The following is a 110472-nucleotide window of genomic DNA, read 5'->3' on the forward strand; positions in this document are numbered from 1 at the left end:
TGACATCGCCCTTGTGCACCCGGTCCCCGGGACTCACGAGCCACTCCTGCAGCAGCCCCTCGTCCATGTCCGCGCCGAGCGAGGGCATGGTGAACGCGGTCATCTCAGCCCGACCTTCCGGTCCCCGGTTGCCGTTCCGCCCCGTTGGCTCCGGTCGGCACCGGTTCGCCCACGGCGCGGTGCGCGGCTGCGACGATTCCGCCGACCTGAGGCAGCGCGGCCTGCTCCAGCCTGCGTGCGTAGGGCATGGGCACTTCGGCGCTGCACACCCGCTCGACGGGGGCGTCGAGGTCGTAGAAGTGCTGTTCCGTGAGGCGTGCCGAGATCTCCGCGGCGAGGCTGCCGGTGCGCCAGCCCTCGTCGACGACGACGGCACGGTGCGTGCGCGCGACCGAGTCGCCGACGGTGGCGTCGTCCAGGGGGCGCAGCGTGCGCAGATCGATGACCTCGGCGCTGATGCCGCCGCTCGCGAGGTCGTCGGCGGCGGCCAATGCCTTGGGCAGGGAGCCGCCGTACGTGATCAGCGAGACGTCCGTGCCGGGCCGACGGACGGCCGCGTGGTCGATGTCGACCGGACCGGCGTGGGCGGGCAGGTCGCCCGAGACGTTGTACAGGCTGCCGTGCTCGAAGATCAGCACCGGGTCGGGGTCGGCGAGCGCGGGAGCCAGCATGTACCGGGCGTCGGTGAGAGTCGCCGGGGCGAGGACCCGCAGGCCGGGGATGTGCGCGTACCAGCCCTCCAGGCTGTGCGAGTGCTGGGCCGCGAGCTGTCGTCCCGCGCCCGTGGTCATCCGGATCACGATCGGTACGGGCAGTTGGCCGCCCGACATGTGCAGCAGGGTCGCCGCGTTGTTGAGGATCTGATCCAGGGCCAGCAGGCTGAAGTTGACCGTCATGATCTCGACGATCGGCCGCATGCCCGCGAGGGCGGCACCGATGCCCGCACCGACGAACGCCGACTCGGACAGCGGGGCGTCGCGGATCCGTTCGGGGCCGAACTCCTCCAGCAGGCCGAGGCTGACGCCGAAACAGCCGCCGTACCGGCCGACGTCCTCGCCCATCAAGAACACCCGCTCGTCGCTGCGCAACGCCTCGCGCATGGCCTCGCGCATGGCCTCCCGATACGTCGTCTTCCGGTCGGAAGGCGCGGCGGCTTCGGCGACACGCGTGTGCGTCGTGGTCATGGCCGGGTCACCTCCACCGGGCTGGTGACGTACTTCAGCAGATCCTCGACGGGCTCTTCCGGAGCCTGTTCGGCCGCTTCCACGGCCGCGTCGATCTCGGCGGCCAGACGGTCCTCCAAGATGGTGCGGGCCTCGTCGGAAAGCTCCTTCGCATCCCACAGCCGCCGGGCGAGCCCCTCTACCGGGTCGCGTTCCTTCCAGTGCTCGATCTCGGCCTTGTCGCGGTAGCGGTCGGAGTCGTACATGGAGTGGGCGCGGAAGCGGTACGTGCGCATCTCCAGGAAGTGCGGTCCGGTTCCGGCACGCACCCCTTCGGCGGCCCGCCGGGCGGCGTCCTCGACGGCGAAGACGTCCATGCCGTCGACGGCCCAGGAGACCATGCCGTACGCGGCCGCGCGCAGCGCGAGGTCGGTCTGGGCCTGGTGGCGGGCCAGCGCGGTGCCCATGGCGTACAGATTGTTCTCGCAGACCAGCAGCAGGGGCAGTTGCCAGAGCGCGGCGAGGTTGGCGGTCTCGTGGAACTCACCCTCGGCGAAGGCGCCGTCGCCGAAGAAGCAGCAGGTGACGCGGCCCTGTCCGGTCATGCGGTCGGCGAGGGCGAGGCCGGCCGCGAGGGGGAGCCCGCCGCCGACGATCGCGTTGCCGCCGTAGAAGCGGCGGCCGGCGTCGAAGAGGTGCATCGAGCCGCCACGGCCGCGGCTGCATCCGGTGACCTTGCCGAACATCTCGGCCATGATCGCCTCGGCCGGGACGCCGCGGGCGAGTGCGTGCCCGTGTTCGCGGTACGTCGACACGACCGCGTCGTCGTCCGTGAGCGCCTCGTTGACGCCGACGGCCACGGCTTCCTCACCGATGTAGAGGTGCATGAATCCCCGGATGCGCGCCGCGCTGTACAGCTCCACGCAGCGTTCCTCGAACCGGCGGACGCGCAGCATCGACTCCAGCAGGGCCAGACGATGTGCGGCCTGACGGTTCGGCCGGGCGGCGGGCCGTGGTGCGCGGGGGCTGCGTGTGGTGGTCATGCGGGCTGCTCCGTCCTCGCCGTGGAGGCGGCCTCCGAAGCGGAGTCCTCAAGGGTGGAGATGTCGCCCTCGGGCAGCCCGAGTTCCCGTGCCCGCAGCAGGCGGCGCATGACCTTGCCGCTGCGGGTGTGCGGCAGGTGCTGGTCGAAGGCGATCTCGCGGGGCGCCACGGCCGGGCCCAGCCGGCGCCTGGCGAAGGCCAGCAGATCCCGCCGGGTCGCGCTGCTCGCGTCGAAGCCCGGCCGCAGCGTGACGAACGCCTTCACGATGTTCCCTGCCACGGGGTCCGGCCGCCCGATCACCCCGGACTCGGCGACCGCCGGATGCTCCATCAGAGCGCTCTCGACCTCGAACGGCCCGATGAGGTGTCCTGCCGACTTGATGACGTCGTCGGCGCGCCCGACGAACCAGTACCAGCCGTCGGCGTCGCGCCGTACCAGGTCACCGGTGAGGTACCAGCCGTCCGCGAAGGCCGCCGCACTGCGTGGCTCGTCGTGCAGGTAGCCGCGGAACATGGACGGCCAGCCGGGCCGGAGCGCCAGCTCGCCCTCAACGCCCGGCTCTTCCAGTACGGTGACGTGCCCGTCGGCGACCTCGGCCCGGCCGTCCTCGCCGCGCCGCAGTACCGCCGCCTGCACACCGGGCAGTGGGCGCCCCATCGAGCCGGGGCGGATGTCGCAGGCGGCGAAGTTGGCGATCATGATGGCGCCGGTCTCGGTCTGCCACCAGTTGTCGTGCACCGGCAGGCCGAGCACGTCCCGACCCCACACCACCGCCTCCGGATTGAGCGGTTCGCCGACCGACGCGATGAACCGCAGCGCACTCAGGTCGAAGGAGCGGGGCAGGTCGTACGGCCCCGTCCTCGGCGTCGTGCGCATCAGCATGCGCAGAGCTGTCGGTGCCGTGTACCAGACGCTCACCCGCTGCTCGGCGAGGATCCGGTACCAGCGGCGGGCGTCGTAGTCGCCCTCGTCCACCACGACGGTCACGCCGTGCATGAGAGGGGCGACGATCCCGTAGGACATGCCGGTGACCCAGCCCGGGTCGGCGGTGCACCAGAACACGTCGTCCTCGTGGAGGTCGAGGGCGTACAGCGCGGTCATGTAGTGGGCGACGGCCGCCTCGTGCACGTGCACCGCGCCCTTGGGGATGCCGGTCGTGCCGCTCGTGAAGTGCAGCAGGGCCATGTCGTGGGGGCAGGTCGGCGGGATCGTGAAGGTGTCGGCCGCGTCGGCCATCAGCGCGGTGAGGGACAGGGTGCCGGGCAGGTCGTCCGCCCCGTCGCCGACGATCAGTACGTGGCGCAGGGCGGCGAGCCGGGCGCGCTGCCGGGCGACCTTCCTGCGGTACAGGTCCGCCGTGGTGACCAGCACCTGTGCGTCGCCCAGCGTCATCCGCTGGAACACCGGGTCCGGTCCGAAGGCGGAGAACAGCGGGCACAGGACACTGGTGTTCTTCAGCGTGCCGAGGACCACGGTGTACAGCTCGGGACAGCGCCCCAGCAGCGTCACCACCCGGTCGCCGTACCCGATCCCGAGGCCGCGGAGCACGTTGGCGAACCGTGCCGTCTCGCGGGCCAGCTCCCCGTAGGTCACCGAGGTGACGGAGTCGTCCCGTCCCACGCAGCGCAGCGCGACCGCTGTGGCCCGCTCCGACGCCGCGTGCCGGTCCACGGCCTCGTGCGCGATGTTCAGTCCCCGCCCACCGGGCAGCCCCTGCAGCCCGCCGCGTGCCGCCTGCCACGAGAAGTTCGCGCACTCCTTGTCGTAGTCGCGCAGGTTGGGGGCGGTGCGCGGCGCGGGATCCTTAAGGATGGTCGCCCAGGGCATGCCGACCCTCCTTCCTTCGGCCTGCTTCGACGATCCGCCCCGGACCGCCCCGCACGCACTGGGTCGAAGGGCCCCCGTCCGCGGCCGGACGGCTCAGATCCGCGTCATCCTTCTCGCCCGCCGGCGCGGAACGAGGTGGCTGATGATGCCGTCCTTCAGGGAGCGAGGGAGAAGTAGTTCTCCTCCTCCTGGGTGAAGTGCAGGCGCAGGACCGTGTTCAGGCCGTAGAGACACGAGCGCAGGTCGTCGAGCTGCTCGGGGGAGAGGCCCCCGCTTGCGTGAGCAAGTTGCAGGTGGGTGGCGATGCGGCGGGAGAGACGTTCTATTTCGGTGTGGGCACGGCTCATGGTGGCGGTGGCCTCGGGTCCGCCGAGCGTCGGCGCGAGGGCCGGGTACAGCTCGTGCTCCTCGGCGTACTCGTGCGGGAGGAGCCGTTCCATGAGCAGCCGGTGGGTCTCCTCGACGGCTTCCAGGGCCTGGGGGTCAGGGGAGTCGGAGAGTCGGTCGGCGGTGTCGCGGACGGATTCGAGGACGTCCTGGAGCCCTTCGTGTTCGGCCGCGAAACGGTGGATGAGGGCCTCGGCGGCGGGGGCGAGGGCCGGCCGTGCGGTGCGGTCGGTGCGCAGGGCGCGCAGGGCGTTGAGGATGACGGCGACGTCGATGCCCTCCTGGAGCAGCGCGCCGGCGGCGGGCGGGAGCAGGCCGACAGCGGCCGCGGCCATCGCCGCCAGGGACATCAGCATGCCGCCGAGGGCGCTCTGGACGGCGATGCGCCGCGCGCGTTGGGCGATGGCGACGGCGTCGGCGAGGCGGTCGACGCGATCGGTGGTCAGGATGATGTCGGCCGCTTCGGAGGACGCGGTGGAGCCGCGTGCGCCCATGGCGACGCCGATGTCGGCGGCGGCCAGGGCGGGCGCGTCGTTGACACCGTCGCCCACCATCACCGTGACCGCGTGCTCGCCTTCGGACCGTACGGCGGCGACCTTCTCGGCGGGGGACAGTTCGGCACGTACGTCGTCCAGACCGAGGATGGTGGCGACTTCGCGGGCGGGTGCGGCACGGTCGCCGGTGAGCATCAGCAGCCGCGTGAAGCCCGCCGCCCGCAGGTGGCGCAGGGTGCGCGGTGCGTCGGGGCGCAGCGGGTCGCGCAGCAGGATCGCGCCGGCCAGGTGTCCGTCGAGGGTCAGCCAGGCGACGGCCGCGCCGTCGAGGAGGGCGCGCTTGTCGACCGCACGGGCCCAGGTCGGCCGGTCCTCGCCGGCGGCGATACGGCCGATGGCGAGCCGGTGCCCATCGGCGGTGCCGGTGGCGCCCCGGCCCGGTTCCTCGGTGACGTCGGAGGGGATCGACAGCTCCAGCTTGCGATCCCGGGCGGCGTCGACGATGGCCTGGGCCAGTACGTGGGGCGAGTACTGGTCGAGGGAGGCCGCCAGGCGCAGGACTTCCGTGGGTTTGACGCCGGGGGCGGCGGTGACGTCGACAACGCGTGGCCGGCCTCGGGTGAGGGTGCCGGTCTTGTCGAGCAGGAGGGTGCGGGCGCGGCCCAGGTTCTCCAAGGCGCCGCCGTCGCGGATGACGACGCCGATGCGGGAAGCACGGGAGAGACCGGAGACGATGGCGACCGGTGCCGCCAGCAGCAGCGGGCACGGGGTGGCGACCACCAGTACGGCGACCGCTCGTACGGCCGAGCCGCTGATCAGCCACGCCAGTCCCGCCCCCGCCAGGGACAGCGGCAGGAACCAGGCCGCGTACCGGTCCGCCAGCCGCACGACCGGCGCGGACCCGGCGCCGGCCTGCTGGGCCAGTCGCACGATCCCGGCGTATGTGCTGCCCTGCTCGGTGGCCGTGGCCCGCATCTCGAAGGCGCCTCCGGCGTTGACCACGCCGCTGCGCACGGTTTCCCCGCCTGCCCGCTCGACCTGCAGGGGCTCACCGGTGAGCACCGACTCGTCGAGGACCGCGGCGGCGCTCTCCACACGGCCGTCGACGGGAACCACCTCACCGGGGCCGACGACGAGCAGGTCACCGGCGGCGACCTCCGCCAGCGGCACCGTGGTCACCCCGCGGCGAGTGCGGCGGCGTGCGGAGCGTGGTGCGTGTTCCAGCAAGGTACGCAGGTCGTGCGAGGCGCGTCGCTGGGCTGCGGCCTCCAGTGTGCGGCCAGTTGCCAGCATGAGTGCGATCAGGGCACCGGCCAGGTACTCGTGCACGGCCAGAGTGCCGCCGAGCGCGAGTACGGCGATGAGGTCCACACCTGTGCGGCCCTGCCGCAGCGCGGCCAGCACCCATCCCACCGCGGGAACGAGGGCGAAGAGAGTGCCCAGCTCCCAGAAGAGGCCGGCCAAGTCACCGGCGTCCATGAGCCAGGCGATGCCACCAGCGATCAGGGCCGCTGCGGTCACGGCCAGCAGGACGGGTTCGAGCCGCGGCGAGACACCCGCCACGATCGAGCGACGCAGTCGTGCCGTGAGGGAGGGTCGGTCATTCATGGCATACCTGAGTGTTGGGTGCGATGACTCTCGGGTCGGTCCTTCTTCATGACATCGCCGCACCACGAGTGCACGCCAGGGGACGTTCGTCCCTGTTCCAGGGCCGACCGCTGAACGCATTCGGTCGCACTCGCCGCCTTCGCTGAGAGGCGTGGTCGGAACGGACCGCCGCCGTCACGACTGGTGCGGTGCTGCTGGTCCTGTTCGCCGTCGCTGGGCCGCCGGATGGCCGTGCACGTCCTCGCCTACCTGTGGCGCCTGCCGCGCCTCATCGGCGCCGACCAGCGCCGCCGTCCCGCACGTCACGGGATCGCAGCCCCGCGACGCGCCCGCCGCTGGTCCCTGCTGGCGCTGTCGGTAGGCGCGGGCCTGATCGTCGCGCTCGCAGGAGACCACCTGGTCTCCGGCTGGACCAGGTAGAGCCTGAGCCCGCCCATCTCCGCGAGAGATCGTCGCCGCTCCGGATCACCTGCCCGTAGTTTCTCTCAGCCACCACCACTGTCGGCTCCGGTCAACGGGACCAATGGACCCCGCATACGTGTCCACGTGGCTCTGTCGGAACGGCACCACAGCGGAAATGCTGCGATCGTGGGTCTGAGGGGACGGCGGGGCTCCACGTGCCGTCCGCTGTGCCGAAGGAGGCCGGTCATGAGCACCGACGCCGATGTGCATGCCTCCCAGCTGCCCGCGTCCGACGGACTCGTCATGGGCAAGGACGGTATGGCCGCGCTCGTGGACGTGCTGATCCGCCGCGGCTTCACCGTGGTCGGGCCCACCGCGCGGGACGGCGCCATCGTGCTGGCGGAGCTGCGGTCGGCCGACGAGTTGCCGTACGGATGGGGTGTGGAGCTGGAAGCCGGGCGGTACCGGCTGCGGGAGCGGCCCGACGGCGCGGCCTTCGCGAACGCGGCGGGTCCCCAGTCGTGGAAGTCCTTCCTGCACCCGGCACGGGTGCGGGAATGGAGCGCCGACCAGGTGGATGGCGATCTCATCATCACGGCCGACCAGGCCACGCCGCCTCGGTACGCCTTCCTGGGTGTGCGCCCCTGCGATCTGAGGGCCATCGCCATCCAGGACCGCGTACTGACCGGTGGGGCGTACCGCGATCCCGGCTACGAGGGGCGGCGTTCCGGGGCACTGCTGATCGTGGTCGAGTGCACGGAGCCCGGCGCCACGTGCTTCTGCGTCTCGATGGGCACCGGGCCCGCCGCTGGTCCCGGCTACGACCTGGTGATGACCGAAGTGGTCGACGAGGACGGGCACCGCTTCTGGATGCGCAGCGGCAGCGAGGAAGGCGCGGAGATCCTGGCCGAACTGCCCGCTCGTCCGGCCGACCCGAAAACCCGGGAGACGGCTCGCGCGGGCGTCACGGCCGCCGCGGACCGCATGGGCCGGACCATGCCCGAGGCAGACCTGCGGGAGCTGATGGCCGGAACCCTCGACGCCCCCCGCTGGGACGACGTCGCCGGGCGGTGCCTGACGTGCGGTAACTGCACCATGGTGTGCCCCACCTGCTTCTGCACCACCACCGAGGACGTCACCGACCTCACCGGCGACCACGCGGAGCGGTGGCGGCTGTGGGACTCCTGCTTCGACCTGGACTTCTCCCAGCTGCACGGCGGTCCGGTCCGCGCCTCCTCGCGCAGCCGCTACCGGCAGTGGATGACCCACAAACTCGGCACCTGGTACGACCAGTTCGGGTCGTCCGGCTGTGTGGGCTGCGGACGCTGCATCGTGTGGTGCCCGGTCGGCATCGACATCACCGAGGAAGCGGCCGCCCTCCACGACTGGACACAGTCCCGCGGGCCGACAACGGAGTCGGAGCAGGAATGACCACCGTGCTGCCACCGCTGCCGTACCGGGTCGCCGACACCTGGGCCGAGACCACCGACACCCGGTCGGTCGAGCTGGTCCCGGCCGGACGGAAACTCCCGCCTTTCGCACCAGGGCAGTTCGCGATGATCTATGCGTTCGGGGTCGGTGAGGTGCCCATCTCTGCCAGTGCCCTGCAAGGCAGCCACGGAGGGCTCGTACACACCGTGCGTGCGGTGGGACCGGTCTCCGCCGCCCTCTGCCGACTGCGCCCGGGCGACAGCGTCGGGCTCAGTGGGCCGTACGGCACCGGCTGGGACCTCGAAGCGGCGGTCGGCCACGACGTACTGATCGTCGCCGGCGGCATCGGCCTGGCACCGTTGCGGCCGGTCGTCCACGCCGTCCTGGACCGGCAGGCGGCCTACGGTCCGCTCGCGGTCCTCGTCGGCGCCCGTACCCCTGCCGATCTAGTCTATCACGACGAGATCGAGAGCTGGCGCGGTCGGGCCCGGGTGGAGGTGACCGTCGACCGGCCCGCCCCGGGCTGGCAGGGCGCGGTGGGCGTGGTCACCACGCTCCTGGACAGCCTCGAACTGCGCCCGGAACGGACCTGCGCGTTGGTGTGCGGGCCTGAGGTGATGATGCGTCACACCGCGCGCGACCTCGTGGCCCGGGGCCTGGCCCCGCACCGCATTCAGGTGTCCCTGGAACGCAACATGCACTGCGCCACCGGCCACTGCGGCCACTGCCAGCTCGGTCCGCTCCTGCTGTGCCGCGACGGGCCGGTCGTCGGCTACGACCGCGTGGCGCCCCTGCTCCTTGTGAGGGAGTTGTGACATGGCCACCGAACCTGGGCATGCCCGCGACCCGCGGCCGACGCTCGCCGTGTGGAAGTTCGCCTCCTGCGACGGTTGCCAGCTGACCCTGCTGGACTGCGAGGACGAACTCCTCGGCCTCACCGAGCGCCTACGGATCGACCACTTCCTGGAGATGACACCGGCCGAGGGCGCCGACGGCGACCGGGCGCGGCTGGAGGGCCGGGGGCCGTACGACCTCTCCCTGGTCGAAGGGTCGATCACCACCGCCGAGGACGCCGAGCGGATCCAGCACGTCCGCCGCATCTCCCGGTACCTGGTGACCATCGGGGCCTGCGCCACCGCGGGCGGCATCCAGGCACTGCGCAACTTCGCCGACGTCGACGACTTCCTCGCCGCCGTATACGCCCGGCCGGAGTACATCGCCACCCTGGAGACCTCGACACCGATCTCGGCCCACGTGCCGGTCGACTTCGAGCTGCGCGGATGCCCCATCGACCGACGCCAGCTCCTCGAGGTCATCACCGCCTACCTGGCCGGCCGCAGGCCCCAGATCTCCAACCACAGCGTCTGCTTCGAGTGCAAGAGGCGCGGCACCACCTGCATCACCGTCGCCCACGGCACCCCCTGTCTGGGCCCGGTCACGCATGCGGGGTGCGGTGCCATCTGCCCCGCCTACGGACGCGGCTGCTACGGCTGTTTCGGACCCTCGAGCAAACCCAACCTGCGCTCCATGATCGCCCAGTTGCGCCACGACGGGATGAGCGAGCGGGACGTCCAGCGTGTCTTCCGCACCTTCAACGCCGCGTCGCCGGAATATGCCCCCGTACCCGACCTCGCGGCCGAGGAGCGACAGGGCCCTCCGGCCTGACGGACCCTCGCCCGGAAAGGCTCGCATGAACCATCGCGGAACCCGCGTCCTGCGGCTGGACGCGCTGGCCAGGGTGGAAGGCGAGGCCGCCCTCCACCTGCGCGTCGAGGGTGACACGGTCGCCGAGACGCGGTTGCGCATCTACGAACCCCCACGCTTCTTCGAGGCCTTCCTGACCGGCCGGGGCCACACCGAACCCCCTGACATCACCGCCCGCATCTGCGGCATCTGCCCGGTCGCCTACCAGATGAGCGCCTGCCAGGCGATCGAGAACGCCAGCGGCGTCACGGTCGACGGCCCCCTCGCGCAGCTGCGCCGCCTGCTGTACTGCGGCGAGTGGATCGAAAGCCACACCCTGCACATCTACCTGTTGCACGCCCCGGACTTCCTGGGGCGTGCCGACGTCGTGGAACTCGCCCGCGACCAACGAGCCGCCGTCGAGCGCGGCCTGAGGCTCAAGCAGGCCGGCAACGCGATCGTCGAACAGCTCGGCGGACGCCCCATCCACCCGGTCAACGTCCGGATCGGCGGCTTCTACCGGACGCCGGCACCGGACGAGCTGCGTCCTCTGGCGGAACGGCTGCGGCAAGCCCGGGACGACGCGCTGGAGACCGTCCGGTGGGTGGCGGCGTTCGACTTCCCCGACGCGGTGTGCGACCACGACCTGTTCGCGCTGCGCGACCCCGGCCGGTACGCCATCGACACCGGAACACCGGCGGTCATGGCCGTTGCCGACAACGGCCGGGCGCCGCACCCGATCCCCCTGTCCGACTTCGAACAGCACGTCCGGGAAGGGCAGGTACCCCACTCCACCGCCCTGACGGCCACGCTCGACGGCCGCCGCTACCTCACCGGCCCGCTGGCCCGCTACGCGATCAACGGCCAGTGGCTGCATCCCGTGGCCGCCGAGGCGGCGAGGGAAGCCGGTCTCGGTGATCCCGCGGCCCGCGCCATCTGCGACAACCCCTTCCGCAGCATCGTCGTACGGGCCATCGAAGTGGTGCAGGCCGTGGAGGAGGCCCTGCGGATCATCGACGCATACGAACGACCTCCCCGGCCGGCCGTCGAGGTCCCGCCCCGCCGGGGCGTGGGCGTCGGGGCCACCGAGGCGCCCCGGGGCCTGCTGTACCACCGCTACGCGCTCACAGAGGACGGCACGCTCACCGAGGCCCGCATCGTCCCGCCCACGGCCCAGAACCAGACGGCCATCGAGGAGGACGTGCGCAGAGCTGTCCAGGCTCGCCTCGACGGGCCCGGACCCGCCGCCGACGACGAGGAACTGACTCGTCTCTGCGAACGGGCCATCCGCAACCACGATCCCTGCATCTCCTGCGCCGCCCACTTCCTCGACGTGACCGTGGAACGCGCATGAGCGGGCGGGTCGTGGTGATCGGCGTGGGCAATCTCCTGCGTGGCGACGACGGGGTCGGCCCCGCAGCTGTGGAGGCCTTGCGGGGCCGGGTTCCCGACGGAACCGTCCTGACGGCCAGCGACGGTGAACCTGCCCGCATGCTCGACCTGTGGCGCGGCGCTGACACGGTGGTCGTGGTGGAAGCGCTCCGCGCACGGCCGAGCCGGCCAGGGGAGCTGCACACCCTCACGGCGGCGGACGCCGCCGCCCGAACAGCGGGTACGGCGAGTACGCATGCGCTCGGCCTCGGGGAGTGCCTCGCCCTGGCGGAGGCCCTCGACCAGCTGCCGCCGAGTCTCGTGGTGCACGCCATGGAGGTGGCCGACGTCGAACTCGGCGCCTGCCTGAGCGAAGCGGTGCGGTCGGCGCTCCCGGGGTTGGTCGACCAGGTCGCCGCCTCCGTGCGGCAGGCGTACGAGCGAAACCACGAGCGGTAGCGGGGCCGAAGGTCCCCCGGCACGGGTCGAACCGCCCTCGCGACCTGTGCCACGGGGATGCGACGGTGAAGGTCACCCCCCAGGTGCCGTCCGCCAGGCACCCAGGAAAGGCGGTGGGGACGATGACACTCCCTCTGGTGGTGGGCGTCGACGGATCGGACCCGTGTCTGACGGCGGTCGACTGGGCCGTGGACGAGGCCGTCCGCCACGGTGCTCCAATGAGGCTCGTGTACGCCTCCCTGTGGGAGCGCTATGAGGCGGGCCTTCCTTCGGTGGGCCCGGGGCGCCCTTCCGAGCAGGTGCTGGCCGAGCACATCGTGGCTTCGGCGGCCGATCGTGCCGAACGGCGCAACCCGGATGTCAAGGTCACCACCGACATCATCCCCGAGGACCCGGTGGCCGCTCTCGTTCACGAGGGCGCCCAGGCCTTCACGCTGGTGACTGGTTCGCGTGGCCGGGGCGAGGTCAAGGGACTGCTTCTCGGGTCGGTCGGTCTGGCCGTGTCGGCTCGGGCGCACTGCCCGGTGATCGTCGTCCGAGGCGATCCGGCGGGGCTCGCGGGCACGCATGAGCGGATCCTGCTGGGCATCGGTGACGCCGACGACACCAGCACCGAAGCCGTGCGGTACGCCTTCCGGGAGGCCGAAGTACGCGGCTGTGTCCTGGACGTGGTGCATGCCTGGCGCAGGCCCGCCTTCGACAGGAACGGCAACCGGATAGGTACAGGAGGGCCGGCGGACACGTACGAGGAGCGTGCCTCCGCTGTCGTCGATGCTCGGCTCAAGGCCGCGATCGCCGAGTATCCCCATGTTCGGACGCGCCCGGCGACGCCGGAGGGACCGGCCGCCAAGGTCCTCGTGGACCGGTCGGCCGCCGCCGACCTGGTGATCGTCGGGGCCCGGCGCCGAACGAGCGCCTTCGGATTCCAGCTCGGCCGCGTGAGCCATGCACTCCTGCACCACGCCCAGTGCCCGGTCGCGGTCGTGCCCGAACGGCGGTGAAGGGCCGAGGAATCGGCACACGATGGAGAGCGAGGCACGGACTCAGCCGAAGAGGCTCTGCACCCTGATGGTCTCGATGTGCCTCCACGTGCCGTCGGGCAGCAGCATGCGATCGCCTTCCGCGCTGCGAGCAACCGATCGGACGGGGCCGATGGCCGGGCGATGTGGCTCGCCGCCGAGCGCTCCTGGCAGAACCCGCCGGAGCACCGCAGGAGTCGCCCTGCGGAACGGCTTTGGGTGCGCCGGCTCATCGGCCCCTCCCGGAACGGTCGACACCCAGCATCGATCCCCTGGGCACCGTGACGGATGGGCCGAACGGCACTCACAAGGACCGTGAGGCCCATGTCCGGCCGGTTGGCGAGGCGGGAGGGTCAGAAGGGCGCACAGAACCGACGACTCCAGGGCGGAGGCCGTGCCATGCGGACACCCCGGACTCCCGGTCACCGGCCCGCCTCCGGCTCGCCCGGTGAGTCCTCCCGCAGGACCGGTGTTCGAAGCCCTTTGGAACGCCCGGTGGACCGGCTGGAGCGCGGGCTGCGCGTTGTCCTGACAGTCGTCGCCCTTGTGGTGCTGCCGTTGGCGGCGTGGGGTGCCGGACAAGCGGTGTACGGCCACTACACGCAGGTATGGCAGGTTCGGTCGGCCCGACTGCATCCCGTCGCGGCGCGGCTGCTGACGGACGCGAGGTCGTCCGGTGACCGCCGCGGGGCGCAGCCGGATTTCCATGCGCTGGTGCGCTGGAGCGACCGGGAAGGCAGCCGAACGGGCATAGCGCCGGTCAGGGCATGGCTTCACCGGGGAGCCACCGCGACGGTATGGCTCGACGCCCGCGGGGTCATCGCCGATCCCCCCGAGAACCGGGACTTCGCGGTGACCGCCGGTGTGGCGGTGGGCTTCGCGACGGCGTTCGGCGGTGTGGCTGCCGCCTACGGCGTCTGGCGGGCCGTCGACCGCAGCCTCGACCGCCGTCGCCTCGCCCAGTGGAACCGCGAGTGGGAGCGGGTGGAGCCCGGGTGGGTGACGCGCTACGGGCGCTGACGGCACCGTTGCTCCCGTCGCCCGTCATGCCGCCGGATGCTCATCCCTGGCGGTGCGGCGAGGGGCCCGCGGTGTGGAGAACAGAGGTGCACCGGCCCGGCGGGCACAGACACCGAAGGAGAGGTGGGACGCATGGACAAGGATGCCTCCGAGCACCGGGTGGTGGTCGGTGTCGACGGGTCGCAGTCCTCGTACGAGGCCCTGCGCTGGGCCGTGCGCTATGCCGGCCTGGTCGGCGGCACCGTGGACGCGGTCGCGGTGTGGGAGCTGCCGGGCCTGTACGGCTGGTCGGCGCCCGCCGTGGACATGGACGTCGACGAGGACGAGACCCGGCAGAAGATGAACCAGGAACTGACCGATGTGCTCGGCGCGGGAGCTGCCGGCTCGGTGCGGACCCACGTGGTGCACGGCAACCCCGCCGACGTCCTGCTGAGAGCAGCCGAAGGAGCCGAGCTCCTGGTCGTCGGCAGCCGGGGCAGGGGCGGATTCGCGCGTGCCCTGCTCGGTTCCGTCAGCCAGCATGTGTCGCAGCATGCGAGCTGCCCGGTGGTGATCGTGCGCTGCCAGAAGCAGTGACGCGAGGCCGGTCCCGTGCTGGGCCAGCTCACTGGAAGGCCGCGTGGATCTCCTGTTCGGTCGCCTCGTGCGACACGAGCAGCAACTCGTCGCCGGGGAGCAGCCGTGGTGCGGGGCACCATCGCCTGCAAGGACTCCGCGGTGCGCTCGGCGGAGTACTCCTGTGCGAAACCGATGCCGGCGTTCAGCAGCACCACACCGAGGATGGCCAGGGCCAGTTGCAGGGTGGCCGGGTCCCGGGGCTGTCCCAGCCAGTAGGCGAGGAACGTGATCGCCGAGGAGACGAGCAGGACGACCGCGAAAAGGTCGGTGAACTGGGCGAGCAGCCGACGCCAGACCTGGCCGTGGCTCGCTCCGGGCAGCTCGTTGGGGCCGTAGCGGTCCTGGGATGCTCGGCCGGTCCGCGGGTGGTGCCTGTGCCGCGGTCTCGCCGGCCGCCGCCGGACCGTCCTCGTGGAGCGCCGTCCTGTTCTGCCGGGTCTGTTCAGGGCTCATCCGGGGCTCCGGCCTCCTGGGGCGGTCCCGGCGGTTCCTGCAGGACGCTCCAGGCCACCGGCCCCAGCAGGTCGGCGAACCGCCGGAACAGGTCGAGGAACAGGTCGTCGATCGTCAGCACCCCCACCACCCGGCCCGCGTCCAGGACCGGAAGCCGGCGGACCCCCGTGCGACGGAACGCGCGATAGGCAGCCCCCAGATCCTCGACGGCCTCGACCGTGACGACGCGGGCCGACATCACCGCGTCCACCCGGGCCCTCCCGTCCAGGCCGCCGCCCGTGCCACGAACGGCGAGGTCGCGGTCGGTGACGATGCCGTGCAGTGCGCCGCCCTCGACCACCAGCACAGACCCGACGGCGCTCTCGGCCATCAGCCGGGCCACCTCGACCAGGGTGGCGCTCGGTGCCACGCACACCGGAGGAGCCGTCATCACTTCGGAGACCTTCATGCGCTTCTCCTCGCTGTCCCATCGCTCGCAGGGTCCGACTCAGAGAACGTCGAGTACTTCGGCCACCGCCCGCCGTGGGCTCGCGGGGCCTTCCGGGCCGTGACCGAGCCGGATGACCATCTGGACATGAGCCATCGCGGAGACGGGGTCGCGGACGGCCCACCGGATCTCGGGCCACTCCAGGGGCTGGGAAGTGACCGAGGCGACCAGCCCGTCCGTCGTGGCCTGGAGCAGGACCCGTTCCAGAGCCTGACCGGCCGACAACCAGTGCGCGGGCCCGTCGTGAGCCGTACCCAGCAGGGCGATGTTCGGTTCCCTCTCGAAGGGCGCCCAGCCGCGTTCAGGCACCGGACGGCCGACAGCGAAGTCCCGCACAGGGACCGAGGTGTGGCGCTGCCGAGGACCGAAAGCCTCGGCGGCGATGCCGTCAACGGCCCCGGCATCGCCGGAGGAGCCGGTGTGCGTCCAGCGCGCCGTCTCCTCACGCACGTCCGGCGCGAGCGCCTCCCTGCCCTCGGCGTCCCGCACCAGCTCCAGGATCGACTGCACGTGCCATGCGCCGGGGAACAGCAGCTGTGCGCCCTCGGCGAACGCGGCTTCCTGCAACGTCTCCTGCACGGCGACGGGGAGCGTCTCCTCGCGGAAGGGGAAGCGGCTGGAGTGACGGCGATGGATCGCAGGACTCAGCCTGGCGAGCGCCTTGTCGGGGGTTCCCGTGCCGCACAGATGCGCCTCGGCGAGGAACTCCGGGCAGGCCGGGTCCGGTAGCAACCGGACGACCGGCGCGAGCCCGGCTGCCGCGGCGGCCACGCGCAGGTTGAGCAGCGCGGCGCCGCACCCCACGTGCAGGCCGCGGTTCTCGGGGTCGGTCCGCGGGAGTGCCCGCTCCAGGTCCGCGTACAGCCGCAGGACACCGATGTCCCGCAGGTAGCGGAAGGTCCAGGGCTGGGCGTTGTGCAGCGAGGGCGCCGCCGCGGCGTTCGCCACGAGCCCGGTGACGGTGTCCACGTCGGGAGGTTGTGCAGTCACGGCGGCTTCCCTTCGTGCCGGTCTGCCGGTTCACTCGCGGGTCGGTACGGCGATGACAGGGCAGCGGGCGTGGTGCAGCACGCCTTGGCTGACCGAGCCCAGCAGCATGCCGGCGAAGCCTCCACGGCCCCGGGTCCCCACCACCAGGCCCAACGCATGCGCCGACGCGTCGGTGAGCACCTGGACGGGATGCCCGACGAGCACTTCGTGGTGCAGGTCCACCTCGGGACAGCGGGCCTGGCGTCCTGCCACGATCTCGGAGAGGAGCCGTCGGCACTCCTGCTGCGGCTGGTGCTCGTCGAAGACCCTCAGCGGTCCGGGCTCCCAGACGAGCAGGGCCCGCAGCCGGGCGCCGCGCAGGGCCGCCTCCTCGAACGCCACGTCGACCGCGGCGGCGGAGTGCTCGCTGCCGTCCACGCCGACGACGAAGTACGCCGGCTCCTCGGTGACGTGTTCCGGCTCGGGGACGACCACCAGGGGACAGCGCGTACGGGCCATGACCGGCAGGGCGACCGACGCGGAGCCGAGCACCTCCTGCTTCCGGCTCAGGTGCCGCGATCCCAGCACGACGGCGGTGGCGTCGTGGCTCTGCTCGCGCAGCACCCACACCGGGTCGCCCTCCGCGAGCAGCGCGTCGACCTGGAGCTGCGGGTGCCGGGCCGCGACGAAGTCCACGGCCTGCCCCAGCACCTGCTGGCCGGCCTTGTGCAGAGCCTCGTTCCATCCCTCCCAGGACGGCGGGACTTCCTGCCTCCGGTAGCCCCTGGTGGGCACGCCCTCCGCGTGGACGGCGCGCAACGGCAGCCGACGGCGGGCGGCCTCGTCGGCCGCCCAGGCCAGTGCCATCCGGTGCACGGGATCGGGATCGACACCCACCACGATCGGTCGGCCGTCACCGGGCCCGGACATGCCCGCCTCCGCTCACCAAGTGCCGGACGTACGCGTCAGGACCCGGGAAGTACAGGGTCACTCGTCCGTCCTCGGCCCACCGTACGTCGTAGGGCGGGCTGCCGTCCTGATGGTGGAGGCCGACGATCTCGCCGTCTCGCGCGACGACCCCGGCCGTGGTCCCACGTACCACGATCTCGTCGCCCACGCGGGCGCGCATGGAGGTGCCGGTTGCCTCTGGACCGGCCTGCGCGACGGCCTGCGCGTTCTTCGCTGGTGCGGGAGCGGACATCGCCCTCGCCTCCTCCCTGCGGTGGCGCAGAAGGATCGCGCCGCCACTTCCATGGAAGGTGTTGGCAGCGCCTGTCTGCCAGGGGCCGATGGTCCCCACCGGAGGCCCGCCGACCCTCCGTCGTCACGTGGCAGGTCTGTGTCCGGAGACCGAGAGCGTGGCGGAATGCGGGCCGTTCATGTCCGACGGCGCGGTGCGGTGCTCCTGGCACCGGCGGACTTCGATGTCGGCTCGTACCGAGGCCGTCAGGCGGTCGAGCGCCTCGGACCGCACCGGCCGGACCGGCTCGGGGCTCTCGATCCGGCGCGCCGAGTCGGGCAGACCGGCCAGGTCCTCGCGGAACCGCTTGCGCGCGTCCAGCCAGTGGTCCGGCGCCCCCGTCCGCCGCCCACCGCGCATGACCGTGGACAACAGCGGCTGTGCGGAGTCCGGTGGTTCCTCGGCCGCCAGGGCGATGACGTCCGGCCGCCCGGGCCGGCGGAAGACCTGCTTGCGGCCCGGGGCCGTGACCTTGGCCGAGGACAGCTTCATAACGGGCCGGCCGTCGTACTCGACGAGCTTGTAAGCGGCGTCCAGGTAGGGGGCGTCCGCGGCGACGCCCACCTTCGTGCCCACGGCGTACACGTCGATCGGGGCTCCGGCGCGTACCAGCCGGTCCACCCCGTACTCGTCGAGTCCGCCGCTGGCCACGATCCGTACATCGGTCAGCCCGGCGGCGTCGAGCAGGGCGCGCGACCGGCGTGAGAGCGCGTCGAGGTCGCCGCTGTCCAGGCGGATCGCGCAGCCGGGACCACGCCGCAGATCGGCCAGGACCCGGGTCGCGATCCTGACACCTTGTTCCGTGTCGTAGGTGTCGACGAGGAAGGTGACCGGACCGGGGTGGCAGCGCGCGAACACGCGGAACGCCTCCTCCTCACCGGGGAACGCCTCGATGTAGGAGTGGGCCATGGTGCCCGACGCCGGAATGCCCAGGGAGGTGGCGGCGGCGACGTTGCTGGTGCCGGCGAAGCCCACCACGGCGCCCAGCCGGGCGGCCTGCAGCCCCGCCCATGGGCCGTGCGTGCGGCGCAGCGAGAAGTCCACGACCGCGCTGCCGGCCGCGGCCAGGACGCAGCGTGCCGCCTTGGACGCCACCGCCGTCTGGTGGCAGAGCTGGTTCAGCAGGTACGTCTCGACGAGCTGGGCCTGCGGGAGCGGTGCGGTCACCTCCAGCAGGGGCTCACCGGCGAAGACCACACGGCCCTCCGGGATCGCGCGCACTTCGCCCTCGAAAGTGAGCCCGAGGAGTGGTTCGAGGTCCGGGGCGGGCCGGTGCAGGGCGTCCGCGAACCTCTCTACGTCGTCCCTCTCCACGCGGAAGCGGGCCAGAAAGTCCAGGGCGGACTCCAGACCCCCGGCCACGAGAAAGCCCCGGCCCGGCGGAAGATCCCGCACGAAGAGGCTGAAGGTGGCCGGCGCCCACATGTCCTCCCGGAGGTAGGACATGGCCATGGTCACCTCGTAGAGGTCGGTGGTGGTGACGTCGGACATGGTGATCGCCGCCGAGTGTCGAGGTTCCTTGGTCCCAGTCTGGCCGCGCCCGTGCAGGAGGCAAGGGACTTCGGGGCCCCGCGCATGGGCTCTTCGGCCCGGGCGAAGGGGATTCCACCGCGCTGCAATGGATGTGCCCGCAGCGAAGACCGAGCGGAGCCGCAGCGTGTCGCTGCCGGCCGGTGCCGACGAGGACGACCTCACGCCCGAGTACACCGACGGCATGCTCACCGTCAGTGAGGGCCTGGGCGCCAAGAAGACGGAAGCGAAGCACGTGGAGATCGGGCCCGCCGTCGGTGAGCCGTGACGCAGACATCATCGGTCCGTGCGGATGGCGGCCCAGCGGCGTCGTACCGCTTCTTCGTGCTCCGCCTCCTCCAACGCCAGCTCCACAGCGTCCAGTTCGGCCCGCAGCCGCGGAATCCAGTGTCTGCGGAGGGCACGGACTCGCCGGCGTGTCCGTCCGGCCTCGGCGGCCAGCAGGTCGGCGGCTGCCTGATGGGCGGCGAGCTCCGCCGCCGCGCGGACCGCGGCGCGGTATGCCGTCTCGGCGTGAGCGAGCGCCGTGTTGGTTGGGGTCGGTTCCGCCGGGGAGCGTACGGGCGCCGCGCACTCCACTGCCGTCGGGTGGCGTACGCCCATCAGCGCGGCCCACCGGATGTCGACGCGAGCCCGGTCAGCGGGCGCCGCCTCGACCAGCGCGCGTTCGCCTCCGAGCAGCACCCCGCGCAGCAGCCAGGTTTCCGCGTCGGCCAGCCTCTCCTCCCACACCCGGCGCGCGTCCTCGGCAGCCCGGCGTGCCGTGTGCTCGCGGTCCAGCAGGAGCCGGAGTTTGCGTTCGAGCAGGTCCGCTCCGCGCAGCGCCGTGGCGAGACTGCGGCGCAGCCGTAGGCGCCCGGCCCGCCCTGCCGCGACCCGGCGTGCCCGTGGGCTCATCGCCGTTCCTCGTGGCGTGGTGGAGCGTGGGTGTCGAGCAGGTCGGCCGGTAGCATGCCGAGTTGGCTGCGCGGCAGGGTCAGCAGCACCTCCCAGGCCCGATCCAGGGAATCGTCCAACGACCGGTCCTCGTCGGTGCTTTGCGCGAGAAAGCGATCCCGGAAGGCGTCCTGGAGGTCCAGGTGGCGCAGATCGGTCGGACTGAGCGCGGCACGGCCGATCAGGTCGGCGAGTTCCGCAACCTGCCGGGACCGGGCCAGCGCTGCGATCAGCTGTGCGGCGACGGCCGGATGATCAGCGCGGGTGCGTCCCGCCCCGGTTCCCTTGCGCATCAGACGCGACAGCGAGGCCAGCGGATCGACGGGCGGATACGTGCCGGCCGCTTGGACACCGGCGGACAGCACGATCTGACCTTCGGTGATGTAGCCGGTGAGGTCGGGTACGGGGTGGGTGATGTCGCCCGCGGGCATGGTGAGCACCGGCAGGATGGTGACCGATCCCGGGCGGCCCCTGATTCTGCCGCAGCGTTCATAGAGGGAGGCCAGGTCGCTGTAGAGGTAGCCGGGGTAGGCACGCCGTGCCGGTATCTCGCCACGTGCGGCGGACACCTCGCGCAGTGCCTCCGAGTAGGCCGTCATGTCCGTCATCACCACCAGAACGTGGCGGCCCTCCGTGAACGCCAGGTGTTCGGCGACGGTCAGGGCGAGCCGCGGAGTGAGCAGCCGCTCGATCACCGGGTCGTCGGCGGTGTTGAGGAACAGGACGAGTTCCCGTGCCGCGGAACGCGCGGCCAGCCCGTCACGGACGAACGCCGTGTCGGCGTGGGTGAGCCCCATCCCGGCGAACACGACGGCGAAGGGCTCACCCCCACAGGTCGCCTGGGCGGCGATCTGCACGGCCAGTTCCAGGTGCGGCAACCCGGCGGCCGAGAACACCGGCAGCTTCTGTCCCCGCACCAGCGTGGTCAGCACGTCCACCGCGCCCACCCCGGTGAGCACCGGTTCGTTCGGCGGCTCCCGGCGTACCGGGTTGATCGGCGCGCCGCCGACCGCCTCGTACGACCCGCCCAGCACCGGCGGTCCACCGTCGGCCGGTTCTCCGCGCCCGTTGCACACCCGCCCCAGCCACCCGGGACCGACCGGGATCCGCATCGGCGACCCCGAGAAGGCGACACGGGTGCCGGTGCGGTTCATGCCGGTCGTGTCCTCCAGAACCTGGACCACCGCGAGGTCGCGGTCCACCTCCAGGACCAGCCCGTGTCGCCGTTCACCGGAGTCGAGCACGATCGTGGCGAACTCGTCCCAGCCCACCCCGCTCACCCCTTCGACGACCACGAGCGGACCGCGCAGTTCGCGCACGCCCGTGTACTCGACCTCCGCCGGGCCGCTCATGCCGTCTCCTCGAGCCGGGCCAGCACGGTGTCGCGGGCAGCCGTCACCGGAGCTGTCTCCGCGGGGCCCGCCGCCTCGCGTGCCCGCAGCAACGGGCTGAAGTCGACCGCCTCGACGACCTCCGCCTGGGTACCGGCGTCCACCACCTCCAGACAACGGTCGATCACGGCCAGCACGGCATCCACCAGAGCCGCCGTCTTCGCCGGGGCGCTGTAGGCGTCCGCCGGGGACAGCGCGCTCTGCTGGATCGCGGCCTCGCGCAGCAGCCGCCCGGCAAGCACACTGATCCGTTCCCGGGGCGGCAGAGCGGTGATCCCGACCAGCTCGACAAGGTCGGCCAGCCGGTCCGCCTCCGCCAGCTGCCGCGCGACGCGCCCGCGCCGCTCGGCCCACCCGGGGTCACCGGCACGGGCGTGTGCGACCGACAGCGCGGCTGCGTCCCGGGAGAACGACTCCGACCAGGACACGGCCGGATAGTGCCGTGCGTAGGCGAGGTCGCGGTCCAGGCTCCACAGACACCGCACGAACCGTTCGGTGTGCGCGGTGACGGGCTCGGTGCGGTCGCCGCCCGGTGGGGACACGGCACCGATCACCGTGACGGACCCCGTCGTGCCGCCCAGCGTCCGAACGGCCGCCGCCCGCTCGTAGAACGCGGCCAGTTGGGAGGCGAGCGAAGCGGGGTAGCCCTCCTCGGCGGGCAGTTCGCCCATGCGGGAGGCGAACTCGCGCAGCGCCTCCGCCCACCGGGAGGTCGAGTCGGCGATGAGGACGACGTCAAGGCCCATGTCGCGGAAGTACTCCGCCACGGTCGCGCCCGTGTGCACACTCGCTTCCCGCGCCATCATCGGCATGTTCGAGGTGTTCGCGATCGTCACGGTCCGCTCCGCCAGCCGGCCACCGGTCCGTGGATCGGTCAGCTCCCCCAACTCCTCGATGACGTCCGCCATTTCATTTCCGCGCTCGCCGCAGCCGACGTAGACGATCACGTCCGCGTCGCACCACTTGGCGATCTGCTGAAGCAGCATGGTCTTACCGGTGCCGAAACCGCCTGGGACGGCGACCGTGCTGCCGCGCGCCACGGGGAAGAGCAGGTCGACGGCCCGCTGCCCGGTGTTCAGGGGCGTGTCCGCCGGCATGCGCCGTCCGACCGGCCGCGGCTTGCGCACCGGCCACGACTGAACCATGCGCACTTCGTCTCCGCCTACGACGGCGAGCGGGGCGTCCGAGGCGTACGCGCCCGCCGACGCGATCCGCGTCACGTCGCCCGACAGGTCCGGGGGTACCAGAAGCCGCAGTGGGACACGCGCGCCGATGTCCCCGAGCACCCCACCGGGCCCGACCCTTTCCCCTCGTACCACCCGGGGCGTGAACGACCGTGCAGCCGCTTCAGCGGTCGCCGGCCCGCTCGTCGTCAGAAGATCACCGGCGCCCGCCAGGGGGCGCAGGAGGCCGTCGAACACGCCACCGAGCAGATCCGGGCCCAGCCGCACCGTGAGCGGCCGCCCTTGAGGCTCCGCCGGGTGTCCGGGCGCCAACCCGCCGGTGTACTCGTACGCCTGGACGGAGGCGGTGTCCCCGTGGATGGCGACGACCTCGCCCGGCAGCCCGGCGCTGCCCAGCAGGACGAGATCGTGCATGGCGACCGTGGGAGGGCAGGCGATCTCCACGAGGGAGCCGGCCACACGGAGGATGTGGAGGCGATCAGCCCGGCGGGCGGTCGGGGCACCGCCCGCGACGTGTGCAGGCGTGCCCGCGCCGGACCGGTCCGGCCCCGGGTTGTCAGGAGTGATCACGGCGGTCCCCAGAGCGTCTCGGCCCGCACCCCCAACCGGTCCAGGGCGCCGTCGGCAAGGGCGTCCGCCGACAGATCGACTCGGCGGCCAGGCGTTTCGGCCGTCACCCCGCCTTGCGCGGCGGTCGTGACCTCTGCCTCCGCACCCAGTGCGGCCCGTGCCAGGTGAGCAAGGTGTGCCCGGGCAACCGCACCCTCCCGAGCCAGCGCCCGCCGCACGCCCGCGCGGATCTCGGCCCTGAGTACCGCGTAGACCTCGGCGCGGACCGCGAGTTCCGTCTCCCAGGCCTCCTGCGCGGCCCGCACCCGTTCCCGGTCCGCCTCCTTGGCGCCGTCGGCCTCGCCCAGCCGGCGGGCCTGCGCGAGCACTGTTTCAGCCGAGGTGCTGGCAGCGAGCAGGGTGTCGGCCGCGTCGGCGCGTGCCCGGGCCAGGGTGGCGTCGGCAGCGGCTCGTGCCGCGCGCAGCAGCTCGGCGCGGACGGGGTCCAGCTCATCAACCGGAGCGGTCATGAGGGCATCACCACCGTCAACGGCCGGGCCGGGGTCGGCGCCGTCGCCGCGTCCTCCAGCACATCGGCGGCCTCGGCCGTGAGGATCACCAGGCCGACCGTGCCGGGCAACGTCCGCCAGGCCCTGCGAACGGCATCCGGGTCCTCCGCCACGAGGACGTCGACCCCGGCAAGCGCCAGTCCGCACACGCTGGTCCGTGCGCCGATGGCGGCCACCGTACCCATCGTCAGGCCTTTCCGATCAGCAGGATCGCGACGACGAGCCCGTACACGGCAATGCCTTCCGCCAGTCCGACGATCACCATGGCCCGGCCGAACATCTCCGGTCGTTCGCTCAGCGCGGCCAGTGCCGCGGCGCCGGTGTAGGCGACGGCTATCGCGGCTCCTATCGACGCTCCGGCCACCGCGATGGCCGCACCGATCAAGGCGGATCCGTTGACTCCACCGGATGCGGCGGCCCGCGCCGAAGCCTGCGCGGGCCCCGTCAGCGCCGTGGCGAGGACGACCAGGGCGCCGCCCAGCAGAGCGAGGTTCGTGGCCAGGAGCCAGCGGAAGGCGTGTCTCGTCCGGCGCCGCCGCAGCAACCGGACGGCACCGAGCACCGAGACCAGGACCGGCAGGACGATCAGCCAGGTGAGCATGCGATCACCTTCGCAGCGGGGTCGGCAGGTTCCGCCGGGGGAACGTGCCAGGGACGGAACGGGCGGCCCTCGGTCTCGAAGAGCCGGGAGAAGAGTTCGTAGAACTCCAGCCGCAAGGCCTGCACGCCGGCCACCAGTGCCTCCACGCCGAAGGAGACGGTCGTGCCCACGACGAACAACACAGCGGCGCCCGCGACACCGGCGGCGCCACGCCCCGACAGGGCCGTGGTGCCGCGCCACACCAGGTCGGCGAGCGCGGCATGGGTGAGACCGAAGGCCGCGAGCCGGGCGAACGACAGGGTGTTGGTGCCGGTACGCAGCACGACGTCGAACAGCCGCACCACCGTCTCGGCGACTCCCGCGCCGCCGCCCGCCGTCGCCCGGAACAAGCCGAACGCCACCAGCGCCAGCCCGGCCGCGGCGCACGCGGCCCCGGCCACTGCCAAGGCCTGCCAGCGCAGGAGCAGGCCCGCCGCGGCCAGCGCGAGCCCCAGGTAGAACAGCAGCCCGGCACAGCCGGAAGCCGCGTACAGGCCCACGGCCCAGCCCTTCTCACGCACGCGGTTCACCGCGCCCGCGGCATGGGCGAGCACCAGCAGACCGGCCCCGAAGACCACTGCGGCGGCCAGCAGGCGGGCGGGCTCGTCCAGCGGGCTCAGCCACAGCACCGGCAGCAGCCCGGTCGGCCCGAAGAACTCGCCGTAGGCGGCGCCCGCGACCATGGCGGCGACTCCCGCGCCCGCCAGGAACGGCCACAGCCGGGTGAATCGCGTCAAGGGGCGGGGCCACCCCAGGCGCAGAGCGAACGCGCCGAGCACCAGCAGCGCGCCGTGCCCCACGTCACCGAACATGATCCCGAACAACACGAGGTAGGACAGGCCGGCAGGCCACGAGGGGTCGAGATCCGCGTAGGCCGGTGTGCCGTACGTCGACACCAGGGGAGCGAAGGAGGCGGCCCGGCCCGAGCGCAGCAGTGTCGGCGGATCCGTGCCGCGCGGCAGGGGCAACGGCAACAGCGCGCCGCCCGCCGCGGCCAGTCGGCACGCGACGCGCGGTACCTCGGCGGCCGGGCACCATCCGGCCAGCGCGGCCACCTCCCCCTGCCGCACGGCGCCCTGCGCACGCTCCTCCAGCTGGGCCTCACCGGCCAGCAGGGCGACCTGGCGCCGATGGTCGAGCATGTCGAGATCGGGCGCAGTGACGGCCAGTACAGCTGGAGCGGCGCTCTCGGACTCGGATGTCGTTCCCTGTCCGCGCAACCGCTGCAGCCGCACGGCCGCCGCCCCCGGAGCCGCCTCCTCGGCGCGGTCCAGTTCCACGCAGCCCTCCTCGGCGATCCGCACCAGCGCGTCTCGCAGGCCCGTCTGCGGTACGACCACCGCCACGCGGCGCATCCGGACCGGTGTCATCGCCTCAGACCAGGGCATCGAACGCCTCTCCGGGCCGTCCACCCCGTGCCGCGGACTCCAGCGCGGCCCGTACCCGCCAGGCGTCCACGGACAACAACGCGACCGCGCCGACGACGACCACGGGCCCGTACCGGCCCTGGCGCAGCATCGCCGCGCCCTCGGTCTGTACCGTCCGCCACCAGCGGGTCTCGGCCCGCCACAGCTCACCGGGCTCGTCGATCTCCGCCAGGACCCATTGGGCGGCTGAGGGAAGGCTGTCGCGGAACTCCTGGTAGGACGAGGCGGCCGACGCCCGTGTCCCGAGCAGTCGTGCCGCATCGCGACGCACGGACTGCGTGAGAGAGCGGTGGTGCACGAAGAGTTCCCGCGCGGTCAGCAGCACTGCACGCCCCTGAGCCCAGCGGTGTGCGGACGGGACGGACACGGCGGTGCGCCGCGCTGCGGCCATGCGCATGCCTGTGACCAGGGCCCACGGAGTGTCGTCGCCTGGGTCACCCCAGGGCGAGGCGGCGAGCGCCGCCCGCAGTTCCGCGAGCGTCCCGGCACGTTCCAGACTCCGCCAGGCCGTCTCCAGGGCACCGAGCCGGTATGGCTCCGGTGCCTCGGGGCGCCGACCTTCCGGTGCCTGCAGCCGGGACACCACGTTGGCGATCTCGAATCCCGCCGCGAGCGGAACCAGCAGGCGGGCGCCGCCGGGCGGCAGCCATCCGGCCAGCACCCGCAGATGCCACAGGAGGCCGGCGGCCACCGCCCGCTGAGCATCGGGAAGGCCCGCGGTCGTCCGCGTGTACCGTGCGTACGGCGTCGTGGCAAGGCGCTGCCGAGCTTCGTCGAGGGTCGGACCGCGCGCGATCTCACGTGCCCCCTCGGCGCCCGGATACCGTGCGACGAGGGCTTGCGCCCGCACCGCTCCGGCGACCCAGCCGGCACTCACGGCTCTGCCGCCGTCCCGCTCGCCGGTCTCATGGCGTCGGTCACGGCGAGGTCCACCAGGTGCGGCATGCATTCCCTTGCCCGCTCGCGGATCGCCGAGGCCGTACGGTCTCCGGCTGCGCGTAGCGCGTCGGCCTCCTGCCGGGCTTCTCGGAGGAGGGGTTCCGCGGCCTGCCGGCGAACGTCTGGAGCCTGCTCCCGCGCGTCCGCCAGGAGATGTTCCGCTTCCCGTACGGCGTTCTGTCGAAGGGCTTCTGCCGTCTCCTCCGCGGCGGCCCGGATCCGTGCCGCCTGCTGCTGAACATCAGTCAGCCGAGCAAGAGCAGGCTCCAGTTCCGCCGTGCGCTCCGCCATGCGGTTGGCAGGCACGCCGGTTGCGGACGCCCCCGGCGTCCCCGCCGGACGGAACCGCTCCAGGAAGTCCCGCAGGCTCATCGGCAGCCTCCTGCCGGTCGGTGCTCCTCCAGTTTCACCGTTCCTGGCCCACCTCGCACCGGATAGGGCCCTTACGTCGTTCCACCAGGGCCGTTCGGCTCTTGGCACGGGTGGCGAGAACGGGAGACTGGGACGGTAGGCGACTCGACGGAGTCAGGAGGCCGCTGTGAACGCGCACGAGAACTTCCGCGCGGAGGCCGATGCTCGGCAGGGTGTGCCCGCACATGCCTGGAGCCCGGGAGAAGCGGCTCGGCAGGACATGCTGCTCCGCTACCTGGGTGCGGTCGCCTCAGCCGCGGCCAAGCACTCCGGCAGTGCGGCCGAGAACTCGGACACCGAGGAGCGGGCACCGTCGGCCGTGACGCCCACGCGGCGGCCAGGCCTCCCGCAGGAACCCGGTATGCCACTCGTGCGGGACGTGATGGACGTGCCCGCCGCCTCCTTCTGCGAGGACCAGGCGTATCGCGACATCGCCCGGCTGCTGGCCCGCGAGCAGGTGGGCGCGCTCCCGGTCGTGGACACCGAGGACCATGTCGTAGGCGTCGTCTCGGAGTCCGATCTGCTGGCCAAGGTCGCGTTCGAGGCCTCCGGCCACCGGCCCGGACGCATCGGCAGACTGCGCGAACGCCGGATGCACGACAAGGCCCGGGGCGAGACGGCCGCCGACCTGATGACGAGTCCCGCGATCACGGTACTGCCGGGCACGACGGTGGCCGAGGCCGCCTGGCTCGCCGCGTTGTCCCGGGTGAAGCGGATGCCCGTCACCGATCGCAGCGGCCGACTCGTGGGCGTCGTGCGTCGTGACGCGTTGTTGCAGGCGCTGATCAGGGATGATTCCAGTATCCGTGCGGAAGTTCAGGCCACGCTCGAAGCCTGCTGCCCACCGGCTGACCGGCAGGGTGTCGTCGTGACCGTGCACGACGGGATCGTGGAGCTGACCGGGAGGCTGCCGTCGGCGACGATGTCCCGGCTGGTGGCGGAGGTCGAGGGGATCGCCGACGTCGTCGAGGTGAAGAACCTGCTCACGGCCGACTGAGTCCGGCTGCTTTCGGGCCCGTGCGGCTTCCTGGCTGCAAGTGGGACGCTTCCGGCCGCACAGGGTCGGTCGGGCCCTGATGGGGCCGTGTGGCCCCTGATCCCCTCGGCACCGCGACGCCACGCTGGTGTCGGAACCCTCGCCCTGGAGGTGGAGACCATGTCCCGCACCGTCACCGTAGGTGTCGACGACTCGCCCGAGAGCCGGGCCGCAGCCGAGTGGGCGGCGCGAGAAGCGCTGCTGCGCGGCCTGCCCCTCAAGATCATGTGCGTCTCGGAGCCGACTCCCAGGTTCGTGGCCCGGACTCCACTGCTGGATCCCGACGCTTACCGGCACTGGGCAGCGCAGGTGACGAGCGAATCCGCGGACGGCATCCGGCTTCGCCACCCGGGCATCGAGGTGATCACCGAGCAGCTGACCGGGACCCCGGCCGACGTCCTGTGCGAGGCGGCGGGCTTTGCCGAGTTGCTGGTCCTGGGCTCGCGGGCCCTCGGTGGGCTGGAGGGGTTCATGGTGGGCTCGGTGAGCCTGGGCGTGGTCGCCCGCGCCGAGCGGCCGGTTGTGCTGGTGCGGGCGGGAGAGCGGGCCGCCGATGAGCGCGAGAGGGATCCGGCGGGTGTGCCGTCCGCTGCGGCGCCCTTCCGGCCCGTCGTGCTGGGGCTTGACACCGCCCAAGCGGACGACACCCTGATGGCGTTCGCCTTCGACGCCGCCGCCCGGCGGAAAGCCACCCTGCGGGTCGTCCACGCCTGGCCCGAGCCGCCGACCTCCTTCTACCGCTTCGCCGGCGATGCCGAACTCTACGACTCCCTCGAACGCGGACAGGCCACTCTCCTGAGCAAGGTGCTGCATCCATGGCGGCAGAAGTTCCCTGACGTCGAGGTGATCGAGACGAGCCGGTGCGGCAGCGCCGCGCAGGTTCTCGTCGACGACTCCCGTGACGCCTCCCTGGTGGTCGTGGGCCGGCGCATCCGCACCCGGTCGTTCGGTGCCCGCATCGGCCATGTCGCCCACTCCGCCCTGCACCACATCGCCGCTCCCGTCGCGGTCGTCGCCCACAGCTGACCACCGCTCCGGAGAAGGAGAAGCCATGAGTGCATCAGCCGCACATGCCTACGGGGAGCCCCTGGAGCTGCCCGTGGTCGTCGGCGTCGACGGCTCCGAGCCGAGCCTGCGGGCCGTGGACTGGGCGGCCGACGAGGCCGCCCTGCGCGGGGCGTCGCTCAGGCTGGTGTACGCCTCGCTCTGGGAGCGCTACGAGGGCGCTTCCATGGCCACCGACCTCGGCAGGCCGTCCGAAGAGGTGATGGCCGAGGACATCGTCCGGACCGCCGAGCGGCGGGCCCGTCACCGGCAACCAGGCGTGAAGGTCACCACCGATGTGCTGCCGGAGGAACCGGAATACGGCCTGGTACGCGAGAGCCGCAGCGCCCTCGCGATGGTGCTGGGCTGCCGTGGCCGCAGCGGGGTGACGGAGGCCCTCCTCGGCTCGGTCGGTGTCGCCGTAGCGGGACACGCCCACTGCCCGGTGATCGTGCTCCGGGGAAGCCACGACAACCGGGCACGCTCGGTGACACACGGCCGCATCGTGCTCGGGGTGGGAGAGAAACCGGCGGGTTCGGCCGCGGCACGATTCGCGATCGAGGAGGCCCTGCTGCGCGGAGTCCCGCTGGAAACCGTACGCGCTTGGCGCCGACCGCTGCACGAGCCTCCCGCACATCCCCTGATCGTCGGCGGCCCCGCCCACCTGGAGGAGCAGCAGGCCGCGGACCTGGTGGAAGAAGCGCTGCGGGAAGCCCCGGCCGACTTGCGGGTACAGCGGCGCACGGTCGAGGGCTACGCAAGGGACGCCCTGATCGCGGTGTCCCGCGAGGCCGACCTGCTCGTCGTCGGTGCCCGACGACGCCAGGGCCACTTCGGGCTCCAACTCGGCCGAGTCGCCCACGGCGTGCTGCACCATGCGGCCTGCCCGGTGGTGGTCGTACCCGAGCCCGTCTGAGCCCCCGTACAGGCTGCTGTCGGCATCCGCACGCACGGAGGGGGCTCGGCGCGAGCAAGTCAGGCTCGCAGCAGTTGGCCTGATCGCAGCCGGGGCCGGTGACCGGGAGGTGGCCCGGCGATCATTTCAGAGTGAGGATCTGAGCCGCCTCAAACTCCGGCACCGTGCCGGAGCCCAGCCCACGTCCCTCGTCGTTCGCGCCGGAACACTGGTTCCGCAGCAGATCGTCGGCCTCCTCGGCGCGGGACGTCAGGGCCGCGCCTTCCTGGGTGCGGATGACGATGTCCCCACTGTCCAGGGCGTGGTTGACGGGGCGGACCGTGCGCAAGGCCGGCCGGGGTGAAGACGATTCTCCCCAGCGATACGCTGCCCAGCAACCGCAGCGCCTCAGCAGGGTCCAGGTCGATGCGCCGGTTCGCGGGGGACTGGTTACGCCCTCGGAGCTCACCACGGGCAGCCGTTTGACGTGCCGCAGCGCCATGATGCGGGCCGCCTCGGCGAGTGTCGCGTCCGCGTGGACGGTGACGGCCGGCGTGCTCATCAGCTTCTCCGCGCATACCGCCCCGGCCTTGGCGAGGTCGGGCAGCCGGCGCAGCTGGGTCGACCGGTCCGGGTCGCTGTCCGGAACTCCTCCTTGGGCAGCAGATCGGCCTCGGAGACCACCCCGATCACCCGGCCGTCGCCCTCCAGCACAGGAAGGGCGCTGACCTGCCACTGTTCCATGCGCTCGACGACGTCCTTGAACACAGCCTTGCGGCCCACCGCGACGGCGGCACGCGTCATCACGTCGCTCCCCGGTGCGGGCTGCTGTCCATGCTCTCCTCCTCGAATTCCACGGCAGGGCCGGGCGCCCGGGCGGTCACGTCAGGCCTCCGCTGCCGTACGGGGCGTAGAGGTCGAGCAGTCGGACACGCGAGGCGTGCAGCCGCTGAGCGACCACGCGTCCCACCCACACCGCTACGGCCCGCCCGAACTCGGCGTCGGCGGCGCACATCGAGCGCACCGCCTCCGCGTCGAACTCCCAGGCCCGTACCGGGCTCATCGCCTCGGCCCCGAGGTGCCAGATGTGCGGCGGGAGGTGCCAGGACCAGCCCACCAGCTCGCCGTGTCCGAGCGTCTCGATGACGGCGGGGCGCCGACCGGGCACGTGCAGGTCGAGGGCGACGGTGCCGGTGCGCACGATCCAGAAGCGGTCGGCCCGGTGGCCCTCCTCGAACAGGCGGGTCCCGGCCGGGAAGGAGACCTCATGGGCGAGGCCCATCAGCCGTTCGCGGTGCACCGGCTCCAGAGCCGTGGTCATGGTGGTCGCGGAGGTCATCGCATCGGCTCCCTTCGTGGGCTGCTGATCCCAGCCTGCGCGCCCTTGCGTACGCGCGCCACGGGCCGCCCGGACCCGGCTCGGGTACTTCGGCCCATGCGCTGGATCAGCTGCTCCCGCGCTGGCCATGGCAAGGCTGGACGGGAAGGGCCACCGCTTCTCGCGGGTCCGGATCGCGCGGTGCACGGCTGCCGGCCGCTTCTCCGCATCCCAAAGGGTCCTTCCCGCCACTTGCGGCGCTTCTGGGCCGGCTCGGCGCCGACCCTGGCAGGAGGGAGCGTGCTTCCGCGTCGGCCTGCCGGCGACCAGGGGAGGCGTGTCCCCGGTGCGACCGACCGGACCTGGTCGGTGCCGCAGCGCAGACATGGTCGGGATGCGGTGGCGGCGCTGGTAGCAGGTGCGGCAGAGGGTGTCGAGGGGCCGGGCCGTCTTCACGTCCTTCACCTCACCGCAGTCTTCGCATCGGCGGGAAAGCCGTGGAGCCGCTTCCCCGGGCCTCGACGTGGCGACCGCGCCGGCGCTGGCGGCACACTTTCCGAGTGCCCCGCGGTAACAGCGGTCGCAGATGTCGGGCTGCCCGACGTCCGCTGGGTCCACGACATTCCCGGGGGCAAGGATGTCCGCGGTTCCGGCGCAGTCGCAGTCGCTGTCCGGCGGGATCAAGCCCGCTACCCACCGAGGCCGCTCGGCACGAGCATGATGTCGCAGACCATCAACAGTCTGCAGGTGATGAACGCCCGGAGGGACGCCACCTCGGCGGTGGCGTCCCTCTCCGACGGCATGACCGAGGTCGCTCGTGCATGGGGTCCGACGGTCAACTGGTCTTGTGGCCCCACTGCGGCCCGACCAGGGTCCACTCCCTGTCCCACTCCTTGATGCGCCGACGGTCGAGGTACCCACGGCCGACGCTCCCGATCCCGAACACCACGCCGCTCAGGGCGAGGGCGGCGGAGGCTCCGAACAGCCCCGCCTCGACGGCCGCCCTGCCGGGCGTGGGCGGCTGTGTACTCAGCTTCCCATGGGCGTCGATCCAGATCCTGACCGTGGAGCCGGCCTTCTTCCCGGTGGTCACCAGCGTCATGCCGCTGTGCGCGGAGCCGTCCGAGTTCGTCCAGCGGACCCTTGCCGATGCCAGGTCTCTGCCCATCCCCGAGGTCGCGGTGCGCGGGACGTCATCGAGGAGAAGGGCGCGGACGGGGGTCCGATCGGCCCGTTGCTGGGCGAAGACCTGGTCGGCCGCATGGGCCGTCACCACCCCGACCGCCGTGCCACCCACCGCGATGAGCACCCATATGGCCAGCATGAGCCATGCCTCGAGGACGTCGTCGCGACGCCGGATCGGGTTACTCCGCCATCGCCACAGCGGTACCCTCGTTCGCTTGCGCTTCCTGTTCGCGGGCCTGTCCTCGCGCATCTCTCCGCACCTCCTCGTCGTCACACACACGAAGGTGACAGCGGCGGCCTTGCGGTGGCATGGGCCGGTCAGGTGGAAGCGGAGGGCCGATCGGGCCAAGCCCAGGCCGGCGGCGGGCCGTTCGGCCCAGCACCCGTACGGCTCGTTGACCCGCCGTGGTGCTGTGCCCGTGCGCAGTGGTCGGTGTGCCCTGAACGGGCCTGCCAAGGGGACCATCGGCCCCTCACCGTACGGCTGTGGTGCTCTCACCCTCGTAGCGCACCCGTATCTGTCCGACTTCGTACGGGAGGAGGCCCCCTCATGCGAACTGCGCCTGTCGACGTCGCGTCCCTGGAAGCCTGCATCTCGGCCGCCGGGGCCGCGCCCTCGATCTACAACACCCAGCCGTGGCGCTTCCGGCTCGACCCGGACAACGTCGCGCTGGAGGTGCGCGCCGTACCAGAACGTGGCTTGCGCCACGCCGATCCTGTCGGGCGGGCTCTGCATCTGTCGGTGGGGGCCGCCGTCTTCAACCTCCGGGTCGCAATGGCGCACTTCGGCTGGGGAGCCGTCGTACGCCTGCTGCCGGATCCTGAAGACCCGAGCGTGCTGGCCACCCTTCGGCTGTCCGGGACGGGCCAGCGGCACACTGCGGGACACCGCCCCGACCTCTACCCGATGATCTGGCGCAGGCACAGCAGCAGGTTCCCCTTCTCCGGCAGGCCGCTTCCGCCGAACGTTCGTGCCGAACTCGCCGAAGCCGCCCAAACGGAAGGGGCCTCACTGACCCTTTCCGGGTCTGCCGAGACGGCACTGCTGCTGCGCGTGGCCACGGAGGCCGAACACCGCAACCACGCCGACCCGGACCGGGCAGCGGAGAGCCGCCGATGGGTGCACCGAGACCCGGACCACTCCAGCGAAGTCGGCATACCGCAGACGACGCTGGGGCCGCAGGACGCACACGAGCAGCTGCCCCTGCGTGACTTCACCGCACAACGGCACCCTGAGCGGCTCCCCGCCCAGCCCTTCGAGTCCCATCCTGTGGTAGCCCTGCTTTCCACCGAGCACGACCGGCGCAGCGACTGGCTGCGCGCCGGACAGGCGCTGCAGCACCTCCTGTTGGTGGCCACGGCGCACGGTGTGCGTGCCTCCCTGCTGCACCAGCCGATGGAGTGGCCCGACCTGCGCCGCGACCTGAGCCCCGTACCGGACCTCACCGGGCACGCGCAGATGCTGATTCGCCTCGGGTACGGCCCGGAGGGCCCGGCCACTCCGCGGCGTGCACCGGATCAGGTGTGGTGACGCTCAACGACCGGGCCGCCTGAGTGGCCGTGATCCTGGAGCCGTGGCGACTGCGAAGGCCCCGTGTGGTTGCGGGTCGCCCTCGGACGTATCAGTCCGCTGTGGCGGTGAGGACCCCGCCGGGCACAGCAGCCAAGGCTTCGGGCAGGTGGTCGTACATTTCGAACACGCCATCCAGCCCCGCGCCAAAAAGAATTCGAAGGGTGACAAGACGCAGCCGACCGTACACGGCACGGAGGCCCACGACGAGGTCGGGGAGAACGACGGCCGTCAGATCGTCCAGGCGTGCTCCAAGGGGCGGTGCCGTGAGGATGTCGATCTCACCGCGCAGCTCCAGGACGGTCGTCCCGTGGACGGCACGCTCGGTGTGGCGGGGTGCGAACGTGATGAGGGTTTCGGCCATGGTCAGAGGAAATCCGGGCCGATGGGCGTGCCGGAAGGGCCGTCCGGCCCCCCTTCGCCGCCACGTTTCCTCGGGCCGCTCTCCGGCCAAGGCGGGACCCGTGGCCCTCACCTCAGCCCCTGCCGGCGGGCTCAGCATGGAGTGTGATCCCCCACCGGGCGAAGGACGGGCTGACTCATGTACCCGAACGATGGCTTCCGCGAACTCGGTCGTCACGAGTGCCTGCGCCTCCTGGCGACGGCTCCCATCGGCCGCATCGTCTACACGCGCCAGGCGCTGCCCGCGGTCGTGCCGGTCAACTTCGGCCTGGACGCCGACGGAGCGGTGCTGGTGCGCACCTCGGCGGCGTCCGAGCTGGCCCGCGCCGTCGACGGCGCGGTCGTCGCGTTCGAGGCGGACGCGGCCGATGTGGAGACGCACTCCGGCTGGAGCGTCGTCGTCACCGGCCGGGCCGAGATCGTGACGGATCCGGCCGAGGTGGCACGCCTGGAGCGGATCGGCCCGCGCTCCTGGGCTCCCTCGCCCGAGGAGGTCTTCGTGCGCATCGAGCCGGAACTGGTCACCGGCCGTGAACTCGTCGGGGGCCGCACGATGTACGGCCTGCACCTCTCCGCCTGACCACTGGGATCTGCGCCGTGACCTGGCCCGAAGGGCCCAACGGTGCGGGGCCGGACGGCGCGGCGACGGGTTCCCGCCGGCCCTGCCCCGGGCCGGGGCACGCGAGGAGCATCGTCGGCGGAGCCGCTCACGGAACCATCCGTGTGCGGTGTCGCGAACGATGCGGAGGCAGTGATGACCGTGGCAACCCGTCCGGACGTGGACGCACCCGCCGAGGCCTGGCGTGGATTCGCCGGCCGGCGCTGGCGCGTGGGGGTGCCCCCGGCCGAAGGCTGGGGGAGGATCGACGTACGCGACTTCATCCAGGCCAACTACACGCCGTACGAAGGCGGTCCGGAGTTCCTGACCGGTCCGACCGAGCGCACGCTCGCCGTCTGGCGCAAGGTCAGCTCCCTGTTCCCCGAGGAGCGGCGCAAGGGCATCCTCGACGTGGACACCTCCACCCCGTCGACGATCACCTCGCACGCTCCCGGCTACATCGACCGGGAGCGCGAGCTGATCGTCGGACTCCAGACCGACGCCCCGCTGAAGCGCGCGATCATGCCGAACGGCGGCCTCCGGATGGTCGAGAACGGCCTGAGGGCGTACGGATACGAGCCCGACCCCTTCGTCACCAGGGTCTTCGGCACTTACCGCAAGACCCACAACGACGGTGTCTTCGACGCCTACACCCCCGAGATGCGGGCCGCTCGCAAGGCCGGCATCATCACCGGGCTCCCGGACGCCTACGGCCGCGGCCGGATCATCGGTGACTACCGGCGCGTCGCCCTGTACGGCACCGACCGGCTGATCGAGGCCAAGCAGGCCGAGCGCGCCCTGCTGGACAGCCGGCCATCCGCCCCGCACGTCATCCGTGACCGCGAGGAACTCGCGGAGCAGATTCGGGCGTTGGGCGAGCTTGCGCGAATGGCAGCCTCCTACGGCTGTGACGTCACCCGCCCCGCGTCCACCGCCCACGAGGCCGTGCAGTGGCTCTACCTCGGCTTCCTGGCCGCGGTGAAGGAACAGAACGGCGCCGCGATGTCGCTGGGCCGCACCTCGACCTTTCTGGACATCTACGTCCAGCGCGATCTCGACGAGGGCCGTATCGACGAGGCCCGGGCGCAGGAGCTGATCGACGACTTCGTGATCAAGCTGCGGATCGTGCGCTTCCTGCGCACACCCGAGTACGACCAACTGTTCTCCGGCGACCCGACCTGGGTGACGGAGTCCATCGGCGGCATCGGCACCGACGGCCGCACACTCGTCACCCGCAGTTCCTTCCGCTTCCTGCAGACGCTCTACAACCTCGGGCCCGCGCCGGAGCCGAACCTCACGGTGCTGTGGTCGCCGCAGCTGCCCGAGGACTTCAAGCGGTTCTGCGCCCAGGTCTCGATCGACACCAGCTCCATCCAGTACGAGTCCGACGACCTGATGCGCCCGCGCACCGGCGACGACACCGCGATCGCCTGCTGCGTCTCCGCGATGGCGGTGGGCAGGCAGATGCAGTTCTTCGGCGCCCGGGTCAACCTGGCCAAGGCCCTGCTGTACGCGATCAACGGCGGCCGGGACGAGATGACCGGCGAGCAGATCGCACCCGAGATGCCCGCCCTGACAGGGGAGTACCTGGACTACGAGGAACTGTCGGCGGCCTACGACCGGATGCTGGACTGGCTGGCGAGGACGTACGTCAACACGCTCAACGTCATCCACTACATGCACGACAAGTACGCCTACGAGCGCATCGAGATGGCCCTGCACAACCACCCCGTTCACCGCTACATGGCATGCGGCATAGCCGGGCTCTCCGTGGTCGCCGACAGCCTGTCAGCCGTCAAGTACGCCCGTGTGAAGGTGATCCGGGACGAAACCGGGCTGGCCGTGGACTACGAGGTCGAGGGCGAGTACCCGGCGTACGGCAACAACGACGACCGCGCCGACCGCCTCGCCGTCGACCTGGTGGAATCCTTCATGGCCAAGGTGCGCAAGCACCCCACCTACCGGGACGCCGAGCACACCCAGTCGGTCCTGACGATCACCTCGAACGTGGTCTACGGCAAGCACACCGGCAACACCCCCGACGGGCGGCGTGCCGGACAGCCCTTCGCGCCCGGCGCCAACCCGATGAACGGCCGGGACCGGCACGGTGTCGTCGCCTCGGCCCTGTCGGTGGCGAAGCTGCCGTACGAGGAGGCCCGCGACGGAATCTCCCTGACCACGACCATCACGCCCGAGGGACTGGGCCACCATCCCACTGAGCGGGCCGGAAACCTGGTCGGCATCCTCGACGGGTACATGACCTTCGGCGGGTTCCACATGAACGTCAACGTGCTGAACCGGGCGACGCTCGAGGACGCCATGGAACACCCGGAGAAGTACCCCGAGTTGACGATCCGGGTCTCCGGATACGCGGTCAACTTCGTCCGGCTCACGCGTGAGCAGCAGCTCGACGTGATCAGCCGCACCTTCCACGGGTCGCTGTGAACACCGCGGCGACCTCCGCGTCACGGCAGGCGGTCCCGGCAACGGGACCGCTCACGGGGCGGGTGCACTCCTGGGACCTGTCCACCGGCGTGGACGGTCCCGGGACCCGGTTCGTCGTGTTCGTCAGTGGCTGCCCGTTGCGCTGTCTGTACTGCGCCAATCCGGACACCTGGCACATGCGCGACGGCCGGGAGACCTCGGTCGACAAGATCATGGGGGAGATCGAGAAGTACCGGGGCTTCCTGACCACGGCTGGGGGAGGGGTGACCATCACCGGCGGGGAGCCGCTGCTCCAGCCGGCATTCACCGGCTCCCTCCTGCACCGCTGCAAGGAGGCAGGACTTCACACGGCCCTGGACACCTCCGGCTTCCTCGGCACGCGTGCCTCCGACGAACTCCTCGCCGACACAGAGCTGGTGCTACTGGACATCAAGTCGTTCGACGTCACCACCTACCGCAAGCTCACCGGCGGCCGGCTGGCCCCCACGCTCAGCTTCGCCACCCGCCTGGACCGGCTGGCCGTCCCCGTGTACATCCGTTACGTCCTCGTCCCAGGTTGGACAGACGACCCGTCCGCCGTGGACGCTCTCGGCGCCTTCCTAACTGGGCTGAGCAACGTCGACCGGGTGGACGTCCTGCCCTTCCACAAACTCGGCGCCCACAAGTACGACGCCCTGGGTATCGACTTCCCGCTGCGCGACACGCCCGTGCCCGATCCGGAGCTGACGGAACGCGTGCGCGAGCAGTTCCGGGAGCACGGGCTGCGGGCGTTGTGAATTGCGTCGATCGCCGTCGCGGTTCACCCACGTGGGGGCCACTCGGCCTCCGCACAGGGACCTGGGGCCTCTCCTGTTCCAAGTAGCCGGTCATGACACTGAATTCGTGACTTTGAAGGAGGCCGAGATGCCCCGCACCATCACCGCAGGCCTGGACGGATCCCCGGCGAGCCTGGCCGCCGCCGAATGGGCAGCCAGGGAAGCCCTGCTCCGGGACCTCCCGCTGCACTTGGTCCACGCCCTTGGGCGGCAGCTCTACGCACCCCTGGGCGGGGCACCCCAGCCGTCCCCGGGCCCGGACGAGCAGATTCGCTGGGCGGACCACATGCTTCGCGAGGCCGAAGCGACGATCGCGCGGCGCCACCCGGGCCTGCGGATCACCACCGACCGTCTTACCGAAGAACCCGTCACCGCCTTGCTTGGCGCGGCTCGGACAGCCGACCTACTGGTGCTGGGATCTCGAGGCCTGGGCGGTATAGCCGGATTCCTGGTCGGGTCCGTCGCCCAGGCGGTCGTGGCGGGCAGCCGGCGGCCTGTCGTCCTCGTGCGGGGCGGCCTGCGCTCCGAGGACGAACACCAGCCTGGTGCTGTTGGGTCCGGGGCCATAGCGTTCCGGGACGTCGTCCTGGGCCTCAACTCTGCGGCTCCGAACGACACCGTGATCGAATTCGCCTTCGAAGCCGCCTCTCAGCGTGCCGCGAGGCTGCGCGTCGTCCATGGCCGGAGCCCGGAACTGCCCTACTACGACAATGGCGGCGACCTCAACGGCGAACTGCACGACGAACTCACCGGGGCGATGCACCGTGCCCTGTCCGAGGCGCTGGAACCCTGGCGGGACAAGTTCCCCGGCGTCGAGGTGACAGAGCAGGCCGTGATCGGCAAGGCCGGCTCGCACCTCGTGGAGGCCTCGCACGACGCGTCCCTCGTCGTGATCGGCCGCCGCCGGCGCCGGACACCGATCGGCACGGTGATCGGCCCGGTCGCCCAGGCGGTGCTGCACCATGCCACCGCACCGGTCGGGGTGGTCCCCCACGATTGACAGGTTGCCTGGCGAGTCAGAGCCCGTTTCCGACTGAAGGCGGCGTGAGAACTGGAGGGTTCTCACGCCGCCTTCAGTCGGAGACGAGACCGCGATCAGGCGGGGCCGCCCTCCTCGTCCGCAGTGAGCCGGACCCCGGTGATCAGGTCGGGTCGGATGCGTACGGCAAAGTCCATGGTCTGGTTCACCCTGGGGGTGAGCAGTTCCTGGTAGCGAGTCAGCTCATGCGAGTCGGTCACCAGTTGGGCGTAGCCGGTGACCACGGGCATGTACGACGTCCGTTCGAGGCCTGCGCGGCTGCCTGTCCGCGGCGTACCAGGTCGGGCGGCCGCGGGCAGGCTCGATCAGGTCATTGGAACGGCCTCGGGGCTCTTCACGCCAGGGCCGTTCGGCCCTTGTCCGTGTCCGGCCGCCCCGGTTCGTCGCCGTAGTAGGCCATGCGCATGATCTCCTGCATGTCGTCGAGCATCGGCATGCGTGGGTTGGCGGGCGCACACTGGTCTTCGTACGCGTTCAAGGCCTGTCGGGGCAGAGCGGCGAGGAAGGCGCGCTCGTCGACGCCGAGGGCCTGGAACGACGGCTCGATGCCCACGGCGTCGCGTAGCCGCTCCACTGCGCAGGCCAGCGACTCCACGCCCTCCATCGCGGTGGAGGCGGGCAGGCCGAGGGCGCGGGCGATGTCCTGGAAGCGTTCGGGAGCGCGGTAGTTCTCGTACTTGGGCCAGCCCGTGAGCTTCGTCGGAATGGTGCCGTTGTAGCGGATGACGTGCGGCAGCAGGACCGCGTTGGTGCGGCCGTGGGCGATGTGGAAGGTGGCGCCGAGGGTGTGCGACATGGCGTGGACGATGCCGAGGAAGGCGTTGCCGAAGGCCATGCCCGCGATCGTGCCGGCGTTGTGCATCCTCTCCCGCGCGTCGGGTCGGCCCCTGCGGTCGTTCACCGCCGCTTCGATGTTGTCGAAGATCAGGCGGATCGCGTGCAGGGCCGGGCCGTCGGTGAAGTCGTTGGCGTAGACGGACACGTACGCCTCGATGGCGTGGGTGAGGGCGTCGAAGCCGCTGTCGGCCGCCAGCGCCGGGGGCAGGTCCGCGGTGAGCAGTGGGTCGACGATGGCCACGCTCGGGGTGAGTGCGTAGTCGGCGAGCGGGTACTTCTTGCCGCTCGCGGGGTCGGAGATCACCGCGAAGGGGGTGACCTCGGCGCCGGTGCCGGACGTGGTGGGTACGCACACGAGGCGGGCCCGGGTACCGAGGACCGGGAAGCGGAAGGCGCGCTTGCGGATGTCGGAGAACTTCTGCCGCATGTCGGCGAAGTCGACGTCCGGGTGCTCGTACAGCAGCCACATCACCTTGGCCGCGTCCATCGCTGAGCCGCCGCCCAACGCGATGATCGTGTCGGGGCGGAAGTCGCGCATGAGCTGGGCGCCGCGCTGGACGGAGTCGATGCTCGGCTCGGGTTCGACGTTGTCGATGATCTGGAGGGTGACCGGTTCGTGACGGCGTTGCAGGACGCGGCTGACGCGGTCGACGAAGCCGAGGCGGGTCATGGTGGCGTCGGTGACGACCGTGACGCGGTGGACGTCCGGCATGGAGGACAGGTAGCGCAGGGACTGCGGCTCGAAGTAGATCTTCGGCGGGACCTTGAACCACTGCAGGTTGTTGCGGCGCGCGCTGACCCGCTTGATGTTCAGCAGCTGGACTGCGGAGACGTTGTTGGACACCGAGGTGTGACCCCACGAGCCGCAGCCCAGGGTGAGCGACGGCAGCAGGCCGTTGTAGATGCCGCCGATTGCTCCCTGCGACGACGGGGCGTTGACGATGATCCGTACGGTCTTCATGTGTCGGCCGTACGCCTCCGCCAGCGCCTCGTCCTCGGTGTGGATGACCGCGGTGTGGCCCTGACCGTGGAAGGCGACCATGTCGGCGGCGAGGTCGAAGCCCTGCTGTCCGGAGTCGGCGCGCAGGACCGCGAGCACCGGGCAGAGCTTCTCGCGGGTCAGCGGTTCGTCCCGGCCCACCCGTTCGGCCTCGACCAGGATCAGTGAGGTGTCGCCTGGGACGGTGAAGCCTGCCTGCTCGGCGATCCATGCCGGGCTCTGACCGACGGCTCCGGCGTTGACCTTGGGCTCGCAGCCCGCGTTGGTGCGGCCGGTCGGGAACAGGAAGGCTTCCAGCTTCGCCTTCTCCTCGGCGGTCGCCAGGTGGGCGTGCAGAGTGCGGAACTCGGCCAGCGCCGCGTCGTAGATCTCGTCGTCCAGGATGACGGCCTGCTCGGAGGCGCAGATCATGCCGTTGTCGAACGACTTGGAGAGCACCAGGTCGTTGACGGCCCGGCGCAGCTTCGCGCTCTTGTGCACGTATGCCGGGACGTTGCCCGCACCGACTCCCAGGGCGGGCTTGCCCGCCGAGTAGGCGGCCCTGACCATGGCGTTGCCGCCGGTGGCGAGGATCAGCGAGACGCCGGGGTGGCGCATCAGGAGGCCGGTCGCCTCCACCGACGGGGTCTCGATCCACTGCACGCAGTGCTCCGGCGCGCCTGCGGCGACGGCCGCGTCCCGTACGATCCGGGCCGCCGCCGCACTGCACCGCTGGGCTGAGGGGTGGAAGGCGAACACGATCGGGTTGCGCGTCTTCAGCGCCATCAGGGCCTTGAAGACGGTGGTGGAGGTCGGGTTGGTGACGGGGGTGATCGCGCAGACCACGCCGACCGGCTCGGCCACCTCGGTCATGTCCTCGATGTCGTCGCGGGCGATGACGCCGACGGTCTTCATCGGGCCCATGCTGTACGTGACGTGCTCGCACGCGAACATGTTCTTGGCCGCCTTGTCCTCGAAGACCCCACGCCCGGTCTCCTCCACGGCGAGCCGGGCCAGCGCGGTGTGCTGGTCCAGGGCGGCGACCGACGCCTTCTTGACGATGTGGTCGACCTCCTCCTGGGTGAGGGCGTCGTAGTCGGCGAGCGCCTTGAGTCCGTTCGTGACCAGCCGGTCCACGGCGATGGTGATGTCGGACGGCGCGTCGGCAGCTGCTGTTGCCTGGGTTCCGGCCTCATGACGGGTCATTGGGGAGCGCCTCCGTTGACGAGAGCCGTCGGCGGTGGCCGACGGTGTGCGGACGGGAGCGGCACCGCGGGGGATTCGGTGCCGCTCACGCCTCCACTCTCGTCCCGCCTGATCCCGACTCCCAGGTGCCGATGGTCCCTTCCGGGGGCTGACCGGCACTGGCCCGGCCTGGCCGGGCAATTCCCTCGCCGAGGTTCGGGAATCGCACGTACGCGGGAGGAGGTGACCGCCTCGCAGCGGAGGATCGTGAGGGCACTACTCCCTGCCGCTGTCGGCACGGCCGCCGCGCCACGGCGGTGGAGTGGCCGACCTGCGGGCCTCCTCCTTGCGGTGCAGGACACGGTTCACCTGGCTGCGCAGCCGGTCCTGCAGCCGGTCCGCCAGTTCATGTGCCGTGGCCTCCTGGGCATGCACGACCACGAGGGTGTTCCCCACCACGAGTTCGGCCCCGGCGGACCAGGGCCGCTCGGCGTGGTGCGCCACCGCCCTGGCGATCCTCACCGCACCGCTCACGGCCGGAACCCCGGGCCGGCCGAGGACCGCGTCGACCTTCTCCCGGAGGTATGCGACGGCTTCCGCGTCCACATCGCCTTCCACGCGCACCTCCACGGTGGCGGTGCTGGTGACCTGGGTGCTGGTGTCCTTGGCAGTCATGTGCTCCGCTCCTTCTGATCGTTTCGCAGCGGCTCCAGACTTCTGCGAGCACCGGTCCTGGCCCAGGGCTGTCGGGCCCCAGCAGCGGGGCCATTGGACCTTCACAGGGTGGGGTGGCGTGATTCGGGTTTGGGCGGTGCGGCGCCCCGTTCGGCGTATCGGAGTGTCAGGGTCATGACTCCTGACTGGTGAGGGGGCGACGGGCTGATTCAATACGGTGGCGGGGCATTCGTACCCTGGCGGCAGCGGTATCTCACCGCGGCGGGACCCTATGGGTGGACAACAGGGCCGACCGGCCCTGGCCCTTCGGCCCGGATACGGGAAAGGATCTCGGTACCGTACGGGAAAGGGTCTCGGTACGGAGGGCCGATCCGTCCACGAGCGGAATCGGTACGGAACGCGGAACCAGGGAGCAGTTTGATGGCGGACAGCGAGCAGCCCGACGCCGGCAACCCGATCCGGGTCTTCCTGCTGGACGACCACGAGGTGGTACGGCGCGGAGTGCGCGACCTGCTGAACGACGAGCCGGACATAGAGGTGATCGGCGAGGCCGGCACGGTGGAACAGGCGCTGGTGCGCGTCCCCGCGTTGCGCCCGCAGGTGGCGGTGCTGGACGTCCGGCTGCCCGACGGCGACGGCGTGACCGTGTGCCGGGAGCTGCGGTCACGCATGCCCGAGCTGGCCTGCCTCATGCTGACCTCCTTCGACGACGAGGAGGCGCTGCTCGACTCGATCATGGCGGGCGCGTCCGGTTACGTTCTGAAGCAGATCCAGGGCTCGGACCTGGTGTCCGCCGTGCGCACCGTGGCCGGCGGCCAGTCCCTGCTCGATGCCAGTGCCACCACCAGGCTGATGGCCCGGCTGCGCGGTGGCCAGCAGGAGGAGCAGCAGCCCGACGGACTGCAAGGCCTGACCGAGCGGGAGCGGGAGATCCTGGCTCTGATCGGTGAGGGCCTGACCAACCGTCAGATCGGACAGCGGCTGTACCTGGCCGAGAAGACGGTCAAGAACCACATTTCCCGTCTGCTGGCCAAGCTCGGCGTCGAGCGCCGCATCCAGGCCGCCGTCATCGCCACCCAGGTCCAGGACCGACAGCGGCAGGAAGGGATCTGAAACCCCGGAACCGGCGCGGACGAGGACGAATCGCGGGCAACGTACTGAGCGCCCGGCTTGTCGCCTCCTCCACCGCCGGGTGCCACTGCGCGCCTGGCCAGTGAGACTGACCTGATGGGCGCCGGTGGTGGAGGGCTATTACGGCCCGGTCAGGATCCCGCAGTTGCTCTGCAAGGAGTTGCCGGTCAGGCCGGAGACAGGGTTTCGCCGCCCTTCGCGGGAGCGGCGGTCGACTCCGTAGGGCCTTCGGGGCGCGTCAGCTCGAACTCCACGTCGACGACGCCCTCGACGGCCCGGACCAGGCGCGCGGCCACCGGGACCAGGGATGTGTCCCGGGCGTGGCCGATGAGCTTCACGACGCCGTTCCGCACCTCCACCCGCACGGCTGACACCGGCGCAGCAAAGAGATACGCCACGACCTCTCGCCGGACCTCCTGGGCGATCTCCTCATCCGTCCGCAGGAAGACCTTCAGCAGGTCCGCGCGGCTGACGATGCCTTGCAGCATGCCCACGTCGTCGACGACGGGCAGGCGCTTGACCTTGGCGTGCGCCATGGTCCGTGCGGCCTGGGCCAGGGTCGCGTCCGCGCGGACGGTGAGGGCGGGGGAGGTCATCAGGTCCTCGGCGATGAGGCCGCCGGCCTTGGCCAGATCGTCGAGACGGCGCAGCTGTGTGGCCCGGTCGGGGTCGCTGTCGCGGAGCTCTTCCTTGAGCAGCAGGTCGGCCTCGGAGACGACGCCGACCACGCGGCCTCCTCCCTCCAGGACGGGCAGGGCGCTGACCTTCCAGTCCTGCATGAGCTGCACGATCTCCTTGAAGGCGGCCCGTCGGCCGACTGCGGCGACCGTGTGGGACATGACGTCGCTGACGATGCGCGGGGTGCTGGGCATGGTGACTCCTTCGTCGGGACGGCCCGTTCACACGGTGCTTCCGGCGCCGTAGGGGGCGTAGAGGTCCAGCAGCCGGGTCCTGGTGGTGCGGAGACGGTGGGCCAGCACGTCGCCTACCCACTGGGTGACGGCATGGCCGAGTGCCGGGTCGTCCTGGCAGAGGGAGCGGACGGCCGTGGCGTCGAACTCGTAGGCCCGTACCGGTGTCGCCGCTGTGGCGCCCATGTGCCACACGTGCGGCGCGAACAGCCAGGACACTCCGACGAGTTCGTTGTGGCCGAGGGTCTCGATGACGGCCCGGCGCCGGCCGGGTACGTGGGTGTCGAGATCGATGGAGCCGGTGCGGATGATCCAGAACCGGTCCGCACGTCCACCTTCGTTGAAGATGTGCGTCCCCTGCGGGATGGTCACCTCCCGGGCGAGACGCATGAGCCGTTGCCGGTGCTGGGTGGGCAGCGCGCGCAGCATGCTCGGGGTGTTCATGGGCGGCCTCCCGGTCAGGGTGTACGAACTGGTGCCTCCAGCGTCTGGCGCCGACTCCAGTCGGGGGAGGGGCCATCGGGGCCGGAGCAGGGCCATCCGGCCCCAGAGCGGATGGCAGTGAAGACGGCCGCCGCCCCCGTGTCGGTGAGGGCGGCGGCCGCGGCGCGAGGACCGTGCCTCCCCAACACGAGACTCGCGCGGAAGCCCCCGCGGCTCATGGGGTGTGCGGGCCCCATCTCGAACGAGCCGTAAGGACATGGCACCGCCGGTCGGTTGGCATCGCGTCGCGAGCCCGGCCGCAGCTCCTGCCCTCGATTGTCGAGCTCGGCATGGTGCTGACGATGGGGCTGGGCTGGCCATGCCGTGGACCGAACGGCCCATGTCCTGTGACCAGGAGCACCGGGAAGCGGACGAGTTGGGCTGTCCAGGCCTGGGGCGGCGGGACCATCGGGGTCGCGCATGGGCCGTGTGGCCGCTGACCGTGCGCGGCTGAGGGGCAGAAAGATCAGTCGCGGATCGACTCACCCACCCTGGTCTGTAAGGAGCCTCAGCCATGCCCAGAACCACAGGAGGCGGAAAGGGGACAGCGCCCACGGCGGCGCTCGGCCTTCCCGCCGCCTCCGCGCTCGTCATCGGCAGCATCATCGGTACCGGAGTCTTCGCGCTGCCCTCCGCCCTCGCCCCGTACGGGCCCATCTCCCTGGTCGCTTTCATCGCCGTCACCCTCGGCGCGCTCGCGCTGGCCCTGACCTTCGGGGCGCTGTCCAAGCGTGTTCCGGCGAGCGGTGGGCCGTACGTCTACGCTCGCGAGGCCTTCGGGGAGTTCGCCGGGTTCCTCAACGCCTGGTCGTACTGGATCACTGCGTGGGCCGGGAATGCGGCGATCGTCGTCGCCTGGGTCGGCTATGCGGAGGTGTTCGTCAACACGGCCCATCACAAGTGGATTTCGGTGCTTCTCGCGCTGGTCGGGCTGTGGATTCCCGCCGCGATCAACCTCACCGGCATCCGGAACATGGGCGCGTTCCAGGTGATCACGACCGTGCTGAAGTTCGTTCCGCTGATCTTCATGGCCACCGTCGGGCTGCTGTTCATCGACTCCCACAACTTCGGCCCGTTCAACGCCAGCGGCCAGTCGGCGCTGGGCGCGATCTCGGCCGCCGGTGCCATCGCCCTGTTCAGCTACCTGGGCCTGGAAGCGGCCTCCGTCGTCGCCGGCCGGGTCCGCGAGCCGGAGCGCAACGTTCCCCGCGCCACCGTCTACGGGACTCTCATCTGCGCCGTCATCTACATCCTGGGCACCCTCGCCGTCTTCGGCACCGTCGCGCACGGCAAGCTCGGCGGATCCACCGCTCCCTTCACCGACGCGGCGAACAGCATCTTCGGCGGCAGCTGGGCCGGAGACATCGTGGCCGTCGCCGCGATCATCTCGGGCATCGGCGCCCTCAACGGGTGGACCATGCTGTGCGCGGAGATGCCGTACGCGGCCGCTCGCGACGGGCTGTTCCCGCAGGCCTTCGCCCGGCTGCGCGGCGAGAATGGCGTCCTGGTCTTCGGCATCGTCGCCTCGACGGTGCTGGCCTCGCTGATCACCGTGTTCAGCTACACGCGCTTCGACGACGTCTTCACCAAGATCGTGCTGCTGAGCGTGCTGACCGCCGTGATCCCGTACCTCTTCTCCGCCGCCGCGCAGCTGTACTGGCTCCTGGTCCGCGGCCGGGACAGCCTCAGCCCCCGCAGACTCGCCCGTGACATCACCGTCGCCGCGCTCGCCCTCGTCTTCTCGTACTGGTCGATCCAGGGAAGCGGCTACCAGACCGTCTACTACGGCCTGTTCGTCCTGCTGCTCGGCGTCCCCGTCTACGTCTGGCTGAAGCGGGGACAGGACACCTTCGGCGAGGCCACGGCGCCGAGGACCGCGGCGACCGTGGACCGGTCGGAACGCGCACCCGAGACGCCCCCGCCGGCCCAGCGGCTCTCCCGAGCGCTCCGTACCAGCCGTATCAGCGGAGCCCGGAAGCGCAACGACTTCCGCCACCACGACTGATCACCCCAAGCACAGAGGAACCCCCGCGATGAACACCTTCCACGTCGACTCCGAAGTGGGCCCACTGCGCCAGGTCATCCTGCACCGCCCCGGCCTCGAACTCTCCCGCCTCACCCCGCGCAACGTCGACGCCCTGCTCTTCGACGACATCCTGTGGGCCAAGCGCGCCCGCGAGGAGCACGACGCCTTCGCCCAGGTCCTGCGCGACCACGGCGCCCGCGTCCACTACTTCGCCGACCTGCTGGCGCAGACCCTCGACGTCGCAGAGGCCCGCGACTGGCTCCTGGACCGGGTCGTCACTCCCGGCACCGTGGGCCCGGCCCTCATCGACCCGGTGCGCGAACTGTCCGGCGAACTCGACGGGGAGACGCTCGCCGGCTATCTGATCGGCGGCCTCCTCAAGAGCGACTTGCCGCTCGCCACCCCGCACAGCCTGGTGTGGAACACGCTCGGCCCCGACGACTTCGCCCTCACCCCACTGCCCAACCACCTCTTCCCACGCGACAACTCCTGCTGGGTGTACGACCAGGTGTCGGTCAACCCGATGGCCAAGCCCGCCCGGCGACGCGAGAGCCTGCACGCGCAGGCGATCTACCGGTTCCACCCGATGTTCGCCGGCGTCGCGCCCGCACCGCTGCTCGACGGCCCCGTCGGCACCCTCGAAGGCGGGGACGTCCATGTGCTGGGCAACGGCACCGTCATGGTCGGCATGGGCGAGCGCACCACGGCCCAGGCCGTGGAGAACCTGGCCGCCCGGCTCTTCGCGACCGGCACAGCGAGCAGGCTGATCGCCGTCCAACTGCCCGCGGCCCGCGCGTACATGCACCTGGACACCGTGCTGACCATGGTCGACCGCGACGCCTTCGTCATCTACCCCGGCCTCGCCGACTCCCTGCGCTCCTGGACGCTGCGGCCCAGCTCCGAGCGTGAGACCGGGTTCGACGTCACCGTGAACTCCGATCTCGCGACCGCGCTCGCCGAGGCCCTCGACCTGGACAAGGTGCGGATGCTCTCGGCTCCCCAGGACATCCGCAACGCCGAGCGCGAGCAGTGGGACGACGGCAGCAACTTCCTCGCCGTCGCACCCGGTGTGGTCGTCGGCTACGAGCGCAACGTCACCACCAACACATACCTGCGCAAGCAGGGCATCGAGATTGTCACGATCGCCGGTGCCGAACTCGGCCGCGGCCGGGGCGGCCCGCGCTGCATGAGCTGCCCCGTCGAACGCGACCCGATTGCCTGACCCCGTAAGGACACCCACCATGACCGTCGACCTGCGAGGCCGCTCCTACCTGAGCGAACTCGACTTCACCGCCCGCGAGATCCATCGTCTCCTCGATCTCGCCCATGACCTCAAGGCGGCCAAGCGCGCCGGTACCGAACAGCCACAGCTGACCGGCAGGCACATCGCCCTGATCTTCGAGAAGACCTCCACCCGCACCCGCTGCGCCTTCGAGGTGGCCGCCGCCGACCAGGGCGCCCGCACCACCTACCTCGGTCCCGGCGACACCCACGTCGGACACAAGGAGTCCATCGCCGACACCGCCCGCGTCCTCGGCCGCATGTTCGACGGCATCGAATACCGGGGCTCCGCCCAGTCGATCGTCACCGAACTCGCCACCCACGCCGGCGTCCCCGTCTACAACGGCCTGACCGACACCGCACACCCCACCCAGAGCCTGTGCGACATGCTCACCATGCGCGAGCACAGCACCAAGCCGCTCACGGACGTCAGCTACTGCTACCTGGGCGACGCCCGCAACAACATGGGCAACTCGCTGCTGTCGATGGGTGCGCTGCTCGGCATGGACGTGCGCATCGCCGCGCCCCAGGCGCTGTGGCCGGAAGCCGCGCTGGTCGCCACATGCCGTGAAGTGGCCGGCCGAAGCGGGGCGCGCATCACCCTCACCGAGGACGTCGAGACGGCCGTACACGGCGCCGACTTCCTGCACACGGACGTCTGGGTCTCCATGGGCGAACCGGCCGACACCTGGCGCGAGCGGATCGAGCTGCTGCTCCCGTACCAGGTCAACGACAAGACACTCGCCCTCACCGGCAACCCGGACGTGAAGTTCATGCACTGTCTGCCGTCCCTCCACGACCACCGCACCCGGCTCGGCCAGGAGCTCTCCGAGGCGTACGGCCTCAACGGCCTCGAAGTCACCGACGAGGTCTTCTCCTCGCCCGCCTCGATCGTCTTCGACCAGGCGGAGAACCGGCTGCACACCATCAAGGCCGTGCTCGTCGCCACCCTGGAGGACTGAACCATGCGCATCGTCGTCGCCCTCGGCGGCAACGCCCTGCTGCACCGCGGCGAACGCCCCGACGCCGCCGTCCAGCAGGCCAACATCGACCGGGTCGCCACCGCGCTGGCCGCCCTCGCCCACGAGCACGAGCTGGTCATCACCCACGGCAACGGCCCGCAGATCGGCCTCCTCGCCATGGAGAGCGAGGCCGACCCCGCGCTCAGCGCCCCCTACCCGTTGGACCTGCTCGGTGCCCAGACCGAGGGCATGATCGGTTCCCTGCTCACCCGTGCCATGCACCACGCTCTGCCCGGGCACCGGATCGCCGCCCTCGTCACCCACACCCTCGTGCGGACCGACGATCCCGCCTTCGAACGGCCCACGAAGTTCGTCGGCCAGGTGTACTCCGCGCCGCTGGCCAAGGCACTGGCCCGCAAGCGGGGCTGGCACATCGCCCGGGACAGCACCGGCTGGCGGCGCGTCGTCGCGTCACCCGCGCCCGAACACATCCTGGAGACCGACACCATCCACGAACTCCTGAACAGCGGGACCCTTGTGATCTGCGCCGGCGGAGGCGGGGTACCCGTCACCGCCGACCGCGACACCGGCGCACTGACCGGCGTGGAGGCCGTCATCGACAAGGACCTCACCGCAGCCCTGCTTGCCGAGGATCTCAAGGCGGACTTCCTGCTCATCCTCACCGATGTCCCCTACGTCTACGAGGCCTACGGGACGCCCGACCAGCACCCGTTGCCCGACGCCACCCCGCGGGAGCTGCGGCACGGTGGTTTCCCGGCCGGCTCGATGGGCCCCAAGGCCGAGGCGGCTGCCCGGTTCGTCGAGCACACCGGCGGTCTGGCCGCGATCGGGGCCCTGGACGCGGCCTACGAGATCGTCCACGGCAGGTCGGGCACGCTGATCCGGCCGGACCTCACGGTCGGGTGACAGAGGGGTGGCCGGTCCCGCTCCGTGTCGCGTGTCCAGGACCGGTTCCTATCGCTCGCCATTCCACTCGCGGTAGGCGGCCACCGCGGTGGGCAGCGTGGGGAAGATGAGGTCCGTGCCCACGGAGTCCGCCAGGCCGTACGCCTTCAGGTCGTCCAGCAGGTCCTGCTTGACTCGGGCCAGGGCGAACACGATGCCGCGGTGGCCGAGTTCGCGGCGCAGCTCGTCGACCGCGTCGAGCGCCGTGATGTCGACCTCGACGTTCGCCTCCGTGTTCAGCACGAACCAGCGGACGGGAACGGTCTGTTGGTCGACGGCGGCCAGGGCCCGGCGCCGGAAGTTCTCCGCGTTGGCGAAGAACAGCGGGGAGTCGTAGCGGTAGACCAGCAGGCCCGGGATCGTGCGGGCCTGCGGATAGTCATCGATGTCGTGCATGCCCGCCAGTCCGGGCACCAGCCCTTCGACCGCGTCGTGCGGTCGCGCCACCCGCGTCAGCAGTTCGGCCACCGACAGGCCGACCGCCACGATCACCCCGTACAGGATGTCAAGAACGAGTACGCCGGCCAGGCAGCCGAGGGCGAGGAGGAGTTCGCGGCGGCGGAACGACGCCAGTCGGCGGAACCCGGCCAGGTCGATCATGCGGACGGCCGCGTACACGACGAGCGCCCCCAGCACCGCCGCAGGCGTCCGGCTCAGCAGGGGGCTCAAGAACAGCAGGACGGCGAGGACCACCGCTCCGGCCACCAGCGAATAGCCCTGGCTGCGGGCGCCCGTCGAGGCGGCGAGCGCGGTACGGCTGGCGCTGCTGCTGACCGGAAAGCCGTGCAGGGCGCCCGCACCGAGGTTGGCCGCGCCCAGCGCCAGGAACTCCTGGTTGGCGTCGAGGCCGGGCTCGTCGTCGGTGCGTCCGGTGAAGGCGCGCGCGGTGAGGATGAAGTCGGTGTACGCGACGATCAGGACGCCCAGTGCGGGCAGTACGAGGTGCGGCAGCTCGCCCAGGTCCGGCAGCGCGAGCGAGGGCAGCCCCGACGGCACCTCGCCGATCACCTTGACGCCGTGCCGGTGGTCGAGGTCGAAGACGGTGACGGCCACCGTGCCGAGGATCACCGCGAGCAGCGGTCCCGGCAGCGCCGGTACGTACCGCTTCACCGCGAACAGGAACACCAGCGCGACGGCGGAGAAGACGACCGTGGCCGCATCGACGTCCGGCAGGTGACGGACGAAGGACCACAGTTGGGAGAAGAGCTGTGACTCGGTTGTCCGCACGCCGGTGAGCCTCGGTAGTTGGTCCACCATCATGATCAAGGCCACCCCGGCCAGATACCCGAGCAACACCGGGCGGGAGAGCAGGTCCGCAAGGAAGCCCAGCCGCACCACCCGCGCGACCAGGCACAGCAGGCCGACCGTAACCGCGAGGGCCGCGGCCAGCGATGCGTAGCGCCCCACGTCCCCGTCGGCGAGCGGGCCCACCACGGTGGCCGTCATCAAAGCGGTCGTCGACTCGGGCCCCACCGACAACAGCCGGGAGGACCCGAACAACGCATACAACGCGAGGGCAGGCAGGATCGCCCACAGCCCGGCGACCGGTGGCAGCCCGGCCACCCCCGCGTACGCCATCACCTGCGGCACGAGGTACGCCGCCACCGTCACGCCGGCCAGCAGGTCGCCTCTCAGCCACGAGCGCCGGTAACCGAGCACGGCGTCGAGGCCGGGTACCAGCCGACGCCACCACGAAGACCGTCTGCCCGCTTCCTCAGCCATATGCCGCCCCTCTCTGTCTGGGCCCAGCATCCATGGCCCCGCGATCAACCGTGACACTCGCCCGGTGTCCAACCTGCCCGGTCCGCCACCTCCAGCCCAACGGGCCTCGCGCGCAGGGACGTTCAGCCCAACGGATGGAGACCTTCGGCATCCGGCGTGGCGTCAGGCATCGGACGAGAGTGAGACACGTCAAAGAGAAGACGATTCATACATCCCCCGAAGGGATCACCATCATGGCCGTGCACGAGCACCCTCACCGGAGCCCGGGCTTCCACCTGTCGGCCGCCTTCCGCCGGCACCGGACCGGCTCCGAGTCCGCTGTGTCGGCACGTCTCGGCACGCACACCGCGCAGGCTTACGCACTCGCGTCCCTGCGCATCCTGACCGGGTTCGTCTTCCTCTGGGCGTTCCTGGACAAGACCTTCGGCCTGGGTTACGCGACCGCCTCCGGCAAGGGCTGGATCGACGGCGGATCGCCGACGAAGGGCTTCCTCAACTCCGTCGCCGCCGGGCCGATGGAGTCGACGTTCCACTCCTGGGCCGGCCACACATGGGCGGACTGGCTGTTCATGCTGGGCCTGCTCGGCATCGGCCTGGCTGTGATGGCCGGTGTGGCGCTGTGGCCGGCCGCGGTGGCGGGCACGGCGATGATGGCGCTGATGTGGATGGCCGAGTGGCCGCCGGCCAGGCACCTGTCGGACGGCTCGCCGAGCATGTCGACGAATCCGTTCGCCGACTACCACGTGATCTACGCTGTCGCGCTGATCGCCGCGGCGGCAGCGGGCGCGGGCGCCACCTGGGGCCTGGGCCGGCTGTGGGCTCGGCTGCCGATCGTCCGCGACCACACCTGGCTGCGCTGACCCGCACGCGGCGGGACGGACCTCGCCCCGGGCTTGTTCCGCCGACCCGTTCCCGGGGCCCACGGTCCCCGCTGAAGGACCAGCGGCCCCTGTCCCGAGCAACCCCCCAACACGACGCTGGAACCGGGCCCCTTCGGGTCCCGGTTCAGGAGGTGGAGAACATGCCCCGCACCATCATGGTGGGTCTCGACGGCTCGCCCGAGAGCCGCGCCGCCGCGGAATGGGCGGCCCGCGAGGCGGAGCTGCGCGGACTGCCGGTGAAGCTCGTCCACGCCTGGGAGCCGATCCCCGAGCACCTGGCCGAATCCACGCATCGCGGCGCCGAGACTCTCCAGCACTGGACCGAGCGAAGCGAGATGGGGGTACCCCCGGCCGAAGGCTGGGGGAGGATTCCCCGCGAGGCCGCCGAGGGACTGCGGCTGCGCCACCCCGGCGTCGAGGTGACCACGGAGCAGCTCACCGGACTCCCCTCCGAGGCCCTGGCCCGGGCGGCGCAGGACGCCGAACTGCTCGTCCTCGGCTCACGCCGCCTGGGCGGCATCGGCGGCTTCCTGGTCGGCTCGGTCGGCCTCGCGGTCGTGGCGCACACCGAGCGGCCCGTCGTCCTGGTCCACGCCGGCGAGCAGGCCGCGGACGAGCACGAGATGGACCCCGCGGGCATCCCGTCCGCGGCCACAGCGTTCCGTCCCGTCGTCCTCGGGCTCGACGTCGCCGGCCCCGACGAGGCGCTGATCGGGTTCGCCTTCGAGGCCGCGGCGCGACGTTCGGTGCCGCTGCGGGTCGTGCACGTCTGGAACCCGCCGCCCTACTACGCCTATGGCATGGCCCTGGAGCCCGCGGTCGAGCGGGAGATGGCGAAGGGCAACGCCACCCTCCTGAGCGAGGTGCTGCGTCCCTGGCGGCACAAGTACCCCGACGTCGAGGTCGTCGAGCAGTCGCAGTACGGCAGCCCCTCGCTCCTCCTGATCGACGCCTCCCACGAGGCCTCCCTGGTCGTCGTCGGCCGCCGCGTCCGCCGCTCCTCCGCCGGCGCCCACATCGGCACCGTCACCCACGCCGTCCTGCACCACTCCACCGCCCCCGTCGCCGTCGTCGCCCACGACTGATGCGTCCCACTCCCGAGGAGAGCAGATCATGAAGGCAGCCGTCGTACGAGCCTTCGGCGAGCCCCTGGTCATCGAGGAACGCCCCGACCCCGAACCCGGACCCGGCCAGGTCCGCATCCGCGTCGAGGCGTCAGGGCTGTGCCACACCGACATCCACGCCGCCCACGGCGACTGGCCCGTCAAGCCCACCCCACCCTTCGTCCCCGGCCACGAAGGTGTCGGCATCGTCGAGAAGCTCGGCGAGGGCGTCACCCACCTGTCCGTCGGGCAGCGCGTCGCGGTGCCGTGGCTCGGCAGGGCGTGCGGGCGGTGCGAGCACTGCCTGTCCGGATGGGAGACACTGTGCGAGCAGCAGGTCAACACCGGGTACGGCTGCGACGGCGGCTACGCCGAGAAGATGCTGGCCTGGGCCGACTTCGCCCAGCCCGTGCCCGACGGCGTCACCCCGTTCGAAGCGGCCCCGCTGACCTGCGCCGGCGTCACCACGTACAAGGCCCTCAAGGTCGCCGACGTCCGCCCCACCCAGCTCGTCGCGATCTCCGGCGTCGGCGGCCTCGGCCACCTCGCCCTGCAGTACGCCAAGATCGCCGGAGCCACCGTCGCGGCCATCGACGTCACCGACGACAAGCTCGAACTCGCCCGCGAGCTCGGCGCCGACCTCGTCATCGACGCCCGCAAGCAGGACGTCGGCAAGGAGCTGAAGAAGCACGGCGGCGCCCACGCCGCGATCGCCCTCGCGGTGAACCCGGCCGCGTTCGAGGCGGTCAACTCCGGTCTGCGGCGCGGCGGCAAGCTCGTCATGGTGGCCCTGCCCGCGCACGGCACGCTCCAGGTCCCGATCTTCGACACCGTTCTGAACGGCACTTCGGTGATCGGTTCGATCGTGGGCACGCGGCAGGATCTCGCCGAGGTCTTCCAGCTCCACGCCGCCGACCGGACCGAGGTCATCTACGAGACCCGCCCGCTGGCCTCCGTCAACGAGTCCATCGACGCCGTGCTGCGCGGTGACATCAAGGCCCGGATCGTCTTCGACCTGGACGCGGGAAGGTGAGCACGATGGAACTGCCCCTGGTCGTCGGCGTCGACGGTTCCGAGCCGAGCCTGCGCGCCGTCGAATGGGCGGCCGACGAAGCCGCCCTGCGCGGGCTGCCGCTGCGGCTGGTGTACGCCTCGCTCTGGGAACGGTACGAAGGCACCTCACTCGCGGACGATCTCGGCAAGCCCTCGGACCAAGTGATGGCCGAGGACATCGTCGAGACCGCCGCACGCCGGGTCCGCACCCGCCGACCCGACGTGAAGGTCACCATCGACGTGCTGCCCGAGGAACCCGAGTACGCGCTGGTACGCGAAAGCCGCACCGCCGCTGCCATGGCTCTGGGCTCTCGGGGCCGGAGCAGCCTGGCCGAGGCGCTCCTCGGCTCCGTCAGCGTGACGGTGGCCGGCCACGCGCACTGTCCCGTGATCGTGCTGCGCGGCGGCCACGACAACCGGGCCGTACCCGGCAGGCACGGCCGCATCGTCGTGGGCGTGGGCGAGGAGCCGGCGGACGCGGCTGCGATGCGCTTCGCCGCCGAGGAGGCACGGCGCCGAGGTGTGCCGCTGGAGGCCGTGCGGGCCTGGCGCTGCCCCGCGCACGAGACGACCGACCACCCCCTGCTGGCGGGTGAACCGGCCCGACTGCACGAGGAGCGGGCCGCGGAGATGCTGGAAGTGGCGCTGCGGGACGTCCCGGCTGATGTGGAGGTGCATCGGCGTACCGTCGAGGGGCACCCCCGCCAGGTGCTGCTCGGTGCCTCGGCCGACGCCGACCTGCTCGTGGTCGGGGCCCGGCGCCGCGAGGGCCACCATGGCCTCCAACTGGGCCGTGTCGCCCACGCGGTGCTGCACCACGCCGTCTGCCCCGTCGCCGTCGTCCCCCAGCGGGCGTGAGCGAGGTGACCGGCTGTTCAGAGGCGCGCCGCGTGATCGGGCACATAGGTCTGCAGATCACGCGGCGGGCGCTTGTAGCCGGTCGACGGCGGCCGATGCGGAAGCTCCAGCACCGGCGGCGACACCTCGTGATACGCGACCGAGCTCAGCCGATGGGCCATCATGTTCAGCCGCGCCCGGCGCTTGTCGTCGCTGTTCACGACATACCAGGGCGCCTCGCTGATGTCCGTGTTGGCCAGCATCTCGTCCTTGGCCCGCGAGTAGGCCTCCCAGCGGGTGATCGACTCCAGGTCCATCGGCGACAGCTTCCAACGGCGCAGCGGATCCTCCAGACGACGCCGGAACCGCTCCTGCTGCTCGGTGTCGCTCACCGAGAACCAGTACTTGCGCAGCAGGCAGAAGCCCATCACGTGCTCGCCCCCGGCCCAGCTTGTACCAGGACCGGTCGAACAGCGCGATCTCCCCGGCCGCCGGCAGATGCTCCACATACCGCTGGAAGTACCACTGCGTGCGCTGACGCTCGGTCGGCTTCGCAGCGCCGCGATCCGTGCCACCCGCGGGTTCAGGTGCTCGGCGACCCGCTTGATGGTGCCGCCCTTGCCCGCCGCTCGAAGATCACGACCAGCCGGACGCCCTCCGCCCGCACCCCCTCCTGCAGCTTCACCAACTCGGTCTGCAGACACGGCAGTTCCTTTTCATACCCCTCGCGCGGCAGGTTCGCCTCCTTCTTACCGGCCATGCCGCCTCCACCACCGACGACTCACTGAGCCACTTCCGCCCACGGTAGGCCCCCGACTGTAAAGGAGCTCCTCACCATGACCGTACGCGTCGGCATCAACGGCTTCGGCCGCATCGGCCGCACCTATCTCCGCGCGGCCCTCGACCGCGCGGAGGCGGGAACCCAGGACGTCCACGTCGTCGCCATCAACGACATCGCGCCACCCGCCACCCTCGCCCACCTCCTGGAGTACGACTCGACGTTCGGGCACATCGGACGCGAGGTCATTCACGACGACAGCACCCTCACCGTCGACGGTCGGCGTATCGCCGTCACCGCCGAGCGCGACCCCGCCGCCCTGCACTGGTCCGACTGCGGAGCCGACATCGTCATCGAGTCCACCGGCCGCTTCCGCGACCGCGACGCCGCGGCCCTGCACCTGAAGGCAGGCGCCCACACAGTGCTTCTGTCGGCCCCCGGCAAGGGCGTGGACGCCACCCTCGTGATGGGCGTCAACGACGACACCTACGACCGACACCGTGACCGGATCATCTCGGCCGCCTCGTGCACCACCAACTGCCTCGCGCCGATGGTCAAGGTGCTCGACGAGAACTTCGGCATCGACCGCGGCCTGCTGACCACCGTCCACGGCTACACCAACGACCAGTCCCTGCTCGACGGCCCGCACAAGGACCTGCGCCGCGCCCGCTCGGCGGCACTGAGCATCATCCCGACGAGCACCGGTGCCGCCCGCGCCGTCGGCCTCGTACTGCCGGAGCTGGCCGGTGCGCTGGACGGGATCGCCGTCCGGGTGCCCGTGGAGGACGGTTCGCTGACCGACCTCACGGTGGTGCTGAACCGCGAGGCCACGCCCGACGAGATCAACGCCGCCTTCGCGGCGGCGGCCGAGGGCCCGCTGAACGGCATCCTGCGTGTCTCGACGGCGCCCATCGTCTCCCGCGACGTCATCGGCGACCCGGCCTCTTGCATCTTCGACGCCGCGCTCACCCAGGCCAACGGCACCCTCGCCAAGGTCTTCGGCTGGTACGACAACGAGTGGGGCTACACCAACCGGCTGCTGGACCTGACGGAACTGGTCTCCGACGGCTGACGCCAAGGGGAGCCCGCAGGGGCCGGCTCCCGCCGCCTTCTCACAACTTGAGGCTGAACCAAGTCGTCTTCCCCTCGTCCATCGGCCGTACCCCCCAGTCGTCGGCGAGGGCGCGAACCAGCAGCAGGCCGCGCCCGGACTCCTCGTCCTCCGCCGCGAGGCGCGGCTGGGGCAGGTGGGGGCTGCGGTCGCTGATCTCCACGGTGAGATCGGTGTCCGTGCGGACCACGTGCACCCCGATGGGGCCCTGGGCGTGCTGCACGGCGTTGGTGAGGACCTCGGAGAGCAGCAGGAGCGCGTCGTCCGTCGTGCCCGCGCAGTCCCACGTGCTCAGAGCTTTGGCGAGAAACTCGCGGCCCGCCGGCACGGATTCGGGCGCGGCGGGCAGGTCGGTGGTGGCCGTGGCCAGCGGAGCCGCAGGGAGCTGGGTCAGCAGCAACGTGACGTCGTCGTGGCCGTCCGCGTCGGGCAGCAGCGTCGACAGGACGTGGTCGGCGGCGGTCTCCAGGTCGGGCACCGTGGTCGGGAGCTCGTCCAGGGTGGCGACGAGCTGGGTGAGCTTGTCCTCGATGTCGGTTCCGGGGGTTTCTATCAGACCGTCGGTGTAGAGCACGAGGGTGGCGCCGGGCTCGATGGTGCCGCAGCACTGCTCGTAGATCACCCCACCGACGCCGAGGGGGGCGTTCACGGGTGCCGGAAGCGGCCGGGTGCGTGCACCGGGGACGGCTACGAGACCCGGCAGGTGGCCGGCGGAACACACGGTCACCTCCCCTGTGTCGGCGGCTATGACCAGATAGCAGCAGGTGACCAGCTGGTCGGGGACATCGAGATCGGCGACGACGGTGTCCATCGCCTGCATCAGTTGCCGCGGCTGAAGCCCTGTCTTGGCCAACGCGTGTGCCGCCGACCGAAGTTGACCCATGACGGCCGCGGCCTCGAGACCCCGCCCCATCACATCGCCGATCAGCACACCCACTCGGCCGGCGCCCAGCGGGATCAGGTCGAACCAGTCGCCGCCGACACCGGCCCCCTGGGTCGCGGGCCGGTAGCGGCTGGCGGTGGTGAGGCCCGGGATGGCGGGCGGCGTGCCCATCAGGCTGCGCTGCAGGGTCAGGGCGATGTGCCGCTGCTGCTCGTACAGCTCCGTCAGCTCCGCCTCGGCGCGCTTTCGGTCGCTGATGTCCCGGACGATCGCGCACGCCCCGACGACGGTGCCGTCCGCCGCCCGGGTCGGCCACAGGGTGACGTCGACGTCGAGCAGCTCTCCGGAGCGGGTGAGCCGCAACGTCTCGAAGTGCTCGACCTTCTCGCCCTGGCGCAGCCGCTCCAGGAGCGCGGTGATCTCGTGGTTCCTCGCGGAGGGTGCCAGCATGGAGACGTGCCGTCCCAGGACCTCGTCCGCCGTGAACCCGTACAGCCGCTGCGCGGCGGCGTTCCAGTACGTGATGTGGCCGTCCAGGGTCTTCGCGAGGATCGCGTCCTGCGATGACTCGACCAGCGCGGCGAGCTCGTTGATGCGCTCCTCGGCGGCTTTGCGTTCGCTGACGTCGCGTACGGCGGCGGAGACGAGGAGGCCGTCGGTGGTTTCCAGGGGGCTGAGGCTGATTTCGACGGGGAACTCGGTGCCGTCTTTGCGTAGTCCGTAGAGGTCGAGTCCGGCACCCATGGGACGCACCTGCTGGTTGTGGGCGTAGCCGTTGCGGTGTGCGGTGTGGTGGGTGCGGAAGCGGTGGGGGACGAGGAGTTCGACGGGGTGGCCCAGGAGTTCCTCGCGCCGGTAGCCGAAGAGAGCCTCTGTCTGGGCGTTGACGAGGCGGATGGTGCCGGTGTCGTCGACGATGACCATGGCATCCGGCGCCGCCTCGAGCAGCCCCCTGAACCTCTCCTCGGCGGCGCCCGGAACGCCCACGGGGATCCGGGCGCCGCACTGGCAGGCGCCAGGTTCCACCGTGGAGACGGGATCAGATGGTGCTGTTTCGATCAAGTGGTTCAATCTCGTCCTCGCCCCCCAGGCTCACCTTGAGACAGGTGATCCAAACGCAAAACCACGCGGTTCTGCCGTGACAAGTCGTGTAGTGGCCCCCAGTGCCCGAACTTGTGCGCAGACGACGACCGCGGTGACCGTTCCTTGGCGGCGTCCGTCCGGTCACTTCACTACCAGAGCGGCGATCCATGGACGCGCACCCCGGGGAAGAAGGGCCTACCGGCCCTCGAAGGACCTCCACACAGCCCATGGGATCCCGTCGTGATCCGTCTGATGCTCGAACCATCGAGAGGCTTGGAGGAGATCCCTGATGTCGGACGCCGTGCTCAACCGCGCCCCGGTTCACGCCCTGCTCGTGGACGGCACCACTGTGTGCATCCGTCCTGTGACCCAGGCCGACCACGACCAGGTGCAGGGGCTCTACGAGGAGATGTCCCCGGAGAACCTCCGTCTCCGGTTCTTCTCATTGAGCCCGCGGTCCGCCGCCCTGGCCGCCGACCGGGCCTGCGCCCCGGCGCACCCCGGCTACCGGGCCCTGCTGGCCGAGACGCAGGGTCAGGTGATCGGGCTCGCCGAGTACGACACGGCGGGGGAGAAGGACGAGGCCGAGATCTCCATCGCTGTCTGTGACGGCCTGCACCACCGCGGAGTGGGCACCCTGCTCGTCGAGCACCTGGTATCCGCGGCCCGGGCCGAGGGCATCACCACCTTCACCGCCGACGCCCTCAGCGAGAACGGCGAGATACTCCGGCTCTTCGCCGACCTCGGCCTGCGCACCGCCCGCCGCTTCGAGGGCCCCGAGGTCCGCTGCACCATCCGGCTCGACGCGGACGACGCCTATCTGTCGGCCGTGGAGGCCCGGGGCCGGGCCGCCGACGTGGCCAGCCTCGAGCCGCTGCTGTGCCCGAACGTGGTCGCTGTTGTCGGTGCCGGACGCAAACCCGGCTCGGTCGGCCGGGCGATCCTGCACCACCTGAAGGCGGGCGGTTACATCCGCCGCCTGTTCGCCGTGAACCCGAGTGTCAACCACATCCTCGGCGTGCCGTCATACCCGTCCGTGAGCGCGCTGCCGAAGACCCCCGACCTGGTGGTCGTGGCCGTCCCCGCGGCGGCGGTCCCGGACACCGCGGAGGAGTGCGGCAAGGCCGGTGCCCGGGCGCTGCTCGTTGTCACCTCCGGCCTCGACGTCGAGCAGGCGCAGGCGCTGCTGGCCACCTGCCGCACCTACGGCATGCGCCTGGTGGGACCCAACTGCCTCGGCATCTCCAACACCGACCCCGACCTGCGCCTGGACGCCACCTTCGCCGCCGACCACCCCCGCCCCGGCACCGCGGGCGTCGCCGTGCAGTCCGGCGGGGTCGGCATCGCCCTGCTCGACGGGCTGTCCCGGCTCGGCATCGGCGTCTCGTCCTTCGCCTCCCTCGGCGACAAATACGACGTCAGCGGCAACGACATGCTCCAGTGGTGGGAGAGCGACGGCCGCACCGAACTGGCGCTGCTGCACCTGGAGTCCTTCGGCAGCCCGCGCGCGTTCTCCCGCACGGCCCGCCGCGTCACCCGTCGTATGCCGGTCCTGACCGTCGACGCAGGCCGTACCGAGGCGGGCCGCCGGGCCGCCGCCTCCCACACCGCGGCCGCCGCCACCCGCACCATGACCCGGCAGGCGCTGTTCACCCAGGCCGGCATCACCGCCACCCGGTCGGTCGGCGAACTCCTCGAAACCGCCGCCCTGATGCACGCACAGCCGCTCCCCGCGGGCACCCGCGTCGCGGTCGTCACCAACGCGGGCGGTGCAGGCGTCCTCGCCGCCGACGCCTGCACAGAGGCGGGACTGGCCCTGCCGCCGCTGCCCGCAGAAGTCGTCGACGACCTGCTCGCCGTGCTCCCGCGGGGTGCGGCGGTCGGCAACCCCGTCGACGCCACCGCGGCCGTCACGGAGGAACAGCTCGCGGACTGCCTGGACCGGCTGACGCACCACCCGGGCATCGACGCCGTCCTGGTGGCCCTCGTACCCACGGCGGTCGCCGCCGCGACGGGCGACGACCTCATCCGGGCACTCACCGACGCCCCCGCGCACCGGGCCAAGCCGGTTGTGGCCGTACGCCTCGAACAGGACCTGCCGGTCAAGCTTCTGCCCGCCGCCGACGCGGGCACCATCCCCTCATACGCCGAACCCCAGGCGGCGGCACGGGCGCTGGCTCACGCCGTACGCCGTGCGGCCTGGCTCGCCCGGCCCGTAGGCACGGTCCCGGAACTCGACGGCATCGACACCGCCCATGCCCAGGAGATCGCTGACACCTTCCTGGCCGCGCATCCGGACGGAGGCTGGCTCGACCCGCGAACCTGCGCCGACCTGCTGACCTGCTACGGCATCCCCCAGCTGCTCTGGGCGTGGGCGGAGACCGAGGACGAGGCCGTCCTCGCGGCCCAGCGACTGCGCGGCCCGGACGACCGGGTGGTGATGAAGGCCCACTGGCCCGGACTGGTCCACAAGAGCGAGCAGCATGCCGTGCATCTCGACCTCCAGGGCGATGCCCAAGTCCGCGCCGCCTTCCGGGACTTCGAGACCCGGTTCGCGGGACTGCTCACCGGTGTGGTCGTGCAGCCGCTTGCCGCGCGCGGTACCGAACTGTTCGCGGGCGTCGTCCAGGACGAGGTCTTCGGCCCGCTCGTGCTGTTCGGGCTCGGCGGCACCGCGACCGAGGTCCTCGGCGACCACGCCGCCCGCCTCGCCCCGCTCACCGACCACGATGTGCACGCCCTGATCACCGCGCCGCGCTGCGCACCGCTGCTGTTCGGCGCCCGCGGCAACGGACCGGTCGATCTCGAAGGCCTGGAGCAGCTGCTCCTGCGCCTGTCCCGGATGGCGGCCGACCTGCCGCAGCTCGCCGAGGTCGACTTCAACCCCGTGCTCGCGACCACGGCCGATGTCTCCGTGCTCGACGCTCGGGTGCGGCTGGTGCCGCGCAGGCCGCAGGACCCCTATCTACGCCGACTCCGTTGAGTCACCACCGAGGAGGAACCAGAGATGAAGCACGACAAGGTCGGCTCCGTGATGGCCACGGACGTCGTTCGCGCCTCGTACGGCACCCCCTTCAAGGAAGTCGCCCGGCTGCTCGCTCACCACAGGATCAGCGGACTGCCGGTCGTGGACGAGGACCAGAAGGTCATCGGCGTCATCTCCGAGACCGACCTGATGGCCCGCCAGGCCGAAACACCCGACCCGTACGCGCCGAAGCGCCGCTTCCGGGACGTGGCGTTGACACCGGGCGAAAGGCGGAGGGCCGCGAAGGCGGCGGCCCGCACCGCCGGCCAGCTGATGACCGAACCGCCCGTCACCGTGCGCGCCGAGGACACCATCGTCGAGGCCGCGCGGACCATGGCCCAGCGGCGGGTGGAGCGGCTGCCGGTCGTGGACGAGGAGGACCGGCTCGTCGGCATCGTCACCCGTCGGGACCTGCTCCAGGTCTTCCTTCGGCCGGACACCCGGATCCGCGACGAGGTGGTCGAGGAAGTCCTTGTCCGCGCGCTGTGGCTGCCGCCGCAGAGCGTCGACGTCTCCGTGGTGGAGGGTGTGGTCACGCTCGCCGGCCAGATGGAGCGCAAGAGCGAGACGGAGATCGCCGTCTCCATGACCAAGCAGATCGACGGCGTGGTCGCGGTGGTCGACAACCTCACCTACCGCCTGGACGACAGCCACGTCCAGCCCGCCGAACAGGCCCTGCACGGCGTGGCCGAGGACTGGCTGCGCAAACTCTGAGGGGAGACGGACCGCCATGACCGGCAGGGTCCTGGTCGCCTACGGGACGACGAACGGATCGACCGCGCAGATCGCCGAGGCCGTCGCCCAGGTCCTGGGCAAGGAGGGGATGACGGCCGAGGCACGGCCCGCACCATCGGTGGCGAGCATCGAGATGTACGACGCTGTGGTGGTCGGGGGCGCACTGTACGCCGGCCGCTGGCACAAGGACGCGCGCCGCTTCGTCCGCCGCCACCGCCGCGCCCTGGCCGAGCGCCCGCTGTGGTTCTTCAGCAGCGGGCCGCTGGACGCTTCACCCTCGGAGCGGAACATCCCGCCCGTGTCCGGCGTCAGGCGCGCCATGGACCGGCTCGGCGTCAGGGAGCACGTCACCTTCGGCGGCTGCGTGCAGGAGGGTGCGAGCGGAAGAGTCGCACGGATGATCCTCCGCAACGGCAAGGGCGGTGACTTCCGTGACTTCCCCGCGATCGAGGCGTGGGCGCAGCGGGTCGCACAGGAACTGACGACTGCTTAGGCCATCGCTTCCTCGCCCTGGCTCGCCCACGTTTCACGGCACGATGGCCACCGGACACCGGGCTTCGCGCAGCAAGGCTCCCACGAAGCCCGCGTCCCCGCCGGAGCCGCCTCCCACGACCAGCAGTGCGGCGCCCTCGGCATGGTGGAGCAACGCATCGGCGGGGTCGAGCAGTACGACGTCCTCAAGCACCGGAACCCGCGGGTACTTCACCCGCCAAGGCCGCAGCGCGTCGGCCAGCAACTGCACTTCATGGTCTTCCCAAATGGCACGGTCCTCCTCGGGAGTGCCGAAGGGCAACCCGGCGGCGCAGGAGGGAAGTTCCCAGGCGTGTACGGCGCGCAGCCGTACACCCCGGGCCTGGGCGGCGTCGAAGGCGAAGTCGACGGCCCGCTCCGCCGGGTGACGGGCGTCGATCCCGAGGGTGACCTGCGTGACCCGGCGTGCCGGAGCCGCGACGGGGACGATGGCGTCCGGTACGAGTACCACGGGGCACACGGAGGCGGCCGTAACGGCGAGTGCGGCCGGGCCCGTTGCCAGGCCGGTGGTGTCGTCCCCCGCCGCGGACAGGTCGAGTACGAGCATCGCCGTGCTACTCGGATCGTTCGGCGGTGAGCCGTACCGCACCTCGAGCGGCAGGTCGTGCAGAGACGCCTCGTGCGCCGCCCAGTCCACGGCCGTATGACTACGGCCTGTCCCGTTGCCGCAGGCAATGATGACCTGGCTCACGACGATCGCCTCCCTGGCACCCGGGTGACCCGCTCTCACGCCTCCTACCGTGGCGACCGCCCCAGGACCGGCGCAGGGGCCGAATGGACCTGCGAGAGCCCTTGCGGCCCATATCCGACCGGGTCCCCTCAGGAAGACGCTGGCAGTACCAGGCAGAACAAGCGCAGGAGGTGCGCACCATGCTGTCGCCCGTCATCGCCGCAGTAGACGGATCGACCGAGAGCCTCGCCGCCGCCGAGTGGGCCGCCCGCGAGGCCGTGCGTCGTGACCGACCGCTACGACTGGTGCACGCCTGGAACTGGCATCCCCGCCAGACGGAAGGGGAGCCGGCGAACGCCGCGCAGCGGCATCTGGCGCGCCGCGTTCTGCGGCAGGCGGAGGAGCACATCCGCACCGCCGTACCCGGCGTACACGTCACCGACGAGCAGGTCGAGGGCCCGGCGACCGCGGCCTTGCTGAAGGCCGCTGAACAGGCCGAACTGCTGGTCCTGGGCTCGCGCGGCCTGAGCGGCTTCACCGGACTTCTCGTCGGCTCCGTCGCCCAAGGGGTGGTCGCGAAGGCCACCCGTCCCGTGATCCTCGTACGGACAGGGGAGGAGGCCGAGGACGAGCACTTCCCGGCGGACGACGGCAGCCCGTCCACCCGGACCGGCTACCTCGATGTAGTGCTCGGCATCGACCTCGCCGACGCCTGCGACGAAGTGATCGAGTTCGCGTTCGAGGAAGCCCAGTTGCGGCGGGCCCGGCTGCGGGTCGTGTACGCCTGGCAGCCGCCTTCCGCCATCAGCCTCGGCCCCGGAGACATCGCTCTGGTCAACGATCCCGCGCGGGCCGAGGAGTGGCAGGGCTTCCTGTCCGCTGTCCTGAAGGTGTGGCGGGACAAGTACCCCGAGACCGAGGTCCTGGAGACCGTTGTGGAGGGCAAGGCCTCCACCGCGCTGGTGCGGGCCGCCTCCGCGGCGAGCCTCCTCGTCGTCGGCCGCCGCCTGTCCGAGCGGCCGACGGTTCCGCGCATCGGTCCCGTCACCCATGCCGCCGTCCACCACGTCGGCTGCCCGCTGGCCGTCGTGCCCCACGAGTGAGAGACCGGAGAGCGCGATGAGCACACCGACAACGTACGTGTACGCCTTCGCCGAGGGCACCCGGGAGATGGCCGGCCTGCTCGGCGGCAAGGGAGCCGGCCTGGCCGAGATGACCCGGCTCGGACTGCCCGTGCCACCGGGCTTCACCGTCACCACCGAAGCCTGCAAGGTCTACCTCGCCACGGGGGAGGAACCACCCGAACTCGGCATCGAGGAGGCCCGTGCCCTGGCCGGCCTGGAACGGGCCATGGGACGCACGCTCGGTGCGCCCGACGATCCGCTCCTGGTGTCCGTACGCTCCGGCGCCCGCTTCTCGATGCCCGGCATGATGGAGACCATCCTCGACATCGGCCTCAACGACGAGTCCGTCGCCGGCCTCGCCAAGGCGTCCGGACAGGAGCGGTTCGCCTGGGACTCCTATCGGAGGCTCGTGCAGATGTTCGGCCGCACGGTGCTGGGCGTCGACGGTGACCTCTTCGAGCAGGCCATCGCCGCGCACAAGGCGCAGCGCGGGACACGCGACGACCACGACCTCGACGCCGGTGAACTCGCGCTGCTCACTGAGGAGTTCAAGGCGATCGTCCGCCGGGAGACGGGCGAGGACTTCCCCCAGGATCCCGTCGAGCAGCTCCAGCGCGCCATCCGTGCGGTCTTCGATTCCTGGAACGGCGAACGCGCCCGTGTATACCGCCGCCGCGAGCACATCCCCGACGACCTCGGCACCGCCGTCAACGTCCAGGCGATGGTGTTCGGCAACCTCGGTCCCGACTCCGGTACCGGCGTCGCCTTCACCCGGGACCCCGCCACCGGCGCCCGCGGCATGTACGGCGACTACCTGCCCGACGCCCAGGGCGAGGACGTCGTCTCGGGCGTCCGCGACGCCGTGCCCCTGAGCGAGCTGAAGACCCTCGATCCCCGCTCGTACGTCGAGCTCGGAGACCACCTGCGCACGCTGGAGAACCGCTACCGGGATCTGTGCGACGTGGAGTTCACCGTCGAACGCGGCCGGCTGTGGATCCTCCAGACGCGGGTCGGCAAGCGCACCGCCGAGGCCGCCTTCCGTATCGCCCACGACCTGCGCGAGGAGAAGACGATCACGGCCGACGAGGCGCTGGCCCGCGTGGACGGAGCCGAGCTGACCCGGCTGATGTTCCCCCGCTTCGACACCACCCCCGCCGACGTGCCTCTCGCGCACGGCGTACCGGCCTCACCGGGCGCAGCGGTCGGGGTCGTCGTCTTCGACTCCGCCGAGGCACAGCGCCGAGCCGCTGCCGGAGAGAAGACGATCCTCGTGCGCCGTGAGACGACCCCCGACGACCTGCCCGGAATGATCGCCGCTCAGGCCGTCCTGACCAGCCGGGGCGGCAAGACCAGCCACGCCGCCGTCGTCGCGCGCGGCATGGGCAAGGTGTGCGTGTGCGGGGCCGAGTCGCTGACCGTCGACCCGGTCGCCCGCCGGCTCACCACGGACACAGGAGTCGTCGTACACGAGGGCGACATCCTGTCCGTCGACGGAACCGCCGGCACCGTGCACCTCGGTGCGCTGCCGCTCACCGCCTCCGACGTCGGGCGCGCGCTGGAGACCGGTGAGAGGACGGGCCCGCTGACAGAGGCGGTCCTGACGGCACTCGCGCACGCGGACTCCGTCCGCCGCCTTCAGGTACGGGCGAACGCCGACACGCCCGAGGACGCCGCGCGCGCCCGCCGGCTCGGCGCCCGGGGCATCGGCCTGTGCCGCACCGAGCACATGTTCCTCGGTGACCGCAGGACGCTGGTCGAGGCGATGATCCTGGCCCGCGACGACACGGCCCGCGAGGAGGCTCTCGCGACGCTGCTGCCGCTGCAGCGCGAGGACTTCATCGGCATCCTCACCGCCATGGACGGGCTGCCGGTGACCATTCGGCTCATCGACCCGCCGCTGCACGAGTTCCTGCCCGACCGCACCGCGCTGGCCGTCCGCCTGGCGAGCGCCACCCATCCAGACGTCCACGACCGCCAACTGCTCGATGCCATCGAGCGTCTGCATGAGCAGAACCCGATGCTGGGATTGCGCGGCGTACGGCTCGGACTGGCCGTTCCCGGCCTCATGGCCATGCAGGTCCGCGCCATCGCCGAGGCCGTCGTCCACCGACTGCGCGCGGGCGGCCGGCCGCGCGCCGAGATCATGATTCCGCTCGTCGGAACGGTCGAGGAACTGCGCCTGGCCCGAACGGAAGCAGAGCGCGTGCTCGCCGAAGTCACGGCGGAGACAGGGGAGTCCCTGCACCTCCCGATCGGCACAATGATCGAACTGCCCCGCGCGGCCCTCACCGCCGGACGCATCGCCGACGCCGCCGACTTCTTCTCCTTCGGCACCAACGACCTCACCCAGACCACCTGGGGACTGTCCCGCGACGACGCCGAAGCGTCCTTCTTCCCGCTGTACCTGGAGAAGGGCATCTTCAGCGTGTCCCCCTTCGAGACGATCGACCAGGAGGGCGTCGGCAAGCTCGTGGAGCTGGCCGTGGAGGCGGGCCGCGCCGTCAACCCCGGGCTGGAGACCGGGGTGTGCGGCGAACACGGCGGCGACCCGGAGTCCATCCACTTCTTCCACCGGGCGGGCCTCGACTACGTGTCCTGCTCCCCCTTCCGCATCCCGGCCGCCCGGCTGGAGGCGGGACGAGCAGCCCTCACGGAAACCGAGACCAGCGAGAGCCGGTGACGGTCACGTCCGGCTCGGCGACCGGAACCGCATCCAAAGGGGGCGTGGATCCGCAGCTCCGCCCCTTCGGTCCGCCGCCCGAACGGGGGCACGCTCGCGCCGCCGGTGAGGACGGGTGTGGGGACTCTCGCGGAGGGGAAGCGCGTCGTCCTCTCCCCACGACCTCCGCAGTCAGAGCGCCGGCCCGGTGTCCTGGGACGACGGGACCCACGCCCGGAGCCGATCGGCCCTCTTCCCTTCTGCGATCCCGGCCTACGGTGGAGGTGATCACCGATCGACGGGAGGAGAGCAGGTGGAGATCGTCGCCTATGGCGTCCTCGCGGACGAGGAGCCGCTGCTGAGGGACGCGTTCGACAAGGCCTTCTCGGGCCGGCATGAGCTGCGGTGTCTGGGGCTGTTCCTGGACGGGGACACCGTCCCGACGGCCGCGGGCAGCGAGGTCGTCCTCAGCAGCGTCAACGACACCCTGGACGCCGGCGTTCTGCGCTCGCTGGCCAAGGGCGGCACCCGACTGATCGCCCAGCGGTCCACCGGCTACAACAACATCGACCTGACCGCCGCCAAGGAACTGGGGCTCACGGTTGCCCGGGTCTCGTACTACTCGCCGTACTCGGTTGCCGAGTTCGCCTGGACCCTGGCCCTGGCGGTCAACCGTCGGATCGTCCGGGCCGCGCACCGCACCCGGGAGTTCGACTTCCGACTCGACGGGCTGATGGGCCGGGACCTGCGCGGCCGGACGGCCGGAGTGGCGGGCACCGGAAAGATCGGCGCGGCGTTCGCCCGGATCGCCCACGGGTTCGGGATGCGGCTGCTGGGCTGGGATGTCGCCGAGAATCCCGACTGCCTCGCCCTCGGGATGGAGTACGTGCCGCGCGAGCGGCTGTTCGCCGAGGCGGACCTGATCAGCCTGCACGTGCCGCTGCTGCCCGAGACCCATCACCTCGTCGACGCCAAGGCCCTGGGCCTGATGAAGGACGACGCGATCCTGGTCAACTCCAGCCGCGGCGGCCTGGTGGACACCGACGCCCTGCTGGAGACGCTGCGCGCCGGACGGCTGAGCGGTGTCGGCCTCGACGTGTACGAGGAGGAGGCCGGGGTGTTCTTCCTGGACAAGTCGCTGGAGGTGATGACCGACGAACGTCTCGCGCGGCTGATGACCTTCAACAACGTCCTGATCACGTCCCACCAGGCCTACTTCACCCGGGACGCGGTCGGGCAGATCGCCCAGACCACCGTGGCCAACATCGAGGACTACTTCGCCGGCCGCTCCGGCGACAACGTGCTCGTCCACCCCGAGACATCCTGATCCACGTCTGCTTCCGCCGCGCGACGCGAATGGGGGCCGTTGGACCCCATCCGTCGGCCGGCCCGGGGCTGTTCGGCCCTATCCGGCCCGGGTACCCCTCCGACGATCATGGAGTGGCCGCCGGGAAGGCGCCAGGTCCATACCCGCACCAGGGCACTTCCCCAGCCGGCCGAACCCGGCGGGCTCTCTCGGATCCGTGAGCTGTGGCCGCGGGGGCTGGCGGCTGGCGCCGTGCACTGTCACCGTCCCCCGGCCTGTTCTGAGCCCGTAACCGGTCACGCCGCCGGCGTGGCGGACCGCCTTGCTGATCAGCTCGGTCACTACCAGCAGCACCGCGTCCGCCTCATCCCCACCAGAGGGCGCACGAAGGGTGCGCGCCGAGCTCAGCACCGCGGCGGCTGATCTCTGCTGATCCACTGCGTAGAGATCCACAAAGCTGCCGATGCCCCACCGGATACCGGGACCTGGCTCACCGAGCGTGGGACGATGCGACCGACAGCGGTCTCACCACCCCACCGGACGTGTGCATGTGGAGCCTGGGTACTCGCCACGTGAGTCGAGGGCGCGTGGTGTGTTGTGAGGAGGGCACGATGGACACACGGCAACTGGATGCGAAGACCGCCGCCGCGCTGGTCGCCGAGGCCGTGTTCGCCCCTTCCATGCACAATGCCCAGCCATGGCGCTTCCGCTACGTGGCCCATGATCGTGCTCTCCTGCTGCTTGCCGATCTCGACCGGGCCATGACCCGCTCCGACCCGGGGAACCGGGCGTTGCACATCGGCTGCGGAGCGGCGCTGTTCAATCTCCGCGTCGCCGCGGCCCATGCCGGGTTCACCCCGGTGGTCCGGCTGCTGCCGGATCCTGCGGAGCCGCTGTTGCTCGCCGCTGTGCAGCTGGGCGAGGCGCGCCGTCCCACGACGCACGAGGACGACCTGGCGCGCCTGCACCCCGCCATCCGCGAGCGGCACACCAGCCGGCACCCCTTCGACGAAAAGGACATCCCCGAGGACGTCCGGGCCGCATTGCAGAGAGCAGCCAGCCTCGAGGGAGCCGACCTGCTGTTCCCCGGCCCCTGGCACGTGGAAACCGTCCTGGACCTGGTCCACGACGCCGAGAGCCGCGACGCCCTGAACCCCGCGGGCATGGAGGATCTGCACCGCTGGACCCGGCTCGGCCCAGAAGCGGACATCGCCACCGACGGCGTCCCGGAGTACGCGTTCGGGCCCCGGATGCGGGGCGGAAAGGCTCCGCTGCGCGACTTCGCCGGTCGCCGCCCGGTGGCAGACCGCGGCGCCACCGCCTTCGAGAAGAACCCGCACCTGGCGCTGCTCAGCACACCAGGAGATGCCCCCGCCGACTGGCTGCGCGCGGGCCAGGCGCTGGAACGCGTCCTGCTGGAGGCGACCCTGACCGGGCTCGCCACCTCCCTGACCTCCCACGCTCTGGAGAGCCCGGACCTGCGCCTGCTGGCCCGTGAACCGGTGGCCGGCGGAGGCCACGTACAGATGGTGCTGCGCCTGGGCTATGGACCGCAGGGGCCCGCCACGCCACGCCGCCCGGTTCGTGACGTCCTCGAAGTCGTCTAGGAATGGAGCCAGGTAAAGGCTCTGGCCCCTTCGGAGGCTACTTCGGCTGTGATCTCTTGCCTCCGTACCAGGGACCTCGGTCAGCCCAGGAATGATGGACCGCCGCGATGGTCGCTACTGGCGCGATCGTGGATGCGGTGCCTCGGCGGCGGTCGCGTCGTTATGCGCTGAGGAGGCCACGGAATGTGGAAGAGCAGGACGGTGAGAGGATGCGAGGGTGACGGCACGAACCAGTGATATCGAGAAGGCGGCCGGTGTTCTGCGCGCCGGAGGGCTGGTGGCCTTCCCGACCGAAACCGTCTACGGTCTGGGCGCCAACGCCGAGGATCCTGCCGCTGTCTCGCGCATCTTCCAGGTCAAGGGGCGTCCGCCCTCCCACCCGCTGATCGTCCACATTGGCGGCGCGGAGTACCTGGACGACTGGGTCGAGGACGTGCCGGCGACGGCGCGCCTGCTGGCAGAACGCTTCTGGCCGGGGCCACTCACGCTGGTCCTGCGGCGAGGCCGCCGGGTGCCCCTCGAAGCAACCGGGGGACTGGACACCGTGGCCGTGCGTGTGCCCGACCACCCCGTCGCACTCGCGCTGCTCTCGGCCTTCGGCGGCGGTGTCACGGCCCCGTCCGCCAACCGCTTCGGTCAGGTAAGCCCCACAACGGCGCAGCACGTCCGTGCGGAGCTTGGTGATGCCGTCGATTTCGTGCTGGACGGCGGTCCCTGCGCGGTCGGCGTCGAGTCGACCATCGTCGACACCACGGGCGAGATCCCGAGCATCCTGCGGCCCGGCGGGGTGACGCGCGAGGACCTCGAAGCGGTGCTGGCGCGCCCGCTTGCGGTCCACTCGACCAGCCGTGTCCGCGTGCCGGGCCAGCATCCGTCCCACTACGCCCCGCGTGCGCGAGTCGTCCTCGTCGAGCCCGAGAAGATCATCGCCGAAGCCGAGGCCGCGCAGGAGCTGGGCCACCGCGTGGGCGTCCTTCTTCCCGCCTCCTTCGCCGACGCTCCGGTGAAGGCGCACGCTGTGGTGACGGTCCCCGGTTCGCCGGCCGCCTACGCGCGCGGGCTGTACGGGTTCCTGCGCACACTCGACCAGCAGGGGTGCGACCTCATCATCGCCTCCGTGCCCGTGGAGGTGGGGCTGGGGCTGGCGATCGCCAACCGGCTGCGCCGCGCCGCGGGGCCCCGGTCCGCCGAGTGAACAGCACCGATGCCGTCCGATGATCCTGTCGGAACGCTCACCGCGCCCCGGAAACTCGGCGTAGTCGGCGATGGTCGCGGTGCCGCCCCGGCCTGGCACAGTGCCGAGGGGCCCCACCTGTGCGGCGATGCTGGAGGTCAGCCGTGCTCAGGAGACCATCTTCGTCGCCCGCTATCTGCGGCTTCGGGATCTTCAGCGGGAGATCGAGGAGGGCCTGAACGTGATGCACTCCTCCAACGGCGCCAACTCCGTGATCGCCTACGGCAAGGGCGGAGAGATCGCCTCGAACCGGCGCGACGAGTGGGCCTATGCCCGGTCAGTCGAACAGGTCCATGCTGAGGTACCGCTCACCGGTGTCAGGCAGGACGACGACGATCAGCGCGCCGTAGTGCTGCCGGTGTCGCGCGATGGTGGCAGCGGCGTGGCCCGCCGGAGGTGGCGATCTTGCGGGGCTTGGCGTGTGCGGCCGGGCGGCGGGAGGCCACCGCCACCAACGCCCGAAAAAAGTTGAGCCGATAGTTGTCAACTTTTCGGCGCAGTGGTACATCAGAAGTAGAGCGAAAGGACGCGGGACGACGTGAAGGAGGGCCGAACAGATGCTGATGCGTACGGATCCCTTCCGCGAGCTTGACCGGCTCGTCGAGCGGGTCTGGGGGACGGCCGCGCACCCGGCGGGCATGCCGATGGACGCCTGGCGCGAGGGCGAGACGTTCTTCGTGGAGCTGGACCTGCCGGGCGTGGACCCTGAGTCGATCGACCTCGATGTCGAGCGCAACGTCCTGACGGTGAAGGCCGAACGCAAGCCGTCGTACGGCGAGAGCAGTGACACGGTGATCACCGAGCGGCCCGCGGGGACGTTCAGCCGACAGCTGTTCCTCGGCGAGACCCTCGACACCGACAAGATCGAAGCCTCCTACGAGGCCGGTGTGCTGAGGCTGCAGATCCCGGTCGCCGAGCAGGCCAAGCCACGCAAGATCGCCATCAGCGGCGGCAGCGACCGCAAGGAACTGGGCAGCTGACGCCACAGCGACACCACTACTTCAGGGCCTCGGGCATCAGTCCGGGGCCCTGATGCCGGCCCTGGCCTCCGGCGGCGTGCCGGTCGGCTCCTTCCTCTTCCTCGGCCCGGCCGGGGTGGGCAAGACCGAACTCTCCCGCGCGCTGGCCGCCGCCCTGTTCGGCGACGAGGGGACGGATGATCCGCTTTGACATGAGCGAGGTCCAGGAGAAGCACACCGTCTCCCGCCTGGTCGGCGCCCCGCCCGGCTACGTCGGCTACGAGGAAGCCGGGCAGCTCCTGCAGCTGGAACACACCCGCCGGCGTCTGCACGCCCAGGACATCACCCTGGACATCAGCGCCGGCGCGGCCGACCTGCTGGCCAACCTCGGCCACCAGCCCGAGTTCGGCGCCCGCCCGCTGCGCCGGACCATCCAGCGCGAGCTCGACGACCGCCTTGCCGACCTGCTGCTGCGGCGTCCACCCGGACGCGGTCGCCCGGGCAGCGGACGATGCCGTGCGGCGTGTGGGGATCGTGACGTCGGGGGCTGCCGAGCCAGGTGGCCGCCGCCGTGGTGGACCGTGGCCTTGCGGCGCTGCTGGCCGGGCACGTCAGCCCTGAGTTGCGCCGGGAAGTGGACCTGGTGTGCGAGACGCTGCCTCTCAACGAGCGGCGCCGGGTACCGCGGCTGGAATCCGCCGCCCAGCGCAAACCCGAGGGCGGATGGGATGTGCTGGTGTACGCGAACCCGAGGAGCACCAGGACGAAGATCTTCCTCGGCCACCAGGGCAGCAGTCGCTCCAGCATGACGATCGACCCCTCGCCGTGCGGACTCTCCCGGACCACCCGCCGGTAGACCAGCAGCGCACCGAACAGGGCCTTGCCGGCCTCTCGCGTCCGGCGCTGGGAGCGCATCAGGACGGGGCCGGGCCCTGCGGCTTCCCGCCGTCCGCGTCGAACACCTTGGTGAAGGTGGCCCCGCACCGGCAGCGGGAGTGCTCGATCAGTTCTCCCTCGGCCGACACGCTCAGCCCCTGGCTGAGCCGCACGTGCACATGATCACCCATGAGGAGCTGCCTTTCTCGACCTCGTCTGGTCCGGTCATCGTGGAGGCCGACCACGTGAACCGACAATGCCGCAGCTCACACGTGAGTGCCGATCGTGACGCCCCCGAGGGTCCCGCCGCAGCGCCCAGGAAATCGGCGTGCGAGGTCCCTGGCCCACAGTGCGCGCCCGCCTTCAAGGGGCAGGCGCGCACTGTCCGGATCACCCGGACGGCTTCCTGGACGGCTGGGCTGCTCGTTCGCCGGGTCGCGGCTGCGAGTGACCGGCGGCGTGCAGCATCGGCGCGGTGTACCGCTCGGGACGATGGCCGCCCTCGACCGGGACACGGCTGCGCGGCGCCTCGGCGTCACCGGGCAGCGGCACGGGCCGGCGCGCCACCAGGCGTCCGACCCAGCGGCGGCCGCAGTGCTCGCAGGGCGGGGAGCCCTGCGGCGTATACGGGGAGGCAACGGCGGTGTTGTCGCGGTAGAAGACCTCCCACTCGGCGTCGAGAGCGTCTCGGTAGCGCTGGACGTCGTAGTCGACGCTCCAGCTGTGCCAGCACGAGCCGCAGGTGAACTCCACACGTTCGACAGCGAGTTCGGTGATCACTGCACTGCACCTCCCATCCGGTGCGCAGGAACGATCCGGGGTGCTGACAGGGCCGCGTCGAGGGAGGGATACACGGGCAGGTCTGAAGCGTCGCCGCTGCTGTGCAGCAGCCGCTCCGTCCGTCCTTGTGGGCATACCAGGCGTAGCTCTCCCTGGTCCCGGTCCAGCAGCGTCCACACGGACATCAGAGCGGTGAGTCCGTCGGCGTCGGCATGGGTCAGTCCGGACAGGTCCAGAGTCAGATGATGCCGGTGCTGCGCGTGGACGGACGCCGCGAAGTCCGCGGCGAGGAACAGTGCCATGATCCGCACCCCGCTCTCTGCGTCTCAGTGTCTGCGCGAGCCGCCCACGGTCGGCGTCCTTGGATCTCTGCTTCCACTCCGTCGCCCACTGCGCCGCTCTGCCTTCCGCGCAGTCACGGCAGTACCGCGGACACCTCACCTATACCTCGCCCAGACTTGACAAGGCAAGACTCAAGTTTTATTTCAGAAAGGTAGGCAAGTGGGTAGGAAACCGCAGCTCAGGATGGGCGAGGAGGTGGCCGGACGTGCGGGTGCGGGAGCAGGAACCGGAGCTGTACGCGGTGCTGGGGGTGCAGCCCTCGGCGACGGCCGAGGCGATCACCTCGGCCTTCCGCGCCCGGGTGCGGGAACTGCGCCCCGACACCCGAGTGGACGCGGACACCGCCGCACGGTTCGGTGAAGTGCGGTCGGCATACGAGACGCTGCGCGACCCCATCCTGCGGGCGGCCTACGACCAGCGCCTCGAGCACACGCTGCCGGCGCCTGATCGAGGCGCTGTCCCTACCGTTCCGGCGCGGTCCGCGTGGCGGTACGCGGTGGTGCTCGGGGACGTGCGACCCGAGCCGCCGCTGCGTGCGGGTCCGGTCCGGTGGATTCCCGGCCGGTGAGACGAAGAACGAGGGTGAGGACGAGGAGGAGAGCACAGATGGCACGTGCGGTTGGTATCGACCTGGGAACGACGAACTCGGTGGTCTCGGTACTGGAGGGCGGCGAACCCACCGTCATCACCAACACCGAAGGCGCGCGGACGACCCCGTCGGTGGTGGCGTTCTCCAAGAACGGCGAGGTGCTCGTCGGCGAGGTGGCCAAGCGGCAGGCCGTGACGAACGTCGAGCGCACCGCGCGCTCGGTCAAGCGGCACATGGGCGACCACGCCTGGCGCTTTCCCGAGCACGGGGACGTCGACGGCAAGCGGTACACCGCGCAGGAGATCTCCGCGCGCGTGCTGCAGAAGCTGAAGAGGGACGCGGGGGCGTACCTGGGCGAGGACGTCACCGACGCGGTGATCACCGTGCCCGCGTACTTCGACGACGCCCAGCGGCAGGCGACGAAGGAGGCCGGGGAGATCGCGGGCCTGAACGTGCTGCGGATCATCAACGAGCCGACGGCCGCCGCGCTGGCGTACGGGCTGGACAAGGAGAACGACCAGACGGTCCTCGTCTTCGACCTGGGCGGCGGCACCTTCGACGTGTCGCTGCTGGAGATGGGTGAAGGCGTCATCGAGGTCAAGGCCACCAACGGCGACACCCACCTGGGCGGTGACGACTGGGACCAGCGGATCGTCGACCACCTGGTGACGCAGTTCAAGAACCACTACGGCGTCGACCTGTCCAAGGACAAGATGGCCGTGCAGCGCCTCAGGGAGGCGGCGGAGAAGGCGAAGGTCGAGCTGTCGTCGTCCACCGAGACGACCATCAACCTGCCCTACATCACCGCCTCGGCCGAGGGCCCGCTGCACCTGGACGAGAAGCTCACCCGCGCCCAGTTCCAGCAGCTCACTGCCGACCTGCTGGAGCGGTGCAAGGCGCCGTTCCACAACGCGATCAAGGATGCCGGGATCAAGGTCTCCGACATCGACCACGTCGTCCTGGTGGGCGGCTCCACCCGCATGCCCGCGGTGACCGAGCTGGTGAAGGAGCTGACCGGCAAGGACCCGCACAAGGGCGTCAACCCCGACGAGGTCGTCGCCGTCGGCGCCTCGCTCCAGGCCGGTGTCCTCAAGGGCGAGGTCAAGGACGTCCTGCTGCTCGACGTCACCCCGCTGTCCCTCGGCATCGAGACCAAGGGCGGCATCATGACCAAGCTGATCGAGCGCAACACCACCATCCCGACCCGCCGTTCGGAGATCTTCACCACCGCCGAGGACAACCAGCCCTCCGTGACGATCCAGGTCTTCCAGGGCGAACGGGAGATCGCCGCGTACAACAAGAAACTCGGCATGTTCGAGCTGACCGGCATCGCCCCGGCTCCGCGCGGAGTGCCGCAGATCGAGGTGACCTTCGACATCGACGCCAACGGCATCATGCACGTCTCGGCCAAGGACCTGGGCACCGGCAAGGAGCAGAAGATGACGGTGACCGGCGGCTCGGCGCTGCCCAGGGACGACATCGACCGCATGGTCCGCGAGGCCGAGCAGCACGCCGAGGAGGACCGCCGGCGCCGGGAGGCGGCCGAGACCCGCAACCAGGGTGAGCAGCTCGTCTACTCGACCGAGAAGCTCCTGAAGGACAACGCCGAGCACATCCCGGCGGACGCCAAGTCCGAGACGGAGACGGCGCTGGCCGAACTGAAGGAGAAGCTGAAGGGAGAGGACACCGCCGCGATCCGGCAGGCGATCGATCGCACCGCACAGGCCGCGCAGAAGATCGGCACCGCCCTGTTTCAGCAGTCCCAGGCAGAGCAGCCGGCGGGTGCGGCCGGCGCGTCCGCGGGCGGCGGTACGAGCGGTGGTTCGTCCGATGATGACGTGGTGGACGCCGAGATCGTCGACGACGACAAGCCGGAGGCTGGTTGACGATGACCAGGAGCGGTCCGCGGAGCACCGAGCTGGACAAGCTGCGGCGCCTGGTGAAGGAGCGGACCGCCGACCTGCAGCGGGTGAAGGCCGAGTACGACAACTACCGCAAGCGGGTGCGGCGGGACCGCCTGGCCGTGCGCGAGATCGCGGTGGCCAACGTGGTGCGGGCGCTGCTGCCCGTGCTGGACGCCGTCGACCGGGCGTTGGCGCACGAGCCGCTGACGCCCGGTCTGAAGGACATCGCCGACAGCCTGCAGGAGCAGCTCGGCTCGTTGGGCGTCACGTCCTTCGGTGAGGTGGGCGATCTGTTCGATCCCGCGTGCCACGACGCTCTCACCCACCATGTCTGCGCCGCTGCGGACCGCCTGGTGTGCTCGGCGGTTCTGCGTCCCGGCTACCGTCTGGGCGAGAACCTGCTGCGCCCTGCGACTGTGGAGGTCACCGGGCCGGCCCCGCCGGCGAGGGGCGCACCGGGGCGGGAGTGCGGCGTCCGGGGGGTATCCGCCCCGGCAGACAAGCCGCCCCGGCCTGTCGCGCGTAGCTGACAGGCTGGACGTCAGCGCCAGCACCGTCGCCGACGCTGCGGGCCACGACCTCCTGGGCCAGGTCCTGCTCCAGTTCCCCGCAGGCTACGACCTGCTCTTCGGCCGCCCCCCTTCCGCCCGCATCCCGGTCTGACCTCCTCACCCACGTCGACGGACGCCACGGGCGCCGCCGCTTTGATCGCACGGTTCGCCGTTCATCGGTGCCCCCCACGCGGAAACTGCAAGATTGAGATGCCCTGACAAGGCAGGAAGGTCGCGCATCGCCCAGTGATCATTCCGTACCGTCGAGCCTGTCCGACCGTCAGGACGCGGGGCCGTGGCTCCGGACCAGGAAGCGATCAATCGGCGGCCGATCCACTCTTGATCCAGCCGACGTACCTGCGCGAGATCTGTGACGTAATGCCGTCAAGGCGCGGAACTCTCGCAGCACGGCGCTGCCACCCGCCGACATCGAAATGATCCGAACCAGGCAGTAGGAGTCACTGGCGGATACGAAGCGCTTGCGAGCCATGTGCTCATGGCATGTTGACCTCCCTACTTCTTCCCGGGAGGCACGTGTGCCCAACTCTCCTGCATCTGCGGACTCGACGCCGGCCTACCCCAGGTGGTCGGACCGCCTGATACGCCAGCTCGACACCTTCGCGGCCAGGAGGTCCGGGGCCGAGAGAGTACCTGCTCTGGTGCTCGGCAGGCAGGACGGCGGTGATCCCCGATGGGCCGCCTTCGTCATCCGGGAGTACGAACACCGACTGGCACGAGGGCACGGCAACGCACACGGCCAGGCGCCGCACGCGGTCGTCGACGACGCGGAACTGACCGGCGGTTTCCTCGCGGCGGTCGACCGAGTGGCGCTGAAGTTCCAGCTCACCATGTCTTCAGGGCGCCTGCCGCTGCGCGCCTTCCACACGTGCCGCGCCGTGCTGGAGTCGGAGCGCGGCACGGGAGACCTCCAGTCCCAGCAGCAGCCCATCGTCGACAGCCTGTACGCGGAACTCCTGAAGCGACGAAGGGCGCTTCGCGCCGGCGCGTACACGGCGGACTTCTTGGGGCAGCATGTCCTCACCGGCTGGCTCCAGGGGCTCATCGCCGCCATGGTCGTCGGTGTTCCCAAGCTGTGCTATCGGTGGTTCTTACGGCACTGGGGCCTCAGGTGGGTGGCGGACGAGTGCCATGCCGCCAACTTCCTGGACGCAGCTCTCTCCTTCTGCCGGGACGGCGAACTGGATCGTGAGGACGCCCGCGTGCGACGCATCCTGCTGCGCGCCCTCCTGACCGACCTGCGCAGAGCGACCCGGGACAGGACCAGGCTGAGTCACCTGTGGGCCCGACGACGGTGGTCCTTCGTCGTCCTTATCCCGGAGATCGACGGCGCGGACGGACCCGGCCGGGCGTTTCTCGGCACGTTCGCGGAACTGGCCGGCGACCATCCGTCCCGGCCGCTGCTCGTCCTGGCCGGGTGCGCGGGCCCGCCGCCTGACTACGCCGTCCCGCTCGGCGCCGACCTCGACCGGCCGAACGGCATCGCCGACAAGGTGTTCGCCGTCCTCAGCGAGGACAGCCCCGAGCCCGTACGCCTCGTCACACTGCCAGCCGACGACGACACGGAAGGCACGGCGAAGAACAAGATCGAGAAGGGCACGGGCATCACGGTCCGCAAGGACCACCCCCTCGACTGGGTTCGTCCATCGGTGCTGCCGGCCCTGGCCCTGGCGACCGCCGCCTTCTACCTGGCCCCTGTCTCTCTCTGGCCAGGGACCGCGCGTCCCGCACCGCCCTCGTGCGTCACCGTCCCCACCGGTGAGCGGGTGGGTGTCTCTGACGGCGAGCAGTGCGATCTGGCCGTGCCCGGAGGTCCGGGGAAGGAACTGCGAGATCTGGAACGCCAGGTCGCCGAGGAGAACGCCCGGATCCCCGACGGGCGGTACCGCACCCTGGTCTTCCTCGCACCCTTGAGCCTGCAGAAGGGTGTGTACGACGACCCTCCGCTCGGCCTGCAGATCCTGCGCGGCGCGATCGCCCAGCAGCACAAGCTGAACGCCGGCGTCCGCCAGAACAAAATGCCCATCCGCCTGCTCATCGCCAACACCGGCCAGTACTTCCGGTACGGCGCGCACAACGACGCGACACCGAAGGACCCGGACGTCGCACAGATGATCATCAGCCGGCAACGCGAGGACCACATCGCGGCGGTCATCGGCATCACGCAGAGCCGTCCCCAGTCACTGAAGGCGGTCCAGGAACTCGACCAGGCCGGCATCCCGGTCATCGCCAACGGCGTGTCCGGCAGCACCATGGTCGGACCCGACTCCCCACAGCGCTACTTCCAGATCTCGGCTCCCGACACGCGCCTGGGCCCCATCTTCGCCGACTTCGTCCGCCGCTCCCCCGAGATCCACCACCTCACCAGCGGCAGGCCCCACGCCGTCGTCGTCTACGACCCGACCGACACCTCCTTCAGCACGGACCTCAGAAACGTCTTCCTGCGCGCCTACCGGCCCTACGGCGGCATCGACGAGGTCACCTACAGCGAAAAGCCCGGAGCCACCACACCGGACAGCATCGCCACCGACGTGTGCAACAAGGTCTCCGCCACGCACGGCATCGTCGTCTACCTCGCACGGTCGGGCGTGCTGCCGAGCCTCCTCAACGCCATGCAGAGCGCCGGCGGCCAGTGCCAGCCACCCGAGGGCACGACCATTCCCCTGATCGCCGAGAGCGCCCCCATCGACTTCCAGCTCCATCCCGCCCGGACGGCAGGGGCCTACCCGTACATGACGCTCTTCTACGAGACGACGAACGCCCCCACGTCGGACCCTCGGGATCCCTACGCCCAGTTCACGCAGGACTTCGCCGCCGTCTTCGGGCACCTGAGCGCCGACGCCGACGCGGCTGGCGGCTTCGACACCGTCGGCATCGTCTCCAAGGTCATCGAGAACCTGCTGCCGGCGTCCCAGGACGTCCAGCCCAACGACATCTACCTGTGGCTCACCGCCCACGGCGTGTCCCAGTACCCCGGCGCCTCTGGCGTGCTGCAACTGGACGCCAAGAACAAGTACCCACCCGACAAGGCCGTCTACATCCGCGAGATCACCCAGCCGGGCGGCGCCACGTCCACCCTGCTCAGCTGCGGCATCCTGCCCGACCGGCAGAACCGCGCGAAGTGGGGCGCACCGCCTGCCACCTTCCCGTGCCCCCGCGAGGGCGCGGGATCACCGTCCGACTGACCCGGCTCCGGACGTCAGTGGGCGCTGAGCATGCCTTCGCGCAGGCGAGTCAACAGGCGGGAGATCAGCCGGGAGACATGCATCTGGGACACCCCGGGGCGCTCGCCGAGCTGGGCCTTGGTGAGTTCCTCGCCGAACCGCCAGTGGATGATCTCGCAGTCCCGTTCGGCGAGTTCGGCGATCACTGGGGGCGAGGGCGTGGGGAGGTCTCGACGAGTTGGAGGTGGCGTCCTCGTCGCCGATGAAGACCGCCGGCACAACCTCGCCCTCCTCGCGCTGCCGGTCCCATGGCCTGCACCAGCGAGGTGGACCTGCAGCTCGACAACGACTGCTCGAACCACTGGACGACGATGGGGACCGCGCGCCAGTCCAAGTGCGCGCCTCCGCTGCGATCGTCGACCGCAGCGGCAACCGGCGAGCACCACTGCGGTGACCCGACCCATGCCTTCCGGACGACGACGTACGGGACCCTCGTGGGCTCGGGCGGCTCTGCGGGCAGCGGCTCTGCGCAGGGCCCCGTGCTGTACCTGGCCTGCGTGTAGTGGGAAGTTGGAGGCTTGCACCGCTCGGGCGGCAGGCCCTCCAACTGCTGCAGAGAGGATCGATCATGACCTCGGACCACGACGCGCTGTGGCGTCGCTGCGCGTACCTGGGCCGCGTCCTGCTGCCACTGCTGGACCAGGAGCCATGGCGCCAGGATCGCCGCCGAGAGCGGCTGCAGTCCTGGGGCACTGACGTGGCGGTGGGCACGCCTCATTGAGGTCTTCGCGGCCTTGGCCGCCCACGCTGTCGCCGTGGACGCTTCCTTGCCGGCAGCAGAGTTCGAGACCCTGCCCCTCAGCGCCGTGGCCGACGCGGCGACCGGCAAGCAAGACTTCGAACTACTCGCCGGGCTTCCAGACACCTTCGCCGACGACCGCGACGAAATCGCGGTCAAAGTCTTCCGCGGTCAGCGTGGTAGCCGCGTTCTGATCAGACATCTGCGCAAAGGGCTTTCGTGGAGATACCGGGCAAAGGCGGGGCCGGTACCGGGTCATACCGGCCCCGCATCCTTGTAGCGGATCAGCCGGGCCAGGTGCCGGTCAGGCTGCGGGTGGCGGCTGCCCCAGCCCGGTCCACGACCGCCTTCGTCCCGGCGAAGATTGCCCCCTGCAGCACGGCGGCCGTCACCACTTCCCCCCAGCCACGCTCTTCATCGGTGGCATCGGGGGCGTCGTCCTCATGTCCCAGCATCTTCCACGCCCGCTTGAACAGGGCACCGGCGAGCATGCCGCTGACCGCACCGAGGACCAGACCAACTGGCTTGTAGGCGATCTTGGACGCTTTCACGGCCTCATCCTTTCCGGCGTCGGCACACCACCCAGAGGGCGGCGGCCGCGCCCGCGGCGGCCAGCAGCAGACGGTTGTCCCGAGCCACCCTGGCGGCCTCGGACGTCTTGACTCGTACCGGCTCGGGGGCCTTGTCCTGCCACAGCTGCCCGGCCTTGGCTGCCTGCGCGCGGGCCTGCCCGGCGGCCTGGGCGGCCTTGTCCCTGACCGGCCCGGGCACCCTGTCCGCCGCCAGGGACGCGGCCTCGGCAGCCTTCTCCTTCAACTGACCGGCCTTCGAGGCGGCCTGTTCCTTCAGTTCACCGGCCTTGGCGGCGGCCTGGTCCTTGACATCGGCGGCCTTCTGCTGGGCGCGGGCCTTCAGGTCGGTCTCTGCCGCGAGCGCCTCCACCGTTTCCCCGAGCTCGTGGCGGGTCTGCTCGACCTGCTCGCGCAGCTCCTGCGGGGTCTGGGCGGTCGGCTCGTCGTGAGGCGGCTGGGTCATCGGTGCGCACGCTCCTTGATCTCGGCCACGTCGGCCTTCACGCTCTCCATCGACTCCTTAGGGGCGGGCGGCGCTGCCTGGGCGACCTCCTTCTTCCCCGTCAACGCCATCACCGCGGCGACCGCACCGAGGACGGCGGTCACGATGAGGGCTGCGGCCCACACCGGCAGCACCACCGCAAGTGCGGCGATCACGGTAGCCACCAGAGCCTGAAGCATCAGGAACCCGACCAGGCCGGCGCCGCCGAACAGGCCGCCTCCCTTGCCGTAACGCCTGCCCTTCTCCTTCATCTCCGCCTGGGCCAGGCGCATTTCCCCGCGCACCAGTTCTGTCAGCTGCTGCGAGGCACGCTGCACCAGCTCGCCCACCGGTTCCGTCCCCGGCGACTGCCGGGCCGGGCCGTGAGGCTGCTGCGAACCCGACGACATGAACATCACCTCCCGTCACTTGGCTTGCGACGGCGCGAGTACCCCGAGCAGACCATTTCAGGACACCTGCCTGCGCCTGCCGGTGCGTCCGGCATCACTGTGCCCGTCCCGCCAGCCTGCACGACGAGGTCGAGGACCGCCCCGCCACGAGCGTTGTATAGAGCGCGCGGGGGCTGGCCAGGTGGGGAGGTCCGCCGGGTGGGTGTGGTTGCCGTGGTGCATGGGAGCGGAGGCTGGACGAGCCGTACCGGCCGCGCCTGGGCCGAAGCGCCCTCGCGCACCCGGCCGTTCGGCCCCCCTCGCTCCCGACCAGGCCATGCGCACCATCCAGCCCGGTCAGCGCCTGGTCTACCGCTTCCGGGCCGACAGGGCCGGTGCGTGGCTCTACCACTGCAGTGCGGCACCGATGCTGCAGCACATGGGCAACGGCATGTACGGCGCCGTCGTCATCGACCCTCCCGGCCTGAAGAAGGTCGACCACGAGTACGTGCTGGTTTCCTCCGAGCTCTACCTCGGCACCCCCGGCAGCACGGCCCAGGTGGCGAAGATGCGTCAGGACACCCCGGACGCCTGGGCGTTCAACGGCATTGCCGCCCAGTACACCAAGGCGACCGTTGACGCTGAAGGCGGGGGAGCGGGTCCGCTTGTGGGTGGTGGCCGCCGGACCGAGTGATGGCATCTCCTTCCACATCGTGGGCACCGTCTTCGACAACGTGTACAAGGAGGGTGCCTTGCTCAAGCCCGGCCAGGCGGGCGGTTCGCAGGTCCTGGACCTGTCTGTGGCCGAGGGCGGTTTCGTCGAGACGACGTTCCCGGCGGCCGGGCACTACTCCTTCGTCGATCACGACATGCGCCACGCGGAGGCGGGGCGATGGGCATGGTGGCGGCGGGCGCGGCCAGCCGTACGGTGGCCAGCAGGTCGGGCTCGCCGGGATCGGACCTGGATCACCGCCCCCGGCGCGAACGTGCCCTACGGCATCCCGCTCACCGCTCTCGGCCCACAGGACGCGGACGGACGGATACCGATGCGCGACTTCACCGGCCGACTGCCCCTACCGCACCTGCCGGACCAGCACTTCGAGCGCCACGCTCAGGTTGCCTTGCTGTGGACGGCCCACGACCGGCGAGAGGACTGGCTGCGGGCGGGCCAGGGCCTGGAGCACGTGCTGCTGACCGCCACCGCGCACGGGGTGCGCACCTCGATGCTGCATCAGGCGATGGAGTGGCCGGATCTCCGGGCGGCGGCCTGCCTGCCGCAGCGGTGCTGCTGCCCCCAGTTGCTGATCCGGTTCGGCTACGGACCGGACGGCGGCCGCACACCGCGTGCCTCCGCGCAGCCGGTCCGGCATCGCGTGGACTGAGCGGGTCGCCCCTACGGGAGTGGTTCCGCGCAGGTGACCAGAGTCTGCGCGTCGTGTGGAGGGGACTGCCGGCTGCGGTGGACGGGGGAGGAGCCGGGGCGCGGCCGCCCTGTGCTGCGCTGGGTCAGTCCGTGACGGGCGTGCCGACGAGCTCCCGCCCGGTAACCATCTCGGCCTCGATCCGCAGGAAGATCCAGTCCTGGGTAACCACCCAGGAGACCGGGCCGGTCCGGGAGAGGCGTTCGTGTTCGGCGGGATCGGTCACCGCGGTGGCCCGGCCGGTGACGACCACGCTCCAGCCCGAGTGCTCTTCGGCGTTGAAGTCATCCGCTTCGAAGGCGACCACGACTCCCTCCACCGCGCGGACCAGGTGGGACGTAGCCGAAGTGCGCACCAGGACCGAGGAGTCCGTGTCCAGGCCGAAGTTGACCGGGAGGACGGCGGGCAGCGCCCGCCGGGTGTAGACGATGCGGCCGACCGGCACCTTGGCCAGCAGACGCAGGCACTCCTGCCGGTCGAGTGTGCGGAAGCCGTCGTTGTGGGACACCGATCCACACTCTCTCACTCGGCCAAGGCCGTGATAGGGCCGGACGGCCCTCGTGGTCGTCTTCTGCCCGCCCTTGAAGCGAACTCACGGCGCGGGTGTCCGAGGGAGCCGCGTGGCCATGCGTGATGGGGTCAAAGGGCCCGCTCACGTGGGCCGGAGGGCCCCAGAACGACCTTCGCGGCGCGGATTCCCGAGAGGTAGGCGCCGTGGACGGTCTGATAGGAGGCGCGGTGCGTCGCCTCGCCGGCGAAGTGCACATACTTGTCAACGCTCGCGGCGAGATGGTCGCGCATGGCCGGCGTGGAGCCGATCTTGTTGTATGAGTACGAGCCTCGGGCGTAAGGGTCGGACGCCCAGCGGGTGATCTGGTAGTCGAAGGGGGCGGGGATGTCGCTGCCGAAGATGGTTTTCAGCGTTCCCATGGCGCTGTCGACGATCTGGGTGTCGCTCCAGCCTTCGATCGTGCGGCCGAAGTCGGCGGCGTTGAAGCCGAGCAGCACCGGCTTGCCGGTGGGGCGGGTGATGTTGATCCACTGTTCCCACCGACCGTACTCGTCCAGCTCCGGGATGTAGGTCATCCAGTCGGTGTCCGGCCAGAACACGGTGGGGAAGCGCAGGTAGCACTTGTTGAGCACGCCCATGCCGAGCTTGTCGATGGCGGTGCGCTTGTTCGCGGGCAGCCCGGGCCCAAACGTGACCGCGCCGCTCTGCAGCACGCCGAGCGGCAGCGTCACCACCACGTGGTCGGCGTCGAAGGTGTCCTTGTCGGTGGTGACGGTCACGCCGCTGGAGTCCCAGTCGATGTGCTTGACCACGTGCCCGGTGCGGATCGACAGCCCTCGTGCGAGCAGATCGGTGATCCGGTGGTAGCCGCCGGGGAAGAGCACGTCCTTGCCCTTGATGTCCGCGCCGCTGTCGAAGTACAGGGCCGACATCTGGTTCACGCTGCCCGAGTACTCGTGCTCGTAGTCGTTGAGCCCGAAGGAGGCCAGGGTCTTGTCGTTGGCGGACAGTGAGGACCAGTTCAGGGCGCGTTCCACGACGCTGCGTACCGAGGCGTCGTTGTCTGCGTTGTCCTGGTAGGCGGCGAGGGCGTCCTCCATTTTGGTCTGCCATCCCTTGAGCGCCTTCGCCTGGGCGCCGTCGACCTCGGTGCCGTCGGGAAGGTAGTCGGTGGAGCTGTCGGGGTTGGTCACGACCGTCCGTGCCTTGGCCTTCGCGGCCAGTGCGGCGATCGGGTTGTTGTCGATGCCGTGGATCCAGGAGGCACCGAGGTCGAGCGGCATGCCGGCCCATTTCTCGCTGGTCCAGATGCGGCCGCCGATCCGGTCCCGCGCCTCGAGGACCACTACGTCCTGACCGTGGTCGGCGAGGTGGCGGGCCGCGGCCAGACCGCTGATCCCTGCACCGACGACGATCACCTTGTCCCGGTCGGACGAGGACGGCGTGGAACCCGAGCTGAACGGGTTGACCCTGCAGGCGGCCAGAGAGGTGAGCGCGGCGCCAAGGCCCGCGCTCTGCAGGAAGCGTCGACGGTGCATGGTCATGGATACGCCTATCTGTGATCCGGCTGCTACAAGCATCGCGAGCAACACCCAGCCGCGCGCGGCGGGTTCTCCGAGGAAAGAGGCTGACCAGGCCTCGAGCGGCGGCGCCGCTCTTGCGTCAAGGCCGGTATGTGTCTGGTGCCCGGTCCGCACTGCCCGCTGCACGGACGTTGTCGAACCGCGTACGGGCGGTCATGTGCCGCTGACCGAGTTGTTGAAGCGTTGCTGGAACGGGGATGTGTCAGCGGTACCGCGCCTGTGCAGCGTCGCTGGCACACGGGGCGCGGCCGCCTTGGGCGCGGCTGACGCTCTGTCCGCCCTGCTGGAGGCCGTGAAGTCCCGCCTAGCGGGCGCGGCACCGAACTGTGGTGACCGCATGGCTGGTCGAGCCGCGGGACAGCAGAGGCACCCCCCTTCAGTACAATGCCGCTGACGCAACAGAGGATACATTGAGGCATCGATGCTTCAAAAGAGGCAATGAAGGAGGGTGTTACATGCGTACCCCCGCAGCGGAGGTACTGGAGTCGGCAACGGCGGTCCTCGCGAAGGACCGGGGGGCGTCGATGCAGGTCATCGCCGCCCGAGCAGGGATCAGCCGGGCCACCCTGCTTCGGTTGTTCCCCACCCGCCAGGTGCTGGTCCAGGCGATGGCGGAGAAGATCCTGGACGACTGCGACCGGGTTCTGACCCAGGCCGAAGCCGACACCGCGCCCATGGAGCAGGTGCTGGCCGCAGTGGTCACCGAGTACACGCCGTTCGCCCAGCTGTGGAACTTCGTCTACGTCGAACCCGAGGTCCTCGGCGTGCCCGAGGCCAGCGAGCGGGCCTCGACGATCTTCAAGCGGACCACCGCGCTCGTCGAACGCGGCCAGAACTCCGGGCTGCTGCGCACCGACATGCCGGCCACCTGGCTGGCCTCGACGTTCTGCGGCCTGGCCGAGACCGCCTGGGAGCTGACCCTCGAGGGTCACATGGGAGCCCGCCAGGCACCGGACTTCATCACAGCGATCCTGCTGCACGGCGCCACCGCCTGACTCAGCAGGCCTACGGCGAACAGCCACGCCAGTGCCTGCTCTGCGACCCGCCCGGCCGCCACGCCGGCGGTGACCGGCACGTCGACGTCACGCCGTAAGCTGCGCCGGCATCTTGATAACGGGAGGGTGAGTGGGGCAGGTATCAGTACTCGACGGCCGCTACGAACTGGTCGACAAGCTCGGCCACGGCGGCATGGGGACCGTCCACCGAGGAGTGGACCGACGGCTGCGCCGCACGGTCGCGGTGAAACTGCTCTCCCCGGCGCTGGCCCATGACCCGCAGGCGCGAGCCCGCTTCCGGCGCGAAGCCCACGCGGCCGCCGCGCTGAACCACCCGGCCGTGGCCACCATCCACGACGTCGGCGAAGAGCCGCACCCGGACGGGCCGCGCCCCTACCTCGTCATGGAGTACGTCCAGGGTCCCACCCTCGCCGACGTCCTGCGGGAGGGCCCGTTGCCCGTCGCGGACGCCGTCCACGCGGCATGCGCGGTCCTGGAGGCGCTGCGTCACAGCCACGAGTGCGGCATCGTGCACCGGGACATCAAACCCTCGAACATCATGCTCACCGGGCCCGGCACCGTGAAGGTCCTCGACTTCGGCATCGCCAAGGCGTTCACCGAGGGCGCCACACGGATCACCGTCAGCGGGGCGGCGATAGGCACACCCGCCTACCTCTCGCCCGAACAGATCAGCGGCGTGGAGGTCGATCACCGGGCCGACCTCTACGCGATGGGCTGCCTGCTGCACGAACTGCTGACCGGCCGGCCCCCGTTCCTCGGCGAATCGCCGTTCGCCGTCATGCATCACCACCTGTACACCGACCCCGAGCCCGTCACCCGGCTGCGGCCCCAGATACCGCCCGCCGTGGAAATCGCGATCCTGCGCGCACTGCGCAAAGACCCGGCGGAACGATTCGCCGACGCGCGGCAGATGCACGCAGCCCTCACCGACGCCCTGGCACAAGCCGCAATGCCGACAGCCCAGGCCACCACTCCACCGCCCCCAGCCACGCAGCACGGCGGCCAAGCCATCCTCCAGGGCAAGCCCCGTGTCTCACTGCGTCCTTCCACCGACAGGGCGATCGCTCTGCTCGGATGCCTGCTGTCACTCCTGTGCGCACATGGCCAACTGGTCGACACCGCCCACTTCGGCCGGATCGCCATCGCGGCCGGCGTGCTGGGCATGGCGGCGCTGCCCTGGTCGACACGCGTGTCATGCGCGCTGGGATGGGGACCGGTCGCCGAGGCCATGGCTGTCAACTCCGAACTCCGCCGAACCGAACTCGGGTTGCACAGCTCCTCCATAGCCATCGCTGCCCTGCTGGCCCTCACCGCCGCCTGCTGCCTCGTCAGCGCGGTACGCAGCCAGCAGCGCAGCGGCTCACTGGTCGCCTTCTGGCTCAGCGCCACCGCATCGGTCTGGTACTTCCTCGATGACCTGCACAAGCTCTTCGTCTTCTACCTGCTGCTGTCGCTGGTGGCCATGGCCACCGCATCGTGGGAGATGGCCGAACGCGTGCGGCGCCGGGCCAAGGGCAGGCGGGCAGCGCCGGAATAGACGGCGGTCCATCGCTGCCGGGGTCTACAGCGCGGCGAGATGGTCGACCAGGTCATCGAGGCCGAGCGACCCCAGGGAGAGCGCCTTCATGTGCCAGGTTCCCGATCGTCTCGGCGGCAACCATCGTGCCCGTGCTCTACCTGGGCCTGGCCGGGCACTCCTCCCTGGCCGCCCTGCTGGCCGGTGAGTTCTTCCTCGGCATCGGCGGTACCGCGTTCGCCGTCGGTGTCCCCTTCGTCAACGCCTGGTTCCCGCCCGAGCGGCGTGGTCTGGCCATCGGTATCTTCGGTGCCGGTATGGGAGGCACCGCCATCAGCGCGCTGACCACGGTCAAGCTGGTCAAGGCGCACAGCATGTCCACCCCGTTCCTGATCACCGTCGTGGTCCTGGGCGTCTACGCTCTGATCGCCGCGATGCTGCTGCGTGACGCGCCCGGCCGTACCGTGCCCACCGAGCCGCTGGCCCGCCGCGGCTGGGTGCCACTCTGAAGCTCGGGATCACCTGGCAGGCGTCCGCGCTGTACGAGGTCGCGTTCGGCGGCTACGTCGCCTTCTCCGTGTACCTGCCCACCTACCTCAAGACCGGTTACGGCCTGACCCAGGCGGACGCGGCGAACCGCATGGCCGGGTTCGTGCTCCTCGCGGTGGCGATGCGCCCGGTCGGGGGCTGGCTGTCCGACCGGCTGGGCCCGGTCCGGGTGCTGGCCGCGGCGCTGTCCGTGGTCGTGGCGGGGGCGGTCGTGCAGTCGTTCACTCCGGACCCGGCGCCGGTGGGAACCATCGCCTTCCTGGCCATGGCCGCCGCGCTCGGGGCGGGCAGCGGTGCGACCTTCGCCCTGGTGGCCCTGCGGACTCCGGCCGGCAAGGTCGGCTCGGTCACCGGCGTGGTCGGCGCCGCCGGAGGACTTGGTGGCTTCCTGCCGCCGCTGGTGATGGGCTCGCTGTACGGCGAGTACGGGACGTACGCGGCCGGTCTCGCCCTGCTCGCCGTGGTGGCCGCCGCCGCGCTGGTCTACACCCTCACCGGTGTCCGCACTGCAGCCGAAGGCAGCGAGCGCAAGCAGGGCACCGGCCGCCCGCGGGGGCACCGCACCGCACGCACCGCGGCGTAGGTGAGGGGCCACATCGGCGGCCTGGTCATCCCCAAGAGCTGGACAGAGGCGGCAGGGATCAGCGAGCACACGTACCACATGGGCGCGGTCGTCCTGGGCACGATCACGGGCATCGCCACGCTGGGCGGGCTGCCACTCTGATCTACCGGCGCCGCACCGTCGGCCCGGTCTTCTCCGCCACCACCCGCAACGACAAGGCCATGTACGTCTCCCTCACGCTGACGATCGTGCTCGGACTGGCCGCCACGGTTGCGGTCAACCTCCTCGGCGGCGGCTACGACTACCGGGAGACCATCTCCATCTGGTTCCGTTCGGTCTTCTACCTCCAGCCCAAGCCCGACCGGATGACCGGTGCCCCCATCCTCTTCCAGCTCCACGCGATCAGCGCGATGCTGCTCTTCGCGGCCTGGCCCTTCACCCGCCTCGTCCACATGCTCACCGCGCCGATCGGCTACCTCACCCGCCCCTACATCGTCTATCGGAGCCGCGACACCCAGCTCGGTGCTCGCCCTCCCCGCCGCGGCTGAGAGCGTGTGGGCTGACCAATGCGTGCAGGCATTCCGCCGAAGGCTTGTGACCTCAGCGCCTGTCAGGGACCGAGTTCCGCTCCAACACTTCCTTCATCCGCTGGTGGCGCGCGAAGTCACGCCCCAGCGGCGGCCTGTGGACGCGTTGCACGAGTATGGACCAGATACCGGCCCACACCCCGACGACGACCGGTATCAACAGCCAGACCAGTGCTCCCACGGGCGCGCCTCCTTCGGGTCGTGTGTGCGGACGCCTTTCCGGCCTCCCGTGGGGTAAACGGGGTGAGTCCTGGCCTTCTGGCTCAGCGGGGCGTGTTCGTGACGAAGGGCTCCGGACTCCTTTCGACGGATGCTCCGATCGGCCCACTGCGCGGCAGGTGTGGCCCGAACGGCCCTGTCGAGTACCCGGCGTGGCGGCAGAAAGTGGGGCGTACAGGCCGGCATGTACGGCACCCGGAGCCCTGCCCCGACTCGGAAAGGATCCCCGATGCCCGTCGACACGCAGCAGGCGCCCGCCCAGCTGGAGGAGGACGAGCTGAGGTCGCTGGACGCCCACTGGCGCGCCGCGAACTATCTGTCCGTCGGCCAGATCTACCTCATGGCAAACCCACTGCTCACCGAGCCTCTGCGTCCCGAGCACGTCAAACCGCGGCTGCTGGGTCACTGGGGTACGTCGCCCGGCCTGAACCTGGTGCACACCCACCTCAACCGCGTCATCAAGGCCCGCGAGCTGGACGCCCTGTGCATCTGGGGGCCGGGTCACGGTGGTCCGGCCGTGCTGGCCAACTCCTGGCTGGAGGGCTCGTACACCGAGACGTATCCGGACATCACGCGCGACGCGCCCGGCATGGAGCGGCTGTTCAGGCAGTTCTCCTTCCCTGGCGGGGTGCCCAGCCACGTCGCACCGGAGACGCCGGGCTCGATCCACGAGGGCGGCGAGCTCGGCTACTCGCTCTCCCACGCCTACGGCGCCGCCCTCGACAACCCGGGCCTGCTGGTCGCCTGCGTCATCGGCGACGGTGAGGCGGAGACCGGGCCGCTGGCCGCATCCTGGCACTCCAACAAGTTCCTCGACCCGGTCGACGACGGCGCGGTCCTGCCGATCCTGCACCTCAACGGCTACAAGATCGCCAACCCGACCGTGCTGTCCCGCCTGCCCGAGCACGAGCTCGACGACCTGCTGCGCGGCTACGGACACGCCCCCATCCACGTCACCGGCGACGACCCGATGGCCGTCCACCGGGCGATGGCCGCCGCGATGGACGACGCACTGGAGCGCATCGCGGCCATCCAGAGCAGTGCCCGTGAGGATGGGGTCGGGGAGCGGCCGCACTGGCCGGTGATCGTGCTGCGCACCCCCAAGGGCTGGACCGGTCCGGCGGAGGTCGACGGCCTTCCCGTGGAGGGCACTTGGCGCGCCCACCAGGTGCCGCTCGCCGCCGTGCGCGACAACCCCGAGCATCTGCGGCAACTGGAGCAGTGGCTGCGCTCCTACCGGCCGGAGGAGCTGTTCGACGAGCACGGCGCCCCTCACGCCGACGTGCTCACATGCATCCCCGAGGGCAAGCGGCGACTGGGCGCCAACCCCCACGCCAACGGCGGCCTGCTGCTGCGCGAGCTGCCCCTGCCGCCCCTGGAGAGGTACGCCGTCGAGGTCGACAAGCCTGGTGCGACCCTGCACGAACCCACCCGTGTTCTCGGCGACATGCTCCAGGACGTCATGCACGCCACGAGCGGGCGGCGCGACTTCCGCCTCGTCGGCCCCGACGAGACCGCCTCCAACCGCCTCCAGGCGGTCTACGAGGCCAGCGGCAAGGCCTGGCAAGCCCAGGTGCTCCAAGTGGACGAGCACCTCGAACGTCACGGCCGCGTGATGGAGATCCTCTCCGAACACACCTGCCAGGGCTGGCTGGAGGGATATCTCCTCACCGGCCGGCACGGACTGTTCTCCTGCTACGAGGCGTTCGTCCACATCGTCGACTCCATGGCCAACCAGCACATCAAATGGCTCCGCACCACCCGACGCCTCCCCTGGCGCGCCCCCATCGCCTCCCTCAACTACCTGCTCACCTCACACGTGTGGCGCCAGGACCACAACGGCTTCTCCCACCAGGACCCCGGCTTCGTCGACCACATCCTCAACAAGAGCCCCGAGGCCGTGCGGGTCTACTTCCCGCCGGACGCCAACACGCTGCTGTCCGTGGCCGACCACGCCCTGCGCAGCAAGGACTACGTCAACGTGATCGTGGCGGGCAAGCAGCCTTGCTTCGATTGGCTCTCCATGGAGGATGCGAAGGTCCACTGCGGACGCGGCGCCGGCATCTGGGAGTGGGCTGGCACGGAGGACGGCTCGCGTGAACCGGATGTGGTGCTGGCGTGCGCGGGCGACGTGCCGACCCAGGAGGTGCTGGCCGCCGCGCAGTTGCTGCGCCGGCACCTGCCCGAGCTGGCCGTGCGGGTGGTCAACGTCGTCGACATCGCTCGGCTGCTCCCGAGTGAGGAACACCCGCACGGGATGAGCGACTTCGAGTACGACGGACTGTTCACCGCCGACAAGCCGGTCCTCTTCGCCTACCACGGCTACCCGTGGCTGATCCACCGCCTCACCTACCGCCGCACCGGCCACAAGCACCTGCATGTACGCGGCTACAAGGAGATCGGCACCACCACCACGCCGTTCGACATGGTGGTCCGCAACGACCTCGACCGCTACCGCCTGGTCATGGACGTCATCGACCGCGTCCCCGACCTCGCAGTCCGCGCGGCGGCCGTACGCCAGCGCATGGAGGACGCCCGCCAGCGCCACCACCCCTGGATCCGCGAGCACGGCATGGACCTGCCCGAGGTCGCCGACTGGAGGTGGGATGGCTGACCAGCCGTCTTCCGTCTCAGACGCCCCGGCCGCCCGACAGGGCAGCCGGGGCGTGCCGGCGTCCAGCACGCCCTGCAAACGTTCCTGCGCCCGGGCGAGCGCGTTGAGCTGCTCTGTGACGCGCCCCGGCTCGGCGTCCACGCGCAGGTGCAGTCGGGGTGGGAGCGGCTGTTGGTCCGGCTTCATGGCGCGCCCCTTCGTGATGGAGCGGGCAGCCCGGTCGTCACGGTGCTGCAGATTTCACGATTAGGGCTGGTCATCGCCCTTCGCCGGAAGGGCCTGAGCTGCCGGACCGACTCGTTCCGAGCAGGGCTCGGTGGTCCTTGTAGCAGGGCCGTCCGGCCCGTCGCACGCACGCCCGGCGGCGAGTGACGATGGATGCCGAGAGAGCTGCCGCCGCGACCGTCGTGCCGCGGACGACCTGGGAAGGCGAGGCAGAAAATGATGTTCTGGTATGGCCACGGCATGAACGGCTGGGGCTGGTTCATGATGTCGCTCAGCACGCTGCTGTTCTGGGCGTTGTTCCTCACAGTCGGCGTCCTGCTCTTCCGGGCTCTGGCCCGTCCCACCCCTCCCGGCGGAGGCCACAGCTCCTGGCAGAAGACGACTTCGGGCAGCGGCCCTGAACAGATCCTCGCCGAGCGGTACGCGCGCGGCGAGATCGACGACGAGGAATACCACCGCCGTCTGGCCACCCTCCGTGGATCACCCACGGACGCGGCCAAGCCCGCGGCCCCGTAGCCGATCGCCCCACGGCGGTTGGAACTCACAGAAGCGGTAAGCCCTCGCCCCATCTTCGCGGCTGTGGTCCCGAGACCGGCCCATTCGGCCAATCGAGTGCCGGACCACATGCGGCGGCACACCGCTCATGACACGTTGGACTACGAAATCACCCTTGAGGAGACGTGGCGATCATGCGAGCTGAACTCGGCGATCAACTCGTCATCGAGAGTCCGAAGACGGGCACCACCCGGCGTGACGGAGAAATCGTCGGACTGCACCATGCGGACGGAACACCGCCGTACGACGTGCGTTGGTCGGACACACACGAGGTGACGCTGGTGTTCCCCGGGCCCGACGCGCACGTCCGGCATCTTGGGCATGGGCAGGGGAGTACGAACGAGCCTTCCGGGCGGATCGCTGTGGAGAGGGGAGGCCCGTCCGGCAGCACTCCACGGGAGACGGGAGCAAACCCGGGCGACATCGGCCGGCGTGTGGCTGCCGAGCGCGAGCGACAGGGCTTGAGCAGGGAAGAGACTGCCCGCCGTGCTGCGATGGCTCCGGACTACCTCGCGTACCTGGAAGAACGCCAGGCCGATCCGAGCCTGGCGACACTGATCCGGCTCGCCTCGGCTCTTGGTACCAGCGTCGCAGCCCTGCGCGGGGGCGGTGTCGATCTGCCGCCGGGCCAGGGACACGCCCTCCTGCACCCCGAGCTTCGGGATCTCAGCGCCGACGAATGCCGCGCTCTGCTCTCCACGCACGGTGTGGGGCGCGTAGCGGTGTCGACCCCCGACGGTCCGGCGGTCGTCCCGGTGAACTACGAGGTCATCGATGACGCGATCGTCTACCGGACGATGCCCGACTCGGTGCCTGCGGCGGCTGTGGGCGCGGAGGTCGCCTTCGAGGTCGACCATGTGGACGAGGTGATGAGCCAGGGCTGGAGCGTTCTCGTCGTCGGTCCCGCGCGAGTCGTCACGGAGCACGACGTCGTGCGACGGCCGGCCGAGCAGGTCCACACCGAGCCGTGGGCGGGCGGCAAGCGTGAGATGTGGGTGTCGATCCAGCCCAAGCGGCTCACAGGCCGCCGCATCAGGCCGGCCGACCAGTGAGAGGCCGCCCATCCACACACCCGTCACCGCGTGCTCTCTGGTCCAGCAGGTGTGGCGGGGCGGCCGGTCAGTTGCGCCTCGACATCGACCACGCCCTCCACAGCACGGGCGAGACGCGTGGCAACCGAGATGAGCGAGGTGTCGCGGAGCTCTCCGCGGAGGGTGACGACTCCCTCGTGCACGTGCACATGGATCGTGTGACTGAGGGCGGGGAACAGGCAGGACACCACGGTGCGGCGGACCTCTTCCGCGATGTCCTCGTCCGACCGCAGGAACACTTTCAGCAGATCGCCCGGCTGACGACGCCCCGCAGCATGCCCGCGTCATCGACCACAGGCAGCCTCTTGACGTGGCGCACGGCCATGATCCGGGCTGCCTGAGCCAAGGTGGCCCCGGGGTGCACCGTGACCGCAGGGGCGCTCATGAGCTCTGCTGCGGTCACCGCCCTCGCCTTGGCGAGTTCGCACTGGCGCCCGAGTTGGTCACTGAGACCCGAGGCGCTGTCACGGAACTGCTCCTTGGGCAGTAGATCGGCCTCGGAGACCACACCGATGACGCGTCTCTCGCCATCCAGGACCGGCAGTGCACTGACCTTCCATTGCTCCATGGTCCGGACGATCTCCTTGAAGGGTGTGTCGCGACCGACAGCCACGACCGTCAGGGTCATCACATCGCTCACGAGGCGCGGAGTCTCGGCCATCTCAGACCTCCTCCACTCGCCTCATCACAGCACCGGGCCTGCGCTCTGTACAGGACGGCACTTCGCCTTGCTCCCGGCGCCGCAGCCGTACCTGGCCGGAGGTCGGCCCATCCGCGACGCTGCGCACCTCGCCCGGGAGTCCGGCCACCAGCTCCGGCACCGGGCGGCCGCAGACCTCTTCGGCGGCGAATCCCGTCAGGTCCCTGGCCGTTCCGGTCCACCGCAGCGCCGCGCCCCGATCATCGGGCACGGCGGCTGTGACGCCGTCGAACACGTGCGGTGTGCCGACGGGGCCCGTAGGGAAAAGGCGTCCTGTCTTTCGGTGGTTGCCTTCGGAGGCGTCGAAAGCTTCGTGGCTCATCTCTCATTCGCACTTTCCTTGTCGGGGCTGCGGTGACGGGGGGAGGCGCCATGCCCATGTAGCTCTGTTCAGTGGCTCAGTGATCACGGCTTGGTGGGCTCGTAAGGCCGAGCCCCGCTCCTCACCGGGCAACGGCCTTGGGGAGCAGATCCTGTTCGGCCCAGACGACCTTGCCGTCCGTCGCGGAGCGGGAGCCCCACCTGCGGGACAGCCGCGCGACCAGATAGAGGCCGCGGCCGTTCTCGTCGAGGGTGCGGGGTTGGCGGGGACGTGGGTGGCCGGTGTTGGTGTCGAAGACCTCGCAGGTCAGGACCTGGTGCTGGATGAGCCGCAGGCGGCTCGGGCCGTCGCCGTGGTGGATCGCGTTGGTGACCAGTTCACTGATGATCTGCTCCACCGGGCTCACGAGATGCTCCAGTCCCCATTGCCTGAGCTGATGGGTGGCCAGGTGCCGGGCAGTGGAGACGGCGGCCGGTTCGTTCGGCAGTTCCCAGGAGGCGATCTGGGTCGGTTCGAGTGCACGAGTGCGCGCCAGGAGCAAGGTGACGTCGTCGGGCTGTGCCTGGGTCGGCAGGGTCTCGATCACCTGTGAGCAGAGGTCTTGGAGCGATGAACCGGGGTGTGTCAGGGCAGCGCCCAGGCGGTTCATGCCGACGTCGAGGTCGTGGTCCCGGGACTCGACCAGGCCGTCGGAGTAGAGCGCGAGCAGACTTCCCTCGGGCAGTTGGACTTCCACGGCTTCGAAGGGCACGAGCCCGAGGCCGAGGCCGAGGGGGGTTCCGGCGGGCAGGTCGGGTATGGTGACCCGGCCCGTCGGGTCGACGATCAGGGGCGGTGGGTGTCCTGCCCGGGCTATGGTGCACCGCCGGGTGACAGGGTCGTAGACGGCGTAGAGACAGGTGGCGCCCACCACCTCGGGGACCTCGTCGGAGACGTCATCGTCTTCGTCGTTCAGCCGCCGGACCGTGTCGTCGAGGTGCGCCAGCAGTTCGTCGGGGGGCAGGTCCAGGTCCGCGAGTGTGCGCACGGCGGTGCGGAGCCGGCCCATGGTCGCCGCGGCTTTGATGCCGTGTCCGACCACGTCACCGACGACGAGGGCGACCCGCGCACCGGACAGCTCGATCACGTCGAACCAGTCTCCTCCCACGCCATGAGCCATGTCGGCCGGCACGTAGTGCGAGGCGACCTCGACCGCGACCCCGCCTCGCACCCGGTGGGGGAGGAGGTCGCGTTGCAGCGTGAGGGCGGCGGAGCGTTCGCGCGCGTACCGGAGCGCGTTGTCCAGACTGAGCGCGGCCCGGGTGACGAGTTCCTCGGCTAGGAGCAGGTCGTCCTCCTGGAAGGGTGCCTGTTCCCCGGAGCGGCCGAACAGCGCCAGTCCCAGCACGCAGCGTCGCGCGCGGATGGGTACGACCATCAAGGAATGGACGCCGCTGTCACGCACCTTCTGCGCCCGCGCCGGGTCGTGGTGGACCCACGGGCCGAGATGGGCCTCCATGTCCAGCACCGGTACCAGGTGGGACCTTCCCGTGCGCAGCACGTCGGCGAAGGGCGAGGCAGGGTGGACGTGGATCAACTCCTCGCGCACCCAGGGAAGTTCCAGGACACCCAGCTCGACAGAGGCCAGACCGGCACGGCGCAGCGCAGGAGGGCGGCCGTTCCCCGTGCCGATCCGTGCCGAGGGCTCCAGGGCGAACGGAACCGACTCCACAAGGTCGACGAGGGCATGGTCGGCCAGCAGGGGCACGGTAAGGTCGGCCAGTTCCTGCCCGGTCTGCATGACGTCGAGGGTGCTGCCGATGCGCGTGCCGGCTTCGCTGAGGATGGCAAGGCGCTCGCGTGCCCGTCGGTTGCCCGTGACGTCCACGCTGATGGAGCACACCCCCATTGGCTCGCCCTCCGCGTCCTGGAGGCAGAAGAAGGAGGCCGAGAACACGTGCTCCCGGCGCCGAGCGGTCGGCGGCCACGCCCGGTACTCGTGGACCATGGTGGTGCCGCTTTCCAGCACCTGCTGCATCACCACCTCAAGCGCTTCGGCCTCGAAACCGGGCAGCGAATCCTTCAGGCGGGAACCGAACCGTCGGTCATGGGGAACGCCGTCGTAGAGCTCCATGGCGTCGTTCACCCAGGTGCAGCGCAGCTGCGGGTCCCGGACGACGATGCCGATCGGCGTGTGGGCAAGGAGCGATTCCCGCAACGGCCCATGGGCTGTCCCCGAGGACAGGGTGCCGATGTCGGTCACGGACACCAGCCACCGAGTGTCGGCGTCCTGTCCCCGCAGCAGCGAGACACGCAGAGTCATCTTGAGCACGTGACCGTCGCGGTGGCGGACGGCCACGGGCCCGGACCAGCCGCCCCGGGCCCGGCACTGCTCGCCGTGCACCGAAGCGCGCACGCCATCCTCGGCCGACGCCAACACCTGTGCGGCGGACCGGCCCACCACCTCGCGGGCTGAGTACCCCACGAGCTGCTCGGCGGCCTGCGTCCATCCGACCACCGTGCCGATGGCATCGATCATCGCTATGGCAGCGTCGGGTGTCTCCCGGGTCCTCACCTGCTCGGCGAGCGGCGTGTGGTCAATGTTCGTCATGTGGTTCCTCCGTCGGAGACCTCGTTGCCGGCCGAGCGGGCCGGCGACGTGACATGTCCGTTTCGGGCTATTTGCCCACTTGTGATGAAATAATCAGACATAAGGAGTCGCTCGTCAAGGGTTGCTCAGTAGTGATGAGTCGATCAGTTGCGCTAGGTCGAGGGAGTGCGATGATGAATTCATCAGAACTGCCGGAGTTATCGCGCCGCATTCAGATGGCAGCCTCACTCACGAACCGATTCGAACGCCGTCGGGCTGAGACCCGGCAGGCACTCGTCCGCACAGCGCGGGAGATCCTGGCCGAATCCGGCGACACCGTCAGCATTCGGGCCATCGCCGAGCGCGCGGACGTCGGCTTCGGCTCCTTCTACGACCACTTCACGTGCAAGCCGGACCTGTTCGCCGCGGCCGTGGCCGATGCGCTGGAGGAGTACGGCCGGGCCATCGACGCACGCCTGCACGGCGTCGCCGATCCCGCCGAGCGCCTCGCCGGCGGCTTGCGGCTCAGTGCGCGCCTGGCCGACTCGTCCTGTGTCACAGCGAGCTCGGCCGCATAGGCACCGGCCATGGACTGGAGCAGGGTATGACGTCGGGCCGCTTCGCCGTGGTCGATCCGGTCGTCGCGCTGACGGTGCTCAACGGCAACCGCCTGGGGGCGCGGTTGCCCGAGGCCAGTACCAGGATGAGGGAGCGTCGGCGTGCGGGATGCGCTCACGCATGTGGAGCTACTTGCTCCGGGTGGGCGAGGGGCGGGGGGCGGGTTTCGGTGGCGATCAGCAGCCGGTCGTACGGCAGCGACTCGCTGTCTTCCAGCAGCACCCGTTTGGCCAGCAGGTCCACACCGTGGCGCGGTCGCCCAGTCGCCACTCGGCCTCGGGGTCGCGGCGCGTAGGCAGCTCGGTGGTGTCCGCCGTCGCCTGCCCGAGCAGCCTGCTGGGACAGCGGCGGCCGGTCGTAGGCGCTCGGGGTTCGTCCCCGACCACGGTCAGTGAGCCGGTGAGCCTTCGTCGCGCAGTGCCTCCGCGGCCCGCAGCCCGGCCAGTGACGCTCCGACGATGACGATCCTGCACCCCTTCAGGTCATCGGGCACCGCTTGACCTGGTCGTCGGGTACGGCCGTGGCGTACAGCAGGCCTTCCTCGCCGTGCAGCTCGAACACGTCCGGAGTGAGGAACACGCACTGGGCGTAGCCCTGACAGCGAGTGAGACTTGTGCGGTTGGGTGCCGTAGCCGAACCGGGGGGCAACCCGGGCCCGGAACCGGATCCTCCCGCGGACACAGACCACCCGCCGGATCAGCCTGTGGCGGTCGACCTCGGCAGCATCCCCCACCGGCATGAAATCCTGGATCTCCCCCAGCCCGTCCTCGGTGAAGAACCGGGTGATCAGGGCATTCGAGTCGATGGTCCCGTCGGTGCCCACGAGGGCAGCTGTGCGCAGATCGCCGATCAGGCCGTGATCAGCGATCGCGAGATACCGGCGGACGTCTCCTGTGCGGATGCTCCGGACATCGCAGCAGTCTCCCTCCTCCCTCCACTGCGATCCTCCCTTGTCGCAGCGGCATCACCGCGGCCCCCTCACGCCCTTGCCCGCCCCCTCATAGGAGCAAGCCATGACCACGCATTCCGTGAACGATCTACGTCCCATCCGGTCTCCGCGCGGGATCCCGATCCTTGGCAACACGCCGCAGATCCCCGACACCAACCCGGGCGTACATCGCCGACGACCAGGGATTCCATAGGCACCGTGCCTGCTGAACCGTCAGTCGAGGTCGGGCAGTGGGCGCCGGGTGACCTCACGGGCGTCGTCCGCGGGGACGCCGAGCATGCGCAAGACCATCGCGGCCAGGTCTGATGCGGCCTCGTCGCCGTCGACGTCGGGGCGGGCCAGCCGTAGCGCCACGAGGGACATCAGGGTGCCCCCCACGGCGGACAGGGCGGTGGTTGCGTTGGCGCAGTCGAAACGGCCCGAGGCGATGCCGATCTCCAGGTCGCGCAGCGCTCGCGGGGCCAGACCGCGGTCGGAGTGGATGTAGGCCAGACCACGGTCACGCAGGATCCGAGTGAGCTCGGGGTGGGAGTCCGCCATCCTGGCGGTGAGCCTGAATCCGGCGGCGACCAGCTCGGCCGGGTCGTGGATCCCTTCTAGCCGCTCGTCGATGAGCTGACCGAACTCCTCCAGAGCGTCGGTCACCGCGGCGTCGAACAGCTCCGTCTTGGACTCGAAGTGGTTGTAGAAGGAGCCGAAGCCCACATCCGCGCGCTCGGCGATGGCCTGGATGCTGGCGCTGGTGTCCCCGGTCTCAGCGAGGATCTGTCGGGCCGCACGGACGAGCGCCTGACGGGTTTCGGCACGGCGCCGCTCGAAGCGGTTCTTGGGCGGGGCTGACGTCGGCATACGGCGAGTGTAACCACCGTCGCGATGAGTGTGCCATTACTGATGAGATCCTCAATTATTTGGCCGCATCATATTAACGACGAGTGCTGGCAAAGTTGATGATTTCCTCATTACAGCAGTGTTGCTTGGAGGACACCATGTCCCACATCTCCGTTGACAGGGCTGATCCGCTGACGCCCCACCAAGACCTCCACAGCGAGCAGGGGGCCCTTCGCGGCGAACACCCCGGGCGGTCCCACAACCCCGTGATCAAGGTGGCGGACCTGGCCTGGCTGGAGTTCGAGAAGCCGGACCTGGACCGGGCCGAGATCTTCGCGCGTGACTTCGGGTTCACGGTCGCCGCGCGCACCAGGGAGGCGCTGTGGCTGCGCGGCACGTTCGCGGGCCCACCCTGCATGGTCATCCGACGCGGCAGTGCGTCCCGGTTCATCGGGCCGGCGTTCCGTGCGGCCGAGCCGGCCGATCTCGACCGGCTGGCCCACGCCACCGGCAGTACCGTCAGGGACATCAATGTTCCGGGCGGCGGGCAGTCGGTCGCCCTGCTCGATCCCGCGGGCCTCCCGGTCCGGGTCGTGCACTGCGCCGACCAACTGCCCGCGCTGCCCGAGCAGCCCCCGCTGCTCCTCAACACGGGCGGGCGACAGCGCCGTACGAACGCCACCCAGCGTCCGCCCCGCGAACCCTCCCGTATCCAGCGCCTCGGCCATGTGGTGCTGGAGACGCGGGCCTTCATCCGCACCCTGGACTGGTACCTGGACACGCTCGGCCTCATCGTGTCCGATTTCCTGTTCCTGGACGGGCAGCGCGAGCGCGGGCCGACGATGGCGTTCATCCGTTGCGACCAGGGCAGTGTGGCCGTCGATCACCACACGCTGGCCCTTCATCTGGGGCCGGGCACCGGCTATGTCCACTCCGCCTACCAGGTGACCGACCTGGACTCGATCGCCGCCGGCGGCGAGTACCTGGCCGAGCGCGGCTACAAGCGCAGCTGGGGCATCGGCCGGCACATCCAGGGCAGCCAGCTCTTCGACTACTGGCGCGACCCCGACCACTTCATGCTGGAGCACTTCGCCGACGGCGACCTGTTCTCCTGCGACCTCGAGCCCGGCTGGGCGCCGATGTCGGCGAGCGGCCTGGCCCAGTGGGGCCCGCCCGTCACCCGCGACTTCCTGGGCGCCAACCCGTCTCCTGCCAAGCTGCGCGAGGTCATGACGGCCCTGCGCGACGACAACGAACTCGACCCCGCACGCCTGCTGGGCCTGATGAAAGCGATGAGCTCATGAGCACCAACGTGCTGCGCACCACCGACGGCTGGTGGGTCGTCCGGGACGAGCGCGCCATCCGGATCGAGACCAAGGCGGTCACCACCGCCGAACTGCTCGCCGACCGGGCCGCCGTCCGGGAGGCCGCCGCCTCCGGCGAGCGCGGCACGCCCGTCGCCGACCTGGTGGCGCTGCCTCCGGTCACCACCCCCTGCCGGGTGGTCGCCCAGATGGTCAACTACCGCAGTCACGCACGGGACTCGGGCTTCTCCGGCGACATCCCGCCCACCTTCTTCCGCAAGGCGTCCGGCTCGGTCAGCGGCCCCCGTGACACGATCGTCCGCCCGGCCCACGTGAAGTTCCTCGACTACGAGGTGGAACTCGGCCTCGTCATGGGCGCGACCCTGCCCGTCGGCACCGTCGTCGAAGAGCAGGACCTGTTCCGCTACGTCGCCGGGCTGGTCCTGACCAACGACGTCAGCGCCCGTGACGTCCAGCTGACCAAGACCCAGTTCTACGAGAGCAAGTCCTACCCGACCTTCACGCCGGCCGGTCCGTACCTGGCCCTGCTGGAACCCGAGGACTTCGCCCATCTGCTGAACCTGCGGCTGCGGCTGTCCGTGAACGGCGTACCGCGCCAGGACCGCACCCTCGCCGACATGATCGTGCGACCCGCGCAGGCCCTCACCCTGCTCGCCCGCTTCCAGACGCTCGACCCGGGTGACCTGCTGCTGACCGGTACTCCGGGCGGCACGGCCCTGAAGGCCCCGCCGAAGCCGGTCGCGAAGATCAGCGCGCTACTGCCTCCCGCGGTGAGGTGGAAGGCGTTCTTCAAGGGCCAGGCCCAAAACCCCCTGTACCTGCGCGACGGTGACCTCGTCACCGCCACGATCGCCACCCCCGACGGGCGGATCGACCTCGGCGAGCAGCGGACCGCTGTGGCGGACGCGAGGTGAGCGCCGCGGCCCGGAGACCGGTGGTGATCATCGGTGCTGGACCGGTGGGCGTCACGGCCGCCCTCCTACTCGCCCGGCATGGGGTGCGCAGCCTGGTCCTCGAACGCCACCGGGACATCTACCCTTTGCCGCGCGCCGTCGTCGTTGACGACGAGATCCGCCGGATCCTGCAGAGCGTCGGTGTCCACGAGGAGTTCGCCGCCCCTCGCCCGACCGTCGCGCGGGCTCCGGCTGCTCGACACCCGGCGCCGCGTCATCACCGAGTTCCCGCGATCCTTGCACGGGCACCACGGTTACCCGCAGACCAGCATGTTCGACCAGCCCGAGCTGGAACGCCTGCTGCGCGACGCCCTGGCGCGCCGCTCCGAGTGCGAGCTGTGGGGCGGGGTGGAGGTCGTGTCCGTCACCCCGCCCACCGACGGTACGGCTCCGGTGCGGGTGACCTTCCGCCGCGACGGAAGCGGCGAGGAGGAGCACGTGTGGGCCGATGCAGTCCTGGGCTGCGACGGCGCGGGCAGCGTCACCCGCCAAGCCATCGGCGCCAGCTGGGAGGACCTGCACTTCGAGGAGAGCTGGCGGGTCATCGACGTACGCACCAGCCTCCCGGTACGCACCTGGGAAGGCGCGGAGCAGATCTGCTGCCCCACCCGGCCGGCCACGTTCATGCGCGTCGGCGATGACCGCTACCGATGGGAGTTCCGGCTGGCCGACGGCGAGCGCCTGGACGGCCCTGAGGGGCAGGAACGCCTGCGCGAGCTGGTCGCCCCGTGGGTGGACCTGCCGTCCGGTGCCTCGCCGGGCGACGACTTCGAGGTGATCCGGCAGGCGCAGTACACCTTCCGGGCTCGACTCGCCGACCGGTGGCGCCGGGGGCGCGTCTTCCTGCTGGGCGACGCCGCACACCTCACCCCGCCCTTCGTCGGACAAGGCCTGTGCTCGGGCCTGCGCGATGCCCACAACCTCACCTGGAAACTGGCCCGGGTACTTCAACAGGGCGCAAGCGACGGCCTGCTGGACACATACGAGAGCGAACGCAAGCCGCACGCCCGTCACCTGATCCGTGTCGCGGTCGCCGTCGGCTGGGCCATGACCGGGGGACAGGACCGCGGAGCGGCGTTCCGCCGAGCTGTGGTGGGCAAGGCGTGTCGCGTCCCCGGTGTGACCGCGGCGGTGAGCCGTGACCTCAGCCCCGCCCTGGCCGCCGGTCCACTCGTCCGGCGCCGCCCCCGGCTGACGGGCCGCATGCTGCCAGGCACCTTCTGCCCTCAGCCCTGGGTACGACACGACGGCAGGCGAGTGCGCCTGGACGACGTCCTCGGGGACTCCTTCGCCGTCCTGACCGCTGTGCCGCCGACACCACGGATGACGGCCATGGCCTCCGCACTGGGCGCACCCGCGATCCACGTGGGCGACCTGGGGGACGACGGCACCCTGGCCGCGTGGCTCGCACGCGGCAGATCGGACGCCGTCCTGCTGCGCCCCGACCGCGTCGTGATGGACACCGTCCCGGCCGGCACCGGTGACTTCACGGGCACCGCCACCTGGGCCCCACTGCTGCACACGGCCCGCCGCACCGCCGAAGCCCGGCCCGACCCCCTGCCGAGGAGCACCGCACGATGACCACCCCGCCCCTCGCGCCGTACCCGGATCCCTTCCTCACCCCCGGCCCGGAGACGACCGCCCGCAGCCGCATCGCGGACTTCGCCCGCTGGGCCGTCCGGCACCGGTAGGCCCTGGGCGGCGAAGACCCCACCGACTACACCTGGCGCACCACGCCCGCCCCGCGCCGCGGCGAACTCGTTTGCCGCCTCGGCGAGTTGCTCCGCGAGCACAAGGGCGACCCGGCCGACCTCGTCACCATCGAGGCGGGCAAGATCCGCTCCGAGGCGACCTGGACCTCGCGGTCCCGGCCATCGTCTTCGCTGCGGCCGGCACCGCGGGCCAGCGCTGCACCACACTGCGCCGCCTCATCGTCCACCGTGACATCGCCGACACCCTCATCGAGCGGCTGACCGCCGCCTACACCAAGCTCCCCATCGGCAGTCCGTTCGACGACACCACGCTCGTCGGCCCGCTCATCTCCGCCTCGGCGCTCGACGCCATGCACGACGCCCTGACCCGGGTCCAGGCCCAGGGCGGCAAGATCCTGGTCGGCGGAAACCGGCGCCTCGCCGAGGCCGCACCCGCGGCGGCCTACACGGAGCCCGTCCTCGTCCGCGTCCCCGAACAAACCGACGTCGTACGGGAGGAGACCTTCGCACCGATCCTGTCCGTCCTCCTACGACACCCTCGACGAGGCGATCGCCCTGCACAACGGCGTCCCCCAAGGCCTGTCGTCCAGCATCTCCACCCGCGACCAGCAGGAGGCGGAGATCTTCCTGTCCTCCGCCGACTCCGACTGCGGCATCGCCAACGTCAACATCGGCACCTCCGGTGCCGAGAAGGACACCGGCGGCGGCCGGGAGTCCGGCTCGGACGCCTGGAAGTCCTACATGCCCTCGGCCACCAACACCATCAACTACTCCGGCGAACTGAACCTCGCCCAGGGCATCAGCTTCCTCTGCGGAGGCCCCTCGAAACCCGGTGCTGGTTCGGTGCTGACCTCCGAAGGCCGAACGCGGCAGACCACCAGGTCGTAGCAAAATCTCGCCGGTACACCGAACGTCCCCCGGGCATTGCACGTCTTCGGGTGCGCAGGCGCGCACTGACCTCGCGTGCCGATTCGTATTCGAGGGGACCCGAAACACTATGAAGACCAAGCTGACCGCCGTCGCCCTTGCGGTCGCCGCCGTCGCCGGTACTGCGGCCGCCGCCATCCCGGCCTCGGCCGCCCCCGCCAAGGCCGAGCCGACCCGCTGCCACACCGCCGACCTGAAGGCCGGCTTCGCCATGGGGGATGACGCGAAGCCGGAGATGAGGCAGACCGCGAAGCAGACCCAGGCGTACATCTGGTTCACCAACCGGAGCAAGCGCACCTGCACCCTCTCCGGCTTCGCCGGTGTCGACATGGTCGGCGCTCAGAAGACCGACGGCACCTGGTCGCTGGCGCGTTCCTCCGAGAAGCCCGAAAAGCTGACCCTGGGGCGGGGGGAGACGGTGGACTTCAGCATCACCCTGCTCCCGGTGGCCAAGTCCACGCCGCAGAAGGAGAAGTTCGTTCCGGCGAAGTTCCTGGTCACCCCGCCGAACGAGACGACGCACTTCACCCTGAAGTGGCCGTTCGGCGGCCAGATCCTCAAGCAGGACGGAGCCACCCACCCGGGTACCTACGTCAACCCGGTCGGCCTGTAACCAACTGGACGGCCTCTGAGCTTCCCTTCAGCCTCGCTGGTGGCCACCGGACTCCCGGAATGAGTTGTAGCCCCCGGGTGGTGCGGTGGCCACGTCCGACGAGCGGCACACCCGGCCTTCTCACCGGGGCCCTGAATGTCGAGTTTCCGGCACCAGACCTCCTGAGGACTCGTCCGGCCGATCGTGTCCGGAGCCGGATCGGGCCGGCCGCCCCGGCCCTGCCGCGCCGGATCCGGTTGGCGGCCTGATCGGACGCCGGTCGGCGCGGCGATCGGCCCCGTCACCCACGCGCTGCTGTATCACGCCACCGCACCGGTCGCGGTGGTCCCGCACGATCGACAGGCCACTCGGCGAGCGATGCTCGGGAGCCTGACGCACAGCTTTCGGCCTTCATCGGCGGCAACCGCAGCGGGCGGATGGCCGGGGTGTCCTCCGGCCATCCGGTGAACCGGATGCGCGCAAACGGGATGGGCGCTGTCCAGCAGTTTCTGGCGCCGCGATGAGTTCGAAGCCGGACCCCGATCAGGCGCCGTCGGACTCGTTGCCGGCGGTGAGCCGGACGCCGGTGATCAGATCCGGGCGGATGCGCACCGCGTAGTCCATGGTCCGTTTCACCCAGGGGCTGAGCAGCGCCTGGTAACGGGCCAGTTCCTCCGAGTCGGTCACCAGGTGCGCGTAGCCGGTGACCACGACGCTCCAGCCGAGGTGCGTGTCGGGGTCGATGGCGTCGGCCTCGTAGGCCACCACGACGCCCTGGCCGTCGACCTGCCCGGCGCGTGCGGTCAGAGCCGCGCCCTCGTGGGTGCGGATGATGATGTCGCCGTTGTCCAGGACATGGTTGACCGGGCGGACGGTCGGCAGTGCCTGGCGGGTGAAGACGATCCTGCCGAAGGACACGCTGCCCAGCAGTCGCAGGGCTTCGTCGCTGTCCAGCTCGATGCTCCGGCGCGGCCCGGCAGGGAGGGACTGGGCGGTGTCGATGGTCATGGGAGGCTTCCGTGCGGTGTCGTGGCTCACTGCTGCGTGTCTTCGGCCGGGGCGGCGAGGCGGCTGCACGGCCTGCCGGCGCGGTCGCGGACGGTGCGCCGGTACGGCATGTCCCTCGTCCCTTCCAGATGTGGCCGGTTACCTGTCCGGGGCAACCGGTTGGGAGCCACGGACACGCGTGATCAGGTCATTGGACCGGCACGGGACGTCCTCACGCCAGGGCCGTTCGGCCCTTGTCCGTGACCGGTCGGCCTCCACTCTCGTCCTGCCCGATCCCGACTCCCAGGTGCCTGTGGTCCCTTCCCGGGTTTTGACCGGCACTGGTCCGGCCAGACCGGTCGGCCAGCCCACCAACGGCTGGTGGACGGCGAGGGCGGGGGCGCTGTCGCGGAACCACTCCTTCGGCAGCAGGTCGGCCTCGGAGACGACGCCGACCACGCGGCCCTCGCCCTCCGGCACGGGCAGGGCACTGACCCTCCAGTCCTGCATGAGCTGCACGATGGTGACTCCTTCGCCGCGTCGGCCCGTTCACACGGTGCTGCCGGCGCCGTAGGGGCGTAGAGGTCCAGCAGCCGGGTCCTGGTGGTACGGAGGCGGTGGGCCAGTACGTCGCCGCGCCTGGCCATGGACCGCAGGGGCCCGCTACGCCCCGCCACCCTGTTCGTGACGTCCTCGCCGTCGTCCAGGGCGTGTCCGACGGGGCGAGTACGGTCCGGTGG

At 70.8% G+C, this 110472-nt stretch carries 100 protein-coding genes and 17 pseudogenes (1 of these 117 only partly in view); 65 read left to right on the plus strand and 52 right to left on the minus strand.

The genetic code is table 11. The annotated features are described in order from the left end of the window. The 5 genes from ACZ5NH_RS18795 to ACZ5NH_RS18815 all read right to left on the minus strand — a co-directional run. A protein-coding gene (locus ACZ5NH_RS18795) for a dihydrolipoamide acetyltransferase family protein (protein WP_468776578.1) crosses the window boundary here: on the minus strand, positions 1-103 show its 5' portion. Its footprint begins 1445 nt before the window's first position; the window shows 103 of its 1548 coding nt (coding positions 1-103); it begins with the start codon at positions 101-103; its stop codon lies beyond the left edge, outside the window. A gap of 1 nt (position 104) precedes the next feature. After that, positions 105-1184 carry an alpha-ketoacid dehydrogenase subunit beta gene (locus ACZ5NH_RS18800; RefSeq protein ID WP_468776580.1) on the minus strand — a complete coding sequence of 360 codons (1080 nt, stop codon included), beginning with the start codon at positions 1182-1184 and terminating at the stop codon, positions 105-107. Continuing rightward, positions 1181-2206, minus strand: coding sequence for a pyruvate dehydrogenase (acetyl-transferring) E1 component subunit alpha (gene pdhA / locus ACZ5NH_RS18805; protein WP_468776582.1), 1026 nt, complete (start codon positions 2204-2206; stop codon positions 1181-1183). The genes ACZ5NH_RS18800 and pdhA overlap by 4 nt, the downstream gene beginning before the upstream one ends. Further along, positions 2203-4035, minus strand: coding sequence for an acetate--CoA ligase (gene acsA, locus ACZ5NH_RS18810; RefSeq protein WP_468776584.1), 1833 nt, complete (start codon positions 4033-4035; stop codon positions 2203-2205). Before acsA ends, pdhA begins: the two co-directional genes overlap by 4 nt. A 155-nt stretch (positions 4036-4190) precedes the next feature. Further along, positions 4191-6524 carry a heavy metal translocating P-type ATPase gene (locus ACZ5NH_RS18815; RefSeq protein WP_468776587.1) on the minus strand — a complete coding sequence of 778 codons (2334 nt, stop codon included), beginning with the start codon at positions 6522-6524 and terminating at the stop codon, positions 4191-4193. Positions 6525-6749: 225 nt separating this feature from the next. Between ACZ5NH_RS18815 and ACZ5NH_RS18820 the strand changes: the two genes are divergently transcribed. The 9 genes from ACZ5NH_RS18820 to ACZ5NH_RS18860 all read left to right on the plus strand — a co-directional run bounded on the left by ACZ5NH_RS18820 (position 6750) and on the right by ACZ5NH_RS18860 (position 14485). Next, positions 6750-6944: a hypothetical protein gene (locus ACZ5NH_RS18820; RefSeq protein ID WP_468776589.1), complete on the plus strand. Its 195-nt coding sequence runs from the start codon at positions 6750-6752 to the stop codon at positions 6942-6944. A gap of 228 nt (positions 6945-7172) precedes the next feature. After that, entirely contained in the window at positions 7173-8357 is a 1185-nt protein-coding gene (locus tag ACZ5NH_RS18825; protein ID WP_468776590.1) for a 4Fe-4S dicluster domain-containing protein, read from the plus strand. Beyond that, positions 8354-9172 carry an FAD/NAD(P)-binding protein gene (locus ACZ5NH_RS18830; RefSeq protein WP_468776592.1) on the plus strand — a complete coding sequence of 273 codons (819 nt, stop codon included), beginning with the start codon at positions 8354-8356 and terminating at the stop codon, positions 9170-9172. Before ACZ5NH_RS18825 ends, ACZ5NH_RS18830 begins: the two co-directional genes overlap by 4 nt. A gap of 1 nt (position 9173) precedes the next feature. Next, positions 9174-10022 (plus strand): NADH-quinone oxidoreductase subunit B family protein, encoded by an 849-nt coding sequence (locus ACZ5NH_RS18835; RefSeq protein ID WP_468776594.1) that lies wholly within the window; start codon positions 9174-9176, stop codon positions 10020-10022. Between the two features lie 25 nt (positions 10023-10047). After that, positions 10048-11394, plus strand: a complete 1347-nt coding sequence (locus tag ACZ5NH_RS18840) for a Ni/Fe hydrogenase subunit alpha (RefSeq protein ID WP_468776596.1) — start codon at positions 10048-10050, stop codon at positions 11392-11394. Next, on the plus strand, positions 11391-11870 hold the full coding sequence (locus tag ACZ5NH_RS18845; RefSeq protein WP_468776598.1) for a hydrogenase maturation protease: 480 nt from the start codon (positions 11391-11393) through the stop codon (positions 11868-11870). Before ACZ5NH_RS18840 ends, ACZ5NH_RS18845 begins: the two co-directional genes overlap by 4 nt. A 122-nt stretch (positions 11871-11992) precedes the next feature. Continuing rightward, the gene (locus ACZ5NH_RS18850) at positions 11993-12871 is read left to right on the plus strand and encodes a universal stress protein (RefSeq protein WP_468776600.1); all 879 of its coding nucleotides are present in this window, start codon (positions 11993-11995) and stop codon (positions 12869-12871) included. Positions 12872-13288: 417 nt separating this feature from the next. After that, positions 13289-13909 (plus strand): Rv1733c family protein, encoded by a 621-nt coding sequence (locus ACZ5NH_RS18855; protein WP_468776601.1) that lies wholly within the window; start codon positions 13289-13291, stop codon positions 13907-13909. A gap of 132 nt (positions 13910-14041) precedes the next feature. Beyond that, the gene (locus tag ACZ5NH_RS18860) at positions 14042-14485 is read left to right on the plus strand and encodes a universal stress protein (protein WP_468776603.1); all 444 of its coding nucleotides are present in this window, start codon (positions 14042-14044) and stop codon (positions 14483-14485) included. A gap of 281 nt (positions 14486-14766) precedes the next feature. Here the strand turns inward: ACZ5NH_RS18860 and ACZ5NH_RS18865 are convergent. The 6 genes and pseudogenes from ACZ5NH_RS18865 to ACZ5NH_RS18890 all read right to left on the minus strand — a co-directional run. Continuing rightward, positions 14767-14973 (minus strand): annotated as a pseudogene (locus tag ACZ5NH_RS18865) (cation-transporting P-type ATPase); the annotation flags it as partial. Next, a complete protein-coding gene (locus ACZ5NH_RS18870; RefSeq protein ID WP_468776604.1) occupies positions 14970-15428 on the minus strand; it encodes a CBS domain-containing protein in 459 nt (152 codons plus the stop codon). The pseudogene ACZ5NH_RS18865 and the gene ACZ5NH_RS18870, both read right to left, overlap by 4 nt. 39 nt (positions 15429-15467) lie before the next feature. Further along, on the minus strand, positions 15468-16457 hold the full coding sequence (locus tag ACZ5NH_RS18875) for an Acg family FMN-binding oxidoreductase (RefSeq protein ID WP_468776606.1): 990 nt from the start codon (positions 16455-16457) through the stop codon (positions 15468-15470). A gap of 30 nt (positions 16458-16487) precedes the next feature. Beyond that, positions 16488-17366 carry a universal stress protein gene (locus ACZ5NH_RS18880; RefSeq protein WP_468776608.1) on the minus strand — a complete coding sequence of 293 codons (879 nt, stop codon included), beginning with the start codon at positions 17364-17366 and terminating at the stop codon, positions 16488-16490. A gap of 16 nt (positions 17367-17382) precedes the next feature. Next, positions 17383-17565, minus strand: a pseudogene (locus ACZ5NH_RS18885) (DUF1918 domain-containing protein); the annotation flags it as partial. A 195-nt stretch (positions 17566-17760) separates the two neighbouring features. Then, complete coding sequence (locus ACZ5NH_RS18890) at positions 17761-19167, minus strand: nicotinate phosphoribosyltransferase (protein ID WP_468776610.1); 1407 nt, start codon at positions 19165-19167, stop codon at positions 17761-17763. 127 nt (positions 19168-19294) lie between these two features. Between ACZ5NH_RS18890 and ACZ5NH_RS18895 the strand changes: the two genes are divergently transcribed. Beyond that, a complete protein-coding gene (locus tag ACZ5NH_RS18895; RefSeq protein ID WP_468776611.1) occupies positions 19295-19474 on the plus strand; it encodes an Hsp20/alpha crystallin family protein in 180 nt (59 codons plus the stop codon). A gap of 8 nt (positions 19475-19482) precedes the next feature. Here ACZ5NH_RS18895 and ACZ5NH_RS18900 read toward each other — a convergent pair whose 3' ends face one another. The 9 genes from ACZ5NH_RS18900 to ACZ5NH_RS18940 form a co-directional block, all read right to left on the minus strand. Further along, the gene (locus ACZ5NH_RS18900) at positions 19483-20103 is read right to left on the minus strand and encodes a V-type ATP synthase subunit D (RefSeq protein ID WP_468776613.1); all 621 of its coding nucleotides are present in this window, start codon (positions 20101-20103) and stop codon (positions 19483-19485) included. Next, complete coding sequence (locus tag ACZ5NH_RS18905) at positions 20100-21494, minus strand: V-type ATP synthase subunit B (protein WP_468776615.1); 1395 nt, start codon at positions 21492-21494, stop codon at positions 20100-20102. Before ACZ5NH_RS18905 ends, ACZ5NH_RS18900 begins: the two co-directional genes overlap by 4 nt. Further along, the gene (locus tag ACZ5NH_RS18910; protein WP_468776616.1) at positions 21491-23176 is read right to left on the minus strand and encodes a V-type ATP synthase subunit A; all 1686 of its coding nucleotides are present in this window, start codon (positions 23174-23176) and stop codon (positions 21491-21493) included. Before ACZ5NH_RS18910 ends, ACZ5NH_RS18905 begins: the two co-directional genes overlap by 4 nt. Before the next feature lie 107 nt (positions 23177-23283). Then, the gene (locus tag ACZ5NH_RS18915) at positions 23284-23796 is read right to left on the minus strand and encodes a hypothetical protein (RefSeq protein WP_468776618.1); all 513 of its coding nucleotides are present in this window, start codon (positions 23794-23796) and stop codon (positions 23284-23286) included. Then, complete coding sequence (locus tag ACZ5NH_RS18920) at positions 23793-24020, minus strand: V-type ATP synthase subunit F (protein WP_468776620.1); 228 nt, start codon at positions 24018-24020, stop codon at positions 23793-23795. Before ACZ5NH_RS18920 ends, ACZ5NH_RS18915 begins: the two co-directional genes overlap by 4 nt. A 2-nt stretch (positions 24021-24022) precedes the next feature. Then, positions 24023-24436 carry an ATP synthase subunit C gene (locus tag ACZ5NH_RS18925; RefSeq protein WP_451557437.1) on the minus strand — a complete coding sequence of 138 codons (414 nt, stop codon included), beginning with the start codon at positions 24434-24436 and terminating at the stop codon, positions 24023-24025. Then, complete coding sequence (locus tag ACZ5NH_RS18930; protein WP_468776623.1) at positions 24421-25863, minus strand: V-type ATPase 116kDa subunit family protein; 1443 nt, start codon at positions 25861-25863, stop codon at positions 24421-24423. The genes ACZ5NH_RS18925 and ACZ5NH_RS18930 overlap by 16 nt, the downstream gene beginning before the upstream one ends. Then, positions 25850-26779, minus strand: a complete 930-nt coding sequence (locus tag ACZ5NH_RS18935; protein WP_468776626.1) for a hypothetical protein — start codon at positions 26777-26779, stop codon at positions 25850-25852. The genes ACZ5NH_RS18930 and ACZ5NH_RS18935 overlap by 14 nt, the downstream gene beginning before the upstream one ends. Then, positions 26776-27213: a hypothetical protein gene (locus ACZ5NH_RS18940; protein WP_468776627.1), complete on the minus strand. Its 438-nt coding sequence runs from the start codon at positions 27211-27213 to the stop codon at positions 26776-26778. Before ACZ5NH_RS18940 ends, ACZ5NH_RS18935 begins: the two co-directional genes overlap by 4 nt. A gap of 166 nt (positions 27214-27379) precedes the next feature. On the opposite strand from ACZ5NH_RS18940, the gene ACZ5NH_RS18945 reads away from it, so the two are divergent. The 3 genes from ACZ5NH_RS18945 to ACZ5NH_RS18955 all read left to right on the plus strand — a co-directional run bounded on the left by ACZ5NH_RS18945 (position 27380) and on the right by ACZ5NH_RS18955 (position 30248). Further along, complete coding sequence (locus ACZ5NH_RS18945) at positions 27380-28249, plus strand: CBS domain-containing protein (protein WP_468776629.1); 870 nt, start codon at positions 27380-27382, stop codon at positions 28247-28249. A gap of 159 nt (positions 28250-28408) precedes the next feature. After that, positions 28409-29314 carry a universal stress protein gene (locus ACZ5NH_RS18950; RefSeq protein WP_468776631.1) on the plus strand — a complete coding sequence of 302 codons (906 nt, stop codon included), beginning with the start codon at positions 28409-28411 and terminating at the stop codon, positions 29312-29314. Between the two features lie 25 nt (positions 29315-29339). Next, entirely contained in the window at positions 29340-30248 is a 909-nt protein-coding gene (locus tag ACZ5NH_RS18955; RefSeq protein WP_468776632.1) for a universal stress protein, read from the plus strand. Between the two features lie 226 nt (positions 30249-30474). Here ACZ5NH_RS18955 and ACZ5NH_RS18960 read toward each other — a convergent pair. From ACZ5NH_RS18960 to ACZ5NH_RS18975, 4 genes and pseudogenes are all read right to left on the minus strand, one after another. Further along, a pseudogene (locus ACZ5NH_RS18960) lies at positions 30475-30655 on the minus strand (pyridoxamine 5'-phosphate oxidase family protein); the annotation flags it as partial. 23 nt (positions 30656-30678) lie between these two features. Further along, a pseudogene (locus ACZ5NH_RS18965) lies at positions 30679-31031 on the minus strand (CBS domain-containing protein); the annotation flags it as partial. Between the two features lie 76 nt (positions 31032-31107). Then, the gene (locus ACZ5NH_RS18970; RefSeq protein WP_468776634.1) at positions 31108-31566 is read right to left on the minus strand and encodes a Crp/Fnr family transcriptional regulator; all 459 of its coding nucleotides are present in this window, start codon (positions 31564-31566) and stop codon (positions 31108-31110) included. Between the two features lie 814 nt (positions 31567-32380). Beyond that, a complete protein-coding gene (locus tag ACZ5NH_RS18975) occupies positions 32381-32980 on the minus strand; it encodes an Rv1733c family protein (RefSeq protein WP_468776636.1) in 600 nt (199 codons plus the stop codon). A 300-nt stretch (positions 32981-33280) separates the two neighbouring features. On the opposite strand from ACZ5NH_RS18975, the gene ACZ5NH_RS18980 reads away from it, so the two are divergent. Beyond that, on the plus strand, positions 33281-34261 hold the full coding sequence (locus tag ACZ5NH_RS18980; RefSeq protein ID WP_468776638.1) for an Acg family FMN-binding oxidoreductase: 981 nt from the start codon (positions 33281-33283) through the stop codon (positions 34259-34261). A 91-nt stretch (positions 34262-34352) separates the two neighbouring features. Here the strand turns inward: ACZ5NH_RS18980 and ACZ5NH_RS18985 are convergent, their stop codons facing one another. Further along, positions 34353-34664 (minus strand): STAS domain-containing protein, encoded by a 312-nt coding sequence (locus tag ACZ5NH_RS18985; RefSeq protein WP_468776639.1) that lies wholly within the window; start codon positions 34662-34664, stop codon positions 34353-34355. Between the two features lie 177 nt (positions 34665-34841). On the opposite strand from ACZ5NH_RS18985, the gene ACZ5NH_RS18990 reads away from it, so the two are divergent. The 4 genes from ACZ5NH_RS18990 to ACZ5NH_RS19005 all read left to right on the plus strand — a co-directional run bounded on the left by ACZ5NH_RS18990 (position 34842) and on the right by ACZ5NH_RS19005 (position 39560). Further along, positions 34842-35282, plus strand: a complete 441-nt coding sequence (locus ACZ5NH_RS18990; RefSeq protein ID WP_388628855.1) for a pyridoxamine 5'-phosphate oxidase family protein — start codon at positions 34842-34844, stop codon at positions 35280-35282. Positions 35283-35456: 174 nt separating this feature from the next. After that, positions 35457-37745, plus strand: a complete 2289-nt coding sequence (pflB, locus tag ACZ5NH_RS18995) for a formate C-acetyltransferase (RefSeq protein WP_468776641.1) — start codon at positions 35457-35459, stop codon at positions 37743-37745. Beyond that, entirely contained in the window at positions 37742-38521 is a 780-nt protein-coding gene (pflA, locus tag ACZ5NH_RS19000) for a pyruvate formate-lyase-activating protein (RefSeq protein WP_468776643.1), read from the plus strand. Before pflB ends, pflA begins: the two co-directional genes overlap by 4 nt. 127 nt (positions 38522-38648) lie before the next feature. After that, positions 38649-39560: a universal stress protein gene (locus ACZ5NH_RS19005; protein ID WP_468776941.1), complete on the plus strand. Its 912-nt coding sequence runs from the start codon at positions 38649-38651 to the stop codon at positions 39558-39560. Positions 39561-39655: 95 nt separating this feature from the next. Here ACZ5NH_RS19005 and ACZ5NH_RS19010 read toward each other — a convergent pair. The 3 genes and pseudogenes from ACZ5NH_RS19010 to ACZ5NH_RS19020 form a co-directional block, all read right to left on the minus strand. Next, positions 39656-39823 (minus strand): annotated as a pseudogene (locus ACZ5NH_RS19010) (pyridoxamine 5'-phosphate oxidase family protein); the annotation flags it as partial. A gap of 110 nt (positions 39824-39933) precedes the next feature. Next, complete coding sequence (adhE, locus tag ACZ5NH_RS19015; protein ID WP_468776645.1) at positions 39934-42621, minus strand: bifunctional acetaldehyde-CoA/alcohol dehydrogenase; 2688 nt, start codon at positions 42619-42621, stop codon at positions 39934-39936. A gap of 255 nt (positions 42622-42876) precedes the next feature. Beyond that, positions 42877-43275 (minus strand): hypothetical protein, encoded by a 399-nt coding sequence (locus tag ACZ5NH_RS19020; RefSeq protein ID WP_451552122.1) that lies wholly within the window; start codon positions 43273-43275, stop codon positions 42877-42879. A 420-nt stretch (positions 43276-43695) separates the two neighbouring features. Between ACZ5NH_RS19020 and ACZ5NH_RS19025 the strand changes: the two genes are divergently transcribed. Next, positions 43696-44388, plus strand: coding sequence for a response regulator (locus tag ACZ5NH_RS19025; RefSeq protein ID WP_468776647.1), 693 nt, complete (start codon positions 43696-43698; stop codon positions 44386-44388). Positions 44389-44573: 185 nt separating this feature from the next. On the opposite strand, the gene ACZ5NH_RS19030 is transcribed toward ACZ5NH_RS19025, so the two are convergent. After that, a complete protein-coding gene (locus ACZ5NH_RS19030) occupies positions 44574-45278 on the minus strand; it encodes a CBS domain-containing protein (RefSeq protein ID WP_468776649.1) in 705 nt (234 codons plus the stop codon). A gap of 27 nt (positions 45279-45305) precedes the next feature. Next, positions 45306-45761: a cyclic nucleotide-binding domain-containing protein gene (locus ACZ5NH_RS19035; RefSeq protein WP_468776651.1), complete on the minus strand. Its 456-nt coding sequence runs from the start codon at positions 45759-45761 to the stop codon at positions 45306-45308. Between the two features lie 553 nt (positions 45762-46314). Between ACZ5NH_RS19035 and ACZ5NH_RS19040 the strand changes: the two genes are divergently transcribed. The 4 genes from ACZ5NH_RS19040 to ACZ5NH_RS19055 are packed head-to-tail and all read left to right on the plus strand — an operon-like array spanning position 46315 to position 50996. Then, complete coding sequence (locus tag ACZ5NH_RS19040) at positions 46315-47805, plus strand: APC family permease (RefSeq protein WP_468776653.1); 1491 nt, start codon at positions 46315-46317, stop codon at positions 47803-47805. A gap of 28 nt (positions 47806-47833) precedes the next feature. Then, positions 47834-49048 (plus strand): arginine deiminase, encoded by a 1215-nt coding sequence (locus ACZ5NH_RS19045; protein WP_468776655.1) that lies wholly within the window; start codon positions 47834-47836, stop codon positions 49046-49048. Positions 49049-49067: 19 nt separating this feature from the next. After that, complete coding sequence (argF, locus tag ACZ5NH_RS19050; RefSeq protein WP_468776657.1) at positions 49068-50069, plus strand: ornithine carbamoyltransferase; 1002 nt, start codon at positions 49068-49070, stop codon at positions 50067-50069. A 3-nt stretch (positions 50070-50072) separates the two neighbouring features. Continuing rightward, entirely contained in the window at positions 50073-50996 is a 924-nt protein-coding gene (locus tag ACZ5NH_RS19055) for a carbamate kinase (protein ID WP_468776659.1), read from the plus strand. Positions 50997-51044: 48 nt separating this feature from the next. Here the strand turns inward: ACZ5NH_RS19055 and ACZ5NH_RS19060 are convergent, their stop codons facing one another. After that, complete coding sequence (locus tag ACZ5NH_RS19060; RefSeq protein ID WP_468776661.1) at positions 51045-52757, minus strand: SulP family inorganic anion transporter; 1713 nt, start codon at positions 52755-52757, stop codon at positions 51045-51047. Positions 52758-52990: 233 nt separating this feature from the next. Between ACZ5NH_RS19060 and ACZ5NH_RS19065 the strand changes: the two genes are divergently transcribed. The 4 genes from ACZ5NH_RS19065 to ACZ5NH_RS19080 all read left to right on the plus strand — a co-directional run bounded on the left by ACZ5NH_RS19065 (position 52991) and on the right by ACZ5NH_RS19080 (position 56652). Beyond that, a complete protein-coding gene (locus ACZ5NH_RS19065; protein WP_468776663.1) occupies positions 52991-53617 on the plus strand; it encodes a hypothetical protein in 627 nt (208 codons plus the stop codon). Positions 53618-53778: 161 nt separating this feature from the next. Further along, positions 53779-54723: a universal stress protein gene (locus ACZ5NH_RS19070; RefSeq protein ID WP_468776666.1), complete on the plus strand. Its 945-nt coding sequence runs from the start codon at positions 53779-53781 to the stop codon at positions 54721-54723. A gap of 28 nt (positions 54724-54751) precedes the next feature. Then, positions 54752-55774 carry an alcohol dehydrogenase AdhP gene (adhP, locus tag ACZ5NH_RS19075; protein ID WP_468776668.1) on the plus strand — a complete coding sequence of 341 codons (1023 nt, stop codon included), beginning with the start codon at positions 54752-54754 and terminating at the stop codon, positions 55772-55774. 5 nt (positions 55775-55779) lie between these two features. Further along, positions 55780-56652 (plus strand): universal stress protein, encoded by an 873-nt coding sequence (locus tag ACZ5NH_RS19080; RefSeq protein WP_468776670.1) that lies wholly within the window; start codon positions 55780-55782, stop codon positions 56650-56652. A gap of 17 nt (positions 56653-56669) precedes the next feature. Here the strand turns inward: ACZ5NH_RS19080 and ACZ5NH_RS19085 are convergent. Beyond that, positions 56670-57391, minus strand: a pseudogene (locus ACZ5NH_RS19085) (polyphosphate kinase 2 family protein). A gap of 76 nt (positions 57392-57467) precedes the next feature. Between ACZ5NH_RS19085 and gap the strand changes: the two are divergent. After that, positions 57468-58481: a type I glyceraldehyde-3-phosphate dehydrogenase gene (gap, locus tag ACZ5NH_RS19090; RefSeq protein ID WP_468776673.1), complete on the plus strand. Its 1014-nt coding sequence runs from the start codon at positions 57468-57470 to the stop codon at positions 58479-58481. Between the two features lie 40 nt (positions 58482-58521). On the opposite strand, the gene ACZ5NH_RS19095 is transcribed toward gap, so the two are convergent. Then, the gene (locus ACZ5NH_RS19095; RefSeq protein WP_468776675.1) at positions 58522-60429 is read right to left on the minus strand and encodes a PAS domain S-box protein; all 1908 of its coding nucleotides are present in this window, start codon (positions 60427-60429) and stop codon (positions 58522-58524) included. Positions 60430-60775: 346 nt separating this feature from the next. On the opposite strand from ACZ5NH_RS19095, the gene ACZ5NH_RS19100 reads away from it, so the two are divergent. From ACZ5NH_RS19100 to ACZ5NH_RS19110, 3 genes are read left to right on the plus strand one after another with little or no spacing between them, the layout of a single operon-like run. Then, the gene (locus ACZ5NH_RS19100; RefSeq protein WP_468776678.1) at positions 60776-63469 is read left to right on the plus strand and encodes a bifunctional acetate--CoA ligase family protein/GNAT family N-acetyltransferase; all 2694 of its coding nucleotides are present in this window, start codon (positions 60776-60778) and stop codon (positions 63467-63469) included. 24 nt (positions 63470-63493) lie between these two features. Further along, entirely contained in the window at positions 63494-64225 is a 732-nt protein-coding gene (locus tag ACZ5NH_RS19105; protein WP_468776680.1) for a CBS domain-containing protein, read from the plus strand. 16 nt (positions 64226-64241) lie between these two features. Continuing rightward, the gene (locus ACZ5NH_RS19110) at positions 64242-64739 is read left to right on the plus strand and encodes a flavodoxin domain-containing protein (protein WP_388628801.1); all 498 of its coding nucleotides are present in this window, start codon (positions 64242-64244) and stop codon (positions 64737-64739) included. 33 nt (positions 64740-64772) lie between these two features. Here the strand turns inward: ACZ5NH_RS19110 and ACZ5NH_RS19115 are convergent, their stop codons facing one another. Next, positions 64773-65468, minus strand: coding sequence for a universal stress protein (locus tag ACZ5NH_RS19115; RefSeq protein ID WP_468776684.1), 696 nt, complete (start codon positions 65466-65468; stop codon positions 64773-64775). 179 nt (positions 65469-65647) lie between these two features. Here ACZ5NH_RS19115 and ACZ5NH_RS19120 point away from each other — a divergent pair, with 179 nt between their 5' ends. The 9 genes and pseudogenes from ACZ5NH_RS19120 to ACZ5NH_RS19160 all read left to right on the plus strand — a co-directional run bounded on the left by ACZ5NH_RS19120 (position 65648) and on the right by ACZ5NH_RS19160 (position 75192). Next, positions 65648-66550 (plus strand): universal stress protein, encoded by a 903-nt coding sequence (locus ACZ5NH_RS19120; RefSeq protein ID WP_468776686.1) that lies wholly within the window; start codon positions 65648-65650, stop codon positions 66548-66550. A 16-nt stretch (positions 66551-66566) separates the two neighbouring features. Continuing rightward, the gene (gene ppdK, locus ACZ5NH_RS19125) at positions 66567-69251 is read left to right on the plus strand and encodes a pyruvate, phosphate dikinase (protein ID WP_468776689.1); all 2685 of its coding nucleotides are present in this window, start codon (positions 66567-66569) and stop codon (positions 69249-69251) included. Positions 69252-69543: 292 nt separating this feature from the next. Continuing rightward, positions 69544-70557 carry a 2-hydroxyacid dehydrogenase gene (locus ACZ5NH_RS19130; RefSeq protein WP_468776691.1) on the plus strand — a complete coding sequence of 338 codons (1014 nt, stop codon included), beginning with the start codon at positions 69544-69546 and terminating at the stop codon, positions 70555-70557. A gap of 590 nt (positions 70558-71147) precedes the next feature. Continuing rightward, positions 71148-72143, plus strand: coding sequence for an Acg family FMN-binding oxidoreductase (locus ACZ5NH_RS19135; RefSeq protein WP_468776694.1), 996 nt, complete (start codon positions 71148-71150; stop codon positions 72141-72143). Between the two features lie 217 nt (positions 72144-72360). Then, positions 72361-73338: an L-threonylcarbamoyladenylate synthase gene (locus ACZ5NH_RS19140; protein WP_468776697.1), complete on the plus strand. Its 978-nt coding sequence runs from the start codon at positions 72361-72363 to the stop codon at positions 73336-73338. A gap of 70 nt (positions 73339-73408) precedes the next feature. Further along, a complete protein-coding gene (locus ACZ5NH_RS19145; protein WP_468776699.1) occupies positions 73409-73849 on the plus strand; it encodes a Tn3 family transposase in 441 nt (146 codons plus the stop codon). A gap of 85 nt (positions 73850-73934) precedes the next feature. Next, the gene (locus ACZ5NH_RS19150; RefSeq protein ID WP_468776701.1) at positions 73935-74357 is read left to right on the plus strand and encodes an Hsp20/alpha crystallin family protein; all 423 of its coding nucleotides are present in this window, start codon (positions 73935-73937) and stop codon (positions 74355-74357) included. Between the two features lie 79 nt (positions 74358-74436). Further along, positions 74437-74809 (plus strand): annotated as a pseudogene (locus tag ACZ5NH_RS19155) (AAA family ATPase); the annotation flags it as partial. 101 nt (positions 74810-74910) lie between these two features. Further along, the gene (locus tag ACZ5NH_RS19160) at positions 74911-75192 is read left to right on the plus strand and encodes a hypothetical protein (protein ID WP_468776957.1); all 282 of its coding nucleotides are present in this window, start codon (positions 74911-74913) and stop codon (positions 75190-75192) included. Positions 75193-75250: 58 nt separating this feature from the next. On the opposite strand, the gene ACZ5NH_RS19165 is transcribed toward ACZ5NH_RS19160, so the two are convergent. The 3 genes from ACZ5NH_RS19165 to ACZ5NH_RS19175 all read right to left on the minus strand — a co-directional run bounded on the left by ACZ5NH_RS19165 (position 75251) and on the right by ACZ5NH_RS19175 (position 76294). Next, complete coding sequence (locus ACZ5NH_RS19165) at positions 75251-75403, minus strand: hypothetical protein (RefSeq protein WP_450982563.1); 153 nt, start codon at positions 75401-75403, stop codon at positions 75251-75253. Between the two features lie 199 nt (positions 75404-75602). Beyond that, positions 75603-75992, minus strand: a complete 390-nt coding sequence (locus ACZ5NH_RS19170) for a hypothetical protein (RefSeq protein ID WP_468776704.1) — start codon at positions 75990-75992, stop codon at positions 75603-75605. Then, positions 75989-76294 carry an STAS domain-containing protein gene (locus ACZ5NH_RS19175; protein ID WP_388628778.1) on the minus strand — a complete coding sequence of 102 codons (306 nt, stop codon included), beginning with the start codon at positions 76292-76294 and terminating at the stop codon, positions 75989-75991. Before ACZ5NH_RS19175 ends, ACZ5NH_RS19170 begins: the two co-directional genes overlap by 4 nt. 245 nt (positions 76295-76539) lie before the next feature. Between ACZ5NH_RS19175 and ACZ5NH_RS19180 the strand changes: the two genes are divergently transcribed. From ACZ5NH_RS19180 to ACZ5NH_RS19195, 4 genes are all read left to right on the plus strand, one after another. Next, the gene (locus tag ACZ5NH_RS19180; RefSeq protein ID WP_468776707.1) at positions 76540-76902 is read left to right on the plus strand and encodes a J domain-containing protein; all 363 of its coding nucleotides are present in this window, start codon (positions 76540-76542) and stop codon (positions 76900-76902) included. Between the two features lie 38 nt (positions 76903-76940). Further along, positions 76941-78809, plus strand: a complete 1869-nt coding sequence (dnaK, locus tag ACZ5NH_RS19185; RefSeq protein WP_468776709.1) for a molecular chaperone DnaK — start codon at positions 76941-76943, stop codon at positions 78807-78809. Between the two features lie 2 nt (positions 78810-78811). Continuing rightward, the gene (gene grpE, locus ACZ5NH_RS19190; RefSeq protein WP_468776711.1) at positions 78812-79357 is read left to right on the plus strand and encodes a nucleotide exchange factor GrpE; all 546 of its coding nucleotides are present in this window, start codon (positions 78812-78814) and stop codon (positions 79355-79357) included. A 680-nt stretch (positions 79358-80037) separates the two neighbouring features. Beyond that, positions 80038-82581, plus strand: a complete 2544-nt coding sequence (locus tag ACZ5NH_RS19195) for an ABC transporter substrate-binding protein (RefSeq protein WP_468776714.1) — start codon at positions 80038-80040, stop codon at positions 82579-82581. Positions 82582-82595: 14 nt separating this feature from the next. Here ACZ5NH_RS19195 and ACZ5NH_RS19200 read toward each other — a convergent pair. Then, positions 82596-82854: pseudogene (locus ACZ5NH_RS19200) on the minus strand (sigma factor-like helix-turn-helix DNA-binding protein); the annotation flags it as partial. A 14-nt stretch (positions 82855-82868) separates the two neighbouring features. Between ACZ5NH_RS19200 and ACZ5NH_RS19205 the strand changes: the two are divergent. The 3 genes from ACZ5NH_RS19205 to ACZ5NH_RS19215 all read left to right on the plus strand — a co-directional run bounded on the left by ACZ5NH_RS19205 (position 82869) and on the right by ACZ5NH_RS19215 (position 83639). Then, a complete protein-coding gene (locus ACZ5NH_RS19205) occupies positions 82869-83123 on the plus strand; it encodes a hypothetical protein (protein WP_468776958.1) in 255 nt (84 codons plus the stop codon). Positions 83124-83188: 65 nt separating this feature from the next. Further along, entirely contained in the window at positions 83189-83341 is a 153-nt protein-coding gene (locus ACZ5NH_RS19210; protein ID WP_468776716.1) for a hypothetical protein, read from the plus strand. A 34-nt stretch (positions 83342-83375) separates the two neighbouring features. Beyond that, positions 83376-83639, plus strand: a complete 264-nt coding sequence (locus tag ACZ5NH_RS19215) for a hypothetical protein (RefSeq protein ID WP_468776719.1) — start codon at positions 83376-83378, stop codon at positions 83637-83639. Positions 83640-83643: 4 nt separating this feature from the next. On the opposite strand, the gene ACZ5NH_RS19220 is transcribed toward ACZ5NH_RS19215, so the two are convergent. From ACZ5NH_RS19220 to ACZ5NH_RS19230, 3 genes are read right to left on the minus strand one after another with little or no spacing between them, the layout of a single operon-like run. Continuing rightward, the gene (locus ACZ5NH_RS19220; RefSeq protein WP_451553459.1) at positions 83644-83910 is read right to left on the minus strand and encodes a DUF4235 domain-containing protein; all 267 of its coding nucleotides are present in this window, start codon (positions 83908-83910) and stop codon (positions 83644-83646) included. A 4-nt stretch (positions 83911-83914) separates the two neighbouring features. Next, the gene (locus ACZ5NH_RS19225) at positions 83915-84394 is read right to left on the minus strand and encodes a DUF3618 domain-containing protein (RefSeq protein ID WP_468776721.1); all 480 of its coding nucleotides are present in this window, start codon (positions 84392-84394) and stop codon (positions 83915-83917) included. Then, positions 84391-84822: a phage holin family protein gene (locus ACZ5NH_RS19230; protein ID WP_468776724.1), complete on the minus strand. Its 432-nt coding sequence runs from the start codon at positions 84820-84822 to the stop codon at positions 84391-84393. Before ACZ5NH_RS19230 ends, ACZ5NH_RS19225 begins: the two co-directional genes overlap by 4 nt. Before the next feature lie 316 nt (positions 84823-85138). Between ACZ5NH_RS19230 and ACZ5NH_RS19235 the strand changes: the two genes are divergently transcribed. Both ACZ5NH_RS19235 and ACZ5NH_RS19240 read left to right on the plus strand, forming a co-directional pair. Continuing rightward, positions 85139-85495: a multicopper oxidase domain-containing protein gene (locus ACZ5NH_RS19235; protein ID WP_468776727.1), complete on the plus strand. Its 357-nt coding sequence runs from the start codon at positions 85139-85141 to the stop codon at positions 85493-85495. Beyond that, complete coding sequence (locus ACZ5NH_RS19240; RefSeq protein ID WP_468776730.1) at positions 85476-86183, plus strand: cupredoxin domain-containing protein; 708 nt, start codon at positions 85476-85478, stop codon at positions 86181-86183. The genes ACZ5NH_RS19235 and ACZ5NH_RS19240 overlap by 20 nt, the downstream gene beginning before the upstream one ends. Positions 86184-86307: 124 nt before the next feature. On the opposite strand, the gene ACZ5NH_RS19245 is transcribed toward ACZ5NH_RS19240, so the two are convergent. Together ACZ5NH_RS19245 and ACZ5NH_RS19250 are read right to left on the minus strand one after the other, a co-directional pair. Then, on the minus strand, positions 86308-86730 hold the full coding sequence (locus tag ACZ5NH_RS19245) for a pyridoxamine 5'-phosphate oxidase family protein (RefSeq protein WP_468776733.1): 423 nt from the start codon (positions 86728-86730) through the stop codon (positions 86308-86310). A 131-nt stretch (positions 86731-86861) separates the two neighbouring features. Then, the gene (locus ACZ5NH_RS19250; protein WP_468776735.1) at positions 86862-88277 is read right to left on the minus strand and encodes a flavin monoamine oxidase family protein; all 1416 of its coding nucleotides are present in this window, start codon (positions 88275-88277) and stop codon (positions 86862-86864) included. Between the two features lie 494 nt (positions 88278-88771). Here ACZ5NH_RS19250 and ACZ5NH_RS19255 point away from each other — a divergent pair, with 494 nt between their 5' ends. From ACZ5NH_RS19255 to ACZ5NH_RS19285, 7 genes and pseudogenes are all read left to right on the plus strand, one after another. Continuing rightward, positions 88772-89311, plus strand: a complete 540-nt coding sequence (locus tag ACZ5NH_RS19255) for a TetR/AcrR family transcriptional regulator (RefSeq protein ID WP_451553451.1) — start codon at positions 88772-88774, stop codon at positions 89309-89311. 130 nt (positions 89312-89441) lie between these two features. After that, positions 89442-90869 carry a protein kinase domain-containing protein gene (locus tag ACZ5NH_RS19260; RefSeq protein ID WP_468776738.1) on the plus strand — a complete coding sequence of 476 codons (1428 nt, stop codon included), beginning with the start codon at positions 89442-89444 and terminating at the stop codon, positions 90867-90869. Between the two features lie 98 nt (positions 90870-90967). Further along, a pseudogene (locus ACZ5NH_RS19265) lies at positions 90968-91980 on the plus strand (MFS transporter); the annotation flags it as partial. Further along, positions 91981-92507, plus strand: a pseudogene (gene narI / locus ACZ5NH_RS19270) (respiratory nitrate reductase subunit gamma). It abuts the pseudogene before it with no gap. Between the two features lie 487 nt (positions 92508-92994). Continuing rightward, on the plus strand, positions 92995-95379 hold the full coding sequence (locus tag ACZ5NH_RS19275) for a phosphoketolase family protein (protein WP_468776741.1): 2385 nt from the start codon (positions 92995-92997) through the stop codon (positions 95377-95379). A 441-nt stretch (positions 95380-95820) separates the two neighbouring features. Then, entirely contained in the window at positions 95821-96120 is a 300-nt protein-coding gene (locus tag ACZ5NH_RS19280) for an SHOCT domain-containing protein (protein WP_468776744.1), read from the plus strand. 173 nt (positions 96121-96293) lie between these two features. Beyond that, entirely contained in the window at positions 96294-97211 is a 918-nt protein-coding gene (locus tag ACZ5NH_RS19285; protein WP_468776747.1) for a DUF1918 domain-containing protein, read from the plus strand. A 23-nt stretch (positions 97212-97234) separates the two neighbouring features. On the opposite strand, the pseudogene ACZ5NH_RS19290 reads toward ACZ5NH_RS19285, so the two are convergent. From ACZ5NH_RS19290 to ACZ5NH_RS19300, 3 genes and pseudogenes are all read right to left on the minus strand, one after another. Continuing rightward, positions 97235-97911 (minus strand): annotated as a pseudogene (locus tag ACZ5NH_RS19290) (CBS domain-containing protein). A gap of 1 nt (position 97912) precedes the next feature. Next, positions 97913-98272 carry a hypothetical protein gene (locus ACZ5NH_RS19295; protein WP_468776749.1) on the minus strand — a complete coding sequence of 120 codons (360 nt, stop codon included), beginning with the start codon at positions 98270-98272 and terminating at the stop codon, positions 97913-97915. 121 nt (positions 98273-98393) lie between these two features. Beyond that, positions 98394-100862, minus strand: a complete 2469-nt coding sequence (locus tag ACZ5NH_RS19300; RefSeq protein ID WP_468776752.1) for a SpoIIE family protein phosphatase — start codon at positions 100860-100862, stop codon at positions 98394-98396. A 215-nt stretch (positions 100863-101077) separates the two neighbouring features. Between ACZ5NH_RS19300 and ACZ5NH_RS19305 the strand changes: the two genes are divergently transcribed. Next, positions 101078-101419: a TetR/AcrR family transcriptional regulator gene (locus tag ACZ5NH_RS19305; protein ID WP_468776754.1), complete on the plus strand. Its 342-nt coding sequence runs from the start codon at positions 101078-101080 to the stop codon at positions 101417-101419. A 166-nt stretch (positions 101420-101585) separates the two neighbouring features. Here the strand turns inward: ACZ5NH_RS19305 and ACZ5NH_RS19310 are convergent. From ACZ5NH_RS19310 to ACZ5NH_RS19325, 4 genes and pseudogenes are all read right to left on the minus strand, one after another. After that, positions 101586-101952 (minus strand): annotated as a pseudogene (locus ACZ5NH_RS19310) (FAD-dependent oxidoreductase); the annotation flags it as partial. Further along, the gene (locus ACZ5NH_RS19315; RefSeq protein ID WP_468776943.1) at positions 101937-102107 is read right to left on the minus strand and encodes a ferredoxin; all 171 of its coding nucleotides are present in this window, start codon (positions 102105-102107) and stop codon (positions 101937-101939) included. The pseudogene ACZ5NH_RS19310 and the gene ACZ5NH_RS19315, both read right to left, overlap by 16 nt. Further along, a pseudogene (locus tag ACZ5NH_RS19320) lies at positions 102073-102360 on the minus strand (glycoside hydrolase family 15 protein); the annotation flags it as partial. The gene ACZ5NH_RS19315 and the pseudogene ACZ5NH_RS19320, both read right to left, overlap by 35 nt. Positions 102361-102621: 261 nt before the next feature. After that, the gene (locus ACZ5NH_RS19325; protein ID WP_468776756.1) at positions 102622-103257 is read right to left on the minus strand and encodes a TetR/AcrR family transcriptional regulator; all 636 of its coding nucleotides are present in this window, start codon (positions 103255-103257) and stop codon (positions 102622-102624) included. Between the two features lie 137 nt (positions 103258-103394). Between ACZ5NH_RS19325 and ACZ5NH_RS19330 the strand changes: the two genes are divergently transcribed. The 8 genes and pseudogenes from ACZ5NH_RS19330 to ACZ5NH_RS19365 form a co-directional block, all read left to right on the plus strand. Beyond that, positions 103395-104540, plus strand: a complete 1146-nt coding sequence (locus tag ACZ5NH_RS19330; protein ID WP_468776759.1) for a VOC family protein — start codon at positions 103395-103397, stop codon at positions 104538-104540. Continuing rightward, the gene (locus ACZ5NH_RS19335) at positions 104537-105475 is read left to right on the plus strand and encodes a fumarylacetoacetate hydrolase family protein (RefSeq protein WP_468776762.1); all 939 of its coding nucleotides are present in this window, start codon (positions 104537-104539) and stop codon (positions 105473-105475) included. The genes ACZ5NH_RS19330 and ACZ5NH_RS19335 overlap by 4 nt, the downstream gene beginning before the upstream one ends. Further along, positions 105472-107095, plus strand: a pseudogene (gene mhpA, locus ACZ5NH_RS19340) (bifunctional 3-(3-hydroxy-phenyl)propionate/3-hydroxycinnamic acid hydroxylase MhpA). The gene ACZ5NH_RS19335 and the pseudogene mhpA overlap by 4 nt, the downstream one beginning before the upstream one ends. 197 nt (positions 107096-107292) lie before the next feature. Then, entirely contained in the window at positions 107293-107487 is a 195-nt protein-coding gene (locus ACZ5NH_RS19345) for a hypothetical protein (RefSeq protein ID WP_468776945.1), read from the plus strand. Further along, positions 107424-107901, plus strand: a pseudogene (locus ACZ5NH_RS19350) (aldehyde dehydrogenase family protein); the annotation flags it as partial. The gene ACZ5NH_RS19345 and the pseudogene ACZ5NH_RS19350, both read left to right, overlap by 64 nt. Positions 107902-107967: 66 nt before the next feature. Next, complete coding sequence (locus ACZ5NH_RS19355) at positions 107968-108114, plus strand: hypothetical protein (RefSeq protein ID WP_468776960.1); 147 nt, start codon at positions 107968-107970, stop codon at positions 108112-108114. Between the two features lie 109 nt (positions 108115-108223). After that, on the plus strand, positions 108224-108766 hold the full coding sequence (locus tag ACZ5NH_RS19360; protein WP_468776764.1) for a DUF4232 domain-containing protein: 543 nt from the start codon (positions 108224-108226) through the stop codon (positions 108764-108766). Positions 108767-109000: 234 nt separating this feature from the next. Then, a pseudogene (locus ACZ5NH_RS19365) lies at positions 109001-109102 on the plus strand (universal stress protein); the annotation flags it as partial. 186 nt (positions 109103-109288) lie between these two features. Here ACZ5NH_RS19365 and ACZ5NH_RS19370 read toward each other — a convergent pair. Both ACZ5NH_RS19370 and ACZ5NH_RS19375 read right to left on the minus strand, forming a co-directional pair. Further along, complete coding sequence (locus ACZ5NH_RS19370; protein WP_468776767.1) at positions 109289-109753, minus strand: pyridoxamine 5'-phosphate oxidase family protein; 465 nt, start codon at positions 109751-109753, stop codon at positions 109289-109291. 375 nt (positions 109754-110128) lie between these two features. Next, positions 110129-110242, minus strand: a pseudogene (locus ACZ5NH_RS19375) (CBS domain-containing protein); the annotation flags it as partial. Between the last annotated feature and the right edge of the window lie 230 nt (positions 110243-110472).

The organism is Streptomyces sp. NPDC031426, from assembly GCF_055581585.1.

Excerpts from the sequence above, each read along its gene's own strand:
- ACZ5NH_RS18800 (WP_468776580.1), bottom strand. The coding sequence starts at position 1,184 with ATGACCACGACGCACACGCGTGTCGCCGAAGCCGCCGCGCCTTCCGAC.
- pdhA (WP_468776582.1), bottom strand. The coding sequence starts at position 2,206 with ATGACCACCACACGCAGCCCCCGCGCACCACGGCCCGCCGCCCGGCCG.
- acsA (WP_468776584.1), bottom strand. The coding sequence starts at position 4,035 with ATGCCCTGGGCGACCATCCTTAAGGATCCCGCGCCGCGCACCGCCCCC.
- ACZ5NH_RS18815 (WP_468776587.1), bottom strand. The coding sequence starts at position 6,524 with ATGAATGACCGACCCTCCCTCACGGCACGACTGCGTCGCTCGATCGTG.
- ACZ5NH_RS18820 (WP_468776589.1), top strand. The coding sequence starts at position 6,750 with ATGGCCGTGCACGTCCTCGCCTACCTGTGGCGCCTGCCGCGCCTCATC.
- ACZ5NH_RS18825 (WP_468776590.1), top strand. The coding sequence starts at position 7,173 with ATGAGCACCGACGCCGATGTGCATGCCTCCCAGCTGCCCGCGTCCGAC.
- ACZ5NH_RS18830 (WP_468776592.1), top strand. The coding sequence starts at position 8,354 with ATGACCACCGTGCTGCCACCGCTGCCGTACCGGGTCGCCGACACCTGG.
- ACZ5NH_RS18835 (WP_468776594.1), top strand. The coding sequence starts at position 9,174 with ATGGCCACCGAACCTGGGCATGCCCGCGACCCGCGGCCGACGCTCGCC.
- ACZ5NH_RS18840 (WP_468776596.1), top strand. The coding sequence starts at position 10,048 with ATGAACCATCGCGGAACCCGCGTCCTGCGGCTGGACGCGCTGGCCAGG.
- ACZ5NH_RS18845 (WP_468776598.1), top strand. The coding sequence starts at position 11,391 with ATGAGCGGGCGGGTCGTGGTGATCGGCGTGGGCAATCTCCTGCGTGGC.
- ACZ5NH_RS18850 (WP_468776600.1), top strand. The coding sequence starts at position 11,993 with ATGACACTCCCTCTGGTGGTGGGCGTCGACGGATCGGACCCGTGTCTG.
- ACZ5NH_RS18855 (WP_468776601.1), top strand. The coding sequence starts at position 13,289 with ATGCGGACACCCCGGACTCCCGGTCACCGGCCCGCCTCCGGCTCGCCC.
- ACZ5NH_RS18860 (WP_468776603.1), top strand. The coding sequence starts at position 14,042 with ATGGACAAGGATGCCTCCGAGCACCGGGTGGTGGTCGGTGTCGACGGG.
- ACZ5NH_RS18870 (WP_468776604.1), bottom strand. The coding sequence starts at position 15,428 with ATGAAGGTCTCCGAAGTGATGACGGCTCCTCCGGTGTGCGTGGCACCG.
- ACZ5NH_RS18880 (WP_468776608.1), bottom strand. The coding sequence starts at position 17,366 with ATGTCCGGGCCCGGTGACGGCCGACCGATCGTGGTGGGTGTCGATCCC.
- ACZ5NH_RS18890 (WP_468776610.1), bottom strand. The coding sequence starts at position 19,167 with ATGTCCGACGTCACCACCACCGACCTCTACGAGGTGACCATGGCCATG.
- ACZ5NH_RS18895 (WP_468776611.1), top strand. The coding sequence starts at position 19,295 with ATGGATGTGCCCGCAGCGAAGACCGAGCGGAGCCGCAGCGTGTCGCTG.
- ACZ5NH_RS18900 (WP_468776613.1), bottom strand. The coding sequence starts at position 20,103 with ATGAGCCCACGGGCACGCCGGGTCGCGGCAGGGCGGGCCGGGCGCCTA.
- ACZ5NH_RS18905 (WP_468776615.1), bottom strand. The coding sequence starts at position 21,494 with ATGAGCGGCCCGGCGGAGGTCGAGTACACGGGCGTGCGCGAACTGCGC.
- ACZ5NH_RS18915 (WP_468776618.1), bottom strand. The coding sequence starts at position 23,796 with ATGACCGCTCCGGTTGATGAGCTGGACCCCGTCCGCGCCGAGCTGCTG.
- ACZ5NH_RS18920 (WP_468776620.1), bottom strand. The coding sequence starts at position 24,020 with ATGGGTACGGTGGCCGCCATCGGCGCACGGACCAGCGTGTGCGGACTG.
- ACZ5NH_RS18925 (WP_451557437.1), bottom strand. The coding sequence starts at position 24,436 with ATGCTCACCTGGCTGATCGTCCTGCCGGTCCTGGTCTCGGTGCTCGGT.
- ACZ5NH_RS18930 (WP_468776623.1), bottom strand. The coding sequence starts at position 25,863 with ATGCCCTGGTCTGAGGCGATGACACCGGTCCGGATGCGCCGCGTGGCG.
- ACZ5NH_RS18940 (WP_468776627.1), bottom strand. The coding sequence starts at position 27,213 with ATGAGCCTGCGGGACTTCCTGGAGCGGTTCCGTCCGGCGGGGACGCCG.
- ACZ5NH_RS18950 (WP_468776631.1), top strand. The coding sequence starts at position 28,409 with ATGTCCCGCACCGTCACCGTAGGTGTCGACGACTCGCCCGAGAGCCGG.
- ACZ5NH_RS18955 (WP_468776632.1), top strand. The coding sequence starts at position 29,340 with ATGAGTGCATCAGCCGCACATGCCTACGGGGAGCCCCTGGAGCTGCCC.
- ACZ5NH_RS18970 (WP_468776634.1), bottom strand. The coding sequence starts at position 31,566 with ATGACCTCCGCGACCACCATGACCACGGCTCTGGAGCCGGTGCACCGC.
- ACZ5NH_RS18975 (WP_468776636.1), bottom strand. The coding sequence starts at position 32,980 with ATGCGCGAGGACAGGCCCGCGAACAGGAAGCGCAAGCGAACGAGGGTA.
- ACZ5NH_RS18980 (WP_468776638.1), top strand. The coding sequence starts at position 33,281 with ATGCGAACTGCGCCTGTCGACGTCGCGTCCCTGGAAGCCTGCATCTCG.
- ACZ5NH_RS18985 (WP_468776639.1), bottom strand. The coding sequence starts at position 34,664 with ATGGCCGAAACCCTCATCACGTTCGCACCCCGCCACACCGAGCGTGCC.
- ACZ5NH_RS18990 (WP_388628855.1), top strand. The coding sequence starts at position 34,842 with ATGTACCCGAACGATGGCTTCCGCGAACTCGGTCGTCACGAGTGCCTG.
- pflB (WP_468776641.1), top strand. The coding sequence starts at position 35,457 with ATGACCGTGGCAACCCGTCCGGACGTGGACGCACCCGCCGAGGCCTGG.
- ACZ5NH_RS19005 (WP_468776941.1), top strand. The coding sequence starts at position 38,649 with ATGCCCCGCACCATCACCGCAGGCCTGGACGGATCCCCGGCGAGCCTG.
- adhE (WP_468776645.1), bottom strand. The coding sequence starts at position 42,621 with ATGACCCGTCATGAGGCCGGAACCCAGGCAACAGCAGCTGCCGACGCG.
- ACZ5NH_RS19020 (WP_451552122.1), bottom strand. The coding sequence starts at position 43,275 with ATGACTGCCAAGGACACCAGCACCCAGGTCACCAGCACCGCCACCGTG.
- ACZ5NH_RS19025 (WP_468776647.1), top strand. The coding sequence starts at position 43,696 with ATGGCGGACAGCGAGCAGCCCGACGCCGGCAACCCGATCCGGGTCTTC.
- ACZ5NH_RS19030 (WP_468776649.1), bottom strand. The coding sequence starts at position 45,278 with ATGCCCAGCACCCCGCGCATCGTCAGCGACGTCATGTCCCACACGGTC.
- ACZ5NH_RS19035 (WP_468776651.1), bottom strand. The coding sequence starts at position 45,761 with ATGAACACCCCGAGCATGCTGCGCGCGCTGCCCACCCAGCACCGGCAA.
- ACZ5NH_RS19040 (WP_468776653.1), top strand. The coding sequence starts at position 46,315 with ATGCCCAGAACCACAGGAGGCGGAAAGGGGACAGCGCCCACGGCGGCG.
- ACZ5NH_RS19045 (WP_468776655.1), top strand. The coding sequence starts at position 47,834 with ATGAACACCTTCCACGTCGACTCCGAAGTGGGCCCACTGCGCCAGGTC.
- argF (WP_468776657.1), top strand. The coding sequence starts at position 49,068 with ATGACCGTCGACCTGCGAGGCCGCTCCTACCTGAGCGAACTCGACTTC.
- ACZ5NH_RS19055 (WP_468776659.1), top strand. The coding sequence starts at position 50,073 with ATGCGCATCGTCGTCGCCCTCGGCGGCAACGCCCTGCTGCACCGCGGC.
- ACZ5NH_RS19060 (WP_468776661.1), bottom strand. The coding sequence starts at position 52,757 with ATGGCTGAGGAAGCGGGCAGACGGTCTTCGTGGTGGCGTCGGCTGGTA.
- ACZ5NH_RS19065 (WP_468776663.1), top strand. The coding sequence starts at position 52,991 with ATGGCCGTGCACGAGCACCCTCACCGGAGCCCGGGCTTCCACCTGTCG.
- ACZ5NH_RS19070 (WP_468776666.1), top strand. The coding sequence starts at position 53,779 with ATGCCCCGCACCATCATGGTGGGTCTCGACGGCTCGCCCGAGAGCCGC.
- adhP (WP_468776668.1), top strand. The coding sequence starts at position 54,752 with ATGAAGGCAGCCGTCGTACGAGCCTTCGGCGAGCCCCTGGTCATCGAG.
- ACZ5NH_RS19080 (WP_468776670.1), top strand. The coding sequence starts at position 55,780 with ATGGAACTGCCCCTGGTCGTCGGCGTCGACGGTTCCGAGCCGAGCCTG.
- gap (WP_468776673.1), top strand. The coding sequence starts at position 57,468 with ATGACCGTACGCGTCGGCATCAACGGCTTCGGCCGCATCGGCCGCACC.
- ACZ5NH_RS19100 (WP_468776678.1), top strand. The coding sequence starts at position 60,776 with ATGTCGGACGCCGTGCTCAACCGCGCCCCGGTTCACGCCCTGCTCGTG.
- ACZ5NH_RS19105 (WP_468776680.1), top strand. The coding sequence starts at position 63,494 with ATGAAGCACGACAAGGTCGGCTCCGTGATGGCCACGGACGTCGTTCGC.
- ACZ5NH_RS19110 (WP_388628801.1), top strand. The coding sequence starts at position 64,242 with ATGACCGGCAGGGTCCTGGTCGCCTACGGGACGACGAACGGATCGACC.
- ACZ5NH_RS19120 (WP_468776686.1), top strand. The coding sequence starts at position 65,648 with ATGCTGTCGCCCGTCATCGCCGCAGTAGACGGATCGACCGAGAGCCTC.
- ppdK (WP_468776689.1), top strand. The coding sequence starts at position 66,567 with ATGAGCACACCGACAACGTACGTGTACGCCTTCGCCGAGGGCACCCGG.
- ACZ5NH_RS19135 (WP_468776694.1), top strand. The coding sequence starts at position 71,148 with ATGGACACACGGCAACTGGATGCGAAGACCGCCGCCGCGCTGGTCGCC.
- ACZ5NH_RS19145 (WP_468776699.1), top strand. The coding sequence starts at position 73,409 with ATGGTCGCGGTGCCGCCCCGGCCTGGCACAGTGCCGAGGGGCCCCACC.
- ACZ5NH_RS19150 (WP_468776701.1), top strand. The coding sequence starts at position 73,935 with ATGCTGATGCGTACGGATCCCTTCCGCGAGCTTGACCGGCTCGTCGAG.
- ACZ5NH_RS19165 (WP_450982563.1), bottom strand. The coding sequence starts at position 75,403 with ATGGGTGATCATGTGCACGTGCGGCTCAGCCAGGGGCTGAGCGTGTCG.
- ACZ5NH_RS19175 (WP_388628778.1), bottom strand. The coding sequence starts at position 76,294 with ATGGCACTGTTCCTCGCCGCGGACTTCGCGGCGTCCGTCCACGCGCAG.
- dnaK (WP_468776709.1), top strand. The coding sequence starts at position 76,941 with ATGGCACGTGCGGTTGGTATCGACCTGGGAACGACGAACTCGGTGGTC.
- grpE (WP_468776711.1), top strand. The coding sequence starts at position 78,812 with ATGACCAGGAGCGGTCCGCGGAGCACCGAGCTGGACAAGCTGCGGCGC.
- ACZ5NH_RS19205 (WP_468776958.1), top strand. The coding sequence starts at position 82,869 with ATGGCCTGCACCAGCGAGGTGGACCTGCAGCTCGACAACGACTGCTCG.
- ACZ5NH_RS19210 (WP_468776716.1), top strand. The coding sequence starts at position 83,189 with ATGACCTCGGACCACGACGCGCTGTGGCGTCGCTGCGCGTACCTGGGC.
- ACZ5NH_RS19225 (WP_468776721.1), bottom strand. The coding sequence starts at position 84,394 with ATGACCCAGCCGCCTCACGACGAGCCGACCGCCCAGACCCCGCAGGAG.
- ACZ5NH_RS19230 (WP_468776724.1), bottom strand. The coding sequence starts at position 84,822 with ATGTCGTCGGGTTCGCAGCAGCCTCACGGCCCGGCCCGGCAGTCGCCG.
- ACZ5NH_RS19235 (WP_468776727.1), top strand. The coding sequence starts at position 85,139 with ATGCGCACCATCCAGCCCGGTCAGCGCCTGGTCTACCGCTTCCGGGCC.
- ACZ5NH_RS19250 (WP_468776735.1), bottom strand. The coding sequence starts at position 88,277 with ATGACCATGCACCGTCGACGCTTCCTGCAGAGCGCGGGCCTTGGCGCC.
- ACZ5NH_RS19255 (WP_451553451.1), top strand. The coding sequence starts at position 88,772 with ATGCGTACCCCCGCAGCGGAGGTACTGGAGTCGGCAACGGCGGTCCTC.
- ACZ5NH_RS19275 (WP_468776741.1), top strand. The coding sequence starts at position 92,995 with ATGCCCGTCGACACGCAGCAGGCGCCCGCCCAGCTGGAGGAGGACGAG.
- ACZ5NH_RS19280 (WP_468776744.1), top strand. The coding sequence starts at position 95,821 with ATGATGTTCTGGTATGGCCACGGCATGAACGGCTGGGGCTGGTTCATG.
- ACZ5NH_RS19285 (WP_468776747.1), top strand. The coding sequence starts at position 96,294 with ATGCGAGCTGAACTCGGCGATCAACTCGTCATCGAGAGTCCGAAGACG.
- ACZ5NH_RS19295 (WP_468776749.1), bottom strand. The coding sequence starts at position 98,272 with ATGAGCCACGAAGCTTTCGACGCCTCCGAAGGCAACCACCGAAAGACA.
- ACZ5NH_RS19300 (WP_468776752.1), bottom strand. The coding sequence starts at position 100,862 with ATGACGAACATTGACCACACGCCGCTCGCCGAGCAGGTGAGGACCCGG.
- ACZ5NH_RS19305 (WP_468776754.1), top strand. The coding sequence starts at position 101,078 with ATGGCAGCCTCACTCACGAACCGATTCGAACGCCGTCGGGCTGAGACC.
- ACZ5NH_RS19325 (WP_468776756.1), bottom strand. The coding sequence starts at position 103,257 with ATGCCGACGTCAGCCCCGCCCAAGAACCGCTTCGAGCGGCGCCGTGCC.
- ACZ5NH_RS19330 (WP_468776759.1), top strand. The coding sequence starts at position 103,395 with ATGTCCCACATCTCCGTTGACAGGGCTGATCCGCTGACGCCCCACCAA.
- ACZ5NH_RS19335 (WP_468776762.1), top strand. The coding sequence starts at position 104,537 with ATGAGCACCAACGTGCTGCGCACCACCGACGGCTGGTGGGTCGTCCGG.
- ACZ5NH_RS19355 (WP_468776960.1), top strand. The coding sequence starts at position 107,968 with ATGCCCTCGGCCACCAACACCATCAACTACTCCGGCGAACTGAACCTC.
- ACZ5NH_RS19360 (WP_468776764.1), top strand. The coding sequence starts at position 108,224 with ATGAAGACCAAGCTGACCGCCGTCGCCCTTGCGGTCGCCGCCGTCGCC.
- ACZ5NH_RS19370 (WP_468776767.1), bottom strand. The coding sequence starts at position 109,753 with ATGACCATCGACACCGCCCAGTCCCTCCCTGCCGGGCCGCGCCGGAGC.